The organism is Streptomyces sp. NPDC043908, from assembly GCF_056435525.1.
On the sequence record NZ_JBWKEI010000003.1, the window covers coordinates 242351 to 354769 of the forward strand.

Below are 112419 nucleotides of genomic sequence, written 5' to 3' on the forward strand. Positions count from 1 at the left end.
GGGGGGCTTTGTTGTGTTTTTTTTTTTTTCTTTTCCTTTTCCGGGGGGGGGGGGGGGGGCCCGGGGGGGGGGGGGGGGGGGGGGCCCCCCCCCCCCCCCCCCCCCCGGGGCCGGTTGCCGTTCAGTGGCCGAGTGCACGCTTGAGCTGGGCCTTGTCCATGCTGGAGCGGCCGTGGACGTTGCGGCGCTGGGCCTCGGCGTAGAGCTGGTCGTACGTCGGTCCCTGCGAGCCGCTGTGGGAGCGCTGGCCGCCGCGCTTGGAGGACGACATGTCCTGGGTGGAACTCTTGCTGGCGGTCTTGGACTCGCCGGAGCGGGCGCGCTCCTTGTTGACGGTCCTGGCGGCGATCTCCTTGGCGCGCTTGCCGCCCTCGCCGCGCTGCTCGGCGCTCTCCTTGATGTGCTCGTACTGGCGTTCCCGCTTGGGACTGGATCCGCGAGGCATGTCGACTCCTTGACGTTCGTGGATGACTCCGTGTTCACCATCGGCTCTTGCGGGTCACCCCGCAATCGGCGGGGGGCCGTCGGTGACGTGGCCGCGATCGGGGGTCAGGCGGGGCCGGGCCGGAGGCCGACGGGCCGAACTCGCGGGGTGCGGCGGGCGGTCGGCGCGGACCCGGCGTCGCCTCACGCTTCAGCGCCCGGCGCGCTTCTGCGCGTCGGTGTTGGGGGTCAGCGCGTCCCCCGCCTCGCCGTCCCGGGGGTCGCGGCGGCCGTGCTCCGGCTCCTCCGGCTTCTTCGCCGCGTCTTCGAGCTCGTGCAGGACCTCGCCCAGGGCGGTGTCCTTGTCGTCCTTGCCGTCGGCGGAGTCGTGCTTGCCTGCGGGAGTGTGGTGGCTCATGGATCTCTCTTCCGTTCACATGGGCTGTGCGGTGGGTGCCGGAATCGCGCCGGTCCCCCTGCTCTGCTCGGGTGCCCGCCCCGGGGCCGGTCACACGGATCCGGTGCCCGGGCCGCACCGGCCCGTTCTGTCCTGTTCGGGCCGGACTGGTGGTGAATGGGGTTACCGGCGGCCCCTTATGGGGCACCCGGCTCCTCATGCATCTGGATCATCATGAGGCGCCGGTACTGGAGGCGCTCGCCCGGTACCACGAGGCGGACGAGCTCGCCTTCACCCCGCCGGGCCACAAACAGGCCCGGGGCGCGGACCCCGCCGTACGGGCGGTGCTGGGGGACGCGGTCTTCTACGGCGACGTGCTGGCCAGCGGCGGCCTGGACGACCGGCGCACCAGGGGCCGGGTCCTGCGGCGGGCCGAGGAGCTGATGGCGGACGCGGTCCACGCGGAGCACACCTTCTTCTCCACCTGCGGCAGTTCCCTCTCGGTCAAGGCGGCCATGCTCACCGTCGCCGCCCACGGCCAGAAGCTCCTGGTGGGCCGGGACGCGCACAAGTCGGTGATCGCGGGGCTGATCCTCTCCGGTATCGAGCCGGTGTGGATCGAACCGCAGTGGGACCCCGAACGCCACCTCGCGCACCCGCCCGCCGCCGTCGCCTTCGAGCGGGCGTTCGCCGAGCACCCCGACGCCCGGGGCGCGCTGGTGACCAGTCCCACCCCGTACGGCTCGGCAGCCGCCCTCGGGGAGATCGCCGAGGTGTGCCACCGGCGGTCGCGCCCGTTGATCGTGGACGAGGCGTGGGGAGCGCATCTGCCCTTCCACCCGGATCTGCCGTCCTGGGCCATGGACGCCGGGGCGGACGTCTGTGTCACCAGCATCCACAAGATGGGCAGCGGGCTCGAACAGGGCTCCGTCTTCCACCTCCAGGGCACCCTCATCGACCCCGCCGCCCTCGCCTCCCGGGCCGACCTCCTCGGCACCACCAGCCCCTCGACGCTGCTGTACGCGGGCATCGACGGCTGGCGCCGCCAGATGACGCTGCACGGCCACGACCTGATGGGCCGGGCGCTGGACCTCGCCGCCGAGGTGCGCGCGAGCATCGAGGCGATCGACGGACTGCACGTCAACGACAGGCACGGCTTCTGCGGCCCGGGGCTGGCGGCCGAGTTCGATCCGCTGCCCGTCGTCATCGACCTCCAGGACCTCGGCATCACCGGCTACCGCGCCGCCGACTGGGTGCGCGCCCGGCACCACCTCGACCTGCACCTCTTCGACCACCGGCGGGTCAGCGCGCAGATCACCCACGCGGACGACGCCGCCACCGCGCGGCGCCTGCTCACCGCGCTGCGGGACCTCGCCGAGCACGCCGACGCCCTGCGCCCGGCACCCGGGGTCGACGTCCCCGACCCCGAGAACCTGCGGATGGCCCAGGCGTGTCTGCCGCGCGACGCGTACTTCAGCGCGACGGAGGACGTGTCCTGGAAGGAGGCGGCCGGTCGCGTCGCGGCGGAGATGATCACGCCGTACCCGCCGGGCATCCCGGTCGTCCTGCCGGGTGAGGAGCTGACGGAGCCGGTGGTGCGGTATCTGCGCAGCGGGGTCGAGGCCGGGATGAACCTTCCCGACGCGGCGGACACGGAACTGGAGACCGTACGGGTCGTGGCCGAGGACTGACAGGCCCCCGGGCCCCGGCACTTCACCCTGCGTGGAGGGGCGGCCCACCCCGTACACCCGCAGCCCCCGCCGACGCGCGCGCCGGCGGGATTGCCCCTAGCTTGTTGCTGTCAGTAGTTCCATCGTCACGTAGGGAGTTCATGATGGCTGGCAAGGGCAAGATGGGTCAGGTCAAGGGCAAGGCCAAGGAGGCCGCCGGCAAGGTCACCGGCAACGACTCCATGAAGGCCGAGGGCAGGATGGACCAGGCCAAGGGCAAGGCGGGCGAGGCCCGCTCCGACATCGAGGACCGGGCCCGCAAGGCCGGCCAGCAGATGCCCGGCGCCAAGAAGTAGCCGGCTCGGCGACAGGCGGGCGGGCAGCCGCGGCAACGACGCGACGGCTGCCGCCCGCCCGCGTGTGTACGGGGCGTACATGGTGGCCGAGCCGGTTTCCGCGTCGTGGCGCGCGGTGGCGCGGACCACCCCGCACGCCCGCCCCCCACGCCCCTGCGCGCTGGGTGTCAGGGGGACGAGGACGGGTACCGGGAAGGCGGAATTCGCGGTTCGGTACACCCGCCGGGGACACACCCGGCCGGGGAAGGACATGGACACCCGGCGTCCGCCGCAGTGCGAAGGAAGTGGCCATGAGGACGAACGGACAGGACCCGCCACGAGCCCGTGACACCGCCGCACCCGCACTCGACCCGCCCCCCGCCGCACAGGAGCCGGCCCCGCACCCCGCACCCGGGTCCGAGGAGCGGGAACTGCCCCGGGACCGCAGCCAGGCGATCCTGGAGGCCGCGAAACAGGTGGGCGCCATCCTGAAGCGGGCCGGGCACAGGTTCGCGCTGGCCGGGAGCGTCGCGGTCTACGCCCACGGCGGCAGCGGCAGACTCCAGCACGACGCCGACTTCTGCGTCCTGCCCGAAGAGGCCGACGCCGTGGCGGCGACCCTGCGCGCGGCGGGACTGGCCGTGCGACTGCCGCCCGAGGACTGGCTGCTGAAGACCAGTTGCTTCGGCCAGGACGTCGACATCATCTTCGAACTGGCCCATCGCCCGGTCACCGTGGACCTGTTGGCGCGCGCCGAGGAACTGCCCGTCGACTCCGTGCATATGCCGGTGCTGTCCGCGACCGATGTACTGGTCAGCCTGAACAGCGCCTTCTCCGAACACCACTGCGACTTCGGGGCTGTGCTCCCGGTGGCCCGCGCGCTGCGCGAGAAGGTGGACTGGGGCGACGTGCGGCGCCGCTGCGCGGACGAACCGATGCCCGCCGCCTTCCTGTTCCTCCTGGAGCGGCTGCACGTCATCGACCCCGAGCACCCCTCCGCCCGGCGGGAGCCGTCATGACCCATCAACCCGAGAGCCTGGAATACCGCGTGGCCCACTTCTGCGAGCGGCTGGCCGCGGGACCGTGCGGCGAGCTGGGGGTGCGGGCCGAGGCCCGGGGCGGGGCGGTCCTGCTGACGGGGACCGTGCCGTCCGTCCAGAGCCGCGACGACATTCTCCGTATCGCCCGAGAAGAACTGGCGGACCTGCCCGTGCACTGCGACATCGTCGTCGCGGAGACGGGGCCGCCCATCCACGCGGAGGACCTCCCATGATCCGGATCGCGGCCGTCGGTGACATCCATATGAGCCCCGACAACGAGGGCTCGCTCCGCCCCGCCTTCGAGACGCTGCCGGACTGCGCCGACGTGCTGCTGCTCGCCGGCGACCTGACCCGGCACGGGACGGCGGAGGAGGCGCGGGTCGTGGCCCGGGAGATCAAGGACCTCGCCGTGCCGGTCGTCGCGGTGCTGGGCAACCACGACCACCACGACGATCAGCCCGACCTCGTCACGGAGATCCTCAGAGACGCCGGAGCGCACGTCCTGGAGGGCGAGGCGACGGTCGTCGGCAACGGAGACATCCTCATCGGCGTCGCCGGCACCAAGGGGTTCGGCGGCGGGTTCGTGGGCCGGTGCGCCGGGGAGTTCGGCGAACCCATCATGAAGGAGTTCGTACGCTACTCCCGCCACCGTGCCGAGACCCTGCGCACCGCGCTGGAGGAGCTGGGAAAGCGCGAGTGCGACGTACGCATCGCGCTCACGCACTTCTCTCCCGTCGCGGACACCCTGGTCGGCGAACCCCCGGAAATCTATCCCTTCCTCGGCAGTTACCTTCTCGCCGAGGCCATCGACACGGCGGGCGCCGACCTCGCCGTCCACGGACACGCCCACTCCGGTACGGAACACGGCCGCACCAGCGGGGGAGTGAGGGTGCGCAACGTGGCGCAGCCCGTGATCGGCGGGGCCTTCCACGTCTACTGCCTGCCCGGCCGGGACGGCGCGGCTCCTGGCGCGGGGCCGGCGTCCGCCACCGCCTCGTCACCGGCGTGACGGCTCCTCGTCCGCCGTCCGTCGCGACCGGGCGGTGGACGACTATCCGAACATGGCGGTGGCGGCCTTCTTGAGCGCACCCGGGTGCTCGGGGCGCCGGGGGGCGTTCGCGCGGACCTCGATCATGCGTGCGCCGATCTCCTGGAGCTCCTTGCGGCCGAGAGCCGCCCGGACCTTCGGGAACCAGTCGCTCTCCTCCTCCTCGATGTGGTGGCTCACCGACTCGATCAGGACGGTGGTCTTGGCGTCGAAGCGTTCGTCGTCGGGGCCCATGGCGTCCAGTTCGGCACAGAGCACGTCGGCGACGTGGTGCTCCTCGAAGGACTCCAGGATGTCGGACTCCAGGTCGGGCACGAGCGAGCGGACCTTGGGGTACATGACCTGGTTCTCGATGTAGGTGTGGACGGTGAGGGCTTCCACGATCTTGTCGACGATGTTGTGCTTGGTGGCCTTCGCGTCGGCACCGGCGGCCTGGAACGCCCGGAACAGTCGGCGGATCTCCTTGTGGTCGTCCTTGAGAAGCACGATGGCGTCGGTGGACATGACGGCTCCCTTCCCGTGTCGCGTTATCACCAGCTTTGCTCAGAGGCGACCGCTTCGCCCCCCGGGAGGCGGGCACCGGGTGCGTGCGGCACGAGCAGCGGCCAGAGCGCCGCCTCTCCCGGAGTGACCGGCCGGGCGCACAGCGAATTGTCCGTATTGGTGGTCTTCGGTATGCATAGCGGCCCCCGCGACGGACATACGCTCCCCCGGAACAGGGGACGGGACCCGGTTGCCCGGGCCCGTGCCCCGTTCCTCCCGAAGGAGACCCCTTCGTTCTTTCGAGGAGCGGAAGTCATGTCCTCTCGCCACGACACCCACCGGACGTATGACGACACCCCCCGCACCGACGAAGCCTTCGTACGGCTCGCCTCCCTTCCGGACGGAGCCGAACGCGCCGCGTTGCGCGAAGAGCTGGTCCGGGCCTGGCTGCCGCTCTCGGAACGGCTCGCCGGGCGCTACCGCGACCGGGGCGAAACGGTCGAGGATCTGCGCCAGACGGCCGCCCTGGGGCTGCTCAAGGCGGTCGACGGGTTCGATCCCTCGCACGGCACGGCCTTCATCGCGTACGCCGTGCCCACCATCACCGGCGAGATCAAGCGGCACTTCCGCGACCACATGTGGACGGTCCACGTGCCGCGACGCGTCCAGGAGCTGCGCAACCGGGTCCGCGAGGCCCGCCGCGCGTTGCAGGACGCCGGAGTCGGCGAACCCGGGGTCGACCGGATCGCCGCGTACACCGGCCTGAGCGAGGCCGACGTACGGGCCGGTATGGAAGCCCTCCAGAGCTTCCGCGCCCTCTCCCTCGACGCGGAGCAGAGCGGCAACGACAGCCCGTCCACCCTGGCCGACGCCATCGGCGCCGAGGACCCGGCGCTCGACACCCTCATCGACCGCGAGTCCGCCAAGCCCGGACTGCACGCGCTGCCCGACCGCGAACGGAGGATCCTCTACCTCCGCTACTTCCAGGGCATGACCCAGAAGAACATCGGCCGGGAACTCGGCATCTCCCAGATGCACGTCTGCCGACTGCTGCGGCAGTGCTGCGAGCACCTGCGCGACGAGGCCATGTGCGCCGCGCCGGGAGAGGCCGCGTGAGGGGGTGACGCCCGGGCGCCGCGAAGGCCGGCGCCCGGTCAGCCCGCCGGGTAGGGGGCGCTCTTGAGGCGGCGGGCGAGGTGGGCGGCGTTCGCGGCCAGGGTCGCCGTCGTTTCCGCGGTCTTCTCGGGGGTCTTGTCGAGGTCCTGGAAGTCGGTGCCCTGCATGGCCTCCCCGACCCAGTAGGTGACGGCGTTGGGGGCCAGGGTGAAGCCGACGTCGTTGAGGCCCTGGAACAGATCGGCGCTCACCTTGTGGGCGCCGTCCTCGTTGCCGACCACGCACACACCGGCGACCTTGCCGTATGTGAGCATCCGGCCCTCGTCGTCGGTCTCGCCGATCTCCGCGTCCAGGCGCTCCAGGACGCGCTGGGCGATGCTGGAGGGGTGGCCCAGCCAGATCGGGGTGGCCAGGATCAGGATGTCGGCGCCGAGGATGGTGTCGCGGATGCCGGGCCAGGCGTCCCCGTCACCCATGTCGGTCTCCACACCGGGTTTGACGTCGTGGTCCGCCACCCGGATCACCTTGCCGGTGACTCCGTGCTCCGCCAGTGCCTCCATGGTCTGCTCGGCCAGGAGCTGGGAGCTGGACGGCGCGGGGGAGGGGCGCAGCGAGCACACCAGCGCCACCGCGCGCAGGGGGGTGGTGGACGAGGACTCGGACGTGGTCTGTGCTTGTTCCATGAACAGACCAGTTCCCCCGTGGCCCGATTCCTACCAGCCTTCCGCCGGGCCGCCGCGGCTCGACCGGTGAGGTGCGTCTTCGACGGGCCCGAAGGGGTACCCGGGCGGTAGCCGGCTGAACGGAGGTGTGACCCATGGTGGGAATCGGATCCAAGAAGGACCTGAGCGGACAGTCCGCGCTGGTCACCGGTGGCTCGCGGGGACTGGGGCTGCTCATCGCGGCCCGGCTGGCCGTCCGCGGCTGCCAGGTGGCCGTCGTCGCCCGTGACGAGGGCGAGCTCGAACGCGCGGGCCAGTGGATCGAGCAGCACACCGGTGTCACGCCCCTGACGCGGGTGTGCGACGTACGGGACGAGGCGGCGGTCGCGGAGACGGTACGCGCGGTGGCCACCGAACAGAACGGGCTCGACGTGGTGGTGGCCAACGCGGGCGTCATCCAGGTGGCCCCGGTGGCGGCACTCGACGCCGACGCCTTCCACGACGCCATGGCGACCATCTTCGACGGCGCCGTCCAGGTGTCCCTCGCCGCCCTGCCCCACCTGCGCGAGAGCTCCGCGGGCGGGCGGCTGGCGCTCATCGGGTCGGTGGGGGCGCTGCTCGCCGTCCCGCATCTGCTGCCGTACTCGTGCGCGAAGGCGGCCGTGGGCGCGCTCGGCGAGGGCCTGCGCGGCGAACTGGCCGGAACGGGGGTCTCCGTGACCACGGCCCATCCGGGCCTGATGCGTACCGGATCCCATTACCAGGCCGAGTTCGGGGGCGAGGCCTCCCGTGAGTTCGCCTGGTTCTCCGGTCTGTCGGGCGCCCCCGTCGTCTCGATGGACGCCGAGCGGGCGGCGGAGCGGATCGTACGGGCGCTGGAGCGCCGTCGCACCCGGATCGTCCTGACCCCGGCGGCCCGCGCCGCCGACCTGGCCCACGGTGTGGCCCCCACCGCGGTGACCCGGCTCGCGGGGGTGGCCAACAGGTTCCTGCCGGCCGCCGGCGACGAAGCGGGCACGGGAGGGCGCATCCGGCAGGGTCACGCCCTCAAGGACGCACCTCGTGGGGGCTGGGCCGAGAAGGTCCGCAGGCTGGGCAGCGCCATGAACGACCGCGCGGCGCGCCGCTACAACCAGATGACCCCGGGGCCGCCCACGAGCGCCTCGTAGAGCCCGTTGACGGCCGCCGGGTCCGTGAGGGCGGCCCGGCGGCCGTCAGGTGCTCCGATCGGCTCGTCACGGCTTGAGGAGCGTCTTGACCATCCCGTCCTCCTTGGCCTGGAACATCGCGTACGCCTTCGGCCCCTCCTCCAGGGACATGGCGTGGGTCTTGAAGGAGTCGACGCCGAGCGGGTCCTCGTCCGTGAGCAGGGGGAGGATGTCCTTCACCCAGCGCCAGACGTTCGCCTGTCCCATGCGCACCTGGATCTGCTTGTCGAACATCGTCAGCAGCGGCATCGGGCTCGCGGCCCCGCCGTACACCCCGGACAGGGACAGCGTGCCGCCCCGGCGGACGAGCTCGATGCCGGTGTGCAGGGCGGTGAGCCGGTCGATGCCGGCGTGCTCCATCAGCGGCTGCGCCACCGCGTCGGGCAGGAGCGTGGTCATCCACTGCGCCGCCTTGGCGAACGGGGCGCCGTGCGCCTCCATGCCGACCGCGTCGATCACGGCGTCGGTGCCGCGTCCCTCGGTGAGCTCGCGGACGGCCTCCGCCACCTCGTCGCCGCGACGGGCGTCGAGGCAGGTCACGCCGTGCGCGCTGGCGCGTGAGAGGCGCTCGGGGACGAGGTCGACGCCGATGACCGTACGGGCTCCGCGGTGCTGTGCGATACGGGTGGCCATGTCACCGATGGGCCCCAGGCCCAGGACGGTGACCGTGCCGCCCTGGGGGATGTCCGCGTACTCGACCGCCTGCCACGCGGTGGGCAGGACGTCGGAGAGGTAGACGTAGCGGTCGTCGGGCGGCCCGTCGGGGACCTTGATGGGGAGTTTGTTGCCGAACGGGACGCGCAGCAGTTGCGCCTGCCCGCCCGGCACCTGCCCGTACAGCTTGGTGTAGCCGAAGAGCGAGGCGCCCATGCCGCGCTCACGGACCTGGGTGGTCTCGCACTGGGAGTGGAGCCCCTGGTCGCACATGAAGCAGTCGCGGCAGCTGACGTTGAAGGGAATGACCACCCGGTCGCCCCGGCTGAGCTCCGTCACCTCCGGTCCGATCTCCTCGACGACGCCCATCGCCTCGTGGCCGAGGATGTCGCCGACGTCCAGATACGGTCCGAAGAGTTCGTACAGATGCAGGTCGGAGCCGCAGATCCCGGTCGAGGTGACCCGTACGACGATGTCGTCCGGCTTCTCGATCCTGGGGTCGGGGACGGTTTCCACCCGCACGTCCCGCTTGCCGTGCCACGTAAGTGCGCGCATGATGTGCCGCTCCTGCCGTCGGGGTCGGCCCCGGCCGCTGGTGGCCCGGGCCCTCGCTTTCTCGCGGTCCGGGTGCCCGTCGCGGAGCGGGGGTAACGCGGAGCGCCGGCCGTACCCGTGTTCGCGGTCACGACCCCGCTGCCAGCAGCTCCGTCATGGTCTCGGCGGCGCGGACCGCCGCGTCCCCGCAGCAGTTGTTGAACAGTGCGTGTACACGGGCGCTGCCGGCGGCGAGCGCCTGGAGGCGCGGGACCCAGGACTGAAGCTCCTCGACCGTGTAGTGGTGCCGGTAGCGCTCCTCCTTCGAGCCCGTGCCCCAGTCGGGGCTGCGTCCGTGGAACCGTACGACGGACAGGTCCGGCGAGGTGGCCCGGGCGACCGGGGGAAGGCCGGGGGCGTCCACCCCCACCAGGGGAATCCCAAGTGCCGTCAGAAAGCCCACGGTCTCGTCGAGTTGCCGGTCCACGAGCCAACTGGCGTGCCGGAACTCGACGGTGATGGGTACCTCGGACCGCTTGGCGCACTCCTCGATGCGGCCCTTCGCCTCCTCGCTCGGCCGGAACCACGGCGGGAACTGGAACAGCACACTGCCGAGCCGCCCGGCGGCGCGCAGCGGTTCGATGCCCTCGTGGAACCGGGCCCACAGCGCGTCCAGGATCCCCCGGGGCAACTCATGGGGCCGCAGCCGCACGTTCGGGGGTCCGGGGGGCCGCAGCTCGGCGGGGAGGGCGCGGGCGGGGAAGGGGTGCCCGGTCAGGGCCGCGAACGCCTTCACGTCGAAGGTGAAGCCCTCGGGCGTGCGCTCGGCCCAGAGGCGGGAGTTGTGGGCGCTGGGCAGGGCGTAGTACGTGGAGTCGACCTCCACCACCGGAAACCGTGAGGCGTAGAGGCGCAGCCGGCCCTCGGCGTCGCGGAAGCCCGGCGGATACCAACCGGAGGACGCGAGCTCCGGGTTGGCCCAGGAACAGGCACCCACCTGGATGCCGGTCATGAGCGGGGGAGGGGCATGGACGCCTCCGTGCGGGACGCGCGCCACGGGCGCTGGTCGGTGCGTCCGGGGTCCGGCCCCGGACAAGGTGGACGTAACTCCAGTACCCCAGGACGCCCGCGTACACCTCCCGTTGCGGAGATCACCCGTGGGCGGTGGTGTGGCCGCGCAGATGGGCAGGTGTCCGGCTGACGCGGACCAGGTGGTCGAAGTCGACGGCCGCCCCGCGCAGAAGGAGGTCCACGGTGTCGGCGGCCGAGGGGACGGGTGTGCCGGACCCGCCGAGGAGCGCGCGCTGGTAGACGGAGGCGGCGAGCAGGTCGACCAGCACCTCGGGATCGACGTCGGGGCGCAGATCGCCCCGGTCCACGGCCCGTTCGACGGCGGTCGTGGCGGCCTGCCGACTGGGTCGTACGAGGAGGTCCGTCAGCCGTTGGTGCAGCTGCGGGTCGTGGGCGCAGTCGGCGACGAGCGGAGCCAGGACACCGCGCGGCAGCCGATCGTGCAGTGCGGCGTCCAGGAGCCGCACGCTCTGCGTCAGGTCGCAGCGGGTGCAGTTGTTGTCGGGGACCGGCGGCACGGCCAGGACGGAGGCGAGCGCGTCGATGATCAGCTCCTGGCGGCGGGGCCACCGGCGGCGGATGGCCGCCTTGGTGGTGCCCGCCCGCCCCGCCACGGTCTCCATCGCGAAGCCCGAGTAGCCGTGGGCGTCCAGGATGTCCAGCGTGGCGGTCAGGACGGCCGCGTCGATCGCCGGGTCGCGCGGCCGGCCCCCGGCGCTCACTCGGCGTCCTGCGGGTACCAGCGCAGCTCGACCGTGTTGCCCTCCGGGTCCTTGACGTAGACGGAGGTGGCGGAGCCGCGCGCGCCGAAGCGCGGCACGGGGCCCTCGATGACGTCGAGCGTGCCCGCGTCGATGACCTCCTGCCAGTCCAGCGGGTCCACGACGAGGCAGATGTGGTCGACGTTGGACTCACCGCGCGGCCGGTCGAACAGGTCGATGATGGTGTTCGCGTTGATCCGGACGGACGGGAACGGGACCTTCCCGGCCCGCCACTCCTCCACGCGCACCGGTTCGAGGCCCAGCGGTCCGGTGTAGAAGGCGAGGGCGCGCTCGACGTCCTGGACGTTGAGGACGAGGTGGTCGAAGTCCTTGACACGCAACATGGGAAGAGCCTCTCGGGATCAGCGGTGCCGGTCGGAGTTGAGTTCCGAACCGGTCCGGATCGTAACAAGGCGAGGCTCCCCCTGGGAAGAGCCGCAGGGGGAGCAACGCGCACCCGAAGTCCCGTCCGGGCACGCGGGGTTGGGACGCCCTGATCGGGTGACGGCTCGCGTCGGGCGGGGGACGGGTCAGGCGGTGGACCCCTGCCGGCGGGCGCGCAGGCAGCGCCGGATCTCCTCGGCGTACGGGAGCGCCACGCCCACGGTGATGGTGGCGGCCAGGGCCGCCAGGTAACCGACGGGCAGCGGCCGGTCCTTGGGCAGCAGCTTCCAGTCGTCGGGCCCCGGGCCGCCGCGCAGCGCCGCCTTGACCGCCTCGGGGTGCAGACAGGCGGTGAAGGCCATCGCCGTCAGCGGCAGCACCTCCAGGAAACTGTGGATGTGCTGCTCGATCGGCCGGACTTCGCGCTCCTTGGTGGCGAGGCTGACGTCGTACAGGGCGGTGGCGCCATGGGCGAGCGCGGCGCCGCCCATGGTGGAGAGGACCAGCGGGTTGATCTTCGCGAGCAGCCCGATGGTCACCGGGACACCGGCCTCGGTCATCATCAGGGCGTGCACGGCCGACTCGCGGACGCCCGAGGTGTCCTCGATGCGGGTGCGCCGGTGCATCCACCAGTCGGCGAGCCCCGGCGCGACCCACAGGGGAAGCAGGCCGTAGAGCAGGAACCGCCGGTTGGCGTCCTCCGCCCCGGACACGGGCGTGGAGAGGGAGAGGTCGCGCCCCCGCCGCCAGCGGATCCAGGCGCGGGCGGGAAGCGCTGTGGTCGCGTGGGAACTCGGCATGGCCATCCGTCTCGCCTTCTCGTCGCGTGCTCCGTCGTGATCTTCTCCGTACGGGACAAGCCTCCCCCCGGGTGACCGGCCACGCGCGCCGAAAGCACGGCGGCCCACGATGGTCTGCGGCCGTATACGAGAGCCGGTCCCGCCGGGCCCGTCCCCGCATGGCGACCAGGGGGTGAACACGGGGGCGTCGGCGTTAGGGGCTGACCGGCAGGGGTACCGATCACCGGTCGGCGCGCAGGGTGCCGCAGGTGGTCGCTGGGAGGCAGGCGTGGATCCTTCGGTGGACCGGATCGCTCAGCCCTGGGGCAGCCGTACTCCGTACGGACGACACGAGGTGTGGCCGACCCGGGTGGACACCCGGCTGGCCGAGGGGGTGCGGCCGGACGACGTGGAGCGCTGGGTGCGGTCCGCCTCGATCCTCCACTCCGACGGCGACGCGATGGACATCGCGGTGCGGGACGGCGGCATCGTCGGGGTGCGCGGCCGGGCGACCGACCGGGTCAACCACGGGCGTCTGGGCCCGAAGGACCTCTTCGGGTGGCAGGCGAACGCCTCCCCGGACCGGCTGACGCGTCCGCTGATCCGCGAGGGCGGCCGGCTCGTCGCGTGCGACTGGGACACCGCGATGGGGCGGGTTGTCGCCCGGTCCCGGGAACTCCTCGACGACCAGGGCCCGGGGTCGATCGGCTTCTACACCTCCGGGCAGTTGTTCCTGGAGGAGTACTACACCCTCGCCGTCCTGGCCCGGGCCGGTATCGGCACCAACCACCTGGACGGCAACACACGACTGTGCACCGCCACGGCGGCCGAGGCGCTGAAGGAGTCCTTCGGCTGCGACGGCCAGCCCGGCTCCTACGACGACATCGACCACATGGACGTCATGGCGCTCTTCGGCCACAACATCGCCGAGACCCAGCCGGTGCAGTGGATGCGGATCCTCGACCGGCTCGACGGCCGTGACCCGCCGCGGCTCATCTGCGTGGATCCCCGGCCGACCCGGGTCGCGCGCCGGGCCGCCGTCCACCTCGCACCGCGCGTCGGCACCAACGTGGCCCTGCTCAACGCCCTGCTGCACGAGGTGATCCGCGCCGGGCACATCGACGAGGAGTACATCGGAGCGCACACGGTGGGCTTCGACGAACTGGCGGCGGGCGTCGAGGACTGCACACCGGAGTGGGCCGCCGCGATCTGCGACGTCCCCGCCGACCGGGTCAGGGAGGCGGCGGAGATCATCGGCTCGGCCGAACGCCTGCTGTCCACGGTCCTCCAGGGCGTCTACCAGTCGCATCAGGCCACGGCCGCCGCGGTGCAGGTCAACAATCTGCATCTGATCCGCGGCATGCTCGGCCGGCCGGGGGCCGGGGTGCTCCAGATGAACGGGCAGCCCACCGCCCAGAACACCCGCGAGTGCGGCGCCAACGGCGACCTGCCGGGCTTCCGCAACTGGCAGAACGACGCGCACGTCGCCGACCTGGCGAAGGTGTGGAACGTCGAGCCGAAGACCATCCCGCACTACGGACCGCCCACCCACGCCCTCCAGATGTTCCGTTACGCGGAACAGGGCTCGATCCGGATGCTGTGGATCAGCGGTACCAACCCGGCGGTCTCGCTGCCCGAACTGGGCCGCATCCGCTCGATCCTCGCCCAGGAACGGCTCTTCGTCGTGGTCCAGGACCTGTTCCTGACCGAGACCGCCCAACTGGCCGACGTGGTGCTGCCCGCGGCCACCTGGGGGGAGAAGACCGGCACGCTCACCAACGCCGACCGGACCGTGCACCTGTCGGAGAAGGCCGTCGAACCGCCCGGCGAGGCCAAGCCCGACCTGGACATCTTCCTCGACTACGCGTCCCGTATGGACTTCCGCGACAAGGACGGCGGCCCGCTGGTCACCTGGCACGACCCCGAGTCGGCCTTCGAGGCGTGGAAGCGGTGCAGCGCCGGCCGTCCGTGCGACTACACCGGACTCGGCTACGAGAAGCTGCGCGGGGCGAGCGGCATCCAGTGGCCGTGCAACGACCGGTTCCCCGAGGGCACCGAACGCCTCTACACCGACGGGATCAGCTGGGCCCATCCGCAGGTGTGCGAGTCGTACGGCAAGGACCTCGTCACCGGCGCGTCGCAGGAGGCCGTCGACTACCGGGCCGCCAACCCGGACGGCAAGGCCATGCTGAAGGCCTGCGCGTACCTGCCGCCGCACGAGACGCCGAGCGAGGAGCACCCCTTCCAGCTCACCACCGGACGGACGCTCTACCACTTCCACACCCGTACGAAGACCGGCCGGGCACCCCAGCTCGACGCCGCCGCCCCGGACGTGTGGGTGGAGGCATCCACCGCGGACGCGGACCGGCTCGGCTTCCACGAAGGGGACCTGATGGAGGTCGCCACCCCGCGCGGCGCGCTGCGGGCACGTCTGCGCGTCACCGGCATCCGCCCCGGCCTGCTGTTCGTGCCCTTCCACTACGGCTACTGGGACACGGAGGCCGGGCACGGCCCCGCGGACGGCTCACCGGGCCGCGCCGCCAACGAGACCACGGTCACGGACTGGGATCCGGTCTCCAAGCAGCCGCTGTTCAAGACCGCCGCGGCGGCGTTGCGCCTGGTGGAGCGGGGGGACGGCGTGAGCGCCCCCGCGCCCACCACGACGGCGTCCGCCCCCGCGTGGCCGGCGGGTGTGCCCGCCACCGAGGGAGGCCCGTCGGCCCACGCGACGCAGACCGAAGGCCCCGAGGGGCACGAGCGGGAAGGATCGGTCGCGTGAACGGCATCAGGCTCGTCCTGCGCGGGGTCCACCACGGTGAGCACCGGCTGGCCGGGGAACTGCTGGCCGTGGCCGAACGCCACCGGACCGAGCACGAGGTCCACCATGTCGCCCTCGACCTCGCCGCCTGGTCACGCGAGCACGTCCGGCGTCTTGCCGAGACCGCCCGCGGCCATGACCTCGACCTGAGCGGTCCGCCCGAATCCCCGCCCGAATCCCCGCCCGGCTTCCTGACGGCGCTGCGGGAGAAGGCGGCCGAGACGATGGGGCGCCGGCCGGAGCCGGGCCTGCTCCTCCTGCGGGATCTGCGCGATCTGCATCTGGCCGCGTCGGAGAACTCCCTCTCCTGGGAGATGCTCGCCCAGGCCGCCCAGGCGGCCAAGGACACCGAACTCCTCGAGCTCGTCTCGTTCTGCCATCCGCGGACCCTGCGCCAGATGCGCTGGACCAACACCATGGTGAAGATCCTTTCGCCCCAGATCCTGACGTCCTTGTAGACGGCGTACCGGAACCGTCACCGGACCTTCACAGGGCCGGCTCGTGGCGCGCGGGGATGAGGGCACCCGTGAACGGCCGTCTTCTGGAGGAGTCCGGAACCATGTTCATCGTCGCGTGCCTGTTGCTGCCCGCCGTCGCAGCGCTGCTGTACGGAATGGACCGTGTCGAGGACTGGCTGACGCGCGGCCCGCAGTCGGCCCGCCGCCATGCCCGCACCCGCCATCTGCGTCTCATCCCGGGAGGGAAGCAGGACAGCGTCCCCGCAGGGAAGCAGGACACCGTCACGCGCCCGCGGACCGCGCGCCGCCACTCGGACGCGGCCTGAGCGGGCGCCGCCCCTCGTCCGGCGCGGTCCGAGCGGGCTCGCCCCCTGCCGGGCGCGGTGCTCCGGCTGGGCCGGACGGGGGAACGGCGCGCCCTTGAGCGCCACCCGTCGCCCTTGGCGGGTACAGATAGCGAAACGTTTCGCCCCGAGTCTGCGCCTGGGAGGAGTTCCATGGACGCGACCGCGCTCCCGCGCGAGGACCCCATGACGAGGCAGGGCGCCCCGACGGCCACCGGCCGGGCCCTGCGCCGCGGGGCCGCGACGCTGCTCTGCGCGGGCGTGGTCGGCGCCCTGCTGACGGCGTGCGGGGCGACCTCGGGCAGGGTGGACGGCGCCCGCGACGCGGGCCGGGCCTTCCAGCGTGCCGTGGCGGCGGGCGACTACACGACGGCGTGCGACCTGCTGGCTCCCCGCACGCGGCAGCAGCTGGAAGAAGACGAGAAGCAGCGGTGCGGCCAGGCGCTGGCGGGCCAGGAGCTGCCCAAGGCCCTGCCCGACCACGGCCCCCAGGTGTACGGACGGCAGGCCTCACTCGACGCGGGCGGCCAGAAGCTGTTCCTGTCGCAGTTCGGCGGCGGCTGGAAGGTCGTCGCGGCCGGCTGCACGCCCCGGGGTGACGACAAGCCCTACCGCTGCGTCGTGAAGGGCGGCTGACCATGCGCGCACTCTTCGTCACCTGTCTCGTCGTGATCTTCGGTGGGCTGGGGTACTTCATCGCGATCGGAGCGATGTACCGATGACCTCGCACAGTCGGCACGGCGAACGGCGGGGCGGCCTCTGGAAGGACAACAGCCTCACCCTGGCCTTCGGCACGGCGTTCCTGCTCACCCTTCTGGGGCAGGCACTCGCCGGGCACGCGGAGTTCAACGAGCAGCTCGCCGTCGGCGACTTCCACCAGCTGAGCTTCGGCGAGTACGTGATGTCCTCGGACTTCGCCGTGGACGTCACCGAGAACTGGCAGTCGGAGTTCCTCCAGTTCTTCCTGTACATCTTCGGCACGGTCTGGCTCGTCCAGCGCGGCTCCCCCGAGTCGAAGAAGCCGCAGGAGAAGGGCCCGGAGTCCGACCGCGACCAGCGGATGGGCGAACATGCGCGGGAGGACTCGCCCCGGTGGGCCGGCACCGAGGACTGGCGCCAACGGGTCTACTCCCGTTCGCTCGGCCTCCTCATGGGCCTGGTGTTCCTGCTGTCCTGGCTCGCCCAGTCGATCTCGGGAGTGGCCGCCCACAACGAGCAGCAACTGCGCCAGCTCCAGGACCCGATCAGCTGGGGTGCGTACCTGGCGTCCCCCGAGTTCTGGTCCCGCACCCTGCAGAACTGGCAGTCCGAACTCCTGGCGGTCGCCTCCATGGTCATCCTCTCCGTGTACCTGCGCCAGCGCGGCTCCCCGGAGTCCAAGCCGGTCGGCGCGCCGCACAGCGCCACGGGCATCGAGGGCTGACGCCGTTCCGGGCGGAGCCGGTGCCCGCCGAGCGGCTCCCGAAATTTACTTGGAAATTCCAAGTAGCGTGACTACGCTGGCGCCGCATGATCAGCGATAGCGAGAACAACGGCTACGAACTCTCCACGGATCCGGACCGCTTGGACGTGGCGGTGGTGCACCGCTGGCTGTCGACCGACACGTACTGGGCCCGGGGGCGCAGCCGGGAAAAGGTCGAGGAGACGATCCGCGGCTCCCTCACCTTCGCCCTCTACGACGCCGACGGCGAGCAGGTCGCCTACGCGCGCGTGGTCACCGACCGTGTGGCGTTCGCCTGGCTCGGCGACGTCTATGTCGCCCGTGACCACCGCGGCAGGGGCCTGGGAACCCGGCTCGTCGAAGCGGTCCTCGACCACCTCGCGCCCTTCCGGCTCAGGCGGGTGCTCCTCGCGACGCTCGACGCCCACGCCATCTACGCGAAGGCCGGCTTCACCCCGCTTCCCCACCCGGAACACTTCATGGTCCTGAGCGGTGAGGAATGACGGTCAACCGGTAGGGGAGGGGACGGGGCGCGTTCGCGGGACGGCGGACGCGCCCTTCGCCGAGCCCCGCCGTCGCGCCTCGGAGCCTCAACCCCCCCCTCGCGCAACGGGAGTTGCCGTACGTCCCGGATGTGCGCCCGCGGTCCCCCATCACGTAACACCCCCTTGACATCCCCTCAATCCCTCCTGCACTTTGGGAGCGCTCCCATAGGTTCATAGCTCGCGCACAGCCCCCGCACCGCGCCCCCCGTCACCGAGCCGCTTGGAGTCACCCCCCATGCCCTCGCGCACCAGACGCAGGCCGGGCCTACGCCGCCTGCTCACCTACGCCGCCGTGCTCTCGCTGCCCCTGGGCGCGACCACCGTCGGCGCTCTCCCGGCGGCGCACGCCGCCGCCCTCCAGTGCAGCGTCGACTACAAGACCAACGACTGGGGCTCCGGATTCACCGCCGACATCACGGTGACCAACCGGGGCTCCGCGGCGGTCGACGGCTGGACCCTGACCTACACCTACGCGGGCAACCAGCAGCTGACCAACGGCTGGAACGGCACCTGGTCGCAGTCCGCGCGGACCGTCACGGTCAAGGCCGCCGACTGGAACAAGACCATCGCCGCGGGCGCCGCCGTCACCACGGGCGGCCAGTTCACCTACAGCGGCACCAACACGGCCCCCACCGCGTTCGCCCTCAACGGCACCCCCTGCAACGGCGCCCACCAGCCCCCGGTCGCCGTGCTGACCAGCCCCGCCGCGGGGGCCACGTACACGGCGGGTGACCCGGTGCCGCTCGCCGCGACGGCGGCCGCCGCGGACGGGGCGTCGATCGCCAAGGTGGAGTTCTACAGCGACACCACCCTCCTCGGCACCGACACCACCGCCCCCTACACCTTCTCCGCGACCGGGCTCGCGGCGGGCGACTACTCGCTGTACGCCAAGGCGTACGACAGCCTCGGCGCCTCGGCCGAGTCCGCGCCGGTCGGCATCCACGTCACCAGCGGCCCCGCCGTCGTCGCCTCGCCCGCGCAACTCTCCGTCCAGCAGGGCAAGTCGGCGACGTTCGGCGTGAAGCTGTCCACCCAGCCGGCCGCGAACGTGACCGTCAGCGTCGCCCGCGCCTCCGGCAACACCGGGCTCTCCCTCACGTCCGGCGCCAGCCTGGTCTTCACCCCGGCGAACTGGAACACCGCGCAGCAGGCGACGGTCACCGCCGACGCGAACGGCACCGGAGCGGCCGTCTTCGCCGCGACGGCCCCCGGCCACGCCAGGGCCGAGGTCACCGCCACGGAGATAGCCGCGTCCAAGACGTACGACGCGCGCTTCCTCTCCCTGTACGGGAAGATCACCGACCCGGCGAACGGCTACTTCTCGCCCAAGGGCATCCCGTACCACTCGGTGGAGACGCTGATCGTGGAGGCGCCCGACCAGGGGCACGAGACGACCTCGGAGGCGTACAGCTACCTGATCTGGTTGCAGGCCATGTACGGCAAGGTCAGCGGGGACTGGTCCAAGTTCAACGGGGCCTGGGACATCATGGAGAAGTACATGATCCCCGGCCACACCGACCAGCCCACCAACTCCTTCTACAACGCGTCCAAACCGGCCACCTACGCGCCCGAGAGTGATCTCCCCTCCCAGTACCCGGCGCAGCTCGACCCGTCCGTCCCCGTGGGCAACGACCCCATCGCGGGCGAGCTGAAGAGCGCGTACGGCACCGACGACATCTACGGCATGCACTGGCTGGAGGACGTCGACAACGTCTACGGGTACGGCAACGCGCCGGGCACCTGCGAGGGCGGACCCACCGTGGCCGGGCCCTCCTACATCAACACCTTCCAGCGCGGCCCCCAGGAGTCCGTCTGGGAGACCGTTCCGCAGCCGACCTGCGACACCTTCAAGTACGGCGGGAAGAACGGGTACCTCGACCTGTTCACCAAGGACGCCTCGTACGCCAAGCAGTGGAAGTTCACCGACGCCCCCGACGCCGACGCACGCGCCGTCCAGGCCGCCTACTGGGCGGACGTCTGGGCCAAGCAGCAGGGCAAGGGCGCCTCGGTCACCGCGACCGTCGCCAAGGCCGCGAAGATGGGCGACTATCTGCGGTACGCGATGTACGACAAGTACTTCAAGCAGCAGGGCAACTGCGTCGGGCCCACCACCTGCCCGGCCGGCAGCGGCAAGAACAGCTCCAGCTACCTGCTGTCCTGGTACTACGCCTGGGGCGGCGCCACCGACACCTCGGCCGGCTGGGCCTGGCGCATCGGGTCGAGCCATGTGCACGGCGGCTACCAGAACCCCCTCGCCGCCTGGGCGCTGAGCTCGTACGCCGATCTGAAGCCCAAGTCGGCCACCGGCTCGGCGGACTGGGGCACCAGCCTCAAGCGGCAGCTGGAGTTCTACCGCTGGCTCCAGTCCGACGAGGGCGCCATCGCGGGCGGCGCCACCAACAGCTGGCAGGGCCGGTACGCGGCCGCGCCGGCCGGCACGCCGACCTTCTACGGCATGTTCTACGACGAGGCACCCGTCTACCACGACCCGCCCTCCAACCAGTGGTTCGGTTTCCAGGCCTGGTCGATGGAGCGGGTCGCGGAGTACTACCAGCAGACGGGTGACACCGCCTCCAAGACCGTCCTGGACAAGTGGGTCTCCTGGGCGCTGTCCAAGACGACCGTCAACCCCGACGGCACCTACCGCATCCCGGCCACCCTCCAGTGGTCCGGCAAGCCCGACACCTGGAACGCGGCCTCCCCCGGGGCCAACGCGGGCCTGCACGTCACCGTCGCCGACTACACCGACGACGTGGGTGTCGCCGCCGCCTACGCCAAGACCCTGACCTACTACGGTGCCAAGTCCGGCAACGCGGCGGCGAAGACGATGGCGAAGAAGCTGATCGACGGGATGTGGGACCACAACCAGGACGCGCTCGGGATCGCCGTGCCCGAGACCCGTACCGACTACAAGCGGTTCGCCGACCCGGTGTACGTGCTGAGCGGCTGGAGCGGGACCATGCCCAACGGCGACAGGATCGACTCCGCGTCGACCTTCACCTCCCTGCGCTCCTTCTACAAGAACGACCCGGCCTGGTCGAAGATCGAGACCTATCTCGCGGGCGGCGCCGCCCCGGTCTTCACCTACCACCGGTTCTGGGCCCAGGCCGACATCGCGATGGCCATGGGCGCCTACGCGGAGCTGCTCGAATAGCCGGATGACAGCTCCGTGGCCCCGGTCCGTCCCGCCTGCCCCGCCGGACGGACCGGGGCCCCTTTCTGTGCGAACGGATCAGCCGATCCCTCCGGCGCCCGCCCGCCTGCCGACGAGGCCGGGCAGGGCGCGCGGGTCGTCCACCCGGGTGCGCAGGGTGGGCGTCCATCCGGCGCCGGAGCGCAGCGCCTCGTCGGGCAGCCGCGCGTTGTGGACGGCGATCAGATCGACCGGGCGGCCGTTGACGTAGTTGCCGTCGGCGGTGACCGGCGCGTCGCTCCACTTCTTGAGGATGTTCGCGGCGGACACCCCGGCCGGAAGGGTGAACGCGTTCTTCTCCGCCACGAGTCGGGACTGGTGGCCGATGCCGAAGGCGTACTGGTACTTCTGCTTCTCGGTGACGGTGTACAGGTTGTTGTACGCGTCGACCTGGCCGAAGCGGACGCGCGGCGCGCGCTCGACGATCCCGGCGAACAGGTTGTGGTGGAGGGTGACCTTGAGTCTGCCCGCGTCGGTGGCGGCGGCGCCGTCACTGTTGCCGATCATGAGGGTCTTGTCGTGCTCCTCGAAGGCGTTCCAGGAGACCGTCACCCGGTCGGCGCCCTTGACGATGTCGAGCTCGCCGTCGTGCTGCTCGTAGATCTTGCCGAAGTAGGCGGGCAGGGTGCTGTCGGGGTGGGCGCCGTCGGTGAAGGTGTTGTGGTCCATCCACACGTGGGTGGAGCCGTGGACGACGGCGCTGTCGTACTCGGAGTTCCAGGCACCCGTCCCGTTGTCGTCGGTGGGGTCCCACTGGGGGAAGCAGTCGAGGGGGCTCTCCAGGGTCAGGTCGCGGACGATGACGTTGTCCACGCCCTTGATCTGGAGGCTGCCACCGACGATCCCCGCGTGCGCGCCCACACCGACGAGCGTGGTGTTGGACGGGACTTCGGCGGTGATGGCCGGTTTCTGGCGGGCGGCCGAGGCCGCGCGCAAGTCCTCCTGCGGGCCGCTGACCGGCCTGTCGTGGCCCCAGACCGCGGGGTCGTAGTCGGCGAGGTACCGGGCGAAGTCGTACCCCTCGGCCGCGAAGGCGGCACAGCCGTCGGCGGTGGCGTTCAGCGTGCCCCGAACCCGGATGATCTTCGGGCTGTCACCGCCGTTCCGGAGCGCGGTCTTCAGCTCGTCCCAAGTGGTGACGGTGGAGACGTGCGCGGCGTCGGCCCGGGCGCCGCCGGTGGTGCCGGAGCCGGCCGACCCCCAGCCGTCGCCCGCGGGCAGGGTCTGGCGCCCCGGGTCGCGGTCGTGGGCGTGGGCGGAGCCCGCGGTGGACGTCAGGGCGAGCACCAGCCCCGCGCAGGCGGCCGTCGCGGCCACGCGGTGGGATCGCCTCTGGGATGTGTGCGTCATACGGTTCTCCTCGCGAGGGCGGTACGGGTCAGGGGGCGGTGGGCCAGGTGATCCACGACGAGGGGATCGCGTCGTCCAGGCGGCGCAGGTCACCGGCCGCCAACAGGCGCTGGTCGCGCAGTCGCCGGGCCACCAGACGCGCCACGGCGATCGCACCCGGCGGGTTGAAGTGGGTGTTGTCCTGCTCGGTGGCGGTCCAGTTGAAGTACTTCTTCGTCTCCTCCGCCCCCAGCCGCTGCCACAGCGCCAGCGACAGCGCCTGGATGTCGAGCAGCGGGGTGCCCGTCTGCCGGGCGAGGGCCCGCATCGCGGCCGGATAGTCGCCGTGGGTGGGGCGGGCGGTGCCCTCGGCGTCGAACTTGCGGCGCTCCACGGAGGTGAGCAGCACCGGCCGCGCCCCGTGGGCCCGCGCCCCGTCCACGTACGTCCGCAGACAGTCCTGGTAGGTGGACCAGGGTTCCGTGTAGCGGGTGGGGTCGTCGCGCTTCTCGTCGTTGTGGCCGAACTGGACGAGCAGGAGGTCGCCGGGCCGGATCACCTTGAGGATCGCGGTGAGGCGGCCCTCGTCGAGGAAGCTCTTGGAACTGCGGCCGTTCACGGCGTGGTTGGCGACGCGCAGGCCCGTGTGCAGGAAGAACGGCAGGGCCATGCCCCAGCCGGTCTCGGGGGCCGCGTCCGCGTACTTCTGGGCGGCCGTGGAGTCACCGGCGATATGAAGGGTCGGCATACGGCGTGTGGCTCCCGGGGTCGCGTGGGCGGCGGGTCCGGTCGCGGCCGCGAGGGCGAGCGTCCCGGCGGCGGCGAGGACACCGCGGCGGCCGAGTCCGGCGGCCGTCACCGGCTCTGCTTCTTCCACTCGGCCTGTGCCTTGTCGAGCTGGCCGGCCAGGGAGTCCAGGAAGCCCTTCGCGGACGTCTTGCCGAGGAGGACCTTCTGGAAGGCGGGCTCGTTGGCCGTCTTGGAGATGGTGTTCCAGTCGGGCAGGTAGTACGGCAGCTGCACGATCGTGGTGCTCCCGCCGCTGAGGGCCTCCGCGGCGAGCCGGGTCGGCTCCGCCTTCCGGACCCAGGGGTCCTTGGCGGCCTCGGTGTTGGCGGGGATGGCGCCCGCCGACTCGTTCCACTTGCTGTTGGACTCGTGCGACGCGGCGAACTCGATGAAGGTCCAGGCGGCCTTCTTGTTCTTGCTCGCCTTGAACAGGCCGAGCCCGTCGACGGGGTTGGAGACCTGGACGCGTGCGCCGCTGTCCGTCGTCGGGTTGGGCAGCCCGCGGAACTTGTCGGTGCCGAGCGCCTTCACATGGTCCTTGTAGGAGCCGAGGTTGTGGTTGAGCATGCCGATGCGGCCGCTGTCCCACTGGGCGACCATCTTGGTGAAGTCGTTGTTCACGTCCGCCGACGGCGTGGCCTTCTTGTAGAGGGCGGCGTACTTCTCCAGCGCCTGGAAGTTCCTGGGGTCGTTGACCGTCGTCTTCGTGCCGGAGGCGTCCCAGAACGAGGTGATGCCGCTCTGGCCGTACATCGCGTCCAGCGCCTGGGCGATGGAGCCCGCGCCGCCGCGGATGGTGTAGCCGAACTGGTTCCTGCCGCTGTCGGTGAGCTTCGCCGCCGCCTCGTAGAACTTCGCCCAGGTGGTGGGCGCCTCCAGCCCCGCCTCCTCGAACAGGTCGGTGCGGTAGTACAGCACGCCGTTGCTGGCGGAGGTTGGCACGGTGTACAGGTCCTTCCTGCCGCCGGCCGCCTTCACCGACTCGACCATGCCCGCGTTCAGCTTGCCGTTGAGGGCCGTGCTCGCCGTGACGCGGTCGCCCACCGGCTCCAGCGCGTTCTGCCCCACGATCCCCGCGAGCATCGCGGCGCCGACCCCGCCGACGTCGGGCAGGCCGCCGCCCTGGATGGCGGTGTCGTACTTGGACTGGACGGACGCGGCGGGAATGCCGACGTAGTTGACCTTGATGTCGGGGTACTTCTTCTCGAAGTCCTTGATGATCTCCATCCAGATGTCCCGGCGGACGGCCGTGTTGTTGTCCCAGAAAGTGATCTCGCCCTTTCCGGTCCCCTCCTCGCCCTTGCCGCCTCCCGCGCCACCGCCGTCGTCACCGCAGGCGGTGGCGGTCAGGGCGAGGACGGCGACGAGGGTGAGGGCGGTTGCTGTGTGTCGGCCTCTGGTGCGGCCGGTGCTGATGTCCATGGATCGGCTCATTTCTTCTGAACGCTGCGGAGGATTCAGGGGCGGCGGTGCTCGTGCGGTCGGCCGTTGATCCGGAAGCGGGTGAACAGGGCCGTGCCGGTGGGGCCCCGGCCCGGGGGCGCCCCGGCGAAGAGCCCCAGGAGGGCGCCCACCCAGCGCCAGGGCGTGGCGGTGAAGACCTGGCCCGAGGGCCGGAACCCGTCCCCGGTGTCCGCGAACAGGCGGCAGCGCGCCCCCTCGCCGACTTCGACGCGCAGCCGGACCGAGGCGGACGGTGCCGGGCGCGGCCGCGCGGCATCGCGCTCCGGCCCGCTCCCCGTGGCCTCGGCGAACCGGTGGACGAGGGACGCCGTACCGTCGGCGCCGCGCTCCAGGCCGATCCAGGTGTAGGCGTCACCGATGACGGCGAGCCCGGCCCGTGAGCCCGGCCCGGTGGTGTCCAGCCGGAGGTCCACGTCGACCGTGCGACAGGACAGCGGAAGGCGCTGGGTGAGCAGGTGCGGCAGCAGCCGCAGGTCATGGACGTCGGGGGAGCGCACACAGGCGAGCCGGAGCCCGTCCTGGCTGTGGCTGACGGCCCATCCGGGCCGGGGGTTGGCGGCCCACTGCCACTGGAGCCCGAAGCGGCCCCCGGGGAACAGGTCGTCGGTGGCGGGCGCGGACGGCGGCTGCGGGGGCAGGGCGGGCCGTGCGTGGGTGAGGACGGGGCTGCCCCCGGCGCCGAGCACCGGCCAGCCGTCCTCGTCCCAGCGCATCGGCTGGAGGTGGACGACCCGCCCGTGGGCCCCGCGTTGCTGGAAGTGCAGGAACCAGTCCTCGCCGGAGGCGGTGCGGGCCCAGCCGCCCTGGTGCGGCCCGTTCACCGGTGTGTCCCCCTGTTCGAGGACGACTCGCTCCTCGTACGGGCCCAGGAAGGAACGCGAGCGGAAGACGCCCTGCCAGCCGTTCTCCACGCCCCCGGCGGGCGCGAAGATCCAGAACCAGCCGTCGTGGCGGTACACCTTCGGGCCTTCGAGGGTGAACCAGCCCGGGAGCCGGTCGCCGTCGACCAGCACCTCACCGTCGTCGAGCAGTTCGGCACCGTCGGGGCTCATCCGGTGGCCGGTGAGGCGGTTCTTGATGCCGCAGCGCGACTTCGCCCAGGCGTGCACGAGGAACGCCTCGCCGGTGTCCTCGTCCCACAGCGGACAGGGATCGATGAGCCCCTTGCCCGCCTTGATGAGGTGGGGTCGGCTCCAAGGGCCCCTGATGTCGGGCGCGTTGACGTGGTGGATGCCGTGGTCCGGGTCGCCCCAGAAGATCCAGAAGAGCCCGTCGTGGTGACGGATCGACGGCGCCCACACCCCGCAGTCGTGGCGGGGCACGGCGAACGCCTCCTCCGGTACGAGCCGGTCGAGGGCGTGCCCGATCAGCCTCCAGTGGACCAGGTCGCGCGAGTGCAGCAGCGGCAGTCCCGGTGCGCGCCCGAAGCTGGAGGCGGTCAGATAGAAGTCGTCGCCGACGCGGACGACATCGGGGTCCGACCAGTCGGCGTCGAGGACCGGGTTGCGGTAGGTCGTGTCCGGCGACGTCATGCGCGCACCGCCTCGGTGACCAGTGCCTGGGCCTCGTCCGGACGCAGCCGCCCGTCCGCGACGACCGTGACCACCCGGCGTACCAGCGAGGCCCCGGGCGCGAGGGCGAGCCGCCGCGACGCCGCGAGGGACGAGCCGACGCCCGGATACTCGGTGGCGCGGACGAACCAGGGGTCGCGCCGGGTCTCGGCGGTGCCGCCCGCGAAGACGAGTGTCCAGCCCTCGCCCGCCAGCGCCAGCCAGTCGGCGGACCGGCCGTGTGCGGCGGCCTCGCCGGTGGAACCGGCGGTGAACACCTCGGGAGCCGACCGCGCCTTGGGGGCACGCCAGAAGAAACCTCCGTAGGCGGCACCGGGGCGGCCGTTGGTTGCCGGACTGCCGAGGGTGAGGGGGGTCGGGGAGGGGTTGGTCAGGCGGAACGTGAAGTCCATCGCCCAAGCGGTGGGGGACAGGCCGGCCACGGAGACCGTGCGGCGCTCGCGCAGCAGGTCGCGGTCGCCTGCCCGCCACCGCAGGTCCGCCACGAAGCCGTCGGGGCCGCACGCCGCGAAACCCTCGTGCCGCTGGACGCCGTGGTTGTCGAGTTCGGTGGGTCCCTCGCCGCGTACGAAGGTGCGTCCGCCCCAGAAGTTGTGGCCCTCCACGTCCGGCACGGCGACCGAGACACCGGCGTGGTGCCGGTGGTCGGCGGGCCGGTACTCGGTGACGGGCGTGCCCGCGAGGGTGGTGACCGGGTGGAGGAACGGACGCGGGGACATACGTCGCTCGTCCTCCGGGTGGAGGGTGTAGCGCGCGACGGTGTGGCCGGACACGCTCAGCGGCACCGACGCGGGGGAGGAGGCCGCCTCGGCGGAAGTGCGGGAACTCATGACGCGCTCACCCCGCCCCCGGCCTGCGGCCAACCGCGCTTCGACGCGGCCGACGTGGTTGCCCAGGACGCGCCGAGCGCGCTGTAGCCCTTGAGCGTGTCGGCGGAAGAGGTGATCAGCCCGTCGATGCCGTGCACGACACGGCGTACCGCTCCCGTCCGGTCCGTCGCGCGGCTCCACGCCTCGGGCGGCAGCGGCGCCGGATCCGGTGCCGTGCGGACCGCTTCGACCACCTTCATGAAGGCGGCCGTCGACTCCGGCGGCACCAGGAGCGCGGCACGGCCTTCCAGGTGGTCCAGGAGGTTGTCGAGGAGGTCGGTGCGGCCGTGGAACGACTCCACGGGCCCGTGCCCGGCGCGTTGCACCAGGACGCGGTCCTGCTTGTACCAGAAGGTGATGCGGCCCCGGCTGCCGTGCGCGACGACGTACGGCTCACCGGGACGCTCGGCGCACAGGGTCGCGGCGACGGTGATGTGCCGCCCCGCCACGGTGGTGATGTCCACGTAGGAGGTGTCGTCGGCCTCGATGTCATGGGCGCGGAACAGCTCCGTGCGGATCGTGGCGATGTCCTCGGCGCGGGTCGAGCCGTCGAGGGCGAGCGCGGTGGCGACGGCGTGGGCCAGGGGGTTGGTCAGCACGCCGTCGACGACGTCGCAACCGCGCAGCCGCCGGTGTCCGGCCCAGGGCGCACGGCGGAAGTACGCCTCGTCCCGCGCCCAGGCGCCCGCCGCGCCGATGCCGAGGAGATCGCCGATCGCGCCGTCCGCGATCAGGTCGCGGACGGCGCCGACGGCATGGGAGCCGAGCGACTGGAAGCCGATCTGCGCGGCGGTACCGGCCGTGGCGACGGCGTCGCGGATCCGCTGGAACTGGGCGTACGAGGGCGCGGGCGGTTTCTCCAGGAGCAGGTGGGTGCCGTGCTCGGCGGCGATCAGGGCCAGGTCGGTGTGGGTCTGGATCGGGGTGCTGACGAGGGCGACGCGGGCGCCGGTGGAGGCGAGCAGGGCCGCGAAGTCGCCGGACTGCTCGGGAGCGGCGAAGCCGTCGAGCTCCGCGGGGGTCAGGGGGGTGAGTTCGCAGACCCCGGCGAGGCGAACCCGGCCGCGGCGGGCGAGGCGGCGGATGTTCTCCAGGTGCCTGCTTCCGTGGCCGCGCGCACCGGCGAGGACGACGGGGACGGTTTCGCGCAGCGGGCTCATCCCTTCACCGCCCCGGCGCTGAAGCCGGTGACCAGCCACTTCTGGATGAAGGCGAAGACCAGGACGACGGGGAGGGCCGAGATGACACCGCCGGCGGCGAGTGCGCCCAGGTCGACACTGTCGGCGCCCATCAAGGTGGCGAGGCCCACCGGGATCGTCTGCTTGTCCTGGTTGCTGAGGAACATCAGCGCGAAGAGGAAGTGGTTCCAGCTGTGGACGAAGGCGAAGGAGCCGACGGCGATCAGACCGGGCCGCAGCAGCGGAAGGACCACCGCGCAGAAGGCGCGGAAGCGACCGCAGCCGTCGACCCAGGCCGCCTCTTCGAGTGAGTACGGCACGTTCTTGATGAAACCGCTGATCAGGATCATCGAGAGGGGGAGCTGGAAGACGGCTTCGGCGATGATGACGCTGCCCAGCGAGTTGATCATCCGCAGATCGGCGAAGATCTGGAACAGCGGCACCAGCATCAGCGCGCCCGGGATGAACTGCGAGCACAGCAGCGCCAGCATGAACCCGCGTTTGACCGCGAAGTCGAAGCGGGCGAGGGCGTAGCCACCGGCGAGCGCGACGACCGTCGTCAGCAGCATCGACACCAAGCCGACGATCAGACTGTTCTTGAAGAAGAGCGCGAAGCTGCGTTCGTTCCACACCTTGTCGAAGTGCTCCAGCGTCAGCGGCCAGGGCGCGAGCGAGGTGGAGCCGGTGGGCCGGAACGCGAAGAGCAGCATCCAGTAGAAGGGAACGAGGGTGAAAAGGAGGTACAGGCCCAGCGGAAGGTAGATCTGCCAGCGGGGCACCTCGTCCCAGGGGCGGCGCTTCGCGGGCTCGGCGTCCTGGCGGTGGACCGGCGTACGGGCCGGGGTCATGGGGGTGGTCCGCGTCCCGGCTTCCTCGGTGATCACTTCTCCTGCCCTCCGAACTTGCTGAGCCGCAGATAGACCATCGAGAAGAACAGGAGGATGACGAAGGCGATGGAGGTCAGTGCGGAGGCGTAGCCGAAGTCGTGCGAGTCGACGGCGATCGAGGCGATGCGCAGCGGCAGTGTCGTGGTCTCGCCCGCCGGACCGCCGCCGGTGAGGGTGTAGAGCAGGTCCACGTTGTTGAACTCCCACACCGCCCGCAGCAGGGTGGACAGGATGATGGCGTCCTTCAGGTGCGGCAGGGTGATGTGGAGGAACTGGCGCAGCCGCCCGGCGCCGTCGACCTCGGCGGCCTCGTACAGGTCCTTCGACACGGACTGGAGGTCGGCGAGGATGAGGATCGCGAAGAACGGCACACCGCGCCACAGTTCGGCCGTGACGACGGCCGGGAAGACGGTGGTCGTGTCGGAGAGCCAGGACGTGCCGTACGTGCCGGCGCCCGCGTCGGCGAGGTAACGGGTGATGCCCGTCTGGGAGTTGTAGATGAGCATCCAGATGGACGAGGTGAGCACCCCCGAGACCGCCCAGGGGGAGAAGACGAGCGCGCGGGAGAGCGCGCGGCCCACGAACGTCTGGTTGACGATCAGCGCGAGTCCCAGGCCCAGCAGCAGTTGCAGCACCACTTGGACGACGACCCACTGGAGGCTGAACCCGAGCGTGTGCCAGAACTCGGGGTCGTCGGTGAACGCCTTGGTGAAGTTGTCGAATCCCGCGAAGCCGTTGCGCCACGGTTTGGATGGGTTGAAGTTCCGCAGGCTGTAGTAGAAGACGCTGAGCACGGGGTAGGCGATGAAGCCCAGCATCAGCAGAGCGGCCGGCGCGATGAGCAGGTAGGGCAGGGTACGCGGGGTGGCTCCGGTGCGACGGGCGGCGCCGGACCGCTTCGGTGGTGGCTTGGCCACGGCGGTGGCGGCTTGGGCCATGACGGGTCTCCGTTCGGGCGTGTGCGGGAAAGCGCTTGCCGCACGTTGTTCGACATGGCGAACAAAAGAGAAGGGGGCGGACTGGGGTAAGGGGTGGTGCCCGGTTCAGCCGGCGTACGGATCCGGCACCGTGCCGGGCCGGGCGAGGAAGGCGAAGTCGCAGCCGGTGTCGGCCTGCGTGATCTGGTCGGTGTACAAGGCTCCGTACCCCCGCTCGAACCGTGCGGGCGGCGGCGTCCACGCGGCCCGCCGGCGGGCCAGCTCCTCGTCCGTCACGTCGAGGTGGAGGCTGCGGGCCGCGACGTCGAGGGTGATGAGGTCGCCGGTGCGGACGAGCGCGAGCGGTCCGCCCACGTACGACTCGGGCGCGATATGCAGGACGCACGCCCCGTACGAGGTGCCGCTCATCCGGGCATCGGAGATCCGCACCATGTCCCGCACCCCCTGCTTGAGCAGATGGTCGGGGATCGGCAGCATTCCGTACTCGGGCATACCGGGGCCGCCCTTGGGGCCCGCGCCGCGCAGCACCAGGACGCTGTCGGCCGTGATGCCGAGCGACGGGTCGTTGATGGTGCGCTGGAGCTCGCGGTAGTCGTCGAAGACGACCGCCGGACCGGTGTGTTTGAGCAGGCGCTGCTCGCAGGCGATGTGTTTGATGACGGCGCCGTCCGGACACAGGTTGCCGCGCAGCACCGCGAGCCCGCCCTCGGCCGCGAGGGGGTTGCCGCGGGGCCTGATGACGTCGTCGTGGTGGACCTCGGCGGTGGCGAGCTGCTCGCGCAGGGTGTCGTACGCGACGGTCGGCCGGTCCAGGTGGAGCAGGTCGGTGATCCGGGAGAGCAGTGCGGGCAGGCCGCCCGCGAAGTGAAAGTCCTCCATGAGGTAGGTGTCGCCGCCGGGCCGTACGTTGGCCAGCACCGGAACGGTCCGCGCGACGCGGTCGAAGTCGTCGAGGGTCAGCTCGACGCCCGCCCGCCGGGCCATCGCGATCAGGTGGATCACGGCGTTGGTGGAGCCGCCCAGCGCGAGGACCGTGGTCACCGCGTCCAGGAAGGCGTCCTGCGTGAGGATCGCCGACAACCGCCGGTCCTCGTGGACCAGTTGGACGATCCGCAGCCCCGAGGCGGCCGCCATGCGGTCGTGCTCGGAGGCGACGGCGGGAATGGAGGAGGCGCCGGGCACCGTCACCCCCAGGGCCTCGGCCGCCGCGGTGAGCGTGGAGGCGGTGCCCATCGTCATGCAGTGGCCGGGGGAGCGGGCCAGACCGTTCTCCAGGCCCGCCAGCTCGCAGTCGCCGATCAGCCCGGCCCGCTTGTCGTCCCAGTACTTCCACATGTCCGTACCGGAGCCGAGGACCTCGCCCCGCCAGTGCCCGGGCAGCATCGGCCCGGCGGGCACGAACACCGCGGGCAGGTCGACGGAGACCGCCCCCATCAACAGCGCGGGCGTCGACTTGTCGCAGCCGCCCATCAGCACCGCCCCGTCCACCGGGTACGAGCGCAGCAGTTCCTCGGTCTCCATGGCGAGGAGGTTGCGGTAGAGCATCGGGGTGGGTTTCTGGAAGGTCTCCGACAGGGTGGACACCGGGAACTCGAGCGGAAAGCCGCCGGCCTGCCACACACCGCGCTTGACGGCCTGTGCGCGATCGCGCAGATGGACGTGGCAGGGGTTGATGTCGGACCAGGTGTTGAGGATCGCGATGACCGGCTTGCCCAGGTGCTCCTCGGGCAGGTAGCCGAGCTGGCGGGTGCGGACGCGGTGGCTGAAGGAGCGCAGGCCGTCGGTGCCGTACCACTGGTGGCTGCGCAGCTCCTCGGGGGCGCGGCGGTTGGGCCGCGGGGCGGAGGAGGGCGTGGACGCGGCGGGACTCATGCGCCCCACCCCGCGACCGCGCCCCATCCCTCGACGATGGCGGCGACCTCGGCGCGCCCGGCCGCGTCCAGCGGTCTGCTGGGGGAGCGCACGTGGCGGTGGCACAGACCGAGCACGGCCAGCGCCTCCTTGACCACGGTCACGTTGTTGGCCGAGGAGTCGGCGGCACGCAGCTCCTCGAAGCGCCTGATCTGCTCCCACACCCGCATGGCGGCCGGATAGTCGCCCGACCGCAGTGCTTCGAGCATGGTCAGCGAGATCTTGGGCGCGACATTGACCAGGCCGGAGGTGAACCCGGTCGCCCCGGCGGAGAAGTAGGAGGGCGCGTACGGCTCGGCCAGACCGGCCACCCACACGAAGCGCTCCAGTCCGGCGTCGCGGGCGAAGGCGGCGAACCGCGCCGCGTCCGGCACCGCGTACTTCACCCCGATCACGTTCGGGCAGGCCTCGCCCAGCGCCGCCATGTGCTCGCCCGCCAGGCGCGCGTTGCGGATGTACGGCACGATCCCCAGCTCGGGGACGGCTTCCGCGATGGCCCGGTGGTAGTCGACCCAGCCTCCGGCCGCGACATAGGGGTGCACGGGTTGATGCACCATCAGCATGTCGGCGCCCGTCTCCCGGGCGTGCCGGGCGGCCTCGACGGCGGTCGGCACGTCGTGGCCCACGCCGACGACGATCGCCGCCCGCCCACCGGCCTCGGAGACGGTCAGCTCGACCACGGTTCTGCGCTCGCGGGGGGTGAGGGCGTAGAACTCTCCCGTGTTGCCGTTCGGGGTGAGCGTCCTGACGCCGTCGTCCAGGAGCCTGCGCAGCAGCGCGCGGTGGGCGTCGTGATCGACGGAACCGTCCTCCGTGAACGGGGTCACGGGGATCGCCACGACATCGGCGAGGGCGCCGCGCAAGGAGGCGTACGGCGTCGTCATATCGGGTCTTCTTCCTGGGCCCGCGGGAAGGCCCGTTCGACGAAGGACGCGATATGGGCGTGCAGGGCACGGGAGGCGCCGTCCGCGTCGCCGGCCAGGGCGAGCCGCAGGATCTCCCGGTGCTCCGCCGCCTCCTGCTCCCAGGACGGATCGGCGGCCCAGGCCACCGCGGAGACCAGCGCGGCCTGGTCGCGCACCTCGTCCAGCATCCGTGCGAGCAGCGGGTTGCCGCACGGCAGGTAGAGCGCGCGGTGGAACTCCCGGTTGGCCAGCGAGCGTTCGGCGGTGTCCGCCGCGGTGTCGGCGCGCTCCAGGGCCTCACGGGCCGTGTGCAGGTCCGCCGCGCCGCGGACGGTGCGGCGCAGCGCCTCCGGTTCGAGGAGCAGCCGTACGTCGTACACCTCGCGCGCCATGTCCGCGTCCACCATGCGCACCGTGACGCCCTTGTACTGGTTCATCACGACCAGCCCGGTGCCGGCCAGCGTCTTGAGCGCCTCGCGTACGGGCGTCTTGGACACTCCGTAGTGCGCGGCGAGCTCGACCTCCACGAGGGCCTGGCCGGGGGCCAACTGCCCTGTGAGGATGCGGTGTTTGACGGCTTCCAGCACGAACTGGGTCCGGGAGGGGATGGGTGTGGGCACAGAGGTCATGCGCGCCTCTCGACTGTCACGTATCGCGTCTCATATATGACGCATCAGGTACGACGCGATGAAAGTAGAGCCGATTCCGCGGCGCGTCAACGGATCTGACGTACCGGCACGAGATCCTGTCGGGGCGTTGACGAGAAAGCGCTTTCCCTCTACGTTCCATTCATCAGTGTGACCCCGGTCGCCGGTCCGCGTGGGACGCGGCAAGAGAACGGCAGTTGCCGTACGTGGCCGCGATCAGAGCGCATCAGCTACGCGAACGACGTTCCACCCACTGAACGCACACGGAACTCCGTGCACCGCTGAGCAGTCGGGCTCCACCCCCACACGCCCGTATCGACGGGCCCCGCATCCCGATTCGAAGGGACTCACCCGCATGCGCACGCACACCCCCCACCAGCGTCCCCGCGCCCTGCTTCTGGCCGCGGCCGCCGTCGCCGCCACGGCACTGGCCGGGCTGCCCCATTCCGCGGGCGCCGTAGGTACGGCACCTGCCGGAGCCGCCGCAGAGACCACCCCCGTCGGCTTCGGCGCGGGCACCTCCGGCGGTGGGACGGCGGCACCGGTCACCGTGTCCACCCTCGCCGCCTTCAAGACCGCCGTCACCGGCGACAACGCCAAGGTCGTCAAGGTCAGCGGTCTGATCCCGCTCAACGGGCAGGTCGACGTGGGCTCCAACACCACGGTCCTCGGGGTCGGTTCCGCCTCCGGCTTCACCGGCGGCGGCTTGCGCGTGAAGCAGGAGACCAACGTCGTCATCCGCAATCTCACCATCACCAAGCCCGTGGCGCCGGCCGACGCCATCACCGTGCAGAAGTCGACGAAGGTATGGATCGACCACAACACCTTCTCCTCGGACCGCGACCACGGCAAGGACTACTACGACGGACTGGTCGACATCACCCATGCCTCCGACTACGTCACCGTCTCCTGGAACACCTTCAAGAACCACTACAAGGGCTCCCTCGTCGGCCACAGCGACAAGAACGCCTCCGAGGACACCGGGCACCTGCGGGTGACGTACCACCACAACCACTTCAGCGACGTCAACTCGCGCATCCCCAGTCTGCGGTTCGGCACCGGGCACTTCTACGACAACTACGTCGAGGGCGCCGACACCGCCGTCCACTCCCGGATGGGCGCGCAGATGCTCGTCGAGAACAACGTCTTCCGCTCCACGAAGGTCGCGGTGACCACCCACCGGGACAGCAGCACCGACGGCTACGCCAACCTCCGCGGCAACGACCTCGGCGGCGCCGCCCTGGAGGTCTCCCGAACGGGTTCCTTCACCACCGCGCCCTACGCGTACACCGCCGAACCCGCCTCGTCCGTCGTCGCGTCGGTGACCGCCGGGGCCGGGGCCGGAAGGCTCTGAGGTCCACGGGCACGGCGACGACAAGGGCAAAGGGCCACGGCAACACAAGGAGACAGGACATGACTTCACCAGCACGGACCGGCTCGCGGCACCCCCGGCGGGCGGTCCTCGGCGCGGGCGCCGCCGCCTTCGGTCTGGCGGCCACCGCGATCCTCGCGGGCGCCTTCACCGGAGCGGCGAACGCCGCCCCTGCGCCGGCCACCTCCGCGGCCGCCTGGCCGACCCCCACCACGAGCAAACCCGTCCCGGCCACCATCGAGGTCTCCGGCGCGTACGACGGGAAGATGCAGCGCTTCTACGGCAGCGGTGACCTCGGCGACGGCGGCCAGAACGAGAACCAGTCGCCGTTGTTCCAGCTCAAGGACGGGGCCGTCCTGTCCAACGTCGTCATCGGCGCGCCCGCCGCCGACGGCATCCACTGCCTGGGCACCTGCACGCTCAAGAACGTGTGGTGGGAGGACGTCGGCGAGGACGCCGCCACCTTCAAGGGCAAGTCCTCCTCGGCCGTCTACCGCGTGGAGGGCGGCGGCGCGAGGAAGGCCTCCGACAAGGTCTTCCAGTTCAACGGCGCCGGCACCCTCACCGTGACCGGCGGTTTCCAGGTCGTCGACTTCGGCAAGCTCGTGCGCAGTTGCGGCAACTGCTCCACCCAGTACCAGCGCAAGGTGGTCGTCGACAACGTGGACGCGACCGCGCCCGGCAAGGCCCTGGTCGGCATCAACAGCAACTACGGGGACAGCGCCACCCTGCGCGGTGTCCGCGTCCACGGCGACAGCGGCAAGAAGATCAAACCGTGCGTGCGTTACGAGGGCAACAACACGGGGGCCGAGCCGAAGGTGCTCGGCAGCGGCCCGGACGGCGCGTACTGCCGCTACTCGGCCTCCGACATCACCTACAGCTGAGAGATCCCCCCGTCGGTTGCTCAGCCGCCGCCCGGCACGGATCGGTCCGGGCGGCGGCACACCCGTGCTCGCATGTGAGGGAAGAAGAAAAGACAGCTCGGCCGATGAGTTTCCCCGCGGTACGCAGTCAGAGATCATGGTCGGTGCGCACCGGGGCCGTGAGGGCGGTCGGTGCGCGTGACGACCCGACCTGTTCAGCATCAGACGGCCAGACACCGCAGACACCGAGGAACCTGATATGCGCACCCTGATCAGCACGGCCTTCATCTCGCTCGACGGCGTCGTGGAAGCGCCCGGTGGCGAACCCGGCTACCGCAACTCCGGGTGGACCTACAAGAACGTCGAGTTCCTGCCCGAGGCGTTCGAGATCAAGGGGCAGGAGCAGAAGGAGGCCACCGCGATGATGATGGGCCGCACCAGCTACGAGGCCTTCAGCGCGGTGTGGCCCGACATGGAGGACTTCGCGGACTACAAGGTGATGCCGAAGTACGTCGTCTCCACCACGCTCACCGAGGACGACCTGGTGTCCAACTGGGGCCAGACCACGATCCTGCGCTCGGTCGACGAGGTCGCCGCGCTGAAGGCGACCGACGGCGGCCCGATCATCATCCACGGCAGCGCCACGCTCAACCACAGCCTCGCGGACGCCGGCCTGATCGACCGCTACCACCTGCTCGTCTTCCCGCTCCTGCTCGGCGCGGGCAAGCGGCTCTTCAGCGCCACCGACAAGGACGCGCAGAAGCTGAAGCTGGTGGAGCACGAGGCGTACGCCAACGGACTGCAGAAGAACGTGTTCGACGTGATCCGCTGACCGGATCCCGGGCCGCGGCGGCAGCGGCTGCGGTCGCCCGGGCGGTGGGCGGTCACAGCAAGCTGTCGCTGCCACTGCCGTGCGGCGCGTAGAGATCGAGCAGCCGGATGCGGGCCGCGTGCAGCCGGTGGGCGAGCACGCGGCCCACCCACGCTCCGACCGCGGCGGAGAGCGCGGTGTCGGCGTCCATCATGGCCCGTACGGCCGCCGCGTCGAACTCGTACGTGCGCACCGGCGTCATCGCCTCGGCGCCCAGCTGCCACACGTACGGGCGGAACATCCACGACCAGCCCACCAGCTCGCCGGAGCCGAGCTGTCCGATCACGGCCGGGCGTCTGCCGGGTACGTGCATGTCGAGCGTCACGGTGCCGGAGCGCACGATCCAGAACCGGTCGGCGTGACCGCCCTCGTTGAAGAGCCGCACTCCCGCGGAGAAGTTGATCTCGCGGGCGATGCTCATGAGGCGTTCGCGGTACTCGACCGGAAGCGCGGTGGTGATCGAGGTCGGATTGCTCATGGACGGCCTCCCTGTCCGTGGTCCCTTCCAGTGTGGCCCCGCCGCCGCGTCCGCGCGGGGCAGCGGCAGGCGCTCTCGGAGAGTGCTCACACCATCACGTAAGGTGAGGGGATCGGTCGGCGGGGGAACCTGCCCGATCGGCCCCTCGCGGACGCCGCCGGAATCCGGGAAGGTGGAGAACGGCCCGTACAGAGGCCGCGGCATGGCCGGAGGCGCCGGCCCGCAGGTTCCTGCGGGCTCGCGTGGCCGGTCGAGGCCGTGCGTGGCGGCAGTCGCAGGACTGGCGGCGCCGCCTCCTCGCAGGGAACGGAGGGCAGCAGGTGCGCGATCGTGTTCAGGCGTGCCCGGCGCTCGTCGTCGCCCTCCACGACGTACGAGGGCCCCTCGCCGACGGCGGTGTGGACCGGCGTGTCGTCGCAGCCGTGCCGCCTCCACCGCCGATGACCCGTCCCGACGACTTCTGGAGCCCCGCTCATGACCCAGGTCGAACCCCAGGACGCCACGGTACTTTCCGGACTCTCCGACGACGAGCTGCGCACCCTGGACGCCCACTGGCGCGCCGCCAACTACCTTGCGGCGGGCCAGATCTACCTGTTGGCCAACCCGCTGCTCACCGAGCCGCTGAGGCCCGAGCACATCAAGCCCCGGCTGCTGGGCCACTGGGGCACCTCGCCCGGTCTCAACCTCGTGTACACCCACCTCAACCGGGTGATCAAGGCGCGCGGGCTCGACGCGCTGTGCGTGTGGGGGCCCGGGCACGGCGGCCCTTCCGTGCTGGCCAACGCCTGGCTGGAGGGCAGCTACAGCGAGACCTATCCGGACGTGCCGCGTGACGGGGAGGGGATGGCGCGGCTGTTCCGGCAGTTCTCCTTCCCCGGAGGGGTGCCCAGCCATGTCGCTCCCGAGACGCCCGGTTCCATCCATGAGGGCGGCGAGCTCGGCTACTCGCTCTCCCACGCGTACGGGGCCGCCTTCGACCATCCGGACCTGCTGGTCGCCTGTGTGATCGGCGACGGCGAGGCGGAGACCGGACCGCTGGCCGCCTCCTGGCACTCCAACAAGTTCCTCGACCCGGTGCACGACGGCGCGGTGCTCCCGATTCTGCACCTCAACGGCTACAAGATCGCCAATCCGACGGTGCTGGCCCGCCTCCCCGAGGAGGAACTCGACGCGCTGCTGCGCGGGTACGGGCACGAACCCGTCCATGTGAGCGGCGACGACCCCCTCCAGGTGCACCGGGCCATGGCCCGCGCCCTCGACGACGCCCTGGACCGCATCGCCTCGGCGCAGCGGGCCGCCCGCGAGGAGGGCGCCACCGAGCGCGTGCACTGGCCGGTGATCGTCCTGCGTACGCCCAAGGGCTGGACCGGCCCGGCCGAGGTCGACGGCGTACCCGTCGAGGGGACCTGGCGCGCCCACCAGGTCCCGCTGGCCGGCGTCCGCGAGAACCCCGACCACCTGCGGCAACTGGAGACCTGGCTGCGTTCGTACCGGCCCGAGGAGCTCTTCGGCCCGGAGGGGCGCCCGGTCGCCGACGTGCTCGCCTGCCTTCCCGACGGCGCCCGGCGCCTCGGCGCCACGCCGTACGCCAACGGCGGGCTCCTCCTGCGGGACCTGCCCGTCGCCCCGCTCGACGACTTCGCCGTACCCGTGGACAAGCCGGGCACGACGCTGCACGAGCCGACCCGTATCCTCGGCGACCTCCTCGCCCGGGTGATGAAGGACACCGGCGACCGCCGCGACTTCCGGCTGGTCGGACCGGACGAGACCGCCTCCAACCGGCTCCAGGCCGTCTTCGACGTCAGCGGCAAGGCCTGGCAGGCCGAGTACCTGCCGGTCGACGAACACCTCGAACACGACGGCCGGGTCCTGGAGATCCTCTCGGAACACACCTGCCAGGGATGGCTGGAGGGCTATCTGCTGACCGGTCGGCACGGGCTGTTCTCCTGCTACGAGGCGTTCGTGCACATCGTCGACTCGATGGTCAACCAGCACATCAAATGGCTCAGGACATCGCGCGAGCTGCCGTGGCGCGCCCCCATCGCCTCCCTCAACTACCTGCTGACCTCGCACGTGTGGCGCCAGGACCACAACGGCTTCTCCCACCAGGACCCCGGCTTCGTCGACCACGTCCTCAACAAGAGCCCCGAAGTCGTCCGGGTCTACCTGCCGCCGGACGCCAACACCCTCCTCTCGGTCGCCGACCACGTGCTGCGCAGCCGCGACTACGTCAACGTGGTCGTCGCGGGCAAGCAGCCCTGCTTCGACTGGCTGTCCATGGACGCCGCCCGCGCCCACTGCGCCCGGGGAGCGGGAACCTGGGAGTGGGCGGGCACGGAAAACGGCGGCGAGCCGGACGTCGTCCTCGCCTGCGCCGGGGACGTCCCCACCCAGGAGGTGCTGGCCGCGGCCCAACTGCTGCGCCGGCACCTGCCGGACCTCGCCGTCCGCGTCGTCAACGTGGTCGACATGACCCGGCTGCTCCCGCGCGAGGAACACCCGCACGGGATGAGCGACTTCGAGTACGACGGGCTGTTCACCCAGGACAAACCGGTGATCTTCGCCTACCACGGCTATCCGTGGCTGATCCACCGCCTCGCGTACCGCCGCAACGGCCACCGGAACCTGCACGTGCGCGGCTACAAGGAGTCCGGGACCACGACCACGCCGTTCGACATGGTGGTCCGCAACGACCTGGACCGCTACCGCCTGGTCATGGACGTCATCGACCGCGTCCCGGGCCTCGCGGTGCGCGCCGCCGCCGTACGTCAGTCGATGGCCGATGCCCGCACCCGTCACCACGCCTGGATCCGCGAGCACGGCACCGACCTGCCGGAGGTCGCGGAGTGGACGTGGAACGCCTGACGCCGGTGCGACCCCGTGCGCGCGGTCGCGGCGACGACCGGCCTCCGCGCTACCAGGGCACGACCTGCCCCTGGTGATCGAGGAAGTGGAGGCCGGGCTTGCCCTGTTGGCGCTCGATCGTCTCCGCCACGCCGGGGACGCTCTCCTCGACGCTGAGTTCGGCGTCGGGCCCGCCGAGGCCGGTGCGGACCCAGCCCGGGTCCATGAGCAGCAGCGTCCGCGCGTCGTCGGCACGGCGGGCGGCGTAGCAGCGCATCAGCTGGTTCAGCGCGGACTTGCTCGCGCGGTACAGGTCCTGGCCGCCCCGGGTGTTGAGGGAGATGCTCCCCTGGTCGGAGGACATGACACCGATGGTGCCCGTCGGCGCGACGAGCGGGCCCAGGGTCTCCACCACGCGCATCGGACCGAGCGCGTTGGTGCTCATGACCTCGGTGAACATCTCCGTCGGCACCTCGCCGATCGGGAGGTCGCCGCGGGTGATGGCGGCGTTGACGAACAGCAGGTCGAGGGTGCGCCCCTCCAGCCGGTCGCGCAGGGCCGCGATCTGCTCCGGCTCGGTCATCTCCAGCGACTCGATGGCCAGCCGTCCCCCGGAGTCCTCGGCCAGGTCATGGAGCCCGGTGCGCCCGCTGCCGCGGACCGTGCCGATGACGTCCCAGCCGCGACGGAGGAACTCGGCGGCGAGCCCGAGGCCCAGCGTCCGTGACGCGCCGACGATGAGAGCGGTCCCGCGGGTGTCGTTCATGTGATTCCTCGGTGGTCAGGTCAGCTCGGGGGTGGTCGGCGAACGACCACCCCGCAAGTCTCGGAGCGGCCCCGGCGGGCGTCCAATACCCTTCGGACCCGATTGATACCGTGACGGCATGGATCTGGATCTGCGCAAGCTCCGCTATTTCGTCGCGGTGGCCGAGCACCGGCACTTCGGCCGGGCCGCCCAGGCGCTGTTCATCGCGCAGCCCGTCCTCAGTCGGCAGATCCGCGCGTTCGAGCAGGAGCTGGGGTGCCCGCTCTTCACGCGCTCCACGCGCAGCGTCGAGCTGACTCCCGCGGGCGAGCGCCTGTATGACGAGGCGTCACGGATTACGACGGTGGTGGAGGGGGCGCTGCGCCGCGTACGGGAGGCCCAGCGCGGCGAGCAGCGGCTCGTCGTCGCCTTCTCGGCGGGGCTCCAGGTCTCGCATGCCATAAGGGCATTCACCGCGAACCACCCGGAGGTCGAGATCGACGTGCTTCCGCTGCACTGGCAGGAGCGCGACGCCCCGCTCCGCGACGGTCGTGCGCACGTGGCGTATCTGCGGGGCCCCTTCGACGACACCGGGCTGCGTACCGTCCCCATCGGTCACGAGACCAAGGTCGCGTGCCTCCCGGTGACGCACCCGCTGGCGGGTCGCGGTGCCCTCACGTCGGCCGATCTGGAAGACGAGCCGGTCCTCGACGTCAAGTCGCGGCGGACGGCCTCACTGGACGAGAAGTTCGAGCTCGTCGCGTCCGGCCAGGGCATCGCCCTCGTCCCGGTCAGCATCACCCACTCCTACTCCCGCCCGGACCTCGTCTACGTGCCCGTCATGGACGCCGTGCCCGTTCCGACCTGTCTGGCCGTCCGGGACGACGACGGCGCGTATCCCGTGGCGGACTTCCTGGACATCGCCACGGCGGAACTGCGCCGACAGGCCGGGAGCGCGGTCGGCGTTTGACAGGTGAATTCATGGCGGCGCCGTCGTTTGCCGTGCATGGCGTCGTACGGCCCCGCGGTTTGTCGTACAGCCCAGCGGTCCGGCGGTGTCCACCGGGCCGACGCCCCGCTTTTGCTTCGATAAGTGAACGCATGCACACCGCTTGACAGGCAATCAGCGCCGCTGGCTTCATTTATTGCGGCGTAGGTGAGCGGATGCGGCTCGCGTGTCGCCGTACTGATTCTTCTGTACCGGATGTATCAGATGTATCGGAGAGCGGCTTGTGACGCCCGGCCCCGTCATCCCTGCCCAACGGAGGCGGGCCTCGCCGTAGCCGCTTTCCGGGAGCGCTCCCAAACCGCAGTTGGATGACACCGTCACAGCGGCCACACTCAAGGAGCATCACGTGACACGTCAGCGTCTACGCGGCCCCGCGCCGCACCCCCGCACCGCTCGTCGACGACGTACGGCAGGTCTCCTGCTCACCGCCGCCGCCCTCGTCGCCACCGCGGTCCCGGCGGCGCCGGCCCTGGCCGCCCCCGACTCCGCCGCCACCGCCTCCCACAGCCGGGCGCTGCCGTACCTCGACCCGGAGCTGCCCGTGGCGCGCCGGGTCTCCGACCTTCTGGGCCGGATGACGACGGCGGAGAAGATCGGCCAGATGACGCAGGCCGAACGCGGCTCGGTCGACGCCGAGCCCACCCGCATCACCGACCTCAACCTCGGCTCGCTGCTGTCCGGCGGCGGCTCCACGCCCACGCCCAACACGCCCGAGGCCTGGGCGGACATGGTCGACGGATATCAGCGCCACGCCCTCGCGACCCGGCTGCACATCCCGCTGCTGTACGGGATCGACTCGGTCCACGGGAACGGCAACCTGGTCGGCGCGACGATCTTCCCGCACAACATCGGCATGGGCGCCACGCGCGATGCCCGGCTGGTGGCCGAGGAGGAGCACATCACGGCCACCGAGACCCGGGCCACCGGCCCGCAGTGGGTGTTCGCGCCGTGTGTGTGCGTGGCCCGCGACGACCGGTGGGGCCGTACGTACGAGAGCTTCGGCGAGGACCCCGCGCTGGTGCAGCGGATGGAAAGCGCCATCGACGGCTTCCAGGGCACCCGCCCGAAGGACCTGGCCCGGCCCGACCGGGTGCTGGCCACCGTCAAGCACTACGCCGGTGACGGCGACACCACGTACGGGACCTCCACCACCAACGACTACACCATCGACCAGGGAACCACCGTCACCAGCCACCGGCGCTTCGCCGCCGTCGACCTGGCGCCCTACGTCACCGCCGTCCAGGTCCATGACGTGGGCAGCGTCATGCCGTCGTACTCGTCCGTCCAGTGGACCGACGTGCCCGGCAGCAAACCGGTCAAGATGAGCGCCAGCAAGGAGCTGCTCACCGACGTCCTGAAGCGGAAGATCGGCTTCGAAGGGTTCCTCATCAGCGACTGGGACGCCATCACCCAACTGCCGGGCGACTTCGCCACCCAGGTCCGCACCTCCGTCAACGCGGGCATGGACATGTTCATGCAGCCGTACAACGCCCCGCAGTTCGAGCAGGCCCTCACCGCCGAGGTCGAGGCCGGCCGCGTCCGGATGTCCCGCATCGACGACGCGGTGGCGCGCATCCTGCGGGCGAAGTTCCGGCTCGGCCTGTTCGAGCACCCGTACACCGACCGGGCCAACATCGACACCATCGGTTCCCCCGAGCACCGGGCGGTGGCCCGTCGCGCCGTGGCGGAGTCCCAGGTGCTGCTGAAGAACGAGCACCACACCCTGCCGCTCAGGCCGTCCCAGAACCTGTACGTGGCCGGAGTCAACGCCGACGACCTCGGCAACCAGGCCGGCGGCTGGACCGTGACCTGGCAGGGCCAGTCCGGCAACACCGCCTTCCCGGGCACCACCATCCTGCGGGGCATCCAGCGCGAGGCCGAGAACGTCACCTACAGCGCCGACGCCAGCGCCCCCACGGCAGGGCACGACGTCGGCATCGTCGTCGTCGGGGAAACCCCGTACGCGGAGGGCGTCGGTGACGTGGGCAAGGGCGGCAACACCCTGAACCTCTCCGCCAAGGACCGGGCGAACATCGACCGCGTCTGCTCCGCGATCAAGACGTGCCTCGTCCTCGACGTCGCCGGGCGCCCGCAGATCATCACGGACCAGCTGCCCAAGGTGGACGCCTTCGTCATGTCCTGGCTCCCGGGCAGCGAGGGCGACGGGGTCGCCGACGTCCTGTTCGGCAAGCGCCCCTTCACCGGCAAGCTCCCCGTCACCTGGCCCCGCAGCGAGGCCCAGGAGCCGATCAACGTCGGTGACGCGGACTACGACCCGCTGTTCCCCTACGGGTACGGCCTGACCACCAGGCGCTGACCCCCACGCGGCGAAGCACCCGCCCCGCCTCCTCGAAGCCGGCCGCGCCCCACTGTGGGCGCGGCCGGTGCCTTCGACGCGACGGCGAGGCCGGGCCCTCAGGCCCGCAGATGGGCCAGCACCGAGCCCATCGCCCGGTCGACCGCCGCACGCGCCTCGTCGTCGGGCAGCCGCGTCTCGAAGCCGTGGTGGCCGTGGGGGACGTCGACCACCTCCACGTCGGCACCGCAGTCCTCGGCGGCGGCCAGGAACTCCTCGACGGTCGCGGCGATCTCCGCCATCTCCAGGCCCACCCGGGTCAGCACGATGGGCAGGTCACCCGCGTCGGGCAGGGCCTCCACCGGGCGGAAGCGGCCCTCCCCGAGGCCCCAGTTCGGCAGGGGTGCCAGGACCGGATAGGTGGCCGCCAGGCAGCGCAGCCACGCCGGACGCGCTCCCAGCCAGGGCGCGGCGAGCGGACCGCCGCCCGAGAAGAACCACAAGGCGACACGGTCCGCGTCGACCCGGGGGTCGGCCCGTACCACCTCCACCGCCGCCGCGACGTCCGCCTCCGCGAGCGGGTAGTCGCTGACCGCGTGCAGCCGGTGGTCCAGCACCGCGCCCACCACCCCCCGACCCGCCGCGAGGCGCGCGTAGCCGGCGAACACCGGCCAGTCGCGCGGGGTGGGCCTGGCGTCGGCGGGCACCGGGCCGCCATGGACGAACAGCACCGCGGGCAGCGGTCCCGCTCCCGCGGCCTCGGGTACGTACAGATCCACGTGCCCGTTCCTCTCGCGCGGCACCTGGGGCACCGCCAGGGGAAACGGCCGCAGATACGAGGGGAGTTCGTCGGCAGGTGTCAGCCGGTGGCCCTCGCCCGCGGCCGCCGCCAGCAGCGCGTCGGCCAGCTCGCCGGGGCAGGAGAGCATCGGCCAGTGCCCGGTGGGCAGCTCGAAGAACGACACCCGGGGGTCGACCAGGGCCTGAAGGGCGGAGTGGCCCATGCTCACCATGCTCTGGAGCAGCTCGATGCCGCCGCCGTTGCCGCTGCACAGCACGGCGCTGGTCGGCACGGCCGCCACCGCGCCCGTCAGACGGAGCGGTTGCAGCAGGGTGCCGAGCGGTTGCGGCGCGGCGAGCCGGGTCAGCCGCTCCAGCGCCCGCCCGGAGACTCCGGCGGTGCTGCCCCACCGCCGCCACGCGACGGCGTCGGCCGGGGCGGGGAGCGTCCCGGTGGCCGCCTCGCCGCCCTGTTCGGCGAGCTTCGCCAGCTCCTCGCGCAGTGCCTGGTCGGGTACGGAGGCCAGGGCCGGCAGCCCGTCCATCGGCATGCCCGCGTCCACGTACACGATCCGTGTGACGCGCCCGGCACGCCGGTCGGCGGCGCCGAGCACGGGGTGGATGCCGTACGCGTGGCCGACGAGCACGAGGTCTCGGTCCCCGGCCACGCGGTCGATCACCGCGAGCACATCGGCGATGTGCGTCTCCAGGTCCGTGCCGGGACCGGCGGCCTCGCGGTGCTCACCGAGCCCGGTGAGGGTGGGCGCGTGCACCTCGGCGCCCGCCGCGCGCAGCCGCGCCGCCGTCTCCTCCCACACGTAACCGCCGGTGAACGTACCGGACACCAGGATGAACGCGGTCATGGATCTTTCCTCTCCCTCTTGCCGGAAGCCCCCGTACGCGGCGGTCCGTGCGGTCACGCGCGGACGGCACCCCCGTGGTCCTTGATCGGCCGTCCGCGCTCACCGGTACGGTAGGAACTCCCCCTGAGGGAGGTTCAAGTGCCGCTTTCCCCCGACGGCCTGTGGAGCATCGGCGAGCTCGCCGAGCACGCCGGCGTCACCGTCAAGACCGTCCGCTTCTATTCCGACCGCGGCCTGCTGCCGGAGGCCCCCCGCAGCGCGGGCGGACACCGCCGGTACGGCCCGCCGGCGCTGGACCGGCTGCGGCTGATCCGCTCGCTGCGCGCGCTCGACCTGCCGTTGCCCGAGGTACGGCGGATCCTCGACGAGGACGACGGTACGGGCGGGGTGGCGCTGGAGGCGGCCGTCACGGGGCAGCTGCGTGAACTGGGCGACCGCATAAGGGCGTTGCGGTGGCGCGAGGCGGGGCTTCGGCTGGTCCAGGAGTGCGCGCCGCACGAGCGTGCCGACCGGCTGCGGCTGCTGGGCGCGGTCGCCGCCCCGCCGAGCACGGACCCGCTGGCGCGGTTCTGGCGCGCCTGGCTGCCACCCCGGATGCCGGCCCGCGCCCGTTCCGCGTTCCTGGAGGTGGCGGTCCCGGCACCGCCCGACGACCCCGCGCCCGCCCAGGTCCTCGCCTTCGCCCGGCTCAACGCCTTCGTGACCCGGCCGTGCGTCGCGGGCGGGCCCTGCCAGCCCGCGGCCCACACCTCCTCACCGGACTTCCGCCCGGACGTGCTGTACGCGGGCCTGGCCGAGGCGTACGAGCTGGCGGGCGCGCAGGTGCGGCGGGGACGCGCGCCGCGCGCGGGGGAGGCGCTGGACTGCTTCGTCGCGGCCTACGCGGCCTCCCGGCGGACCCGTGACACCCCCGGCTTCCGGCGCGCGCTGGGGCCCTGGCTCGCGGCGGACCCGCGGATCGACCGGTACTGGGAACTGGTGGCCGAGGTGACCGGCCCGGAGGACGGCCGACCGGTACCCACCCCGGGCGTGGCACACGACTGGCTGCTCGCGGCGCTGACCGCGCAGGCGGCCGAGGCGGCGGCCTGAGCCACTCGCAGCCGCGTTCGTGCCCGGCCGCGCCGCGTTCGTGCCGGGCGGCGCCACTCTCGTACCAGAAGCTGCCCTGTTCGTGAAGGGCTGCCTGGAAAACCGTCCCCGTACCAAGGTACCGTCCGCGTAACAAGACGGCCTCGGCACCGAGTTGGCCGTCACCTCGGCAGGAGGTGCTCATGGGCAGTCGTCAGGACTCGGACGGTCAGGTGGGCGGGCCGCACAGCTCACCGGGTGATCCCGGCAACCCCGCTCCGGAGCCCGAACCCGCCCCGCCGGAGGAGGACTAGACGGACACCCCGGCATGACGAGCCGGGTCGACCCGCAGGAGCTGCGCGCACGCTGCGCGGCCGAACTCGACGGGAAGGAATGCGGCCACTTCCATGGACGGCCGTGGCTGCGGGCCGCGTTCCTCGCGGTGCCGCGCGAGCACTTCGTCCCCGACCAGGTGTGGTGGCCCTACCCGCGCGAGGACGGACTGCACCCGGTCATCGACCGTACGCGGCGGCCCCGTTCGTGGCTGCGGGCCGTCTACACGGCGCAGGCGTCCCTCATCACCCAGGTCGCCGACGGACGCGTACGACCGCAGGACGGTCCGACCCGGGAGCCGTTCACCTCGGCCGCCTCGTGCCCGGCGGTCGTCGTCGACATGCTCCACTACCTCGACCCCGGCCCCGGCGACACGGCCCTGGAGATCGGCACCGGCACCGGCTACAGCACCGCCGTGCTGGCCCAGAGAGTGCCGCCCGATCGGCTCGTCACGGTGGAGATAGACCGGGAACTCGCCGATCTCGCCCGGGACCGGCTCGCCCGGCTGGGGCTGCGGCCGACCGTCGTCTGCGCGGACGGGGAACAGGGCCATCCCCAGCGAGGCCCCTACACGAGAATCATCTCGACCGCCGCGGTGCGCCGCGTCCCGCAGCCCTGGCTCGACCAGGCCGCCCCCGGCGCCGTCGTCATCACCCCGCTCAACGGCCCGTTCGGCCATGACGCCCTCCTGCGCCTCGTCGCCGACGGCGAAGGCGGCGCCCAGGGCCGGCTCGTGACGGGCGTCGCCTTCATGAAGACGCGCGGACAACGCGACGAACTCCCCTACACCGACCTCGGCTGGCCGACGGTGACGGGGCCGTGGCCCGCCTACACCGAGGTCGAATACCGCGTCACCGTACGGGACGGACGCCAGCGGATCACGCTGGTGCGGTGAGAGGCCATGGCCCTGGGTCCCTCATGAGGGCGGGCAGCCGGCAGCTGGTGCGTATGCCCGCCCTCGTCCGGGCTGGAGCCCCCAATTGTTGTTCGGCCGGGTCAGACGCGGTCGGCGGCGATCAGGAGGTACTGGAAGGAACCGTCCTTGTAGGAGTTGAGGAACGCCTCCTCGATGCCCGTGGTCAGGGACGACGTGGCGCGCAGCTCCCAGTACGGCAGGGTCGCCGGCGTCAGGTCGGTGATGGTCTGGGGGACGAGGCGGTTGTCGGCCATGGCCCGCAGGTATTCACGGCGTGAGTGGATGTTGCACTCGAAGTGCGCGTTGATCTGGGACACCCACTTCGAGGGCTGCCCGTAGACGGGGTTCCAGCACCCGGTGATCGTCACGTACCGGCCGCCGGGGGCGAGGATGCGGGCGTGTTCGGCGAAGAGGTCGTGCAGGTCGACGTACATGCTCGACTCGTTGTTCCAGGAGGCCGCCGCCTGCCCGTTCGTGAAGGGCATGTCTAGCATGTTGCAGACGTGGGCGCGGACGGACGCGTCGATGCCGAGCTCGTGGGCGCGCCGGTTGGCGAAGTCGGCCTGCTTGGTGGAGAGGGTGACCCCCTGGACCGAGCAGCCGAAGCGCTGGTGGGCCATCACCATGGAGCCACCGCGGCCGCAGCCGGCGTCCACCAGCAGCGCGTCCGGCTGGACGGGGCCGAGGTGGTCCAGGAGCAGGTCCGCCTGCGCGGACTCCAGCCGGTGCAGCTCGGCGATGAGTTTCGCCTCGCGGTCGGTGTCCTGGGGGTGGGCGAGCGCGGATTCGTCGACGGCCCCGATGCCGTAGTGGTGGTGGTACAGACCGTCCACGTCGCCGAGGCGCAGGTTCACCGGGCGGGCCTCGTGGTCCCAGTAGCGGGCGATGTCTCCCTGGTAGGGCGTCGCCGGGTGGGGGATGGCCGCGGTGGTGGCGGGTTCGGCTGTCTTGGGCACGATGGGTCTCCTTGTTTACCAGAAGTCGGGCAGGCCGTAGCGGTAGGTGTTGGTCTGGTGCCAGTGGTGGTTGCCGTCGACCCACGCCGCCACACCGCGCAGGAAGCGGGTGACCTGGGGGACGGGGCAGGCGAGAGCCAGGGCGGCGGCCTCGGCCTCGTAGGCGTGCATCAGATCGTTGTGGATCTCGATGGCCTTGAGGTACGCGTTGCGCTCGTCCAGGTTCTCGTGCTCGGCCAGCACCACGGGCAGGTTCATGTGCCGCCCGGGGGCGGCGAGTTCCTTGGTGTACGAGTAGAGGTCGTTGACGATGGTGGTGGCATTGGAGGCGAGGGCGATGACCCGCTGCATGGCCGGCTGGGCGTGCAGGTCCGCGGGCAGTTCGTAGCCGCCGACGGTGTCGGTGATGGTGGGGCAGGGGCGGAAGTTGTTGAACTGCCGCATCGCCAGGTACTCCCACACCTCGGGCACGTACTCCGTCTGCGCCCAGGCGGCCTCGGCGAGGTAGCCCAGGTGCAGCCGGGCCATGTCGTGCCGGTACCGGTCGGCCTGGGAGGCGCTGGCGGCCTGGAGGAAGTAGTCCATCGCCGAGCGGTAGGCCCGCCGCGGGGCGTCGCTGTGCAGTGACTCCGTCCAGGGCGCCTGGTACTCCCGCGTGGTGTGCAGAGGGTCGAGGGCGGTGTGTGCCAGGAGGAGGCGTCCGCCGAGTCCGACCGGCGAGCCCCCGTGGTCCTCGCAGTAGCAGTCGTCGACCGCGTTCTCCGCGGCCATCAGCCGCGTGGCGATCATCAGGTGGTCGATGGTGGGGGCGTCGGGGTGGCAGGCGACCATGTATCTGCCCAGGGAGAACCCGTCGAACTGGTCTTCCCACTCCGGCGGGTACAGCTCGACCTCCTCGACCGCCCAGTCCTTGATCCGGCGGCTGACCTCCGCGACACGCGCCGCGTCGGGCTCGGGCACGGGGTGGTAGTAGAGGCCGGGGATCTCCCGGCACGGTGGTGGCGGCTGCGCGCGCCGCGCGAGGTGCAGAGCGGCGGTGCCGAGGCCGTTCGGCCCGCTGAGCACCCGTTCCCACGCCTCGCCGGCCGGTGGGGGATCGCCGCGCGCCTCGTCCTCGCACACCGTCCCGGTCTCAGGGGTGTGCGGCATCGCGGTGTCTGCCCGCGGGGCGGAGTCCTGGGCGCGGGCCGCGACGCCCTCATGGCAGTCGACCGGCGCGGGAGGTGGCTCGCCGGGTGCGGCGGGCGGTACCACGGCCTGGGGGCCCACTGTCGGCACCGAGTAGAGCGGGGGACCGGGCATCCATGACTCCTTGGGTGGGTGGACTGCTGGGGGTGGACGGGTGCGCACACACCGATGGCGCCCGGAAGGCCGGGCGGTCGGCCGTGAGCGCATGGGTCACCAGCGCGGGAAGCAGCGGGACCGTACGCGTACGGGGGCCCCGGCTCCCGCGGCGCGGAACAGGACGCGGGTGCGCGCATCAGGGGCGGCCGGCGAATGGTCAGCGACAGGTGGATTCCCGCATCGGTGAGGCGGATGCGCCCGTACGGGAGAATGCCCGTGCGCGCGCCCAGGTGTGTCTGGGCCGTGGGCGCGGTTCCGGCCGCACGCTGGTGTCCCCACTCGTCGGGCTGGTGTCCACGGTCATCGGTAGGTCATTTCTTCGGTATTGGCGGTGAGCGGATCGTGTGGGCGCGGATTGCCCGTTCACGTCTTTCATCGCGGGAAAGAGAAGACAAAGAGGACGGCTGGAAGGCTTCCTTCCAGATCCGGGAATGAGCGTAGGACGGTTCAGCGAACCGGCGGGCCGGGAAGGCTCGTTGTCATTCGATGTGGTGACACCGGCCCCAGCGGGTTTGGCGTGCGCGCAGGTGTGCGGACCTGCGGTTCCGGCCGGGTGATGACGCCGACTCCACACCCGTGGGGCCCTGTTGGGCAGAGCGGGGACGTGTCGCTGGTGTATCCGTGACCCGGCGATACGGCAGTGAGTGCGGACGACGGGGAGGGGGGAGAGGGGGATCGGGTCAAGGGGATTCGCCGGAATCTCGCGGATTTCCCGCCAACGGGTTGTGCCGGGTCGCCGAAGAATGACCAAATACCGCTTCATTCCCCTGCGTTGGGCGAATCCTTTAACCCTTTCGTGTAGTAGCGGACTCCCTTCCTTACGGTCAGGCTGTCCGTGACTGTTTTCCGTTCGAAGGAAGGACCCTCATGTCGGTTGATGCAAGTCCGCAGGAGTCGGTGGACCGGGAACGCGAACAACAAAGTCTCGGTACCGCCGCCGCGCGGAATCTGGCGACCACCACCAAGTCCGTTCCCCAGATGCAGGAGATCAGCTCCCGGTGGCTGCTGCGCATGCTGCCGTGGGTGCAGGTCAAGGGTGGTACGTACCGGGTCAACCGGCGACTGAGCTACTCGGTGGGCGACGGACAGGTCACCTTCGTGCAGACCGGCGGGCGGGTGGCCGTGATCCCCGCCGAGCTGGGCGAGCTGCCGGCGCTGCGCCGGTTCGAGGACGAGGCGGCGCTGGGGGAGCTGGCGAACCGCTGCGAGCAGCGCGAGTACGCGGCCGGGGAGGTCCTCGCCACCGCCGGGGACCCGGTGGACACGGTGTACCTGCTGGCCCACGGCCGGGTGGAGCGCGTCGGCCCGGGTCCCTACGGCGGCGAGGCCGTGCTCGGTGTCCTGGCCGACGGGGCGTACCTGGGCGAGCAGGCCCTGGTCTCGGGCGATGCCACCTGGGACGCCACGGCCCGGGCGGCGACGGCCTGCACCGTGCTCACGCTGAGCCGTGCGGACGTGCTCAACCTCGCCGAGCGCGCGACCTCGCTGGGCGACCACCTGTCCGCCTTCGCGGCGATCCCGGAGCAGCGGACCAACAAGTACGGCGAGGCGGCCATCGACCTGTCGGCCGGCCATGTCGGCGAGGCGGTCATCCCGCACACGTACGTGGACTACGAGGGCGCGCCGCGTGAGTACGAACTCTCGGTCGCGCAGACGGTGTTGAAGGTCCACAGCCGGGTCGCGGACCTGTACAACCAGCCGATGAACCAGACCGAGCAGCAGTTGCGGCTCACCGTCGAGGCGCTGCGCGAGCGCCAGGAGGACGAGCTCGTCAACAACCGCGAGTTCGGCCTCCTCGCCAACTGCGACTACGGTCAGCGGATCCAGCCCCACGACGGCGTGCCCAGCCCCGACGACATGGACGAGCTGCTCTCGCGCCGGCGCGGCAACAAGTTCTTCCTCGCCCACCCCAAGGCCATCGCCGCCTTCGGCCGCGAATGCAACAAACGCGGCCTGGTCCCGGAATCGATCGACGTCAACGGCCACCGGATTCCCGCGTGGCGCGGGGTGCCCATCTTCCCGTGCGGCAAGATCCCCGTCTCTCCCCAGCGCACCACCTCGATCCTGTGCATGCGTACGGGTGAGGACGAGCAGGGGGTGATCGGTCTGCGGCAGGAGGGGATTCCGGACGAGATCGAGCCGAGCCTGTCGGTGCGGTTCATGGGGATCGACGAGCAGGCGATCATCTCGTACCTGGTCACCGCCTACTACTCCGCCGCGATCCTCGTCCCCGACGCCCTCGGTGTCCTGGAGAACGTGGAAGTGAGCCGCTGGCGCTGACGCCGTCTCCGGCCCGGACGCGTCGATCCCGGCCCGTCATGCCTGGGCCGGGATCGCTTCCTCCGGACCGACCGCACGCCCTCGCGTGGCGCCGCGACGGGCGCCGTGTCCGGAGCGGCGGTGGCTCCGCCCCGGACGCGGACCTCGGGTGGTCAGTGAGCCGAACGGGCGGCGTTCTCGGCGGCCTGGAGGGCGTCGACCGTCTTGCGGAGCTCCGCCAGCGTCGCCGAGGGGACCAGCTGGGTCGTCGTGGCCTGCTCGGTGAGCGCGCTCGGCGCCGCGGGGGGCTTGGCCGACGACAGACTGCCGAGGAGGCCGGACAGGACGTTCTGAAGGGTCTTCACCAGCCCGGTCACGATTGACACCAGCCCACCGGCGCCACCGTCGTCGGCGGGCGCCGCGGGCGCGAGCTGCGGCGCCAGCGGGGTCTGTGTCTTCCCCAGGGGCGCCGGGTCCGTCACCGGTCCCGTCGGAAGCGCCGACACCGGCGGATCCATGGGCAGGGCCGGGGCCGCGACCGGCTGCGGGGTGTCGGAGCCGGGACGCGGGACGGCGGCAGCGGCGGAGGCGACCGGGGTGAGGGCGAGCGCTGCGGTCAGGGCGGCAGCGGTCCATGTGGCACGCATCAGAGACGGTTCTCCTGTTCGAGAGGGCGGAGGATCAGGGAGACAGGCATGACGCCGCACTTCCTCAACCACACCGTGCGCCACGACCACCACCGCGGCCACCGCTCCTACGCCGAATGCGTAGCGTCACCCCGCCGAGACCACCGTTCGGGTGTGAGCCGGGCCGATGGGCACCCCTACCCGGCGGAGGTGCGGGCCGTCGCGGCTACTGCCGTTCGAGTGCCAGCAGGGCCGCTCCGATCCATCCGGCGTCCGTGCCCAGCCGGGCGGGCACGATGTCCGGCAGGTCGCGGTGGGAGCGTGCGGTGACGAAGCGTTCGAAGCTCGTACGGACCGGTTTGAGCAAGGGGTCACCGGCCTGGGCGGCCCCGCCGCCGAGCACGATCAACTGGAGATCGAACAGGTTGACCAGGGTGGCGATACCGATGCCGAGCCAGTGGCCGAGCCGCTCCAACTGCGCGAGCGCCGTCGGGTCGTCCTGGACCGCGGCGGTCGAGACGGTCTCCCCGGTGACCCGGGAGGCGCCCCCGGCGAGGGTGGCCAGCTTTCCGCCCGGATCCAGCGCGGCGGCCGCGGCGCCGTAGCGGCCGAGCGCCGTTCCGGAGGCGAGGGACTCCAGGCAGCCCACGGTCCCGCAGCCGCACCGCTCCGACCCGTACGGATCGACGATCATGTGGCCGATCTCCGTACCGATGCCGGAGCTCCCGCGAAACAGCCGGTCGGCGAGGACGACACCGCCGCCGACGCCGGTGCCGACGGTGAGGAACGCCATGTACGAGGCGCGGTGCCCGAGGCGGTATTCGGCCCAGCAGGCGGTGTTGGCATCGTTGTCGACGACCGTGGGCAGCCCGGTCGCGGCCTGGAGGAGCGCGCGCAGGGGCACATCGCGGTAGCCGGAGTTGGGGGCGGTGCGGATCCGGCCCTGCGGCCAGTCGACGAGCCCCGCGGCCCCGACGCCGATCGCGGCGATACCGCCGTCATCGGTGGCGGGGCTGTGCAGGTTTCTCAGCTCCTCGATCACGTCGAGGACGGCGGTGAGCACGGCGTCCTGCTCGGCCGCGGGGCATGGGCGCGGTTCGAGTTTGGTGATGACCTCGCCGTGTGCGTCCGTCACACCGGCCGCGATCTTGGTGCCGCCGACGTCGAGTCCGATGGCGTAACGGGGGAGGGCCATGGGTGAGCTCCTAGGGACCTAGCGGGAACGGAGACGGACGCCGAAACAGTTCTGGAGGGCGATCAGGGCAGCGCCGTGCGCGCCCAGGACGGGTTGCAGCGGTTTGGTGACCAGCTGGCACTCCCGGTACGCCAGGAAGGCGTACGCGGGGAAGCGCCGCAGTTCGTGCAGGAAGGCGTTGGCCGCGAGCCGCCCGGGTCCCGCGGTGATCAGGTCCCGGGCCGCGTACACCACCATCTGGCGGGGTCCGAAGAGACTGAGCAGCTGGCCCATGCCGAAGGCGATCGCGGCGCCCGCGCTGCGGAAGGCGCCGAGCGCCGGCACGGCCTGCGGCTCGGCGCTCTCGGCGAGGCCGATCGCGCCCTCCAGGCCGTCGCGCTGACAGCCGGTGCGCTCCCTGACCACGGCGGTGAGCGCCCGGGCACCGGCCTGGCTCTCGACGCAGCCGCGCATCCCGCAGTCGCACAGTCGCCCGCGCCGGGAGATGCGCAGATGACCGAACTCCAGCGGAATGGGCAGGCGTTCGTGCTCGACGACGATGCCCGCGCCCACCCCGTCCCGGATCAGGACGACACCGAAGGTGGGACTGTCCGTGCCCACACCGAAGCGCTGCTCATAGGCGGCGAAGGCGTGCGCGTCGTTGTCCACCGCGGTGACGCAGCCGGTGGCGGCCCGCAGCGCGGTGCCCAGGGGATAGTCCACCCACGCGTAGGGCGGGGGTTTGTCCTTGCCGTGGTCGTCGGGAGGGTTGGCGTAGCGCCGCACCAGCCCGGTCCGTGGGTCCACCGGCCCGCCGAGCTGGACGCCCAGACAGATCCGGCGGCGGGGGAAGCTGCTGCCGAGCGCGTCCGCCACCAGATGGGCGGTCAGCTCGGCGATGTGCCCGACCACGTCCTGCGGTTCCATCCCGGTGAGGTTCTTGTGGGCCCTGGCCGTCACTCTGCCGTCGGTCTGGGCCATCACACCCACCAGCTTGTAGGGCAGCAGCTCCACTCCCACCGCGTAGTAGCCGTGGTCGAGTTCGTAGGAGCGGCGCAGTATCTGTTGCACGTGCGGATCGTTCATGGCCGTATGTCCTGGTCGGAAGGGCGTGCGCGACGGCGTGCGGAAAACTGCGTAACGGGACGGGGCAGCGGGTTCAGAGGAGGGACGCGGGATCGACCGCGTCCGGGTAGCGCGCGGCGGCGGAGCGGATCGCGGCGGGCGTCAGCTTGAGGATGTCGCGCCTCTCGCGGTCCACGTGCCCCGACCGGTCCAGGCCGAGCCGGTGCAGGGTGTGGGCGCGGCCCTTGGTCGCGCACTGCCACAGCATGGGCACGATCAGGGTGCCGGACTGGTCGTCGAGCCCGTCGAACGGAGTGTCCTCGCTCATCAGCCAGTGGCACTCGTGCACATACGGCAGATGACGTACGCACTCGCTCAGGAACACCGTCCGCACCGTGGTGGAGGCATCCTGGGGAGCCGGGATCAGCTCGGGTTGCGGGGACTCGTCGCGCAGACTGCTCAGCGCCCTGGCGACCGTCTCGACGGTGATCTCGTCGATGGCGTCGCCGGTCAGCCGCAGCCGGGGGTCGCCCACCGTGCTGACCACCGTGAGCCACAGCACGACGGCGCGCCGGCCGAAGGCGGCCCAGGCCGCGCGCGGTTCCAGCAGGGCCGTGTCGGTGTCCTCGGGCGGCGCGGCCAGGGGTTCCGCGGCGTGGGCCCGCAGCAGGTGGACCAGCCGCCGGTCGACCTCCTCGCCGGTGAGGTTGCGGCCTACCTCGTCGTCGACCGCGTGCAGGTAGCGCTGGAAGGCCGGGTGCACGTCGCGTGCGGGGTCCCGGCGCCCCTGACGATCCTTGGCGGGGACTCGGCGGGCCGCGGTATTCCGCTTTTCGTTCTTGGACACGGGGACCTCCTTCTGCTTTCGTCAGATGCCGTCGGGGCCGCTCTCCGGCCCCAGTTCCTGTTCCAGCGCCTTGCGCAGGGCTTCCTTGGCATGGCGCAGATTGCTGCGTACGGTGTCCGGCTTGCAGCCCAGCTGGTCCGTGATCTCGCCGATGGAGAAGCCGTCGTAGTACAGCGCCAGCACCTCGCGCTGCCGGGGCGGCAGACCGGCGAGCCGCAGCAGTACGCGGGTCTTCTCGTCCGGGTCGGCCTCCGCCTCCGGCGCGGCTCCCCGGGTGTCCCGCAGGGCGTTGACCGTCTCCAGCTCCCGCCGCCTGCGGTCGCGGCCCACCTTCGAGTAGAAGGCACTCCACGCCGCCTTGCGGACCCAGGCGGCGGGGCGTACGTAGCCGGAGGGCCACTTGGCCAGCATCTGGCGCATCGCCTCCTGCACCGCGTCCTCGGCCTCCTCCCACGGCACGCCGCCCTTGCGCAGGGTGCGCACGATGCCGGCGTAGTGGGTGCGGTAGAAGGTGTCGAAGCCGTCCGGTGCGGAGGGATGCGGCTCCGGATTCTCTTCCTGGCTCACGCGGCCACCCCCTGGGACGTCGGTTACGTCTATAGGGCGGCCGACGGGGCGAATCCGTGCAAAGCGCGGACGCGCTTTCTCAAGACCTTTTCCCCGTGGCCGGAATTGCACAACTCCCGTTGATCGTCGGCCTGTTGAGTAATGAGGGGAGAGGAGGCGGAACATCATGCAGCGCAAGACGACCGAGAGGCCGAAGCGCCGGGTCGAGGCCGGCGCGCGGGCCACGGGCAGGCCCCCGCGGCCCGCCGAGGTGGTGGCCCTCGTGAACGGTGTGACGGCCAGTGTCGGCGGGATCTATCTGCTCACGTCGTCCGTGGCGGTCACGCTGTGCGGCGCTCTGTTGGCGACGCTGTTGGCGGGGCTCTACGTGGTGCTCGGACGCTAGATCCCCCTTGCGGGGGGCGGGCCGAGGGCCTGGGCCGAGGGTGGTGCGGGCCGACGAAGGCGGTCGGCAGGCACCGCCCCCGGCGCGGGGGAGCGGCGGGACCAGGGGTGTTGATGACGAACAGCGCGCGCGGTGGCAGCTCAGTCGGCCGGGCCCGTGGCGCTTCGCGGTTCGTGGCAAAGGCGCGCCGGGGCGGGGTCGCCGGTGGCGCCGAGGCTGGCGAGCAGGCGGAGGTTGTCGTGGGCGGCGGTGCCGGTGGCGGCCGACTGCACGATCAACTCGGTGCCCATGGCGTCCGGGAGGGCGAAGTTCTCCTGGTGCAGTTCCAGGTGGCCGACCGAAGGGTGGTTGTACGCCTTGCGGCCATGCGTTCGGGTGCGGACGTCGGCCCGTGCCCACAGGCAGCGGAAACGCTCGCTGTGCATGGCGAGTTCGCCGATCAGAGAGGCCAGCTCGGGGTCGTCGGGGTGGCGGCCGGCGGACAGGCGCAGATGGCCGACGATGTCGAGGGTGCAGCCCTCCCAGTCGGCGAACAGGCTCTGCCCCTCCTCGGAAAGGAAGACGTGCCGGGCGATGTTCAGCCCCTCGGCGCGCCGCCCGTAGAGCAGATCGGCGAGCCGGTTGGCGGCCAGTATCGTCAGCCGGTGGTCGATGAGGATCGCGGGCGCGTCCGGGACGAGCTCCAGCACCCGCAGCAGTTCGGGGCGCAACCGCGTCCCTGACGGCCGCCGGGGAGCGTGCGCCGGTCGCCGGCCGAGCCGGTGCAGATGCTCGCGCTCCACGTCGTCCAGACCGAGCGCCCGCGCGAGCGCGTCGAGCACCTGTACGGAAGGCTGGCGCGCCCGCCCCTGCTCCAGGCGTACGTAGTAGTCGACGCTCACGCCCGACAGGTGCGCGACCTCCTCGCGCCGCAGTCCGCTCACCCGGCGCCGCGCATCGGTGGGGATGCCGACGCTCGCGGGAAGGACCCGGGAACGCCGTGTGCGCAGGAAGTCAGCGAGATCGTCCATGGCTCCAGTATCCCGGCCGTGTCCCCCCGGTGGGTGGCCCTGCCGGTACCAGGAAGTCCCGGCCTACGGAGACGGCGCCCCTGAACAGCGCGGCCGGCACCGATGAAGATCGAACCCACGACAACCCCTGTCGCACTCCCGTGGACACAAGGAGCGGATATGAAGGTCTTCATCGTGCACGCCCACCCCGAGCGCCAGTCGCTGAACGGCGCGCTCACCGACGTCGCGGTGGACATGCTGACCGGCGCGGGGCACGAGGTGCGGGTGAGCGATCTGTACGCGATGCGCTGGAATCCGACGGTCGCCGCCGAAGACTTCGGCCCCGAGGCGTCCAGCCCGCTGGATGTGGTCCACGATTCGGGCCGTGCCTACGAGTCCGGTGCGCTGAGCGCCGACATCCGGGCCGAGCAGGAGAAACTGTGGTGGGCGGACACCGTGATCCTTCAGTTCCCGCTGTGGTGGTACACGATGCCCGCGATCCTCAAGGGGTGGGTGGACCGGGTGTTCACCTACGGCTTCGGGTACGGCGTGGGCGAGCACAACGAGACGCGGTACGGCGACCGCTTCGGCGAGGGAGCCCTCCAGGGCAAGCGCGCCATGCTGTCCGTGACGGTCGGCGGCCCCGAGTCCCACTACTCCGACCGCGGCATCAACGGCCCGATCGACGACCTGCTGTACCCCATCCAGCACGGCATCCTCTACCACCCCGGCATGGAGGTGCTGCCCCCGTTCGTGCTGTACCGCGCGGTGCGGATGTCCCCCGAGGTGTTCGCGGACGCGGCCGAGCAGTGGAAGAAGAGGCTGCTGACCCTGGAGGAGACCACCCCCGTCCCGTACCGCCCGCAGAACGGCGGCGACTACGAAATCCCGGCGGCACGGTTGCGCGAGGGGCTGGAGGGGGCGGGGCGCAGGGGGTTCGGGTTGCATGTGCGGGGGTGAGCCGGGCTCGGGGGACCGGTGCATTCCGTTGGCGGCCGAAGAAGCCTTCCTAGTACGTTCCTTGAGGAAACTCAGTAGGTGCCGAAAGGGAACTCACCATGTCTCAGCAGACCTGGACAGCCGTCGACGAGTACTTCAACCGCCTCCTCGTGGACGAGGACGAGCCCCTGCTCGCAGCCGCGACGGAGAGTGACGGCGCGGGTCTGCCGCCCCATCAGGTCGCGCCGAACCAGGGCAAGTTGCTCCATCTGATCGCCAGAATCCGGGGGGCGCGTACGGTGCTGGAGATCGGCACGCTCGGTGGGTACAGCACCATCTGGCTCGCCCGGGCCCTCCCGGAGGGCGGGCGCCTGGTGACGTTGGAGGCCGACCAGCGGTACGCCTCCGTGGCCGCCGCCAACATCGCGCGTGCGGGACTCGGCGACGTCGTCGACCTGCGCGTCGGCAAGGCCCTCGACTCGCTTCCCCTCCTCGCGCGGGAGGGCGCCGGGCCGTTCGACCTCGTCTTCATCGACGCCGACAAGCCCTCCAACCCCGACTACCTGGAGTGGGCCCTGAAGTTGACGCGCCCGGGCAGCGTCATCGTCGGCGACAACGTCGTCCGCGAGGGTGCGGTCACCGACCCGGCCAGTACCGACCCCCGCGTCCAGGGCGTGCGCCGCTTCACCGAGCTCATCGCCGCCCATCCGCGGCTCACCGCCACCACCGTGCAGACCGTCGGCTCCAAGGGGTACGACGGCTTCACGCTCGCCCTCGTCACCGACTGACGCGGCGGGCGGCCCCGCGGCCGAGGCCGGCCGACGACTCCTCGGCCTCGGCCCGCCGCCCCGGTTCCGCGGACACGGCGTCCGGGCAACCGAGGTGACGTACCGTCACGCCTTACGCGCTGGGGTCCCACTCCTGGAGCTGGTCGAAGATGCGGGGGTCGCCTTCGACCTCCAGGGAGCCCATGGGTATACGGCCGTACAGGGCCAGGACCAGCTCGCCGGCCGTACCCCGGGCGGAGGCATAGGCCTTGTCCGAGGCGGTGTTCGCCGCGGTGGCGGGCGCGGTGAGGGGGGTGACGCGTGCGCCCTCGGCGGAGAGCGAGAGGTGCCAGGACCGGCCTTCGGTGGCGTGGTACTCGACCACGGCGGGCTCGTGCGGCCAGGCGCTCGTCGTGGCGCAGCAGGTGTGGAGGAACTCGTCGACCCCGTCCAGTGCCACCTCCTCCGGCAGCGGCAGCGGGGTGCCGAAAGCGGCCTGGGCGTCGTAGGTGTGTACCGCGACCTGCTGGAGCTGGTGCCGGGCCACCGCACCGCAGGTGTTCGGCGACTGCGAGTCCTCCCACCACGTCCAGCAGCCGCGGTCCGGGCCGGCCTGCCGCAGGGCGTCCACCAGCTGCCGGGACGAGTCGGTGTACCAGTCCAGGAGGGCCGCGCGCTCCCGGGGCGCGGCGGGGCTTTCCGGTGCCGCCTTGGCCGTGGCGGTGGGCCCGGCGGCGACGGTGGCGGCCCAGGCGTGGCGCCCGTCGCCCAGGTGCTGCGCCAGATCGAACAGCGTCCACCCCGGGCAGGTCGGCACCGGAGCGTCGAGGCTGGGGGCGGCGGCAAGCGCGGCGCGGAAGGCCGTCGACCGGTCGTCGATCAAACGCAGCAGGTCAGGGAAATCGAGAATCTTGTGCACCCCGGGTGTCTATCACCGTGCTGCGGTGTCTGGACAGCGAATTTCCGCGGCCAACACGTCAGGCGGGGGAGAAGGGAGCAACCACGTGCGGCCGGGTGATGTGTGTCCATCCCGCCGAGCCACACCTCGCCCGTCCACTCATTCCTTCAATACTTCACCGATAATGCACATCTATTGACGCGCATCGTTCAGGAAATTTATGGTCCCAGGACCTCGCAGGCGAACCAGAGTGACGGAGAACAATGACGTACTCCCTCGGTGCGCGGCCCCGCGCCGCCCGACTGACCGCGGTGCTGCTGGCCGGATCCCTCGTCACCTCCGCCCCGGCGGCGGCCTCGCAGACCGCGCGGCACCCCGCCCCCGCGGACGCGACCTGCCGGACCGGCGACGGCTGGACCCTCGACGCCACCCGGATCGACGCGGCCGACACCCATCACGCCTTCGTCGGCAACGGCTACCTGGGCCAGCGCGTGCCCCCCAACGGCGCCGGATACGCCGACAGTGAGGCCAAGACCGGCTGGCCGCTGTTCACCCCGCGCTACGACGGCTCCCTCGTGTCCGGCCTGTACGCGCACAACCAGCGGACCGCCGGCGACCGGCAGGCCGTCGCCGCCCTGCCCACCTGGACGGGACTCACGCTCAGCACCGGCGGATCGCGGACGGATACCTTCAACTCTTCGACACCGTCCGGCCGGATCTCCCACTACCGCCAGTCGCTCTTCCTCCACTGCGGCGTGGTCCGTACCTCGCTGACGTGGACGGCCGCCGACGGCCGCCGCACCGACCTCGTCTACGAAGTCCTCACCGACCGCGCCGACCCGCATGTCGGCGCCGTACGGATGAGCATGACGCCGCACTGGAGCGGCGAGGCGACCGTCACCGACCTGCTGGACGGCCGAGGCGCGCGGCGCATCCGGCAGACCGGCGGCGGCGACCGGACCGACGGTTCACACGACGGCCGTACCGGGCCCACCATGGATGTCGCGTTCCGTACGGACGGTACGAACGTGGACGGTGCCGTCGCCTCGACCCTGCGGGCCGGACGCGGGATACACACCGCCGCCACCCGACATGCCGCGCCCGCCAAGGGGATGACCGCACAGCAGGCGCTGACCCTGCCGGTCCGCAGCGGGAGGTCCTACGACGTCACCAAGTACATCGGCGTCGACACGGCGCTCACCTCCCGCGCCCCGCGCCGCGACGCCACCACCGCCTCGCAGCGCGCCGCCGGGCGTGGCTGGGATGCCCTGCTGCGCTCCCACACCGCCGCCTGGTCGCGTCTGTGGCGCAGCGACATCGAGGTGTCCGGGCAGCCCGACATGCAGGCGTGGGTGCGCTCCGCCCAGTACGGGCTGCTCGCCAACACCCGCGAAGGCGCGGCCAACAGCATCGCCCCGGCCGGACTGACCAGCGACAACTACGCGGGCCTCATCTTCTGGGACGCCGAGACCTGGATGTACCCCGCCCTGCTCGCCACCCGGCCCGAGCTCGCCAGGTCCGTGATCGACTACCGCTACCGGACCCGCGCGGGTGCGCGCGAGAACGCCCGCAAGCTCGGCTACCAGGGGCTGTTCTACCCCTGGAACAGCGGGAGTTCGGGCAACCTGGCGCAGGAGTGCCACAGCGTGGACCCGCCGCACTGCCGCACCCAGATCCACCTCCAGTCCGACATCTCCCTGGCCACCTGGCAGTACTACCTCGCCACCAAGGACACGCGCTGGCTGCGCGAACGCGGCTGGCCGGTGTTGCGGGGCATCGCCGAGTTCTGGGCGGGCCGCGTCAGCCGCAACCCGGACGGCAGCTACTCCATCAAGGACACGGCCGGCCCCGACGAATACAGCAACGGCGTCGACGACGCGGTCTTCACCAACGCGGGAGCCGTCACCGCCCTGCGCCACGCCGCCCGCGCCGCCGAACTGCTCGGCGAGCAGGCCCCCGCCGCGTGGAAGACCATCGCCGACCGCGTCCGGATCCCCTACGACGCGCGCGGCAAGGTCTTCCAGCAGTACGACGGCTACCGCGGCAGCACCATCAAGCAGGCCGACACGGTCCTGCTCATGTACCCGCTGGAATGGCCGATGCCGAAGGGCGCCGACGCGGCCACCCTCGACTACTACGCGCAGCGCACCGACCCGGACGGCCCGGCCATGACGGACTCGGTGCACGCCATCGACGCCGCCGGGATCGGCGAGCCGGGCTGCTCCACGTACACCTATCTGGAGCGTTCCATCAAGCCGTTCGTCCGCGGCCCCTTCGCCCAGTTCTCGGAGGCGCGCGGTGACAAGGCGGGTGCCGAGGACCCCCTGGCCGGCTCGCCCGCCCACGACTTCCTCACCGGCAAGGGCGGCTTCCTCCAGGTCTTCACCAACGGCCTGACCGGCCTGCGGATGCGGGAGAACCGGCTGCACCTCGACCCGATGCTGCCCCCGCAGCTGGAGCGCGGCGTCACCCTGCGCGGTCTGACCTGGCAGGGACGCACCTATGACATCGAGCTCGGCGCCCACCGCACCACCGTGCGCCTCACCGCCGGTGCGCCCATGATGCTCGACACCCCGCAGGGCGAGCAGGTCGTCAGCCGGGGCGTCCCGGCCGTCCTCAAGACCCGCCGCCCCGACCTCACCCCTACCGCCAACGCGGCCCGCTGCACCACCGCCACGGCCTCCTCCCAGCAGCCCGGTATGTACGCGGGCGCCGCGGTGGACGGCAACACGGCCACGGGCTGGGTCCCGGCCGGCGCGACCGGCCGGCTCACGACGGACCTCGCCAGGCCCGTCCCCGTCAAGAACGTCACACCCGCCTGGACCACCACCAGGCCCACCGCGTACACCATCGAGCTGTCCCTCGACGGCTGGCACTGGAGGGGTGCGGCGCGGGACGACGTACGCCCGGCGCGGTACGTACGGGTCACGGTGCAGGGTGACCCGAAGGCGAAGGAGCGCCCGGGCATCGCGGAGCTGACGGTGACCGCCGGGACACGGCTCGGTTGATGGTGATCGTGGGGACCGTGTCACTCCGGGTGGGGACCGTGTCACTCCGGCAGCGGGCGATGATCCACGACGTTCTTCATGACGAGGGTGGAGGTCAGCCGCTGCACTCCCGGCATCCGCGCGAGCTGCTGGTCGTAGAGCTGCTGGAAGGCGCTGAGGTCGGTGGTGGCGACCCGTAGCAGGTAGTCGGGTTCGCCGAACAGCCGCTGGGCCTGGATGACGTGCGGAATCGCCGTCACCGCCTCCTCGAAGGCGGTGACGGTGTCGGCGTCCTCCCAGCGCAGCGTGGCGAAGACGAGGGCTTCGAAGTCCAGACCCACGGCCGCCGGCTCCACCACCGCCCGGTAGCCGCGGATGGCACCCTCGCGTTCGAGGTCCCGCAGCCGGCGGTGGCAGGGGGAGACGCTGAGCTGTACGCGGGCGGCGAGCTCGGTGACGGTCAGCCGCCCGTCCAGCTGTAGCTCGGTAAGAATCTTCCGGTCCAAGGCATCCATGGAGAAGATTCTCCCTCGAAAAGCGCGATCATGAGCCAAATGCGGGAACACTTTCGGGCCCATGCCGCCTAGCCTTCCCCACGTACCGAAGCACGTGAGAGGGACTGATCGATGAGCACGGCCACACTGGCGGCATTCCTGGCTGTAGACCTGCTGCTGGTGTTCACCCCAGGCGCGGACTGGGCGTACGCGATATCCGCGGGCATGCGCGACCGGTCGGTCGTGCCGGCCGTCGCCGGTCTGATAGCCGGACACGCGGTCTACGCGCTTCTCGCCGTCGCGGGCCTGGCCGTGATCGTCGCGAGTTCACCGAGCGTGCTCACCGGTCTGACCGCCGCCGGCGCCGGCTATCTGCTGTGGCTGGGCTGGGGCGTGCTGCGCCGGCCCGCCACCCTCCCCTCCGCCCCCTCCGGGCAGGCCGCGGACTCCTCCCGTACGTCTACGCAGGTCATGCTCCGGGGAGCCGGAATCAGCGGGCTGAACCCGAAGGCGCTGCTGCTGTACTTCTCGCTGTTCCCGCAGTTCCTCGACCCCGGCACGGGGTGGCCGGTCGCCGCGCAGACCGGGCTGCTCAGCACCCTCCACCTCACCGCCTGCGCCGTCGTCTACCTCTCCGTCGGTGTGCTCGCGCGGACCGTGCTGAGGACACGGCCCTCGGCGGCACGGGCGGTCACGCGCGTCTCCGGGGCCATGATGCTCGGGATCGGCGGACTGCTGCTGGCGGAGTGCGTCATCGGCTGAGGAGACGGGGCAGAGGGCGGCACACTGCCGCCGAACCGGTCAGGCACGGCAGCGCAGCATCTCCAGCGGCGGGTTCGCGAGGAGGTCCGCCCAGAAGTCCTCTCCGAACTCACGGATGCCGGCTTCGGAGATCTGCAACGGCACCCACTCCACCTCGCTGAACCCGGCCGCCCGCAGAGACTGCTCGTAGACCTCGCGGCGCGGGGCCGAGGCGAGGATGCTGACCGGCTCGGGGTCGAGGAGAGCGGTGACCCGCACCCGCGGACCCGTCTCGCTCTCCTCGCCGGTGGGCTCGCAGCGGAACCCGTACTTGTCCAGCGGCGGGTTGCCGAACCGGTAGTCGGGCTTCTGGCAGAACAGGTAGAACATTCCCCCCGCCACCAGGTTCCGGTGGACGCTGCGGCACATCCGCTCCATCTCCGCGACGTCCTTGGCGTAGTTGAGGCACTGCACGCCCAGGGCCAGGTCGAAACGCCGCTCCAGCGTGGGAAGTTCGGCCACGTCGCCGACCTCGTAGCCCACCCCCAGCGGTTCGCTCCGCTCGATCCTGTGCGCGACGGCGATCATCTCGCCGGAGATGTCGACGCCGAAGACCTCCGCGGCGCCGCGCCGCTTCAGCTCCCTGCTGTAGAAACCCGTGCCGCACGCCAGGTCCAGAACCGACTTGCCGCGTACGTCCCCGACCATGCCCAGGACGCTCGGCACCTCCCCGTAACGGATCAACGGCAGGGACTTGAACCCCTCGAACGCCTCACCGATCTCGTCGTACTGCTGCTGCGCGCTCATGTGCCGCCCCCTCGTGTGGATCGTCTTGTACGCCGCCACGCCGGCCCTCCGCAACCGGAGGATCACCGGGCTCGCGGTCGTGGCAGAAGTCTGCTCCCGGCTGGTTCGGGGGCCGTACTGGCAGATGACACAGAGAAGTTGGGTGGGTGGACCTCGTATCAACCAACATCGAGGCAATAGCGCCCCACTCCCGTACCAAGATGCGCGGCGGGGCCGGGCGGCGCACGATGGGAAAGGACGTCTGCGTACGAGCGCGAGCGGGCACTGGCTCGGCAGCGCCGAGAGGCCGATGGCGACCGACGCGGACGCAGGATGTCGCGGAGGCGGGGCGGCGGCGGGCGCGAGTACGTCCGGCTGGCGTGCGCGTACGCCCCTCTTCCTGCCCAAACCTGCATGGCTGTGGCGCGGGGGTCCCGGCGCGCCCCGACGGGCGGCCGCTCGTGCCCCGAAGCCGCGTACACCCCGGTGCGAGGGAAAAGGGGAAAACCATGAGGAAAACCCTGGTGGCCGCGCTCGCCGCGGTCACGTCCGCCACGGCCGTCCTGCTGGCCGGCCCGGTGTCATCCGCGAGCGCCACCTCGTCGTACTGCGACCAGACGAGGCCGAGCAGCTCGATGCTCTTCTACAACGCCGACAGCGGCTCGGCCGCCACGGGCACCCTCTCCGGCGGCCATTGGCAGCAGAAGGCGGAGTTCGACCTCCCGACCGGGTACACGCACGGCGCGGCGAGCCGCGACACGCTGGTGCTCTACAACAAGGACACCGGGGCCGGGGAGGTCGGCACCCTCCAGGGCGGCCGCTACCACCGCACCCAGTCCTACGACAACTTCTCCACGGACTGGACCTTCGTGAAGGCGTCCGGCGACTCCGTGATCTTCTACAACGGGGACACCGGCCACGGCGTCACGGGCACCCTGAAGCACGGCGCCTTCCGGCAGGTGCGCGTGTACGACAACTTCAGCACGGGCTGGGGGACCATGGCCGCCTCCTGCGACACCCTGATCTCCGCGGCCAGACACGGATCGGGCGACTCCCCCTGGAGCAACGTGGGTTACGGGACCCTCACGGGTGGCGTCTACCGGGACAAGGGCGGTATCCCGAGGGACGACTTCCTCGGGGAGCTGACCGCGACCAAGGACTCCGTACTGTCCCTGGCGAGGGCCGACGACGAACTGGAGGCCCGCGTGTCCAGGGCGACCAACGGCTCGGGCATCGACTTCAACAAGGTCGGCACGTCCGGCATCTGGGAGAAGACGGGCCGCACCTCGGACAGCCTGTTCTTCTACAAGGACGACGGCACCGCGTGGACGTCGACACTGTCCCACGGCCGCTACGCCAACGTCGGCGCGCTGGCCCAGGTGTCGTCGGGCTGGACGCTCATCGAGGGTGGCGTGTGACGCCTGCGGGGGTGGTCGGCCTCGCCCCACCCCGGGAGGAGCGATACGTGGCCCTGCCCACGAAAGGCCTGGCGGTGGTCTGTTGTTGACCGTCGGGCGTGGCCGTCGGGGTTGGTCAGCGGGTGTGGTGGGTCGCCGCGTGGCCCATGCGCGTGACCGCCTCGGTCAGGACGGACCGTGAGGTCGCGAAGTTCAGGCGGACGTGCCCGGCTCCTCCCGTGCCGAAGATGTGACCGGAGGAGAGCGCCACCCCGGCGTGGTCCAGGAACAGCCGGGCCGGGCCCGCCAGGTCGGTGACGACCGCGAGGTCCGGGGCGTCCGTGAGGTCTGTGGGGTCCGTGAGGTCGGTGGGGTCTGCTTCCGGGGCCAGGCCGAGGGAACGGCAGTCCAGCCAGGCCAGATAGGTGCCCTCCGGCCTGGCGTACCCGATCCCCGGCAGGTGTTCCTCGATGAGCCGGCCCAGCAGGGTCCGGTTCGCGTCGAGGCCCCTCAGCAGCGCGTCGAGCCACGGCTCCCCGTGGCGGTAGGCCGCCGTGTGGGCGATGACGCCCAGGAAGCTCGCGCCGTGGTGGACCTCCTCCGGGATGCGGCGCAGATCGGCGGCCGCCTCGGGTCCGGCCACGGCGAGTGCCGCCTTGATCCCGGCGAGGTTCCAGCCCTTGGTGGCCGACATGAGGGAGAAGGCGTCCTCGGCCCCGGGCAGGCTCAGGTAAGGCGTGAACTCGGCGCCGGGCAGGACGAGTGGCGCGTGGATCTCGTCGGCGACGACCCGGACTCCGTAACGCCGGGCCAGCTCCGCCACGGCGGTGAGTTCCTCGGTGGTGTGAACCGTTCCGGTGGGGTTGTGCGGATTGCTGAGGAGGTAGCCGATCTTCCCCCGGCCGCTCCGCTCCCGGGCGCGCCGGAACGCCTCCTCCAGCGTCTCCATGCTGATCCGCAGATCCCGCCCGAGCGGTGCTTCCACGACCCGGCGGTCGTCGTGGGTGATGAAGGCGTAGAAGGGCGCGTACACCGGGGAGTTGACGACGACCGGGTCGCCGGGGTCGGTGATCAGCCGCAGCACCTGGACCGCGCCCATCATGACGTCGGGGATCATGGCGGTGCGGTCGACGGCCACGCCGTCCCACTTCCAGCGGCGCGAGGCGAAACCGGCCAGCGCCTCGGCGAACGCGGTTCCGGCCGGGTATCCGGTGTCCCCGGTGTCGATGGCCTCGCGCAGCGCCTCGGCGACCGGCGGCGCCAGCGGTACGTCCATCTCCGCCACCCACAGGGGCAGGACGTCGGCCGGGTAGGTGCGCCACTTCATGCTCCCGCGCCGGCGGAGCTGATCGAGCGAGAGCTCCTCCAGGGGGTTCGCCTCTTCTTCGGCCCCGGCGTCCTGGGAGCCGCGCCCACCGACAGCAGTCATCTTCAGCATTGGACCGCCGTCGCGATCTCGGCGCAAGTGCCGGGGCGACGAAAGGCCGGCCGCCGCGCTCGCGACGGCCGGCCTCGGGTGCGCATCGGCCGTGGACGACCTCAGCAGTGCGGTACGACCTCCCAGGAGCCGGGTGAGCGCAGGTGCAGGTTGCTGAGCGCCGTGGAGGTGTGCGGGCCCATGTACTGGCCGGTGCCGATCGCGTAGCTCCTGTCACCGATGAAGTAGGACCGGCCCGCCAGGTTGTGCGCGACGTTGTCGGTGGTCCAGCAGTTCGGCAGCGGTGTGGTGGACGGCGTGGTAGTCGCCGTCACCGGCGCCGAACGCGCCCCCACGGCACCGGAACCGTCGACGGCGGCGACGGTGTAGGTATGGGTGGTGCCGGAGGCCAGACCGCTGTCGGTGTAGGTCGTGCCACCGACCGGGACGGTGTTGGCCCTGCCGCCGTCGCGGTAGACGTCGTACGAGGCCGCGCCCGCGACCGGGTTCCAGGCCAACGCGATCGTGTTCGTGCCGGCGCCGGTGGTGGTGAGGCCGGTCGGGGCGGGGAGGGCAGGTGTCGTGGGGGCCTGGGCGATGGCGTTCACCATGTTCGTGATCGCGGTGATCTGCCGCCCGCCCTTCTCGGCGTAGTGGGTGTCGCCGCCGTACGCCCACCAGTTCCAGCAGCCGCGCGGGTTGTCGCTCGCGGTGGTGGCCTGCGGGTACAGGACCACCATGCTGTTCGTGTCGGCGTACTCGTTCAGGTTGGCCTCGGCCATGAACGTGTCACCGATGAGCCCGTAGTACTGGTAGCAGCCGTGCAGGGCGACCATCAGCCGGCAGGACGCACCCGTCGCGCAGGACTGCGGGATGTAGGCGAAGCCCTCGTTGCCCATGCTGATCGCGGACGCGCTGCCACCGGGGGCGTAGGTGTTCTGGTCGAACCGGACGAGCCGGCCGGTCAGCGCGGACGTGGTGGCGGGCCGCACCGAGCCGAAGAGGTGGGTGAGCATGTCCTTCTCGGGATCGCCGCCGCAGTTGTTCATGTACGGGGCGGCCGTGGAGGTGCAGGACACCTCGCCGAGCGGGCTGACCCAGGCGTGTCCGGCCCTGGACGCGGTGTCGTAGACGACGTCGGCCCCGAGGTCGCGGTAGTAGGCCGCGAGGTCGTCGTTCACCGCGCGGTCCACGGTCTGGTCGGAGGCGCCGTGGGAGAGCCAGACGGGGGCACCGGACAGATGCGTGACCGCGTCGACGCCGCCGGACGCCGCCCGGTCACGGGTCTCCTGCTCCAGTTGCGCGGGGCTCTTGCGCGGAAGGAGCGTGTCCATGCAGCCGTACAGCGCGGTGGAGAGGGTGCCCTGGGAGCAGTCGTACGCTCCCGCCGAGAAGATCCCGACGCCTTTGAAGATCTCGGAGTGCGCGACATGCAGTTGGTTGGCGAGGAACCCTCCGGACGAAACCCCCGAGACGTAGGCCGCGTTGATGGTCAGGGGTGGCAGAGGTCCCGGGGTGGGGGAGGGGACGGCCGCGACGGCGCAGGGGACCTGGCTCACGGAGAGGGCGAGTGCCGCCGTGGCCGCCACGAGCAGGGTTCTGACGCGGAGGCGTTCGAGGACGCGCATGGGAAGGCTCCAGATGCGGGTGGGGGGCAGGTTCCGCCAGTGTGGGAGCGGCCATCGGCCGTTTCGACGTGGGGCCACGACACAGTGGGCGGTCCTCACGTGGCGCACGTCGCCATTGCGGGCGGACGGTGGTATTCCTGATACGGCCCGTCGGGAGGGACGGCACCGGCACCGGAGGCATAGCCGTCGCTACTCTACGTAATGGGGGAGAGGTCTCCCGGTCTGCGCCGTACGCCGAGGAGCCGGAGAATGGCAGAGGCGGGCGGTGGCCGCTGCGGCGGGTACCGGCGTGGCGACGGGGTAGCCGCCCACGGAGGCCGGTCGAGCGACCGCACGCGACGCGGCTGGTACCGCACCGACGTCCCCCGTCAGGAGGTGGCCATGAGACCGACGGACGCATCGACGGATGTATCGACCGATGCGCTGGCGGAGTACCACCGCCGACGCGACTTCTCCAAGACCGCCGAGCCCAAGGGCGCCGGTGACGGGGCGGAGACCCGGCGGCCCGTGTTCGTGGTGCAGATCCATGAGGCGACCGCCATGCACTTCGACTTCCGTCTGGAGGTCGGCGGCGTCCTCAAGTCGTGGGCGGTGCCGAAGGGACCGTCCACCGACCCGCACGACAAGCGGCTGGCGATGCCGACCGAGGACCACCCGCTGGAGTACCGGGAGTTCGAGGGCGTCATCGCGGCAGGCGAGTACGGGGGCGGCACGGTGATCATCTGGGACGAGGGGACCTACCGGAACCTCTCGACCGACCGCGGGGGCGCGGAGCTCGACTTCGGTACGGCGCTGGAGCGCGGCCACGCCTCGTTCTGGCTGGACGGCCGCAAGCTGCACGGCGGTTACTCGCTCACCCGCATGCGCGGTGACCGTGGTGAACGCGAGGCATGGCTGCTGGTGAAGCGCGCCGACGAACGGGCCTCCGGCGCCGGCACCCCCGACCCCCACCGCGCCCGCTCGGCACGCACCGGCCACACCCTCCGCCAGGTCGCGGCCGAGGCGGCCGAGGCGAGCGGTGACGGCGGATGAGCACCGCACCCGCGCACGCACGCCGTACACCGACGAGGATCCGGGAACGACCCGGCGGGAGCACGCGATGACCACGACCAAGAGCATCCGCGTGGGCGGCCACACGGTGGAGATCAGCCGGCCCGAGAAGGTGCTGTTCCCCGAGGACGGCATCACCAAGGCCGACCTGGTCGACTACTACCGCGCGGTGTCCCGGCGCATGCTGCCGCACCTGCGGGGACGCCCGCTCATGCTGGAACGCCACCCGGACGGCATCGACGGACCGGCCTTCATGCAGAAGGAGGTGTCGGAGCACTTTCCCGACTGGATCCATCGCGCGGAGCTGCCCAAGGAGGACGGCACCGTCACCTACACGGTCTGCGACGACACCGCGACCCTGGTCTACCTCGCCAACCAGGCGTGCGTGACGGTCCACCGGTTCCTGTCCCGGGCCGACCGCCCCGACCACCCGGACCGGCTCGTCTTCGACCTCGACCCGCACGGCGACGACTTCGCTCCCGTGCGGGAGGCGGCCCGGTGGACCCGCCGGCTGCTGGAGGAGTTGGAGCTTCCCGCGACGCTGATGACCACCGGCTCGCGCGGTCTGCACGTCACGGTGCCGCTGGACCGGAGCGCGTCCTTCGACGAGGTCCGCGCGTTCGCCCGGGACGCCGCCGAAGTGCTCGCGGCCCGCCACCCCGACCACCTGACGACCCAGGCCCGCAAGCAGTCCCGGGGAGACCGCCTCTACCTGGACATCCAGCGCAACGGCTACGCCCAGACCGCGGTCGTTCCCTACGCCGTACGAGCCCTTCCCGGCGCCCCGGTCGCGGCGCCGCTGGCCTGGGCGGACCTGGACGACCCGGACCTGAGCGCGCGTCGCCGGACGCTCTCGGACGTCGACCGGCTCCTCGAGGACGACCCCTGGCGCAACGCCCCGCGCGGCCGTTCCCTGCGCGCGGCCCGCAAACGCCTCGCGGCGCTGCACCGGGGGACGTAGGGGGCCGCGACCGTCAACGTCAGGGGCCGCGAACCGCCACCGTCACCGTCAGGGACCGCGACCGTCAGTCGGTGCCCAGGTGTCCGGCGCGGGGGTCGGCGCCGTCGGCGTACACCTGCGGGACGCCGTTCCGTACGGCGGAGGGCAGGGGCGCGCCGGGGGTGAGCATCTGCCCGGCGGCGAGTTCGCGGTAGGCGGGGCTGGAGGTGAGCAGGTCCTCGTGGCGCCCGCAGGCGATGGCCCGGCCGCCCTCCAGGACGACGATGCGGTCCGCGTGGCGGACGGTGGACAGCCGGTGCGCGATGACCAGCAGGGCGCACTCCTGGGCGGCTTCCCGCATGACCGCCGTGAGCGCGGCCTCGTTGATGGCGTCGAGGTGCGAGGTCGGTTCGTCGAGCAGCAGCAGGGAGGGCCGGGCGAGCAGGGCGCGGGCCAGGGCGACGCGCTGCCGTTCCCCGGCGGAGAGCGTCGCGCCGCGCTCGCCGAGGACACCGGACAGGCCGCCGGGCAGGCGCCGGACCACCCCTTCGAGCTGGGCGAGTTCGATGACGCGGTGGATTTCGGCGTCCGCCGCGTGCGGTACGGCGTACGTGATGTTGTCGCGCAGGGTGCCGTGGACGACGTGGGTGTTCTGGTCGACGACGGCGATGTGCGCCCGGCACCGGTCGCGGCTCAGCTCGGCCGCGGGCCGGCCGTCGAAGGAGAGGGTCCCCGCGTCGGGTTCGTAGAACCGTGCGATGAGCGCGAAGAGAGTGCTCTTGCCCGCTCCCGACCGTCCGACCAGGGCGACCTGCTGGTGGTGGGGGACGGTGAAGGTGACCCCGCGCAGCACGGGCCGGTCCGGCTGGTAGCCGAAGTGGACGTCCTGGAGGGCGAGGGCCGCCGTCGGACGCCGGGTGGCCGGTGCGGCCGGTGGCGCGGGGCGGGAGTGGGCGGGCGGCGGGGCCTGTTCCGGTTCGGTGGGGAGGCTGTGGGCCTCCGCCACCCGCTGGTAGGCGCCCATGCCGCGCTGGATGAGTCCGACGGCCCGGAAGACCGACGACAGGGGCAGGACCAGATACGAGGCGTACAGCAGGAAGGCGACCAGGTCGCCCAGCGAGCCGGTGTGACCGTTCACCCGCAGGCCGCCGATGACCAGGACGAGCAGGAAGGAGCCCTGGACGGCCAGTTCGACGGCGGGGCTCATCACCGAGGCGAGCTGCGCGGTCCGTACCCCCGCCCGGTAGGCGTCGTCGACCCGCTCACCGATCCGTGCCGCCTCGCGGTCCTCCGCCCGGTGCACCCGCACCATCGGCAACGCGCCCAGCGCGCGCTCCAGTTCGGCGGCGATGGCGCCGACCGCGTTCTGCATGTGCTCGGAGGCGGCCCTGATGCCTTTCAGCAGGGAGGCGACGATCACCGCGGCGCCGGCCACCGTGAGGGTGACCAGCAGGAGCAGAAGCGGGTCCAGCCACATCATCAGGGCGATCGCGCCCGCCGCCGCGACGGCGCCCGTGCCCAGGTCGACCAGTGCCTGGGCCACCACCTCACGCAGCAGGGTGGTGTCGGCGGTGACCCGGGAGATGAGGTCGCCGCTGCGGTGGCGGTCGTACTCCTTCATCTCCAGCCGCAGCAACTGCCGGACCAGGCCGTGCCGCAGACGGCACACGATGCCCTCGCCCATGCGTTCCAGCAGGTACCGGCCCACGGCCCCGGTGACCGCTTCCAGGAGGAACAGCGCGCCGAGCAGCGCAAGCGTCGACCAGAAGGCCGCGTCCGCGCCGCTCGCGTCCACGATGTGTTTGGCGACGAGCGGCTGGGCCAGCCCCAGCGCCGAGCCCGCCAGCGTCAGGGCCGTGGCGACGGCCATGGCGCCGCGGTGCCCGGCGGTGAGTCGGAACATGGTGGCGATCGCGCCCCGCGTCGTCCGGTCGGGGCCCGGTGCGTGGGGGCGGGTCATCGGGCGCGCCGGCCCACCGGGGTGACCGCCATCAGCCGGGTGAAGTAGTCGTCGGGTACTCCTTCGTCGATGGGGTGCCCGTCGGCCTCGATCCAGGCGTGGGCGGTGAAGGGCGGTACGACACGTGCCCCCGTGCACCAGGTCGGCCAGATGCCGCCCAGCCGGCACAGCAGCGCGGCGCCCAGGGAGCGCGGCAGGCACCCGCGGGGACCGGCACAGCGCAGGCTCACGGCGCACACCGCGTCGCGCGCGTTCTTCGCCTGGGTGGCCGTCGCGGGCGCGGCGCCCCGGCGCAGCACGTTCAGGACGCGGCGGATGCGGCGGGGCGGCAGGAGGGAGAGCACGGCGGCGGGGATCAGGACCAGCCGCGCGCCGAGCTTCCGTACGAAGGGCACATCGGCGGGGCGTTCGAGCGCGCTGGGTGTGGTCATGCGGCCAGCCCCGAGGCGCGCAGTTCGCCGACCAGCTGGGTGACGTCCCGTCGTGCCCGCTCGTGGTCGATGTCGAACTCGGCGACGACCGCGTCGGCCGCCGCCGTCTCGTCCTTGCCCGCGAGGAGTGTCTCGATGATCAGTGTGGCGGTGGGGTTCAACTCCCAGTACTGGCCGCTGCGTTCGTCGAGGAGGACCGTTCCGTAGTCGGTCTGCGCGGTCGAGATGTCGGCGGCGAACCGCAGTGCCATGGTGTGTCTACCTTTCGCTCGGGGGTCAGAGGGAGGTGGTGGCCCCGGCCTTCGCGGCGTGCGGCAGCCCGCGCAGCCACACCTCGGCGGCGATGGTGGAGTAGAGGATGGCCTGCCGCAGTCCGGGGGTGGCGGGCCGCTGGGCGAGGTCGCGCAGCGCGTCGCCGTTCACCAGACCGAGGCGTTCCAGCCGGGAGTCCTCCCACAGGGCGAGCAGGTCGGCGCGGTGCTCGCGCAGCCCGTTGGAGGCGTCCATGGAGGCCGCGGCCTTGTTGCTGCGCCGCAGGCACACCTCGGGGACGACGTCCCGCATGGCGGCGGCGAGCAGGGGTTTGTACTGCCAGGGCGACACCCGTTCACTGGGCCGGACCGACAGGAACGCCTCGATGACGCGGTCGTCCAGGAACGGCGACGCCATCGGGACACCGGCCCTGGCGGCCATCGCGTCCCACTGGCGGATGATGCGGGTGCAGGAGCGGATCTGCTCCAGATCGGCGTGCAGCCCGCGGTCGCGGTGCAGGGGCCGCGCGTCCTGGGCAGCGTCGCGCAGCGCCCGCGCGGCCAGGCGCTCGCCCTCGGGTGTCACCCAGTCGAACAGGCGGGGCTCCCCGCCCCAGCCGAGCGCGCCGGTGACGGTGGTGGGAAGGGGGTCGCGCAGATGCCCGACGGAGTCCCCCAGCCACTTCCCGTACGGACGTGAGTCGCTCAGGGTGCGTGCCATCCCGCCGAGCGGCCACTGCCACAGGGCGCGGAAGCCCCGGAGCTGGCGGACGGCGAAGAGCGGGCGGGTGCGCAGGAGGCGGTGGTAGTACGCCTCGGAGCACCAGGCCACATGGTCGCCGCCGATGCCGGTCAGATGCAGACGGCTGCCCCGCTCGGCCATGGCGGGCAGGTGGTGGAGCACGCGGGAGCGGTCCATGACGCCGATGGTCGGCTCGTCGAGCAGGTCGTCGATGGTGAGCAGATCGGTGTAGACGAGGGGCGAGGCCTCGGCGTCCCAGACGACGTGCTCGACCTCGGGCAGGAACTGGGCGGCCTGCCGGGCCCAGTGCAGATCGGTGTCGGCGGGATCGCGTCCGGGCCAGGTGCTGGCCACGACGTGGGCGGGCGAGCGGTCGGCGAGGAAGCAGATGGACGTGGAGTCCAGCCCTCCCGACAGGTCGCAGCTGACCGTGCCGCCCGCTCGGGTACGGGCCTGGACGGCCTCGGCGAGCGCGTCGCGGGCCAGGGCCGCGCCGGCGGTGAGCGCGCGCACCGGCTCGGGCGGTGTCCACCAGCGCGAGTGGCGGGTCGACCGGCCGTCCGCCGCGACGACGAGGGCGTCCTGCGGGGGTACCGCGGTGACGCCCTTCCACAGCGGTGCCTCCTGCAGGGGATGGGGGACCGGCCACAGCAGCCTGACCGCCACCTGTTCCACATCCGGGTCCCGGCCGAGGGCGGTGGCGAGGATGTCGGCCCGGGTGGCGGCGACGCGTACGCCGTCGATCTCCGCGTGGAAGACGAGCCGCAGCCCTGAGGCGGTGCCCTGGACGCGGAGGCGGCCGTCGAGCGCGGCCACCAGGTGGAAGCTTCCCGGGGTGGAGCGGGCCAGCGCGTCGAGCCGGGTGAGGTCGCGCAACTGGGCGGCGTGGCGGCGAAGTCGGGGGGCGTCGAGCGGGCAGCAGCCGACGGCGGCGAGGGCGGTCGATCCCGCCTGGGCGGTCACGATCTCGTCGTCGTGCCATCGGCCGATCAGCCAGGGACGTCCCGAGGCGTGGGGCAGGGTACGGGTTCCGGGGCGGGTGAAGAGGCGGGCCGCGGCGGCCGCGTCCTCGCGGTCCGGAAGGACCACGAAGTGCGCGTCGCCGCGGCCCGGACTCGCACTCGCGTGCGTGTCAGTCATGACGTCGAATGGACGTACCGTCGACCGTCAGTTCTTGCTGAGGACGAGGCGGTCGTTCCCGCGGAACTGCAGGAGTCCCGTCTCCTTCCGGAAAGAACCCAGTCGGACGAGCGTCGGAGCTTCGTACGCCTTCTTCATGACGACTCCTTCTCATTTTCGCTGACTGAACGTCACCACCCCCCGGAATGCCGGGAGGCGGCCAGGTCCCAAGGTATCCGCAGGTCAGCCGGGGAAGGCAAGGACGCCGAACGTTATATGATTATCCGACCGTCGGGCTGCGAAGAGAATGCAAGTGCATTTCCGGTCCGGACCATGGCCGATGTGCAACAGGAGCGCATTCTCTTTCGCGCGGGGAGCGGAACGATTCCATCAGCACGCTTGGTGAACTCGTGTCCAACGATGGAATGGGGCGCACCACCGCGGCGCTTTCTCGTAAAGGGGCGCTCATGGTGCCGTCGCGCGCCTTTGCCGTACTGCGCCCGGCGATTGTGCGCCCCCGCTCCCGGCATGGCGCACGGTCCGCCCGGCGGCGTCGGGCGGACCGGTGGGGTGCTCAGGTGGGGTTGCGGTGTCAGGCGTTGCGCAGGTGGCGCCGGTCCTCCGCGTCCCACGTCCTGGTGTCGCGCGGCCGCGCGTACGGCTCCTCGTCCGGTGGCATGCCCCCGGCGATCGCCCGCTGGCGCACGATCTCCGCGTCGACCTCAAGTCCCAGCAGGATCGCCAGGTTGGTGATCCACAGCCACACCAGGAAGACGATCACGCCCGCCATGGCGCCGTAGGTCTTGTTGTACGAAGCGAGGTTGGCGACGTAGAACGCGAAGGCCCCGGAGGCGATCATCCAGATCAGCAGGGCCAGGAAACTGCCCGGGGTGACCCACTTGAGGCCCTGGGACTTGGTGTTCGGGGCTGCCCAGTACAGGAGCGCGATCATGAGGGTGACCAGGGCGGCCAGGACGGGCCATTTGGCGACCGACCACACCGTCAGTCCGGCATTCCCGACGCCGAGTGCGGTGCCCACATGGCGGGCCACGCCGCCGGTGAACACGACGATCAGCGCGCTGACGAGTGCGAGGAGCATCAGGACGACGGTCAGCCCGATCCGGACGGGAAGGATCTTCCATACGGGCCGGCCCTCGGGCATCTCGTAGACCGCGTTCGCGGCGCGGATGAACGCGGCGACATAGCCCGACGCCGACCACACCGCGAGGACGAGGCCGACGACAGCCATCACCGAGCCCAGGCCCGCGCTGTCCTGGAGCTTCCGCACCGCGTCGGTGAGGAGGTCCCGGGCAGAGCCGGGAGCGAACCGCTGGAGGTTGTGCAGGACCTTGTCGGTGGTCGACCCGCCGGTGATGCCGAGCAGCGAGACCAGGACCAGCATCGCGGGAAACAGGGACAGGACGCTGTAGTAGGTGAGCGCCGCCGCGCGGTCGCTGAGCTCGTCGTCCTTGAACTCCCGTAGACTGCCTTTGAGTACGGCGCCCCACGCGCGCTTCGGCAGCTTCGTCGGGGTGTCCGGCGCGGCCTCCTCCACCCGCGGGCCCGGGCCGGCCTCCCGCGGTGCCGCGTCGTCGCTGCCGTGGTCCTGTCGCCCGTGAAGCTGCCAGCTCGCCATGCGGGGCGGATACCCCGGGGCGGGCGCGACTCACGGTTCGGCACCTTCTTGACCGGCACGGACGTGCCGCGCCCGGCCTTCGCGAAGGGGGGCGTGCGGTGTTCAGGTGTCGGGCGGGGCGAGTTCGCCGCGCAGGCGTCGGGCCCTGAGGACCAGTTCCAGCTCGAAGCGCAGATCGGGGTCGCTGACCACGTCGCCCCACAGCTCCCTGATCTGGCGCAGCCGGTACCGTACCGTCTGCGGGTGCACGCCGAGCCTCGCCGCGGTCTCGGTGGCGTCGCCCCGGGTTTCGAGCCAGCTCAGCAGCGTCTGGGCGAGGTGGCGGGCGTGGGCCGTACCGCAGTGGGCCAGGGGGGCCAGACGGCGCCGGTCGAGGTCGCCCAGGAGTTCCGCCGCCGGGAGCAGGAGCAGCGCTTCGGCGTGGTCCGTGCACCGCACCACCTGCCCGCCCGGCAGCAGGCCCGACTCGATGAGCTGGACGGCCACGGTCGCCCAGCGCAGCGACCTCGCCGCGTGGGCCGGCGGCACGGCGGGACCGAGCGCGCCGGACCAGCCGGCGGTGGCACGGCGCAGCAGTTCGGGACGCCCGGCCGCGTCCGGATCGGGGACGACCAAGCGGGGCTGCTCGTGCTCCATGTCGACCAGGACGTCATGGCCGACGGCCGGGGCCACGGCCTCGCGCGCCGGACGCAGGAGTACGGCGACGGCCACCCGGCGGGGCAGGGGCCAGCCGATCCGGGCCGCGCGTTCGGCCAGCAGCCCGGGCCGGTCGGTGGCCACGCGCTCGGTGAGCAGCAGGTCCAGCAACCGGCGCTGCAGCCGCAGGCGCTCGCTGGCCTGGCGTGCCGCCGCTTCGGCGTACCCGCGCGTGGTCTCCGCGACCAGGCCGTCGAGGTACTCGAAGCCGGACCCGGCGAGCTCGTACATGGCGGGGGCGGGAATGCCCAATTCGTCGCCGATCTCGGCCAGGCGCCGCCAGGCGAGCCGCACACCCAGCCGGTACATGGCCTGGAGCGAGTCGAGGCTGCGGCCGCTGAGGACCTGTCCACGGCCGAACTCCTGAAAGACGTAGGGAAGTTCGAACGGACGGTCGGGGCCGTCTGCCATCCCGGCGATGAACTGCTCCAGAGCCGCCCGGACACCGACGAGCGCCAGGGGCTCGCCCGACTCGTCGAGGTTCAGCGGCAGCGCGGGGTACTCGCGGCGGATCTGGCGCAGGATCGCCTCGGCGAGACCGGGCACCTCCCCGCGCGCCGCCGCCGCGAACTCGCGCACCTGTGACCTGGGCACTTTCCGCCAGGCGGACTCCGGCACGGTCACCCCTAGGGAGTCGCCGTAGGAGTGAGGGGTCCCGTGGGGAAGGTGGCCAACGGGTCGTGAGGCTGCTTCGGTGTGACCTCGAGCAGGGCGACGACGCCGAAGGCCACCGCGACAGCGAGCGCGGCGGCGAGGGCGACGATCAGGGCGGCGGTGAGGATTCTGGGCATGGCGCGGGGACCCTTCCAACTGGCGGCGCACCATCCCGGTTCGGCAACTGCCAAGCATGAAGCCGACATTGACACTACGTCAAGAACAGCTCTACGGTTCCCCGCCCATACGGTGCCGTCCACGGCACCCCATGGTGAACGCGCCCCGCACGCCGGCGATCCCCTCACCCTCCCCGGAGGCACCCCCATGCGCCGACAACCCTCCCGTCCGGCACTCGCCCTCCTCGCGGCAGGCGTCTTCCTGCTGACCCTGGCGCCCCTGCTCGCCTGGTACGTCACACCCCACGCCAAACGCACCCCCATCGACGTGCACACCACCACCGTCTCCACCGGCAGGGGAAGCTACTTCGACGCCGGTTCGCTCGCCGTCCGGCACGACGAGACGATCACCATCACCCGGCACGTCCTCGGCGACGTGGCCGAGAGCGAACGCAGCGGCCGCGCGGTCTGGGACGTCTCGACGACGGTCGACACCCCGCGCACCCTGCCCCTGGCGGACCCGCGCAAGTCGCTCCAGTGGAGCACCGAGCGCTGGGTCACCGACCGCCGCACCAACGCCCCCGTGCACTGCTGCGCCGAGTCGCGGCCGCCCCACGAGGGCGACGCCTACCTGAAATTCCCCTTCGACCTGCGCAAAGGCACCTACCGCTGGTGGGACGCCACCCTGGCCGCCGCCGTACCCCTGCGCTACGCCGGCACCCGCGAGGTCCTCGGCCACCAGGGCTACCGCTACACCGGGACCGTGGCACCCACCCGGGTCGGAACACGCCCGGTGCCCGCCCCGCTGGTCGGCCTCCCGGGGTCACGGCCGGTCCAGGCCGAGCAGTGGTACGCCAACCCGGGCATCGACCTGGTCGTCGACCGTCGCACCGGCCGCGTACTGGACGCCGTGACCTCGCCCAGGGTGACGCTGCGCGGGCCAGGGCAGCACACGGACGCGGTGACGCTCCTGCGGGGCGACGGGCTGGAATTCACCCCGGCCACCCAGCGGCAGCAGGTGGAGCTGGCGCGCAAGGACGGCCGCAAGCTCCTCCTCCTGGGCACCGTCCTGCCCCTGGCCGCCGGTGGTACGGGCGCTGTCCTCGCCGTGGCCGGCGCGGGACTGATGGCACTGCGGTGGCGGCGGCCGCGCCGGTTGGCGGAAGGTGCTGACCCGTCGGCCGCGCAGGAGCGTGATTTGTCATCCGGGTGAGTAGCCGATCGGCGGGCGACCACGGAAACTGGCCTTCCGTACCTCACCCAGCACACCACACCCCGGCCCGGCACCCCCACGCCCCCACCCCGAACCCCCGCGACGGTTTCCCCGTACGTACAGACACCGGCGACGGAGAGCCGGGCTAACTCCTCGTGCGCGGCCCCTCCACCCTGCGGGGCTACTACCGGGCACCCGACCACCACGCCCGCTCCTTCACCCCTGATGGCTATTTCCGCACCGGCGTGCTCGCGCGGCGCACCCCGGACGGCGGGCTGGTGGTGCTCCGGGGGCCGTAATGCGCCCTGTACCAGGCCACCTGTTCGGCAGTCATGGAGGAAGCGACGGCCGTCACGTCTCCCGGCCGTTCACCGCCATGCCGCCCCTTTCCCTCCCAGCGCGTGGCGGACGCGAGGACGGACACCTGGGAGGCGGGCTGCCAATGCAGCGTGTACGCCGGGGCGTTGGAGTCCGGGACGTCCTCCAGGGGGACGCCTCGGTTGGCCAGGAGCCGTTCCAGTTTCCCGAAGCGCAGGTGGCGGTCGAAGCGGCCGTACCGCTCGCGAATCCTCCCGTTGACGATGCCACCGCCCAGAAGGGAGAGGCGGTGCACCTGCAAGGTGAAGTGGTGGCCCTCCCACGGGTGGTGGCGCGATTCCCGGCCCCAGAAGAACTCGACCATTCCGTAGTCCCGCCACATGCTCTGGTCGTCGAAGGAGTTCTCGGCGAAATCGGGGCCGAGGATCGCGGTGACCTGGTCGGGACTGTCCGTCGGCTTGGCGCCGAGCACGGTTCCGGACGTGATCACGTCCACGTAGAACGCGAGGGAGTAGGGGGTCAACTGTTCTTTCCTTGAGCGGGCCGCGGGGCCGGGAGGGGGGCGCTTCAGCATAGGCGCCCGACCGGGCCCACAGGCCACCGGGAAGCGCCGCGCGCCTTACGGGACGAGCCGGCCGCCGTCCGGCAGGCTGGCCGGAGACGTGCGGTCGCCGGTGACAGGCGTGACCGCCCGCCGCACACTGAGCGGGAAGAGAGGGGCGGCCGTGCTGCGTTCGAGGCTCCGACAGGTGTTGTGGGCGGGGTGCACGGCCCTCGGTGTGGTGGGAAGTGTGCTGCCGCTGGGCGCGGACACGGCGCGAGCGGTTCCGCCGCCGACGGCCACCGCCTCCGGCAGGACGGACCCGGCGCACACCGACGTCCTGTTCGTGGGAGCCCATCCGGACGACGAGTCCCCGCTGCTGGCCACTTTCGGACAATGGCGGGAGCGACGCGGGCTGAGCACGGGCGTGGTCACCCTCACGCGGGGCGAGGGCGGCGGAAACGCCGTCGGCACCCAGGAGGGCGCCGCGCTCGGCATGATCCGCGAGGACGAGGAACGCAAGGCGGTACGGAAAGCCGGCATCCGCAACGTCTTCTATCTCGACGAGCCCGATTTCTGGTACACGCTGTCCGCTCCCCTCACCGCCACCGTCTGGAACTCGGCGCCGCAACCGCCGACGGACACCCTCGCGCGTCTCGTGCGGCTGATCCGGGCGACCACTCCGCGGGAGGTGGTGGTCATGGACCCGCGTCCGTTCCGCCAGCACGGCGGCCACCAGGAGGCGGCGCGTCTCGCCGTCGAGGCGTTCCGGATCGCCGGTGACCCGAGGGCCTTTCCCGAGCAGATCACCCGGGAGAAGTACCGGGCCTGGAAACCGTCCCGCCTGCTCGCCCAGAACAGCGGCTTCCAGGGGCCGGTGGGGGAGAGGTGCGCCGGCCACCGGGCGCGGGACCCGCACACCGGCCTTCCCGTCATCGGTGTGTGGACCGGGATCACCTCGCGCCGCGGGCATGGCAGGACGTGGGCCCAGATCGAGCGGGACGCCGCCCGCGAGTACGTCACCCAGGGCTTCGCCACCCTGCCGGCGACGGTCGAGACCCCCCGGCGCAAACTGCCCTGCGAGTGGCTGACCGTCCTGGCCGACAGCCGCGCCCCGCAGAGCCCCGTCACCCGTGACCAACCGGGCCTGCGCCCGCTGTACGCCGACTTCCGCGCCTGGGCGCGGCGGATGCGGATGCCGTGGCTCGCCAACGACGCCCAGCCCGCCTATCCGGCCACCCCCTCCACCAGCGCGCCCGTGCCGGCCCGGGCTCCCGTGGTGGACGGCAGGTCCGGCCCGGGCGAGTACCCCGGCCCGGTCTCGCGCCTCACCCACTGGGAGGGCGAGCGCTGCGCCGACGAGAGGGACTGCTCGGCGGAAGTCCGCTTCTCGCGGTGGGCCGACGACCTCTATGTGCTGATCCGCGTCACGGACGACGCGAAGGGCTACGCCCTGGACGCCGCCACCGACTGCAAGCGCCACTGGCGGACCGACGCCGTCGAGATCGGCCTCGACCCGCGAGGCAACGCCGACGACACCTCGACCACCTTCAAAACCGGAATTCTGCCCTTTACGCGGGGCGGCGGGGGCCCCTGCGCGGAGCGCGACGCGGACAACCGCCAGGGACCCGCGAGCAGCACCGCCCCGGGCATGGCCGTCGCCTCCCGGGTGACCGACCCCTACCGGGGTTACGAGGTCGAGGTCAGGATTCCGCTCGCCGGCCTGCCCGCCCCCGTCGACCCCGAACACCTCGCCGTCAACGTCCTCCTCTACGACTCCGACACCGCGGACCGGACCGGTCAGACCCGCCTCGCCCGGTCGCCCTTCGGCAGCGCCCAGGCCGACCCCTATGTCTGGGGCACCCTGCGCCTGCCCGGATACCTCGCGCCGCCGGACCGCCCGGCTCAGCGCGCCCGGATTCCCCAGGAGGCGGCCCGCAGCGCCGACTCCCCGGCATCCGTGGAACAGGCCCGGCGCACCGGCGTCCCCCTCGCCGGAGGCCCCCGCCACGCGGGCCGAGTGGGCTGAGGGGCCCGCCCCCGGGGGCCCGTCCCCGAGCCCGGACCAAGATCGATTGTCAGTGGTGGGTGGGAGGATCGACGTATCGAATCCGCGAAAGAGGGGGGACTCGTCATGTCCGGAAACCAGAACTACATCAACCATGTCGCTCTCGTGCTGGACGCCAGCTCGTCCATGTCGCACCTGAGCGGCAAGGTCGTCGAGGTCGCCGACCAGCAGATCGCGTATCTCGCCCGCCGCTCGAGGGAGTTGGAGCAGGAGACCCGCGTCACGGTGTACGTGTTCGCGGACAAGGTCGAGTGTGTCATCTACGACAAGGACGTGCTGCGCATGCCGTCCCTGAAGCAGTTGTACCGGGTCGGGGGGATGACGGCTCTGCTGGCCGCCGCCCTGAAGTCGCAGGCGGAGCTGGCACAGACGGCGCAACTGTACGGCGACCACAGCTTCCTGACGTTCGTGCTGACCGACGGCCAGGAGAACGCGAGCCATCGCAGCCCCGAGGCCGCCGGCCGGGATCCGCGCGCCCTGGTGAAGGCCGTCGCCGAGATGATGCGGACGCAGCAGGACAACTGGACGCTGGCCGTCCTGGTGCCGGACCAGATGGGCAAGCGCGAGGCCATGCAGTGCGGCTTCCCCAAGGACAACATCGCCATCTGGGACGCCACCAGCACCCGGGGCCTCGAGGAGGCCGGGCAGGTCATCCAGCAGGCCACCGAGAACTTCATGGTGGGCCGCGCCCAGGGCATCCGGGGTTCGCGGGCGGTGTTCTCCACGGGCGCCGACGCGGTCAACAAGGACACCATCGAGGCAGCCGGCCTCACCCCGGTGGACCCCTCCACGTACCAGCTCATCCCGGTGGCCCGCGAGGCGGCGATACGGGACTGGGTCATCGAGTGCGGGCACACCTACCGTACGGGTGGCGCGTTCTACCAGCTGAGCAAGTCGGAGAAGATCCAGGCGCGCAAGCAGATCGCGGTGCTGGAGAAGAAGACGGACCGGGTGTACACGGGTCCGGAGGCGCGGGCCCTGCTCGGTCTGCCGGACGCGGAGGCGCGCGTGAAGCCGGACCACAACGACGAGTTCACCATCTTCGTGCAGAGCACCAGCGTCAACCGGAAGCTCGTGCCGCACACGCGGCTCCTGCTGATGATCTGACGCCCGGCCGGACTCCCCGGCGCCCCCGCCCCTGCCCGACCGGTCGACGGCCCGAGCTCCCCGGGAGTTCGGGCCGGCACCGCGACGGGCAGCGCGTCTGTGCCTGCGGGAAGCCTCAGTGGGTGCCGGGTCGGGCCGTGGCGCGGCCGTGCAGCAGCAGGGCGCGCACGATGCCGATCAGGGCGCCGAGGCACAGAAGGGTGCGGAAGATGTTGGCCGTCTCCCAGGTGCCCTTGAAATCCTTGATGACCGAATAGTCGGTGGAGGGCCCCGGGCGCCCCAGGTCGGCCAGTTCGTCGTTGAGGGGGATGTTGATCCCCATGGTCAGCGCCAGCACGGCCAGGTAGCACAGGGTCGCCGCCAGGAGCCACCACCCCATCGCCGGCTGCCCCTTGCGGACGGCACGGAATGCCGCCCACGCGGTGACCGCCGGCGCGCCGAGGAAGACCAGGACGAAGGGGCCGCTGCCGTCGATGACGGCGTTGATGTTCCGCATGGCCGTGGCATACGTACGGTCGTCGCCCCTCGCCAGGCCCGGCATCACCGAGACGTCGAAGGCGAAGAAGAGCCCCGCCATCAGTCCCATCGCCACGGCGGCCGCGCTCAGAAGCAACCCCGTCAACCGGTCCCGGCCGTCCCGCGAGGGGTGTGACGGGTGTGCGGGGGGCTCGGGAGAGCTGGGGTGCGCCTGCGGCCGGCCGCTCGATGCCCGTACGGACACCTCGTCGGTCACCTCGCCGGACGCACCGGCGCTGGGAAACATCTCCGGGTGACTCATAAGACCCTCCGCGTGGAATTCGCATGACGCTCCGACCGTGGTGACCCGTGTCCACCGGGACCGGGTGACCTGGTCATCTCATCGCGGAGGGCTGTGGCGCGACCATGGCCCGGACGCTCAGCCGCATACGCGGGCCTCCAGACGTGAAACGGCCCGGACGGGGCGTTGGGGGCATCCCGTCCGGGCCGTTGATCAGGGCCGGCGCCGTGGGGCGCTCCGGATCAGCCGGTCGTGACCGAGGTGTCGTCGATCAGGAAGCTGGTGGCCGCCGAGGAGTCCTCGACGCCCGTGAACTTGATGGTGACCGTCTTGCCCTTGAAGGCGGACAGGTCGAGGGTGCGCTGGACGTAACCGCTCGGGGTGGTGTTGGAGTACGTCGCCAGGGTGGTCGTCGTGGTGCCGGAGACGACCTGCGCCTTGAGGGTGTCGTACGCGGTGCTGCCGGTCTCCTTGGTGTCGATCGCGAGCCAGAAGGAGAGCTTCGGGGCCGCGGCCGTCGCCGGGATCGTCACCGACTGGGAGACGGTGTCGGTGTGGGAGGAGCCGTAGCCGTCCAGCCAGGCGTAGTACGAGCCGCCGTGCGCGGTGGCGCCGGTGTCGTTGGTGATGGCACCGGAGGACGCGGTCCACTTCGTCGCGCCCGACTCGAAGCCGGGGTTGAGCAGCAGGTTGGAGCCGCTCGGCGGCTGCGTGGTCCCACCGCCGCAGGTGGTGGCGGTCGGGGCGACGGCGACGCCGCTCCACGCCTTCTCCACGGTGGTGCACTGGGTGCTGCTGGCGCCGTACAGGTCGGTCGCGGCCTTGATGGTCGCGGTACGGGCGTCGGCGTAGGTGGAGGCGGCCGTCAGGTACGTGGTGAGCGCGCGGTACCAGATCTTGCCGGTGGCGTCGTTGCCGAGGCCGGTGACCGTGCCGCCGTCGCAGGTGGGGCTGTTGCCGTAGCTGGAGGAGCCGGAACCGACCGCCATCAGGTAGAACCAGTGGTTGCCGACGCCGGACGAGTAGTGCGGGTCCAGGTTCTTGGTGTTGCTGGTCCAGCAGCTCTGGGAGACGCCGTCCTTCTTCGGGTCGTCCATGTACCGCAGCGGCGTGGCGCTGATCTTCTCGCCGATGAGGTAGTCGGGCTTGTCCGCCGGGCTGTTGGCGTTGAACTCGACCAGGGTGCCGAAGATGTCCGAGGTGGACTCGTTCATGCCGCCCGCGTCACCGAAGTAGTTCAGGCCCGCGGTGGCGGCGGTGACGCCGTGGCTCATCTCGTGGCCGGCCACGTCCAGCTCGGTGAAGGGCTTCTGGCCGACGGCACCGTCGCCGTAGATCATGCTGAAGCTGTCGTCGTCCCAGCCGGCGTTGTCGTAGTTGCTGCCGTAGTGGACGAAGGAGCGGGCGCCGACACCGTCGTTCTTGATGCCGTTGCGGCCGTGGACGTTCTTGTAGTAGTCCCAGGTGGCCTGGATGCCGTAGTGGGCGTCCACGGCGACCGTGGCGCGGTCGCTGAGGGTGCCGTTGCCCCACACGTTGTCCGTGTCGGTGAAGGCGACGCCCCAGCCGGCCGGCGGTGAGTCGTTGGTGACGGTCTTGTTCTGGGCGTCCCGCGTCTCCCCGTTACCGCGGGTCGGATCCTTGAGCTCGAAGCCACCGGAGATGCTGCTGGTGCCCAGCGTGACGTCGCCGACCTGGTAGCCGTGGCCGGTTCCCGAGGCGGCGGCACCAGCGACGGCCGTGGTCTGCGGCGCGTTGACGGTGGTGCCCGGGACGACCGTGCTGTGGAAGGTGTTCCAGGACTTCCCGGCCTTGCCGGTCGTCGCGTCGACCAGCGTGTGGACGTGGCTGGGCGAGCCGTCGGGGGCGGTGCCGTCGACGACGACCTGCCAGGCGAGCGTCGGCGTGGCCGCCGTCGCGTCGACGACGAGGTCGGCCTTGCTGCCCTTCCTGGTGCCCTTGAACGTCGCGACGGCCACGGCCACCGCGCGCTGCTTGGTGACCTTCGGCGTCACCGAGAGCGACAGCGGGGCCTTGAGGGTGAGCGAGGTCGAGCGCAGCTCGCCGTTGGGGGCCGAGTGCACGATGACGTCACCGCCCAGGACCGGCAGGCCCTGGTAGCGGCGGTCCAGGTGGACGTGGCGGGTGCCGTCCTTGTCGACGGTCACGTCGTGCGACAGGAAGGTGTCGTGGGCGCCGGCCCGGACCACGTGGGGGCTGGCGGCGACCTCGGCGGTGGCATCCCGCAGGGCCTGCGCCTTGCTCACCTTCGGCGAGACGGCGCGGGGGCCCTTGGCGGCGGAGGCGGGGGTACCCGCGCCGGCTATCAGAAGGCCGCTGACCGCGAGGGACAGCGTGCCGACGAACACAGATCGTTTCATGAGGCCGGAGAATGGCGGGATTTGGGTCTCCGGGGCAATGAGATGCCAATACTGTTTAATAAGGATCCCTGTGAAACGAGCATGACAAGTAACGGGTGTGTGTCCCCGCTGTTTCCTGCCCTGATGGGCGGCCGTGCGCAAGCCTGACCGAACGGTCGGTGCCCGGCCGGGCGCAATCGGGGCCTCGGCCAAGACTGTTCAGATCGTGACCTGCGTCACCCGTCGTTTGGCTGGAAGTCGCTAGCATGTGATAACCCCGCACGGCATGCAGGACGGATCACCTGTGCCCACTCAAGCCCCCCTGCCCGAACTGGCCGACGCCCTGCGCCACGGCCCGTTCGAGACCGCGCTCGACTGTGCCGTGCGCGCCAGTGGTCTCAGCCTGGAACGCATCCAGCACCGGCTCGCGGCCCGTGGGGTCGCCGTCAGCGTGACCACGCTCAGCTACTGGCGGCGCGGCCGCAGCCGCCCGGAACGCCCCCAGTCCCGTCAGGCCGTACGGCTCCTGGAGGAACTGCTCGGCCTGCCCACCGACTCCCTGGTCTCCCTGCTCGGCCCGCAGCGCCCGCGCGGACGGTGGGTCAACCGCGCGCCGCAGACCCTGGACACGGAGCACCTGTGGCAGCAGTACAAGAGCCTGCCCGGCCTCCTCGACGCGATGGGCTCCACCGACGACGGCCTGACCCGGCTCGCCGTGCACGACCGGTACGAGATCGACGAGAACGGCGCCGAGCGACGGCTGACCGTCACGATGGTGCTGCGCGCCGAACGCGAGCGGGTGGACCGGCTGGTGCTCATCAGCCGGGGCGACGACCCGCAGCGCGACCTGCCCGAGATCGTCGGGATCCGCAATGCCCGTAAAGGGCGGGTACGTTCGGATACTTCCGTACCGCTGTCCGTCGCGGAACTGCTCCTCGACCGGGTCCTCACCAAAGGGGAGACCGACGTGATCGAGTACACCTACGCCTTCTCGACCACCGGCGCCCGCACGAGCGAGGTCGGCACCGGCTTCCGCGCGCCCGCCCGGCTCTACACCCTCGAAGTGCAGTTCCATCCCGACGCCGTCCCGGTCCGCTGCCACCGCTACTCGGGAACCACCGCCGGCGGCCCCATGCACCCCGCCGAACAGGTCTGGATCAGCGCCTCGGGCCGCGCCGCGTTCACCGTGGAGGACCCGGGTCCGGGGTTTCAGGCGATGCGGTGGGAATGGGAGTGAGGGACTGAGGGGGCGACCCGGCCGGTACGTCTTGCAAGCCCACGGCACTCCACCGCCACCGTTCATCCGTTCGGCTCGGTTGGGGGTTCGGGAGTCGGGTACAGAACGCCCCGTCCGACCCCACCAAACCCCTCCGGAGGCATCCGTGCCCGACAAAACCGGCCCGTACAAGCCCGGCACCCCTTGCTGGGTCGACCTGATGGTCCCCGACCAGCAGGCCGCCCTCGACTTCTACTGTGACCTCTTCGGCTGGCAGGGCGAGATCGGGCCGCCGGAGACCGGCGGCTACTCGGTATGCCTCCTCAAGGGCAAGCCCGTCGCCGGGATCATGAAGGCGATGAACCCGGACGACACCGTGCCCGACCCGATGCCGCCGACCGCGTGGACGACGTATCTGGCCACCGACTCCGTCGACGCCGCGCTCAAAGCCGTCACCGACGCCGGCGGCTCGGTGGTGATGGGCCCGCAGGACGTCATGGACCTCGGCAGAATGGCCCTCATCACCGACCCGGCCGGTGCCGTCGTCGGCCTGTGGCAGGCCGACACCTTCGACGGCGCGGGCATCGTCAACGAGCACGGCGCTCTCATCTGGAACGAGCTGAACACGGGTGACACCCGTGCCGCCGCCGACTTCTACGGGTCCGTCCTGCCCCTGGAGGCCGTGCCCACGCAGCTGCCGGGCGCCGAGGGCTACATCGAGTTCAAGGTCGGCGGGCGCACGATCGGCGGAATGATGGACCTCGCGGCTCTCCCGCCGGGGGTGCCCCCGCACTGGATGCCGTACTTCGGCGTGGACGACGTCGACAGCGTCCAGGCCGCCGCCGTGCGCGGGGGCGGATCGGTGCTGGCCCCCGCCTTCGACATGGCCGCGGGCCGTATGGCGGTGCTCGCGGACCCGCAGGGTGGCAGGTTCGCCGTGATCAAGGCCAACACGCAGGAGCAACCGGAGTAGACCCGCAGGGCCCGGTTGCCCGAGGCGCGGCGACCGGGCCGTGTCGTGCCGTGTCGTGCCTTGCCTTGTCTGCCTTTGACTCGTGTGCGAAGCCCGACGGCAGGCGAGCGCGACCCTGAGCCCGTCACCGGTTTGACGGGTGACGCGCCGTGTGTCACAGTCATGCTCATCGCAGATCGTCGGCACACGTGAGCGAACGGAGTCCAGCCATGGAGAGCACGCCCGCCACGGACAACACGGCGGCCCTGCGCCGAGCACGGTTCGGCAGCCTGCCCGACCGGATCCGCCAGGAGGACATGGTGGAGGAGAAGGCGGCCACGCCGGTCGACCCCACCCGGTACGCCTTCAACTCCGAGGCCTCGTGGAGGTCCTTCTCCTGCCTCGCCGTCGACCTCGGCCTGTGAGCGGCCCGCGTTCCCGGCGGCCGACGCGAGCTTGCATGGCCTGAGCATCACCTGCCAAAGTGGTGATGTGAACCTCGACCACGTCTTCGTCTGCGGGAACCCGGCGCTTGATTTCGTCGCCACGCTCCGAGCGCGCCGTTCGCTGCGCTTCGAGATGTTCGCCGCCCCGGACAGGCTGAGCGCGTGGTACGTGGAGTCAGGCATCGTCGACGCGGTCTCCCCCTGCCGGGAGGCCGACGTCGAGGAGGCGATCGCCGTACGGGAAGCCGTGTACCCGCTGGTCACCGCCCGCAGGCTGGCGGAGGACTACGACGGTGCGGCGCTGACGGTCCTCAACAACGCGGCACGCAAACCGTCGGCCGTGCCCCAGCTCACCCCCACTGGTCGATGGACGCAGGCAACACCGGCAGAAGCTCTCTCCCTGGTGGCCCGCCACGCCATCGAACTCCTCAACGGGCCGGACGTGCCCCTGCTCAAGGAGTGCGGCAACCCGGAGTGCACCCGCACCTACATCGACCGCTCGCGGGGCATGCGCCGGCAGTGGTGCGGGATGGAATCCTGCGGCAACAAGATCAAGGCAGCGGCCTACCGCGCCCGCAGGAAGACCACCCCCGCCCCGGCCCACTGACCGGACCTGGCCGCCCCCACCGCACGCGGCCGATACGAGCCAGCACGACGCCCCCCCGTAACCGAGGGCTGAAATAAGCCAGTTGGCCAGAACGGGTTTCTTGGCGTCAACAGGCCTCCCCGAAGGGGTGTCCGGCGTCCCAGGGGTGCGTCCGGTGTTCACAACTGCCGGGAATTGCGGCTGCTTTACCCGCGCTCCCTTCCCAAGCCATGTGACATGTGCAATTTTTCTGGCTGCGACCACCGCATGTCGCGTTCAAGCCAACGGAACAGCACGGCCCGTGGGTCATCCGAGCCTGCGCCGAGACGCCCGTACGTACCGGGGTGGCCCGGAGGAGGTCCCGGCGGCCCACGGCAACCCCCCCACCGCCGCGCGTGGCAGCGCGGCTTTCACTCCGCTGGGAGGCGGCACGTGAAGACCCCAACAGCCGGATCAGGACGAAGTCTTGGCGGCCTGCTCATACTCGCGCTGTGTCTCTCGATAGCCGTGCTCACCCCGGCCGGTCACGCCGCCGCGGCCGAGCAGCGAGGGCCGGCCCCGCGACCCCCGTCCACGGCACGCACCGCCCCGCCGCCGGTCGGCTCGAAGGCGGCCGTGTCCGACCGTGCCGACGAGCGCCGTACCCCGATCGACGCCAGGCACCGGCCGCCGCAGACCCCGGTCCCGTCCCGCACCACCCCGTCGAAGCCGAACGGCGCCGAAGGCCTGACCGCGGCATCCTGTACCCCGGGTGACTTCGGCAGCCGCAGCGGATCGGCCCTGGTGGCGTTCGTCCAGGCGTCGACCACGGACTGCGTGAACACCCTGTTCGCCCTCACCGGTACCGACGCCCGCAACGCGTTCCGCGAGGCGCAGATGGTCACCGTCGCCAACGCGTTCCAGAACTCGGCGCGGACCTACCCCGGCGACAACTCCACCCACGTATGGCAGCTCGTGCTGTTCCTGCGCGCCGGGTACTACGTGCAGTTCAACCACGCCTCGGACGTCGGGCCGTACGGTACGGCCCTCTCCTCGGCGACCGGGGCAGCGCTGGACACCTTCTTCGCGTCCCCGCACTTCATGGACGTCAGCTCCGCCCACGGCGACGTCCTGGGTGAGGTCGTCATCCTGACGGACAGCGCCGACGCCCAGGCCCGCTATCTGAAGACGTATCAGAAGGTGCTCAACGGCTACAACAGCTCCTACGACGCGTACTGGAGCATGGACAACGCCGTGAACAACGTGTTCACCCCGATCTTCCGCGGCCACTGGAACCCCGCGTTCCTCAAGGCCGTGACCGCCGACGCGAGCCTCGTCGACACGCTCGGCGCCTTCGCGCACAACCATCGCGACAAGCTGAACGACACCTGGTATTTCCTCGCCTCCAACGCGGGCACCGAGACCGCGCGCTTCCTCGACACCCCGGCGCTCCAGGCCAAGGTGAGGCCGCTGGCCAAGGGGCTGCTCGGCGACTCGGCCATCACGGGCGCGACGGCCCCCCTGTGGGTGGGCGTCGCCGCCATGACGGACACCTACGACAGGGCCCAGTGCGCGTACTACGGGACCTGCGACTTCGTCGGCCGGCTCACCGCCGCCGCGCTGCCCCTCACCTACCGGTGCGACGCCGCCCACACCTTCCGCGCCCAGTCCCTGACCAGCGCCGCCCTCACCGCGGCCTGCACCAGCCTCCAGGGCCAGGACGCGTACTTCCACGGCATCGTCAGGGACAACGGGCCCGTCGCCGACGACCACAACACGAACATCGAGGTCGTCACGTTCGCCGGCCCCAAGGACTACCGGACCTACTCCGGCTGGATCTTCGGCAACAGCACCGACAACGGGGGAGAGTACCTGGAGGGAAACCCCTCCGACCCGGCCAACCAGGCCCGCTTCCTGTCGTACGTGAAGAGCGTGAACGACGGCTTCCCCGGCGACATCTGGAACCTCAACCACGAGTACACCCACTACCTCGACGGGCGCTACGACATGGCCGGCGACTTCGAGGCGGGCGAGGCCGTGCCGGACATCTGGTGGGTCGAGGGCTTCGCGGAGTACGTGTCGTACAGCTACCGTGGTCTGCCCGACACCGAGGCCATCGCCGAGGCCGCCCGGCACACCTACGCGCTGAGCACCTTGTGGGAGAGCACCTACCTCAACTCGGATCTGTCGCGCACCTATCCGTGGGGCTACCTGGCCGTGCGCTACATGATCGAGAAACACCCCGCCGACGTGCAGAACATGCTCGCCAAGTTCCGCGCCGGTGACTACACCGGGGGATACGCGGTGTACCACTCCGGTATCGGCACCCGCTACGACGCCGACTTCGCCACCTGGCTCGACGCGTGCGCCGCCGGAGCGTGCGGCAGCACGGGAAGCGGCCCCACCGCCGCCTTCGACGCGACCGTCTCCGGCCTGACCGTGAACCTCACGGACCGGTCCACCGACACCGGCAGCACCATCACCACACGCTCCTGGAACTTCGGTGACGGCACCACGTCCACGGCGGCCAACCCGTCGAAGACCTACAGCGCCCCCGGCACGTACACGATCTCCCTGACCGTGACCGACGCCAAGGGCCTGACCTCCACCAGCAGCAAGCCCGTGACCCTCAGTGGCGCCCTGCCGGTCTGCGCGAACGCCGACAGCCGCGTCCTCGGCCGCAACTGCTCCCGCCCCGGCCGCTCCGCGAAGGCGGGCGACCTGGACTACCTGTATCTGTACATGCCGGCCGGCACCGTCACGCTCCGCATCACCACCGCCGGAGGCACGGGCAACGCCGACCTCTACTACAGCGCCACCACCTGGGCGGGACCGTCGGCGTACACCGCCCGCTCGGTGAACGCGGGCAACACCGAGAGCATCACCGTCACCAACACCACGGCCGGATACCGGTACGTCAGTCTGTACGCGCAGACGGCGTTCAGCGGCGTCACGGTCACCACGGCCTACTGATCCCGTCCGGAGGGGGCGGCCCGGACGGCCGCCCCCTCCCCTCGACTCGTGCATCGGGGGCGGCATGAGGCCACACCCTGATGGGCGAGTGGGGATCGCGCGGTGGGGTGGTCGGCGGGGGTGGGGTCGGCCCGGGGAGGCCAAGGGACTGCTGCGGTCGGACGGTGACACGCGCAGGACAAGACATTCAGGATGAAAAGCATCCCATCAGGTAAGAAGCGAGCAAACAGACCCGACTCGCTGAAGCGTGAGATCCGGGGCTTTTCGACTGAGAGGGATCTTCATGGCCATCACCAAGCGGCACTCCCTGGGCATCGCTGCCGTGGGCGTCGTCAGTGCGGCGTCCATCGTTCTCGCGGGAACCGTCGCCTCCGCCACCACCTCGGGCGCGGCCGGCGCCTCCGTCGCGCAGACGGCCACCACGAAGGCCCGCGTCATCACCACCCAGTCCTCGGTGACCTCGGTGAAGGCCTGGCATCTGTTCCGGGTCACCGGCACCGCGACCGGTGTGAAGCCCGGCAGCAGGATGGTCCTCCAGCAGAAGCAGGGCAAGCGGTGGGTCACCCTGCCCGCGATGACCCCGCTGAAGTCCAAGGGCACCTACTCGCTGGGCGTCATGCTGGGGCTGAAGGGCAAGAACGACCTGCGCATCGTCAACGGGAGCACCGCCTCGCCGGTGTTCAGCGTGGGCGTCCGCTGACCTCCTTTCGTCTCGTGCGGTCATGCCGACGGCCGGTGGACCACCGCGAACGACCGGAGCGCCCCCCCGGTCGGCAGGGATGCCGACCGGGGGCCCGCGCTTTCCGCGCCTCGCGGGCCGCCCCTGCGGTCCTGATCGGCGAGGGGTACGAGGTCCCGCAGACGCCTCGTCGCCGCCCGGCCCGCCGCCTACGGGCGTGCCTCGCGCCGCGCGTGCTCGCGCAGGGCCATCCGGGCCGCGGGCGACGGCCCCTCCGGGCCCCAGTGCGGATGGGCGGCGATCAGGACGGAGAGCCGCTGGAGTCTGCGCCGGGCGACCGCCGTCCCGCCCGGCACGGGGTCGGTCAGCCGCCGGTACGCGTCGTACCACGCCACCTGGGCCATCACGAGATCACGGGGGAAGGGGAAGGTCGCCATGGCCGTATTAGACCGCGTGTTCGAATTGGCAGGCAAAAGCGCAGGTGGGATACTCCCGCCGTGACTCCGACCCGTCGTCCCCTCGGTACCGGCCCCCAGGCTCCGCAGCCCCCGGCGCAGCCCGCCGAGCCCCGTCCCCGGCTGAGCGCCACCCAGGCCGACCTCGACACCGGCCCGCTGGACCAGGCCCACCTCCCCGATGTCGACGATCTCCGGGCTCGGGGCGTACTGAACCCCGCGCCCCTGGAAGACTCGACCCCGTGAGCACCCCGCGCCGCCCCCTGGGCACCGGTCCCCGCACGGCCGACGACGAGCACTCCCGTACCGACGAGCTGGCCACTGGCGGTGACGGCACTGCCGTCGAGGGCGCGCCCGCCGCCGGTGTCCCGCTCCCGCCACCGAAGTCCGTCCCCGTGCGCGGTGGAGGCCGCCGCCCGCTGGGCAGCGGCCCCGACACCCCCGTCGACGGTTAGGCGCCGGACCGGGCGGGGCGGGTGGGCGGAAATCCGGATGCGGGAGCCGCGCGGCCGCCCCTAGGCTGCGGCTCGCGGCGCGGGTGAGGCGCCGTGTCGACCGTCAGGGATCGGAGATGCACGGGGTATGAGCAGCCACCTGTCCGCGATCTGCTTCAACGCGACGCGACCCTCGGACCTCGCGCGGTTCTGGTCCGGGGTCCTGGGCTGGGAGGCGACCGACGATCCGGGTGACGGCGTCGCGGTCGTGCCCCCCGATCCCACCGGGTTCCGCATCCGTTTCCTGCCGAGCCAGGAGCCGAAAATCGGGCAGAACCGGGCCCACTTCGACCTGACGAGCACGTCTCCGGAAGACCAGCGGCAGACGGTGGCCAGAGCGCTGGACCTCGGCGGAAGACACATCGATGTGGGCCAGCTCCCGGAAGAGGGCCACGTGGTGCTCGCCGATCCTGACGGCAACGAGTTCTGTGTGATCGAGGCGGGCAACGCATTCCTCGCCGGTACCGGTGTCATCGGAGCGCTGGCCTGCGACGGGACCCAGGAGGTCGGCTACTTCTGGAGCCGGGCGCTGCGGTGGCCGCTGGTCTGGGACCAGGACGAGGAGACCGCCGTCCAGTCACCGAACGGCGGCACGAAACTCACCTGGGGCGGCCCGCCGGTGGCACCGAAGACCGGTACGAACCGGCTGTACTTCGAGTTGACGCTCCCCGTGGACGCCGACTGGCAGACGGAGGTGGACCGCCTGACCGCGCTCGGCGCGACGCGCCCCGAGGCCGCAACCGCTACCGGCGGGCCGGACGGGGGCCGGACGCTGATGCTCGACCCGGACGGCAACGAGTTCGTCCTGCGGAGGGCGCGGTAGGGGGTCGGCTGTCGGGGGGCCTGGGCGCGCCCGTCTCCGGCGGACTGCGGTTCGCGGGAGGCGGGCGCGTTCTGCCGCACAGGGAGTGGTCGTTCTCCGGCCGGGGCGAGCGTCCACCCTTCTGTACCTACTAGTATGTACGCTCAGGAAGGACCGTGTCGATCCCCTTATCAGGAGGACGTATGCCGCTCGTACGCATCGATGTGCTGGGCCAGGACGCCCGGCGGCTGACGGCCTTGGGGCGGGCGGTGCACGAGGCGTTGGGGGAGGTCATGGGCTTTCCGGACGACGACCTGTTCCAGATCCTGACGGCCCACGACGGGCGTAGCGGCGTCCTGCGGCACGGCACCTACCTCGGCGTGCGGCGGGACGACGGCATCGTCTATGTGTCGATCACCCTGCGCGAAGGCCGTCCGGCGGCGCAGAAGCAGGTGCTCTACCGGCGCATCGCCGAACTCGCCCAGGAATACGCCGGAACGGAACCCCGCAACGTGTTCGTGGTGCTGAACGAGAATACCGACGCCGACTGGTCCCTGGGCAACGGCGAGGCCCAGTACGTCGCCTAGGTCCGGCATCCCGGACGACCGCGCGGCGTACGTCCGGGGCAAGGGCAGCACAGCCCCCTCAGGCAGCCGTCGGATCGTCCACCGGGATGCCCAGGTCCTCGGCGACAGTGGTGAGGGCCGTCCCCAGGGGAAGCGTGATCCGGGTGACGGCGTGCTGGTCGCCGCGGGTGGGGTCACGGTTGATGATCACGACGGGGGTGCCGGCCTGGGCCGCCTGGCGTACGAAACGCAGCCCGGACATCACGGTCAGCGAGGAGCCGAGGACCAGCAGGGACGTCGCCCCGGCGACCAGTGCGCGGCAGCGCGCGACCCGCTGGGCGGGGACGGTCTCGCCGAAGAACACCACGTCCGGTTTGAGGATGCCGCCGCAGACGGTGCAGGGCACCACGTGGAAGCCCGCGACCTGCGCGTCGGTCAGGTCGGCGTCGCCGTCGGGGTTGATCCCGGCGGCCACCGGCGCGAAGTCCGGGTTGGCCTCCTCCAGCCGCCGGGCCAGCTCGCGGCGGGGGCTGACGTCGCCGCAGGAGAGGCAGACGACGCGGTCGAGGCCGCCGTGGAGCTCGACCACGTCCTCGCTGCCCGCGGCCTGGTGCAGACCGTCGACGTTCTGGGTGATCACACCGCTGAGCAGGCCGTGGCGTCCGAACGCGGCCACGGCCCGGTGTCCGGCGTTGGGCCGCGCGCGGCCGAAGGTGCGCCACCCGAGGTGGCTGCGCGCCCAGTACCGGCGCCGGGCCTGGGCGCCGCCGGTGAAGTCCTGGTACGTCATCGGCGTGTGCCGGCTGAGGCTTCCGCCCTCGCCCCGGTAGTCGGGGATGCCCGACTCCGTGGACAGCCCGGCTCCGCTGAGCACCACCACGCCACCGGTGCTCAGCGCGTCGGCGACCGGCCCCAGGTCGGTGGTGCCGGGAGGGAGACCGGTGTCGGGGGTCCACCTCAGCGTGGGTCGCATGCGCATGCCGCAAGCGTACGAAACGGGCGGGGCATCCGGCGCGGACCAGTGCTGTCCGGTAGTAGTCCGCGTTGCCCGGGGCCTCGGTGACCTCGGGGACCTCGGCCAGGACTGACAGCGGTTGAGCGGGGGCGCCCGTTCACTGCCCGCTCGCCTCCCCGGGTGCGTCCCCGTCCGCCGGAGCGCGGCCCAGAGTGCGGATCGCCGGGATCGCGAACAGCGCCACGCAGCCCGCCAGGCAGGCGCCCGCCGACACCAGCAGCAACCGCTCCGGGGCGACCAGGGCGGCGGCCGGGCCTGCCAGCATCTGGCCGAGCGCCATACCGGACACCGAACCCGCCTGCTCGTACGCCGTGACGCGGTTCAGCGCCACGGGCGGGGTGTGGGTCTGCACACTGGTCGCCCACATCACCGACCAGAACGCCCAGGCGCCGCCGCCCAGGACATGGCCCGCCAGCAGGACGGGCAGGTCCGCGCCGAGTGCCACGCAGAGCGGCAGCGCCGTGTACAGCACCATCGCCGCCGCCCCGGCGGCCAACGGCCGGGCGGGGCGCAGCCGCAGGGCCAGCAGACCGCCGACGACCGTTCCGAGGCCGAGGAACGACACCGCAAGGCCATACGTGTTCGCACCGTGCCGGGCGCTGATCAGCGCCGAGCTGAGCGGTACGAGGGGGCCGAAGAGCAGGACGCCGTAGCCCACCCAGATCAGGATCACCGCCCACATCCAGGTGCGGGCGCGGAACTCCTGCCACCCCTGGTGGAGTTCGCGCCGGAGCGAACGGCCGGTCCGGGCGGGGGAGTCGGTGACGGCCGGGGACTTCGCGGGGGCGCCGGCCGGGGCGATCGGGACGAGGGCCAGGCACACCGCGCTGAGCAGGAAGGTCCCGGCGTCGATGGTGTACACGGTCCCGGCGCCCGTCAGCGTGATGAGCACCCCGGCCAGCGTCGGCCCGAGCAGGTGGGCGAGGGCGTCGGCGACCTTGAGCGTGCCGTTGGCCCGCTGCGGGTCCCGGGCGACCAGCGGGACCATCCCGTTCACCCCCGGCAGGAACATCGCGACGGCCGCACCGGCGAGGGCCGCCATGGACAGCAGCAGCCAGAACGGCGGTGTCCCGACGAAGAACGCCGCCGCCAGCGTCCCTTGGGTGAGCACCCTCGCCAGATCCGCGCCGACCATCATCCGGCGTGCGCCGAACCGGTCGGCGAACACACCGCCGAACAGGACCAGGAGGACGAACGTCCCGGTCCAGGTGCCGAGGACGTAGCCCACGCCCGACACCCCGTACACGGCGCCGACCGCGAGTGCCGTGGCGACCGGCATCATCGCGTCGCCGACCAGCGAGACGGAGCGGGCGGTGAAGTAGAGCGTGAAGCGCCGGTCCCACAACAGGGGGCGGGCGGTGGCCGGTTCGGTCCGGGGGGTCTGGTCCTGCGTCTGCGCGGTGGTCACCGTCCCCATATTGGACTGGACCAATGGCCAGAATCCAGCGTTCCGGACGACGTGATGAGGTGCCTCCGCCCGTGCGGCCGCCGCCCGTGGCCGGACTCCGCCGTCTCCCGCCGGGTGGGGCGTCCGATTGCTGTACCTCTCACGTCCTTTCAAGTCCGTCCTCTTGCCCCGCCGTTCGACTTCGGTGAAACTGGCATGCGCTTGACAATCTCTCCACCGAACCTTCCCTTTTTGTGCACAGAAAGGATCGTCATGAGCCCTGTGGCACTGGAAATCCGCGACGCCGGCCCGCTCGACGTGGCTGTGGAGGAAGAAGAGATCACCTTCGAGGAGCAGACGGATCCCTCCCGCGGTCTCCAGGCGTGTCTGGCGGACCCCTGGGTGACGGCGACGACCCGCTTCGCCTGCGACTAGGCGAGGAGCGCGGTGGCGGCCGGACCGGCCTGGGCCGGTGAGGACGGGTCCGGGGCGGCCGCCACCGGCGCACACGGCCCGGGGCCCGAGGGGGTGGCGCGCGGGCAGGCGACCCCGGCGCCGGGGTCCGGTGGGCCGGCCCCCGAGCAGAGCCTCGATGAGCACCTCGGGAAGCTGCTGGCCGGTGGTGAGCGGCGACTCGTCGCCGACGATCAGTGGCTGTACCTGTTCGCACCCCGCTCCCGGGCGGCCGAACTCCCGGCCCATGGCTGGAAGTTGCATATTTCCGCCCGAGCGGAGGACCTGTCCCAGGTCGCGGATCTGATCGTCCCCGTGCTGCTGCGTTACCCGTGCGACGCGAAATTCGCCCGCGACGCGGCGACCCTGGGCCTCATGAACAGCGGAGCCCTCGATGCCGCGCTCGTCGGGAAGGCCGTTACCGTCTATCCGCGACCCCGGGACGCGGCGGCGCTCGGCCGTGAACTGGCCGAGCTCCTGGCCGGCCGCACAGGGCCACGGGTGCTCAGCGACCGGCAGATCCGCTCCGACGCCCCCGTCTACTACCGTTACGGACCGTTCCGGGCCACGGGCACCGACGACGCCGCACTCGTCATGACGGGCCCCGACGGGGAGCGCTTCCGGGGGCGCGCGGGCACCCGGTACCGCCAACCCCCCTGGGCCACCGACCCGTTCCGGACCGCCCCACCGCCCCCGGCCCGTCCCGCCCCCTTGATCGGCGGACGGTACCGGCTCACCACGGGTGTCGCCCGCTCCCCTCACGGGGACGTCTACCGCGCCGTGGACGACGCGTCCGGCGAGCGCGTCATCGTCAAGCAGGCCAGGGCCCACGTCGGTGAGGGACCGGACGGTGTGGACGCCCGCGGTCGCCTGCGGCACGAACACACCGTCCTGGCAGCGCTGGCGGGCGTCGAGGGCGTACCCTTGGTGCGCGACCACCTTCGCCACGGCGATGACGAGTACCTGGTCATCACCGACTGCGGGCCCCACGACCTCCGCCGCGATGTGCTCGGCCACGGGCCGTACGCGTCCGCCGTCGGACCCGCCGGCCCCGTCGGCCATCGAGCGGTCGGCGCTCCCGCACCCGGCCGCGAGATATCCGTGCTTGCACGTCGTCTTCTGGCCGTGCTCGAAGCGGTGCACGCCCGGGGTGTCGTGGTGGGCGACCTCAAACCGTCCAACGTGGTGCTCGCCGAGGACGGCACCGCGTACCTCGTGGACTTCGGCGTCAGCGCCCTCCACGGCGACCGGCCCGCCGGTGCCACGCCGGGCTACTCGATGCCGGTGTACCGCGCGGGTGAGCCGCCCGGCCCCGCCGACGACCTGTACGCGCTCGGCGCGACCCTGTACTTCGCCCTGACCGGCATGGACCCGGTGATCGTCGACCGCGACGACAACGTGAACCGGGACCGCACCCTCGCCTGTCTGGCCGCCGTGCTGCCGGGAGCGCCGCACCGGCCGGTCCGCGAACGCGTCGCCGGACTCCTCGATCCCGACCCGGTACGCCGTGTGGCCGGCGCACACCACTGGCGCGGGCAGCGGCCCCCCGTGGCCACCGGGCAGCACCTCCCCTCACCACCCAGGATCACCCACGGCCTCCTGGACGACCTCATCGCGCACACCGTCGCGGTCTGCGTGAGTGCCGCCGCCGAACTGCCCGCAGGGCGGCAGCCCCGCTCCGGGCAGCTGCATTTCGGACTCACCCTGTACGACGGCGCGGCAGGCGTCGGTCTGGAACTGCTGCACCACCGGGAGCGGCCTGGCGTCGTCGAGGCCGTGGAGGGCCTCGCCCGGCGCACCGCCCGCCACACCGCCCTGCCCACGCTGACCACCGCCCTGCACACCGGCCGTACTGGCGTTGACCTGTTCCTGGACGCCGCCGCCCAATTTACGGGCAGGGAAGGGGCGTTGGGCGACCCGGCCGACTCCCGCCCGTACGACGATTCCGGCGATCAGATCGGTGGCGCGGCGGGCGCGGGGACGGGGCTGCTGGTGCTGGCACGGCGTGCGTACGCGGCGGGGCGTATCGAGGAGGCCGACGCACACCTGGCCGCGGCGGGGGAGTGCGCCCTCGCCCTGCTCGCCGCGGAGGCCGGACGGGAGCGACCGCGACCGCAGCGTTCGGCGGCGGCGTCCGAGGCGGCCTTCCCCTTCGGCTTCGCCCACGGCCGAGCGGGCGTCCTGCACTTCCTGCACGCCTACCACCGCTTCACCGGCGACCCGGACACCGGCGCGGCCGCCCGCGCGGGGCTGGCCGAACTGGCAGCTGAGACACCGTACTTGCTGGAGTTGGCGGGCCGCCCCGAGGCGCACCGGCGCTACGGTTCCTGGTGCCGTGGACTCGCCGGGATCGGCACCCTGCTGATCGAGGCGGGAGGCCATGAGCACGACCCGCACCTGACCGACCTGGGGGTGCGGTGCGCCTGGGCGTGCCGCGAGCTGGCGCCCCGGATGAGCCCGGTGTCGCAGTGCTGCGGACTGGCGGGCGTCGGCGAACTGCTCATCGACGCCGCGGCCGCCACCGGCGACGACGCGCTGCACCAGGCCGCCGAGGAGGTGCTGGCCCTGATCCTGTGCCGCAGTGGCGGCAGTCCTCGCCGCCCGCTCTTCCCCGACAACACCCTGGCCGCGACGGGGCCGGGGTGGGCCACGGGCAGCGCGGGCGTCCTGTCCTTCCTGCGCCGCCTGCGCGACCACGGGGGCCCGCGCCTGTGGAGCGACGGCACACCGGCGGGCGGGCAGGCCGTGCCGGGACACTGAGTGCGCCGGCTCCGGCGCACGAGCGGAGGCGGTGCGGAGGGCCGGACCCCGGGGGCCGCCGGTCCGGGGCCCGCACAGGAGAGGCCCGAAGGTGGCGCCGACCGGCCTGCGGCAGGCGGCCCCGCGAAGGGCCGCCCGGAGCAGCCGTCTGCCGCCCGGAGCAGCCGTCTGCCGCCCGGAGCAGCCGTCGCCCGCCTGGAGCAGCCGCCGGCCGTCCGGAGCCGACCTTCGTCCGCCGCCGGCCCCCTAGTGCACGCGGTATATCTGTCCCGTCTGCGCCCCTTCGATGGAGCGGACGTAGGCCGTGGCGGCGCGCGCCGCGGGAACGGCCTCCATCCCCGCGAAGAACGGTCCGTAGGCGGGCAGGGACTCCTCGACCACCGTCGGGCTGACCGCGTTGATCCGCTGCGGCGCGAGCTCGATCGCGGCGGCGCGTACGAACGCCTCGACCGCGCCGTTGGCGGTGGACGCCGCCGCTCCCGCGACGATCGGCTGCTCCGTGAGGATGCCGCTGATCAGCGAGAACGACCCGGTCGGAGCCACGTGCCGGACGCCCTGACGCACGAGCTCGATCTGGCTGAGCGTCTTGCCGCGCAGCGTCGCCGCGAAGTCGTCGGCGCTCAGCTCGGCCAGCGGCTTGAACACGGCGTCGCCCGCCGCGACGGCCACCGCGTCCAGCGGCCCGGCCTGCTCGTACAGCCGGGCCACGGCCTGCGGGTCGGTGACGTCGGCGACCAGGTCCCCGCCCGTACGGCCGACGCCGATCACCTCGTGGCCGCGCTCCGCGAGCGCCTTGTGTACCGCGGAGCCCAGCGTGCCGGCCGCGCCGACCAGAAGAATCCTCACAACTCACCGTCCATGCCTGAAAACGAACGCCCGGGAAGTACCGGGCGGCCCCGGGGAAGGACCCCGGGAGGGAAGCCGGGCGATCACCCGGCGCCCCCGACGCTACGGGTCGCGGTCGCCGTCCGGAAATGCCATCTGGGCAGGGACTATGCTCTACAGGCATGGACGTGGAACTGCGGCACCTCAGAGCCCTCGCCGCCATCGCGGAGGCGGGTACGGTCACCGCCGCGGCCGCCCGGCTGCACATGACGCAGCCCGCGCTCTCCCGCACGCTCGCCCAGCTGGAGGCGCGCGTGGGAGTCAGCCTGGTCGACCGCTCCTCCCGGCACCTGGACCTCACCGAGGCGGGCGCGACCCTCCTCGGGCACGGGCGCGCCATCCTCGCGCACGTCGACGCGGCCCTGGCCGACACCCGGGCCGTGGACCGGCCGCTGCGCCTGGGCTACACCTGCGCGGTCCTCGGGCAGCAGACCGTACCGCTGCTGCGGACGTGGCGACAGGGGCACCCGCACGCGCCCCTCGAAGTGGTCCGTCAGGACAACAGCACGGCGGGTCTGGCCACGGGTGACACGGACGTGGCGGTGCTGCGGACCGTCCCCGCCGACCCCCGTATCCGTACCGAAGCCCTCTACACCGAGGACCGGGTCGCCGCCGTGCCCGACGACCACCCGCTCGCGGGCCGCGACCGGGTGCGGCTGGCGGAGCTCACCTCCGGCCCGCCCCTCCCGCTGGCCCTGTGGCCGGACGCCGGCACCGGCTCGGTGGATCTGTGGCCCCCGGACCAGCGCCCGCACCGTACGGTCGAGGTGCAGAACGTCGACGAGTGGCTCAACCTCATCGCCACCGGCGGCGCGTTCGGCGTGGGGGCGGTGAGCACGGCGGAGAGCTACGGCCACCCCGGGGTGCGTTTCGTAGCGCTCGCCGACGCGCCCCCCACCACGGTCTACCTCGCCCGCCCGTCCCACCCGACGCACCCGCGGACGGAGGAGTTCCTCGCGGCGGTACGGGATGTGGTCAGCGCCTAGCCTCATCGCGGGGGCGTGCCGGGCCATCGCCCCGCGTCCGGCCCGTGTACCGGAGCATCGGTGCGGCTGCGCCACGCGGAGTCGCTGCGGCGGCCAGCGCCGCCGATCTCGGCCTGCCCCATACCACCACGGCCGTACGGGGAGAGAGGCGACAGCGGAGAAGCGCGGAACACGCGACGCCCGGCTCCTGTGGGGGAACCGGGCGTGTGCGGTGCTGGTCCGACGCGTACGCCCCGGCCTGTCCGCGGTTACCCGGGCGCGGGCGCTGTCCGCCGCCTCGTCACTGGCCTGCGGCGCGGGTGTGGACGACCCGGTAGGTGTTGGAGTCCACCGACGTCAGGAGCGAGGCCGTGCGCTGCTCGGCTTCCTGGCGGGCGGCGGGCTTGTCGTCCTGCGGGACGGCCTGGTAGGCGTCCCAGGCCTCCTTGGTCTCCCACTGCGAGTAGGAGACCACGAAGGAGCCCTCGAAGCCGCGGGCGGCGATGCCCTTGAGGACGGTGTGCGACACGAAACCGGGAACGTCCCCGAGGAAGTCCATCGACGGGCCGAGCGCGTCCACCAGGGCGTCCTGGTTCTTCTCCGCCACGCCGAACACCGCGATGACGGTGTAGTCGCCGCGTGCGGGGGAGATGTCGACCCGATCACCGGACGCGGACCGGGAGTGGACGATCTCGTTCTGGAGGAGGCGGATCGAGGTGGTCAGCTCGCCGAAGAGCGGGAGCGTACGGTGCTCGAACTCCTCGGCGTTGTAACGGTCCTCCAGGTCGGCGCAGCTGCGCCACTGGATGAAGTTGGCCGTGCCCGGCTTGTCCACACCGGCGTGCACGGTGGAGGACATCCAGCCCGGGTAGGCCGCGGCGTCGACGATCTCGCGCATCGCGCCGAGCAGACCCTCCTGCTTCTCCGGGGCGTCGGTGGTGAAGATGTTGAGGACGGTGAGGTTCTTGTCCTCGGCGGAAATCCTGGGCATTCTTCTTCTCCTCCTGTGAGGTGGTGCGTGGGAGGCGACGGGGCGTCACCGGGCCTTGGCTCCGGTGGGCCGGCGCCCGCCCCTCCCACTCACTCACGTGACGCCGTCTCTCGGCGACGGTGACCACACTGGCCGGACCGTGCGACGGCCGGGAGAGACCGGCTGATCCAGGGACTCGCGCTCCCTCCTCGGTAGGGGGGCGCAAGGCGCCGGGCGCCAGAAGTGACCTTTGCCACCGCTCCCACCCCGTGCCGCAACCAAGCACGGCCGGGCGGCCCGGGGAGGATCGCCGCATGTGCCCGTCGTTCCTGACGCGCACGGTTTTTCCCGGCACTTGGAGGTTGGAGCATGCAGTACTCACGCGCACGACGCGCCGCCCTGGGCGGGTTCGCCCTGCTCGCCACCCTGCCCCTGGTGGCCTGCGCCCAGGCCGACGGCAAAACGTCGCCGCCTTCGACGCTTTCCACCGCGGCCCCACGGCCGCAGACCAGCGCGAAGCCGCCCCTGGCCGAGTTCACGGCCCTGGAGCGCAAGTACGGAGCCCGGCTGGGCGTGTACGCGGTGAACACCGGCGACGGACGCGAGGTCTCGTACCGCGACGGCGAACGGTTCGCCTACGCCTCCACGTTCAAGGCCCTCGCCGCCGGCGTCGTCCTGCGGAAGTACTCCCTCGACGGTATGAACAAGGTGATCAGGTACTCCAAGGACGACCTGGTGGCCAACTCGCCCGTCACCGAGAAGCACGTGGACACCGGGATGACGCTGGGCGAACTGTGCGACGCCGCTGTCCGCTACAGCGACAACACGGCCGGGAACCTCCTCTTCGACGCGCTCGGCGGACCCCAGGGCCTGGAGCGTGCCCTGCGGGAGGCGGGGGACACGGTGACCCGCGTCGAACGCCGAGAGCCGGACCTGAACCAGTGGACCCCGGGCGCGGTACGGGACACGACGACGCCCCGCGCCCTCGCCCAGGACCTGCGCGCCTTCGTCCTCGGCGACCGTCTCCGTACGGCCGAGCGCGCCCAGTTGACGCGGTGGCTGCGGACCAACACCACCGGGGGCGAGCTCATCCGCGCCGGAGTCCCCAAGGGCTGGGCGGTCGGGGACAAGACCGGTGCGGGCGGTGTCTACGGCATCCGCAACGACATCGCGGTGGTGTGGCCCCCCGACAGCGCGCCCATCGTCATGGCGATCGTGTCGAACCGCGCTGCCAAGGACGCCGACTACGACAACAGGCTGATCGCGGAAGCGGCGAAGGCGGTTTCCCGAGCGGTCGCGTAGACGGCAGGGGAGTGCACCGGACCGGCGACCGCTCCCACCGGGCCGGGCCTGTTCGTTCAGTCGTCGGCGATCTGGAGGGCCAGCGCGAAGTGCTCGCCGTCCGTCCCGGCGAGCAGGCTATCGAACAGTGGGGTGAGGCCGTTCACCGCGCCGCATGCGGCGTCATGGTTCGTCCACCAACTGCCGTCGCGGCCCAGCAGGGACACCACCCGGTCCGCCGCGCGCTCGGCAGCGCCGACGGGCAGGTGCCGGTGGTCGGGCCACACCAGGTCGACGGCCGCGAGCCGGGCCAGGAACGCGGCGGCCTCGTGCGTCTCCACGGGCTCCAGACAGGCGCAGATCTCCGCCGCGGACGGCGGGGCGTACCGGGGCAGGAAGCGCCGCCACGCCTCGTCGGCCGCGACCGTTGCCAGCAGCGCCCGGATCCGGTGCGCCAACTCCGGCAGGTCGGGGCTCGGCTCGGTGAACCGTCCGGCCGCCACGTACACCCGCGTCGGCGTGGCCAGTTCCGTCACCGCCGCATCCAGTCCGGCCAGGATCTCCAGGGACTCCACGAAGGAATTGTGTCGTACGCCTGTGCCCACCAGCCCCATGGGCCTCAGCCCTCCCGACGCGCTGCGCGCCGCACGCCCCCCTCCTCGCCCGAGCGGCGCAGCCCCCGGGCGTCACCGCCGGAACACCAGCAGGACCCTCTCGCTCGGGAACTCGCGGACGGACCAGGCGTAGGCACTCACGCGGTCCAGCTGCCAGCCCTCCTCCTCGACGGCCTGGATCGCCTGCGAGACCGAGTCCAGCACCCAGCCCTCGGACGGGCTGGTCATCACGTCGGGCTCCACGGGAACCGCCACCGAGTAGACGGTGCGTCCGGACGAACGCTGCTGACGGGCTCTCAGCCGGAGCTTGGTGACCATCTCGTCAACCTTCATGTGCCCCCCTCGGTTGAACCTCGAACGAAATCGGTAGCATGCCGCCTGCCTTCGCGGTCCCACAAGCCCTCGGCGCCGCTTCACCGGAGCGGACCCGGATCCCCCGCCTCCGGCGCTACCGTGGTGCGTGAGAACGGCCCGTTCCGCGCCTCTGGAGCCCTTGATGAGCGAACAGTCGGCCCCCGGTACCGCCGCACGGCAGCAGTTGGAGCCCGCGGCCGCCGACGCGGTGCGCGCGTACGCGGCCAAGGCCCGCGCCACCGCCGATCAGCTCGCCGCCGTCCTGGAGGACATCGCGGAGAACGGGCTGCCGCCGGTCGAGGGCTGCACCCCCTGGGAGGAGCTGCGCGAGGCGCTCCTGACCCGCCTCGCCGCCCAGCGTCCGGGCTCCGCCTGATGGCGCCGCGCCACGGCCCGCGCCGCGCCCGGATCGCCTTCTCCGACGCCGCCGCCAAGCAGGTGGAGAACACCACCAGCGAGGCCGAGGTGCATGCCCTCGACCGTGCCCTGGTCGTCATCTCCGTCGACCCCGACCTCGGCGAGCCGCTCCCGGGCGGCAGCGCCGGTCCCCGACTGCGGCAGTACGTCGACGAGGTCGAAGCCGTGCGCGTCCTGTACTACGTGACCGCCCTCAAGACCGTGGTGGTCGTCGCGTACGTCGAGATCTAGTCCCGACCGGTTCCGGGACGCGGCCCGTTCCTCACCTTCGGCAGCCCTTCGCCTCCATGGCCTTCGGCAGATACGCGCGCAGAAACTCCTCCAGCGCCTTGCGGCGGTCGGCGGTCCGCTTCGGCACCACATGCTCCGAGGTGAGGTCGACGAGGGTCACGAACTTCTGCCGTCTGCCCTGCTGGGCGCAGACGCCGACCGCGATCCCGCCCCTGTCCGCCACCCGGGCGTCGTCCCCCACGGAGACCTTCCGCGGGTTGCCCATCCGCAGCAGGACGTCGTGCTGCACGGCGGCCGGGTCCACCCCGGTGTCGGTCACGTCGTCCGTGAGGTACAGCGCGGGCTTCCCGTCCACGCTGAGGGAGCAGACGGAGGTCGCCGCGTCGATGTGCTTCGGCGACTGCTCCAGCTTCCGCCCGTCCGGCAGGAGCGCGGCCAACGGCCCCGACCCCACCGGCACACCGCAGAGGGCGTCCGGCGTGGTGTAGCCGTCGGAGGAGGAGCAGCCGGCGAGGACGCAGAGCGAGGCACAGAGCGCGCCGGCGAGGGACAGGGCGCGGCGCGTACGGGTCACTGGTCGCCCGCCAGGCCCTGGGCCGCCGCGTTGCCGTTGAGCGCGGCGGTGCCGGCCTCACTGGTCAGCGTGTACGCGTTCTTGCCGCTGTCGGGGTTGACCCTGTCCCACTGCTCGGCCAGGGCCTTGAGCTGGCCCTCCCGGCCGGTGAACACCTGGCCGTTCTGCCGCTGGATCTCGTGGTTGATACGGGCCTGCTCGTCGAGCTGCCACTGGTAGGTCAGCGCGTCGACGCCGCGCTGGGCGATGTCGCCGACGCCGGGGATGAAGTTCACCGCCGCGCCGAAGCCGTGGTACATCCACTTGGCGTCCCAGGACGGGTCGTGCTTGTCGGTCTTGAGCGCCTGGTAGCGGGCCTCCTCCAGGAAGCCGGTGGTCTGGCCCGCCCGCTGGAGCGTCTCGTGCGGGTCCTTGGGGTGGTCGGTGTAGATGTCCCGCACCATTTCCTGGTTCATGAAGTCGTTGAGCTTCCCGTACGAGTCCTGGCTGCGCGAGATCTGCTTGGTGACCTCCAGGAGCTGACCGCGGTCGAGCAGTTTGGGGTCGCCGGGGTCGTTGGCGAGCGCGCTCATCGAGTAGTGGACCTCGTCGGCGTGGTTGCCGAGGACGATCGCCATGTCGTCGCGGAACTCGGGCGCGAAGTCGTCACCGGCGGCCGCCAGGTACTTGAGTGACCGGTCGAGGACCTGGCGGTGCTCGGGGGTGTGGTCCACCGGCCGGGCGTTCGGGTCGTTCGGGTCGACTCCGGTCGCCGCCGCGATCAGGGCCTTGCCGGTGGCGTCCCTGGACCGGTTGGCGTCACCGTGGTCGAGCGGTGTGTCGTCGAAGGCGTGGCGGCCGTTGAGGACGTACTCGGCGTTGTCCTGCGGGACGGTCGCGGTGAAGAACTGGGTCGCCGCGCCCGGGGACCTGGACAGGGCGGTCATGAAGCCGGTCATGGGGTCGCGCCCGAACTCGTCCCCCAGGAAGTTCGTCTTCGGCATCACGGGACCGCCCGTGGCCCCGTTCCAGTAGTGGTCGGGCAGCTTCATCTTCTTCTCGGTGGAGACGAGGGCGTTGCCGTAGGTGGTGAGGAAGGTGTCCGCGTAGTCGCCGCTCCGCATCAGATTGCTCATCAGCTGGAAGCCGTACACCCGGGTGCCGCGCGTCGTGATCTGCCGGCCGCCCAGACCGATCATGTCCTGCTCCCACTGGCGCATCGCGGGGCTGTCGGTCCGGGTGGCTCCGGCCAGGGTGAGGCCGAGGTTCGTCTGGAGGTCGCCCAGGTGGTCGAGGCGGGCGCGCTGGAGTGCGCCCCCGTCGGACGGGTCGGAGAGGTCCGCCCAGAAGTCGAGGACGCCGCGCGGGCCGAGGGTGGTGGCGAACTTCTCCTGGAACAGCGGGTCGTCCTTGTACGCGCCGAGCTGCCGGGTGAGGTCGTCGAACTCCGCGGGGGTCATGTCGTCCCCCTTGTTCTTGACGAGGGTCGCCAGGTTCTCGGCGTCCTTGAGCGCCTTCGCCGCCGTGTCCCGGTCGCCGTAGGAGGCGTCGGAGAAGCCGAGCGGTGTCTGGCCCATGAGGGCGGTCAGGACCTGCGCGGCGCTGTTGTCGCTCTCGGTGGCCTTGCTGAGGATGCGCTGGACCTCGTCGCGGAGGTTCTCCATGTCGGCCACGGAGTGCCCGGGCACGGTGGTGCCCTTGGCGGCGCGGTCCGGGTGGATGTTCATGGTGACGGTGAACCCGCCGTTGCCGGTCCCCACCACGGTCAGGTTGTTCTTGAGCCCGTGCTCGACGGCCTCGTTGAGCTTCTGCTGCCAGTCGAGGAGTTCGTTGTACGTGTCCTGGAGGATGTTGCGGATGGAGGTCGCCTCGGTGACGGCGTCCCCGAACTCCTTGGCGGTCCGGGTGATGAACTGCCGGGTGACCGTGGCGTTCACCCCCGCCCAGTCGGCCTTCTGGGACCTGCCGTCCAGCTGGTCGTGGGCGTCCGTCCGCAGCGACTCCAGTTTGCTGATCATCGCCGTCCAGTCGGAGACGGCCGTGCCGAGGGGGGTGAGGTTCCCGAATCGAAGAGCGTCGAGTTCCATCAGCCCTGCTTCCCTTCCCCGAAGGCACGGTCGAGGTCCAGCGCGCTGAGACTGGTGACGATGTGGTACTCGTCGCCCGCGTGCGCGTTCTGGGTGTAGTCGAGGTGGTTGGAGATGTGGGCGCAGGCCTGGAGCAGGCTGTCGACCTGGTTGTTCCAGTGTTCGGCGACGGTGGCCAGAGCGGCTCCGAGCGCGAAGTCGGCCTTCATCGCGGCCGCGGCGGCGGTGGTGCTCTGCTTGGCGTGGTCGCCGTCGGTGTCGAGCCGTTGGTAGAGCTTGAACGCCTCGTCGCCGACGGCCGCCAGGTCGTGCCGGCTCACCACGAGGTCGCCCTGGGGCGAGCCGGTTCCCCGGCCTTCGTCGTCGGGGACGTGGTCGAGCCGCGTCCGCGAGGCGTCCTGCTTCCGCGCAGCGGTGTTCTTCAGCTGCGTCCACTCCTGTTCGAACGACACGCTTTCCCCCGTCTGAGTGTCCGAGTGTCCGTCGATCGAGAAGATCTGGCCGCATCCTACGGACGCCGGCCGGAAGTCTCGGCAAAAACTCGGTTCGGGTACGGATCCCGGAGGCGGTTCTCAACGCGCCTCGTCCGCCCGGCCCTTGAGCGAGGGGCCACGCCACGGCTCGTAGCGGGTGTGTGAAATGTGGGAAAAATGTGCCCGGTGATCCAGATTTTGCACACGAGGATTTGAACAGATCACAACTCGGTCACTAGGGTCATGTCTCGAACCTTCGCGCGATCGTTCACCCAATCGGGGTGCCGGCGAAGCGGCCGCCATGTCTGCGC

Annotated in this window: 106 protein-coding genes and 2 pseudogenes; 51 read left to right on the forward strand and 57 right to left on the reverse strand. The window is 71.6% G+C overall.

Features of this window, described 5'->3' with window-relative positions:
• Positions 1-121: 121 nt before the first annotated feature.
• Positions 122-445 (reverse strand): plasmid stabilization protein, encoded by a 324-nt coding sequence (locus AC069K_RS09125; RefSeq protein ID WP_358830923.1) that lies wholly within the window; start codon positions 443-445, stop codon positions 122-124.
• A 189-nt stretch (positions 446-634) separates the two neighbouring features.
• Positions 635-841, reverse strand: coding sequence for a hypothetical protein (locus AC069K_RS09130; RefSeq protein ID WP_478613796.1), 207 nt, complete (start codon positions 839-841; stop codon positions 635-637).
• Positions 842-1038: 197 nt separating this feature from the next.
• On the opposite strand from AC069K_RS09130, the gene AC069K_RS09135 reads away from it, so the two are divergent.
• The 5 genes from AC069K_RS09135 (at position 1039) to AC069K_RS09155 (ending at position 4874) form a co-directional block, all read left to right on the forward strand.
• Positions 1039-2511, forward strand: a complete 1473-nt coding sequence (locus AC069K_RS09135) for an aminotransferase class I/II-fold pyridoxal phosphate-dependent enzyme (protein WP_478613799.1) — start codon at positions 1039-1041, stop codon at positions 2509-2511.
• A gap of 140 nt (positions 2512-2651) precedes the next feature.
• Positions 2652-2846: a CsbD family protein gene (locus AC069K_RS09140; protein WP_478613802.1), complete on the forward strand. Its 195-nt coding sequence runs from the start codon at positions 2652-2654 to the stop codon at positions 2844-2846.
• Positions 2847-3136: 290 nt separating this feature from the next.
• Positions 3137-3844, forward strand: a complete 708-nt coding sequence (locus AC069K_RS09145; protein ID WP_478613805.1) for a hypothetical protein — start codon at positions 3137-3139, stop codon at positions 3842-3844.
• Positions 3841-4098: a BON domain-containing protein gene (locus tag AC069K_RS09150; RefSeq protein ID WP_478613807.1), complete on the forward strand. Its 258-nt coding sequence runs from the start codon at positions 3841-3843 to the stop codon at positions 4096-4098. Before AC069K_RS09145 ends, AC069K_RS09150 begins: the two co-directional genes overlap by 4 nt.
• On the forward strand, positions 4095-4874 hold the full coding sequence (locus AC069K_RS09155; protein ID WP_478613810.1) for a metallophosphoesterase family protein: 780 nt from the start codon (positions 4095-4097) through the stop codon (positions 4872-4874). The genes AC069K_RS09150 and AC069K_RS09155 overlap by 4 nt, the downstream gene beginning before the upstream one ends.
• Positions 4875-4916: 42 nt before the next feature.
• On the opposite strand, the gene AC069K_RS09160 is transcribed toward AC069K_RS09155, so the two are convergent.
• A complete protein-coding gene (locus tag AC069K_RS09160) occupies positions 4917-5417 on the reverse strand; it encodes a hemerythrin domain-containing protein (protein WP_365110584.1) in 501 nt (166 codons plus the stop codon).
• 294 nt (positions 5418-5711) lie between these two features.
• Here AC069K_RS09160 and AC069K_RS09165 point away from each other — a divergent pair, with 294 nt between their 5' ends.
• Positions 5712-6512, forward strand: coding sequence for a SigB/SigF/SigG family RNA polymerase sigma factor (locus AC069K_RS09165; RefSeq protein WP_478613814.1), 801 nt, complete (start codon positions 5712-5714; stop codon positions 6510-6512).
• A 38-nt stretch (positions 6513-6550) separates the two neighbouring features.
• On the opposite strand, the gene AC069K_RS09170 is transcribed toward AC069K_RS09165, so the two are convergent.
• Positions 6551-7195, reverse strand: coding sequence for a flavodoxin family protein (locus AC069K_RS09170; RefSeq protein ID WP_365110588.1), 645 nt, complete (start codon positions 7193-7195; stop codon positions 6551-6553).
• Between the two features lie 134 nt (positions 7196-7329).
• On the opposite strand from AC069K_RS09170, the gene AC069K_RS09175 reads away from it, so the two are divergent.
• A complete protein-coding gene (locus AC069K_RS09175) occupies positions 7330-8343 on the forward strand; it encodes an SDR family NAD(P)-dependent oxidoreductase (protein ID WP_478613817.1) in 1014 nt (337 codons plus the stop codon).
• Between the two features lie 66 nt (positions 8344-8409).
• Here AC069K_RS09175 and AC069K_RS09180 read toward each other — a convergent pair whose 3' ends face one another.
• From AC069K_RS09180 to AC069K_RS09200, 5 genes are all read right to left on the reverse strand, one after another.
• Complete coding sequence (locus AC069K_RS09180; protein WP_365110592.1) at positions 8410-9591, reverse strand: alcohol dehydrogenase catalytic domain-containing protein; 1182 nt, start codon at positions 9589-9591, stop codon at positions 8410-8412.
• Between the two features lie 127 nt (positions 9592-9718).
• Positions 9719-10582 carry a DUF72 domain-containing protein gene (locus tag AC069K_RS09185; RefSeq protein ID WP_478613820.1) on the reverse strand — a complete coding sequence of 288 codons (864 nt, stop codon included), beginning with the start codon at positions 10580-10582 and terminating at the stop codon, positions 9719-9721.
• A 139-nt stretch (positions 10583-10721) separates the two neighbouring features.
• A complete protein-coding gene (locus AC069K_RS09190; protein ID WP_365110598.1) occupies positions 10722-11363 on the reverse strand; it encodes a TetR/AcrR family transcriptional regulator in 642 nt (213 codons plus the stop codon).
• The gene (locus tag AC069K_RS09195; protein ID WP_365110601.1) at positions 11360-11746 is read right to left on the reverse strand and encodes a VOC family protein; all 387 of its coding nucleotides are present in this window, start codon (positions 11744-11746) and stop codon (positions 11360-11362) included. Before AC069K_RS09195 ends, AC069K_RS09190 begins: the two co-directional genes overlap by 4 nt.
• A 186-nt stretch (positions 11747-11932) precedes the next feature.
• Positions 11933-12592, reverse strand: a complete 660-nt coding sequence (locus AC069K_RS09200; protein ID WP_478613825.1) for a diguanylate cyclase — start codon at positions 12590-12592, stop codon at positions 11933-11935.
• 262 nt (positions 12593-12854) lie between these two features.
• Between AC069K_RS09200 and AC069K_RS09205 the strand changes: the two genes are divergently transcribed.
• The 7 genes from AC069K_RS09205 (at position 12855) to AC069K_RS09235 (ending at position 21325) form a co-directional block, all read left to right on the forward strand.
• On the forward strand, positions 12855-15344 hold the full coding sequence (locus AC069K_RS09205; RefSeq protein ID WP_478613827.1) for a molybdopterin oxidoreductase family protein: 2490 nt from the start codon (positions 12855-12857) through the stop codon (positions 15342-15344).
• Entirely contained in the window at positions 15341-15841 is a 501-nt protein-coding gene (locus AC069K_RS09210) for a hypothetical protein (protein ID WP_478613829.1), read from the forward strand. The genes AC069K_RS09205 and AC069K_RS09210 overlap by 4 nt, the downstream gene beginning before the upstream one ends.
• 68 nt (positions 15842-15909) lie before the next feature.
• Positions 15910-16167 (forward strand): hypothetical protein, encoded by a 258-nt coding sequence (locus AC069K_RS09215; protein WP_365110611.1) that lies wholly within the window; start codon positions 15910-15912, stop codon positions 16165-16167.
• Positions 16168-16338: 171 nt separating this feature from the next.
• Positions 16339-16821: a hypothetical protein gene (locus AC069K_RS09220; protein ID WP_478613831.1), complete on the forward strand. Its 483-nt coding sequence runs from the start codon at positions 16339-16341 to the stop codon at positions 16819-16821.
• Between the two features lie 82 nt (positions 16822-16903).
• The gene (locus AC069K_RS09225; protein WP_365110616.1) at positions 16904-17608 is read left to right on the forward strand and encodes a DUF6766 family protein; all 705 of its coding nucleotides are present in this window, start codon (positions 16904-16906) and stop codon (positions 17606-17608) included.
• Between the two features lie 86 nt (positions 17609-17694).
• Positions 17695-18129 carry a GNAT family N-acetyltransferase gene (locus AC069K_RS09230; RefSeq protein ID WP_478613834.1) on the forward strand — a complete coding sequence of 145 codons (435 nt, stop codon included), beginning with the start codon at positions 17695-17697 and terminating at the stop codon, positions 18127-18129.
• Between the two features lie 277 nt (positions 18130-18406).
• The gene (locus tag AC069K_RS09235; RefSeq protein ID WP_478613837.1) at positions 18407-21325 is read left to right on the forward strand and encodes a glycoside hydrolase family 48 protein; all 2919 of its coding nucleotides are present in this window, start codon (positions 18407-18409) and stop codon (positions 21323-21325) included.
• Positions 21326-21403: 78 nt separating this feature from the next.
• On the opposite strand, the gene AC069K_RS09240 is transcribed toward AC069K_RS09235, so the two are convergent.
• From AC069K_RS09240 to AC069K_RS09290, 11 genes are all read right to left on the reverse strand, one after another.
• Complete coding sequence (locus AC069K_RS09240) at positions 21404-22714, reverse strand: pectate lyase family protein (protein WP_478613839.1); 1311 nt, start codon at positions 22712-22714, stop codon at positions 21404-21406.
• A gap of 28 nt (positions 22715-22742) precedes the next feature.
• On the reverse strand, positions 22743-23570 hold the full coding sequence (locus AC069K_RS09245; RefSeq protein WP_478613842.1) for a rhamnogalacturonan acetylesterase: 828 nt from the start codon (positions 23568-23570) through the stop codon (positions 22743-22745).
• On the reverse strand, positions 23549-24904 hold the full coding sequence (locus tag AC069K_RS09250) for an ABC transporter substrate-binding protein (RefSeq protein ID WP_478613844.1): 1356 nt from the start codon (positions 24902-24904) through the stop codon (positions 23549-23551). The genes AC069K_RS09245 and AC069K_RS09250 overlap by 22 nt, the downstream gene beginning before the upstream one ends.
• 35 nt (positions 24905-24939) lie before the next feature.
• Positions 24940-26478 carry a glycoside hydrolase family 43 protein gene (locus tag AC069K_RS09255; RefSeq protein ID WP_478613847.1) on the reverse strand — a complete coding sequence of 513 codons (1539 nt, stop codon included), beginning with the start codon at positions 26476-26478 and terminating at the stop codon, positions 24940-24942.
• Positions 26475-27347, reverse strand: a complete 873-nt coding sequence (locus AC069K_RS09260) for a DUF6807 domain-containing protein (protein WP_478613850.1) — start codon at positions 27345-27347, stop codon at positions 26475-26477. Before AC069K_RS09260 ends, AC069K_RS09255 begins: the two co-directional genes overlap by 4 nt.
• Positions 27344-28546: a Gfo/Idh/MocA family protein gene (locus AC069K_RS09265; protein ID WP_478613853.1), complete on the reverse strand. Its 1203-nt coding sequence runs from the start codon at positions 28544-28546 to the stop codon at positions 27344-27346. Before AC069K_RS09265 ends, AC069K_RS09260 begins: the two co-directional genes overlap by 4 nt.
• Entirely contained in the window at positions 28543-29448 is a 906-nt protein-coding gene (locus AC069K_RS09270; RefSeq protein WP_478613855.1) for a carbohydrate ABC transporter permease, read from the reverse strand. The genes AC069K_RS09265 and AC069K_RS09270 overlap by 4 nt, the downstream gene beginning before the upstream one ends.
• Positions 29445-30389 carry a carbohydrate ABC transporter permease gene (locus AC069K_RS09275; RefSeq protein ID WP_365110643.1) on the reverse strand — a complete coding sequence of 315 codons (945 nt, stop codon included), beginning with the start codon at positions 30387-30389 and terminating at the stop codon, positions 29445-29447. The genes AC069K_RS09270 and AC069K_RS09275 overlap by 4 nt, the downstream gene beginning before the upstream one ends.
• A gap of 105 nt (positions 30390-30494) precedes the next feature.
• A complete protein-coding gene (gene araD, locus AC069K_RS09280; RefSeq protein ID WP_478613858.1) occupies positions 30495-32261 on the reverse strand; it encodes an L-arabinonate dehydratase in 1767 nt (588 codons plus the stop codon).
• Positions 32258-33184 (reverse strand): dihydrodipicolinate synthase family protein, encoded by a 927-nt coding sequence (locus AC069K_RS09285; protein ID WP_478613861.1) that lies wholly within the window; start codon positions 33182-33184, stop codon positions 32258-32260. Before AC069K_RS09285 ends, araD begins: the two co-directional genes overlap by 4 nt.
• A complete protein-coding gene (locus AC069K_RS09290) occupies positions 33181-33834 on the reverse strand; it encodes a GntR family transcriptional regulator (RefSeq protein WP_358830891.1) in 654 nt (217 codons plus the stop codon). The genes AC069K_RS09285 and AC069K_RS09290 overlap by 4 nt, the downstream gene beginning before the upstream one ends.
• 373 nt (positions 33835-34207) lie before the next feature.
• Here AC069K_RS09290 and AC069K_RS09295 point away from each other — a divergent pair, with 373 nt between their 5' ends.
• The 3 genes from AC069K_RS09295 (at position 34208) to AC069K_RS09305 (ending at position 36919) form a co-directional block, all read left to right on the forward strand.
• The gene (locus AC069K_RS09295) at positions 34208-35206 is read left to right on the forward strand and encodes a pectate lyase family protein (protein ID WP_478613865.1); all 999 of its coding nucleotides are present in this window, start codon (positions 34208-34210) and stop codon (positions 35204-35206) included.
• Between the two features lie 59 nt (positions 35207-35265).
• Positions 35266-36108: a pectate lyase gene (locus tag AC069K_RS09300; protein WP_478613868.1), complete on the forward strand. Its 843-nt coding sequence runs from the start codon at positions 35266-35268 to the stop codon at positions 36106-36108.
• Between the two features lie 238 nt (positions 36109-36346).
• Positions 36347-36919 (forward strand): dihydrofolate reductase family protein, encoded by a 573-nt coding sequence (locus AC069K_RS09305; protein ID WP_365110659.1) that lies wholly within the window; start codon positions 36347-36349, stop codon positions 36917-36919.
• Positions 36920-36971: 52 nt separating this feature from the next.
• On the opposite strand, the gene AC069K_RS09310 is transcribed toward AC069K_RS09305, so the two are convergent.
• Complete coding sequence (locus tag AC069K_RS09310) at positions 36972-37436, reverse strand: Crp/Fnr family transcriptional regulator (protein WP_365110662.1); 465 nt, start codon at positions 37434-37436, stop codon at positions 36972-36974.
• Positions 37437-37910: 474 nt separating this feature from the next.
• Here AC069K_RS09310 and AC069K_RS09315 point away from each other — a divergent pair, with 474 nt between their 5' ends.
• Positions 37911-40301 (forward strand): phosphoketolase family protein, encoded by a 2391-nt coding sequence (locus AC069K_RS09315; RefSeq protein WP_365110665.1) that lies wholly within the window; start codon positions 37911-37913, stop codon positions 40299-40301.
• Between the two features lie 49 nt (positions 40302-40350).
• Here the strand turns inward: AC069K_RS09315 and AC069K_RS09320 are convergent, their stop codons facing one another.
• On the reverse strand, positions 40351-41046 hold the full coding sequence (locus tag AC069K_RS09320; protein WP_478613873.1) for an SDR family oxidoreductase: 696 nt from the start codon (positions 41044-41046) through the stop codon (positions 40351-40353).
• A gap of 118 nt (positions 41047-41164) precedes the next feature.
• Between AC069K_RS09320 and AC069K_RS09325 the strand changes: the two genes are divergently transcribed.
• Both AC069K_RS09325 and AC069K_RS09330 read left to right on the forward strand, forming a co-directional pair.
• Positions 41165-41995, forward strand: coding sequence for a LysR family transcriptional regulator (locus AC069K_RS09325; protein WP_365110671.1), 831 nt, complete (start codon positions 41165-41167; stop codon positions 41993-41995).
• Positions 41996-42413: 418 nt separating this feature from the next.
• A pseudogene (locus AC069K_RS09330) lies at positions 42414-44351 on the forward strand (glycoside hydrolase family 3 protein); the annotation flags it as partial.
• A gap of 98 nt (positions 44352-44449) precedes the next feature.
• Here AC069K_RS09330 and AC069K_RS09335 read toward each other — a convergent pair.
• Positions 44450-45973, reverse strand: coding sequence for an alpha/beta fold hydrolase (locus AC069K_RS09335; protein ID WP_478613877.1), 1524 nt, complete (start codon positions 45971-45973; stop codon positions 44450-44452).
• A 138-nt stretch (positions 45974-46111) separates the two neighbouring features.
• Between AC069K_RS09335 and AC069K_RS09340 the strand changes: the two genes are divergently transcribed.
• Together AC069K_RS09340 and AC069K_RS09345 are read left to right on the forward strand one after the other, a co-directional pair.
• A complete protein-coding gene (locus AC069K_RS09340; protein ID WP_478613879.1) occupies positions 46112-47062 on the forward strand; it encodes a MerR family transcriptional regulator in 951 nt (316 codons plus the stop codon).
• A 307-nt stretch (positions 47063-47369) separates the two neighbouring features.
• Positions 47370-48269, forward strand: a complete 900-nt coding sequence (locus tag AC069K_RS09345; RefSeq protein WP_358830881.1) for a methyltransferase domain-containing protein — start codon at positions 47370-47372, stop codon at positions 48267-48269.
• 101 nt (positions 48270-48370) lie between these two features.
• On the opposite strand, the gene AC069K_RS09350 is transcribed toward AC069K_RS09345, so the two are convergent.
• Positions 48371-49246: a geranyl diphosphate 2-C-methyltransferase gene (locus AC069K_RS09350; RefSeq protein ID WP_365110684.1), complete on the reverse strand. Its 876-nt coding sequence runs from the start codon at positions 49244-49246 to the stop codon at positions 48371-48373.
• A 15-nt stretch (positions 49247-49261) separates the two neighbouring features.
• Complete coding sequence (locus AC069K_RS09355) at positions 49262-50641, reverse strand: family 2 encapsulin nanocompartment cargo protein terpene cyclase (protein WP_478613884.1); 1380 nt, start codon at positions 50639-50641, stop codon at positions 49262-49264.
• Between the two features lie 816 nt (positions 50642-51457).
• Here AC069K_RS09355 and AC069K_RS09360 point away from each other — a divergent pair.
• Positions 51458-52870 carry a family 2B encapsulin nanocompartment shell protein gene (locus AC069K_RS09360; RefSeq protein WP_478613887.1) on the forward strand — a complete coding sequence of 471 codons (1413 nt, stop codon included), beginning with the start codon at positions 51458-51460 and terminating at the stop codon, positions 52868-52870.
• A 152-nt stretch (positions 52871-53022) separates the two neighbouring features.
• On the opposite strand, the gene AC069K_RS09365 is transcribed toward AC069K_RS09360, so the two are convergent.
• From AC069K_RS09365 to AC069K_RS09385, 5 genes are all read right to left on the reverse strand, one after another.
• On the reverse strand, positions 53023-53496 hold the full coding sequence (locus AC069K_RS09365; RefSeq protein ID WP_365102278.1) for a hypothetical protein: 474 nt from the start codon (positions 53494-53496) through the stop codon (positions 53023-53025).
• A gap of 205 nt (positions 53497-53701) precedes the next feature.
• On the reverse strand, positions 53702-54670 hold the full coding sequence (locus AC069K_RS09370) for an ROK family protein (RefSeq protein WP_478613892.1): 969 nt from the start codon (positions 54668-54670) through the stop codon (positions 53702-53704).
• 18 nt (positions 54671-54688) lie between these two features.
• A complete protein-coding gene (locus AC069K_RS09375; protein ID WP_478613895.1) occupies positions 54689-55720 on the reverse strand; it encodes an ROK family protein in 1032 nt (343 codons plus the stop codon).
• Positions 55721-55808: 88 nt separating this feature from the next.
• Complete coding sequence (locus tag AC069K_RS09380; RefSeq protein ID WP_365102272.1) at positions 55809-56561, reverse strand: hypothetical protein; 753 nt, start codon at positions 56559-56561, stop codon at positions 55809-55811.
• Between the two features lie 21 nt (positions 56562-56582).
• Positions 56583-57128, reverse strand: coding sequence for an RNA polymerase sigma factor (locus AC069K_RS09385; RefSeq protein WP_365102270.1), 546 nt, complete (start codon positions 57126-57128; stop codon positions 56583-56585).
• Positions 57129-57294: 166 nt separating this feature from the next.
• Between AC069K_RS09385 and AC069K_RS09390 the strand changes: the two genes are divergently transcribed.
• Positions 57295-57513 (forward strand): hypothetical protein, encoded by a 219-nt coding sequence (locus tag AC069K_RS09390; RefSeq protein WP_365102268.1) that lies wholly within the window; start codon positions 57295-57297, stop codon positions 57511-57513.
• A 140-nt stretch (positions 57514-57653) separates the two neighbouring features.
• On the opposite strand, the gene AC069K_RS09395 is transcribed toward AC069K_RS09390, so the two are convergent.
• Positions 57654-58523 carry a helix-turn-helix transcriptional regulator gene (locus tag AC069K_RS09395; RefSeq protein WP_478613900.1) on the reverse strand — a complete coding sequence of 290 codons (870 nt, stop codon included), beginning with the start codon at positions 58521-58523 and terminating at the stop codon, positions 57654-57656.
• Between the two features lie 159 nt (positions 58524-58682).
• On the opposite strand from AC069K_RS09395, the gene AC069K_RS09400 reads away from it, so the two are divergent.
• Both AC069K_RS09400 and AC069K_RS09405 read left to right on the forward strand, forming a co-directional pair.
• The gene (locus tag AC069K_RS09400) at positions 58683-59462 is read left to right on the forward strand and encodes an NAD(P)H-dependent oxidoreductase (RefSeq protein ID WP_478613903.1); all 780 of its coding nucleotides are present in this window, start codon (positions 58683-58685) and stop codon (positions 59460-59462) included.
• A 98-nt stretch (positions 59463-59560) separates the two neighbouring features.
• On the forward strand, positions 59561-60229 hold the full coding sequence (locus tag AC069K_RS09405) for an O-methyltransferase (RefSeq protein WP_478613906.1): 669 nt from the start codon (positions 59561-59563) through the stop codon (positions 60227-60229).
• 112 nt (positions 60230-60341) lie between these two features.
• Here the strand turns inward: AC069K_RS09405 and AC069K_RS09410 are convergent, their stop codons facing one another.
• Positions 60342-61127, reverse strand: a complete 786-nt coding sequence (locus tag AC069K_RS09410) for a maleylpyruvate isomerase family mycothiol-dependent enzyme (RefSeq protein WP_365102258.1) — start codon at positions 61125-61127, stop codon at positions 60342-60344.
• 242 nt (positions 61128-61369) lie between these two features.
• Here AC069K_RS09410 and AC069K_RS09415 point away from each other — a divergent pair, with 242 nt between their 5' ends.
• The gene (locus tag AC069K_RS09415; protein ID WP_478613909.1) at positions 61370-64114 is read left to right on the forward strand and encodes a discoidin domain-containing protein; all 2745 of its coding nucleotides are present in this window, start codon (positions 61370-61372) and stop codon (positions 64112-64114) included.
• Positions 64115-64155: 41 nt separating this feature from the next.
• Here the strand turns inward: AC069K_RS09415 and AC069K_RS09420 are convergent, their stop codons facing one another.
• Positions 64156-64608 carry an Lrp/AsnC family transcriptional regulator gene (locus tag AC069K_RS09420; RefSeq protein WP_365102253.1) on the reverse strand — a complete coding sequence of 151 codons (453 nt, stop codon included), beginning with the start codon at positions 64606-64608 and terminating at the stop codon, positions 64156-64158.
• 111 nt (positions 64609-64719) lie between these two features.
• Here AC069K_RS09420 and AC069K_RS09425 point away from each other — a divergent pair, with 111 nt between their 5' ends.
• Complete coding sequence (locus AC069K_RS09425) at positions 64720-65349, forward strand: LysE family translocator (RefSeq protein ID WP_365102250.1); 630 nt, start codon at positions 64720-64722, stop codon at positions 65347-65349.
• 39 nt (positions 65350-65388) lie between these two features.
• Here the strand turns inward: AC069K_RS09425 and AC069K_RS09430 are convergent, their stop codons facing one another.
• Positions 65389-66135: a class I SAM-dependent methyltransferase gene (locus AC069K_RS09430; protein ID WP_365102247.1), complete on the reverse strand. Its 747-nt coding sequence runs from the start codon at positions 66133-66135 to the stop codon at positions 65389-65391.
• A 488-nt stretch (positions 66136-66623) separates the two neighbouring features.
• On the opposite strand from AC069K_RS09430, the gene AC069K_RS09435 reads away from it, so the two are divergent.
• Positions 66624-67532 carry a hypothetical protein gene (locus AC069K_RS09435; RefSeq protein WP_478613914.1) on the forward strand — a complete coding sequence of 303 codons (909 nt, stop codon included), beginning with the start codon at positions 66624-66626 and terminating at the stop codon, positions 67530-67532.
• A 115-nt stretch (positions 67533-67647) separates the two neighbouring features.
• On the opposite strand, the gene AC069K_RS09440 is transcribed toward AC069K_RS09435, so the two are convergent.
• Positions 67648-68949 (reverse strand): MalY/PatB family protein, encoded by a 1302-nt coding sequence (locus AC069K_RS09440; protein ID WP_365102241.1) that lies wholly within the window; start codon positions 68947-68949, stop codon positions 67648-67650.
• Between the two features lie 101 nt (positions 68950-69050).
• Positions 69051-70556, reverse strand: a complete 1506-nt coding sequence (locus AC069K_RS09445; protein WP_478613917.1) for an extracellular catalytic domain type 2 short-chain-length polyhydroxyalkanoate depolymerase — start codon at positions 70554-70556, stop codon at positions 69051-69053.
• A 381-nt stretch (positions 70557-70937) separates the two neighbouring features.
• Here AC069K_RS09445 and AC069K_RS09450 point away from each other — a divergent pair, with 381 nt between their 5' ends.
• Positions 70938-71588, forward strand: coding sequence for a DNA polymerase ligase N-terminal domain-containing protein (locus AC069K_RS09450; RefSeq protein ID WP_365102236.1), 651 nt, complete (start codon positions 70938-70940; stop codon positions 71586-71588).
• A 67-nt stretch (positions 71589-71655) separates the two neighbouring features.
• Positions 71656-72567 (forward strand): non-homologous end-joining DNA ligase, encoded by a 912-nt coding sequence (gene ligD, locus AC069K_RS09455; protein ID WP_478613919.1) that lies wholly within the window; start codon positions 71656-71658, stop codon positions 72565-72567.
• Between the two features lie 64 nt (positions 72568-72631).
• Here the strand turns inward: ligD and AC069K_RS09460 are convergent, their stop codons facing one another.
• From AC069K_RS09460 to AC069K_RS09495, 8 genes are all read right to left on the reverse strand, one after another.
• A complete protein-coding gene (locus AC069K_RS09460) occupies positions 72632-74449 on the reverse strand; it encodes an ABC transporter ATP-binding protein (RefSeq protein WP_478613921.1) in 1818 nt (605 codons plus the stop codon).
• 53 nt (positions 74450-74502) lie between these two features.
• Complete coding sequence (locus tag AC069K_RS09465) at positions 74503-74937, reverse strand: lasso peptide biosynthesis B2 protein (protein WP_478613923.1); 435 nt, start codon at positions 74935-74937, stop codon at positions 74503-74505.
• A complete protein-coding gene (locus AC069K_RS09470; protein ID WP_478613925.1) occupies positions 74934-75188 on the reverse strand; it encodes a lasso peptide biosynthesis PqqD family chaperone in 255 nt (84 codons plus the stop codon). Before AC069K_RS09470 ends, AC069K_RS09465 begins: the two co-directional genes overlap by 4 nt.
• 25 nt (positions 75189-75213) lie before the next feature.
• Positions 75214-77070: a lasso peptide isopeptide bond-forming cyclase gene (locus tag AC069K_RS09475; RefSeq protein WP_478613928.1), complete on the reverse strand. Its 1857-nt coding sequence runs from the start codon at positions 77068-77070 to the stop codon at positions 75214-75216.
• 27 nt (positions 77071-77097) lie between these two features.
• Entirely contained in the window at positions 77098-77208 is a 111-nt protein-coding gene (locus AC069K_RS09480; protein WP_478613931.1) for a keywimysin-related RiPP, read from the reverse strand.
• 433 nt (positions 77209-77641) lie between these two features.
• A complete protein-coding gene (locus AC069K_RS09485) occupies positions 77642-78685 on the reverse strand; it encodes a YihY/virulence factor BrkB family protein (RefSeq protein WP_478613934.1) in 1044 nt (347 codons plus the stop codon).
• 102 nt (positions 78686-78787) lie between these two features.
• Positions 78788-79960, reverse strand: a complete 1173-nt coding sequence (locus AC069K_RS09490; protein ID WP_478613937.1) for a PucR family transcriptional regulator — start codon at positions 79958-79960, stop codon at positions 78788-78790.
• A gap of 47 nt (positions 79961-80007) precedes the next feature.
• Positions 80008-80172: a hypothetical protein gene (locus tag AC069K_RS09495; RefSeq protein WP_365102215.1), complete on the reverse strand. Its 165-nt coding sequence runs from the start codon at positions 80170-80172 to the stop codon at positions 80008-80010.
• 187 nt (positions 80173-80359) lie between these two features.
• Here AC069K_RS09495 and pgfA point away from each other — a divergent pair, with 187 nt between their 5' ends.
• Entirely contained in the window at positions 80360-81364 is a 1005-nt protein-coding gene (gene pgfA / locus AC069K_RS09500) for a cell envelope lipid trafficking protein PgfA (RefSeq protein WP_365102212.1), read from the forward strand.
• Positions 81365-81513: 149 nt separating this feature from the next.
• A pseudogene (locus tag AC069K_RS09505) lies at positions 81514-81663 on the forward strand (AMP-binding protein); the annotation flags it as partial.
• On the opposite strand, the gene AC069K_RS09510 reads toward AC069K_RS09505, so the two are convergent.
• Positions 81594-82205: a hypothetical protein gene (locus AC069K_RS09510; protein WP_365102210.1), complete on the reverse strand. Its 612-nt coding sequence runs from the start codon at positions 82203-82205 to the stop codon at positions 81594-81596. The pseudogene AC069K_RS09505 and the gene AC069K_RS09510 sit on opposite strands and share 70 nt — an antisense overlap.
• A gap of 202 nt (positions 82206-82407) precedes the next feature.
• On the opposite strand from AC069K_RS09510, the gene AC069K_RS09515 reads away from it, so the two are divergent.
• Both AC069K_RS09515 and AC069K_RS09520 read left to right on the forward strand, forming a co-directional pair.
• Positions 82408-84252: a PIG-L family deacetylase gene (locus AC069K_RS09515; protein WP_478613942.1), complete on the forward strand. Its 1845-nt coding sequence runs from the start codon at positions 82408-82410 to the stop codon at positions 84250-84252.
• 105 nt (positions 84253-84357) lie between these two features.
• Complete coding sequence (locus tag AC069K_RS09520; protein ID WP_365102204.1) at positions 84358-85398, forward strand: vWA domain-containing protein; 1041 nt, start codon at positions 84358-84360, stop codon at positions 85396-85398.
• Positions 85399-85513: 115 nt separating this feature from the next.
• On the opposite strand, the gene AC069K_RS09525 is transcribed toward AC069K_RS09520, so the two are convergent.
• Both AC069K_RS09525 and AC069K_RS09530 read right to left on the reverse strand, forming a co-directional pair.
• Entirely contained in the window at positions 85514-86176 is a 663-nt protein-coding gene (locus tag AC069K_RS09525; RefSeq protein ID WP_478613947.1) for an anthrone oxygenase family protein, read from the reverse strand.
• 221 nt (positions 86177-86397) lie between these two features.
• Positions 86398-88536, reverse strand: coding sequence for a M4 family metallopeptidase (locus tag AC069K_RS09530; RefSeq protein WP_478613950.1), 2139 nt, complete (start codon positions 88534-88536; stop codon positions 86398-86400).
• Between the two features lie 283 nt (positions 88537-88819).
• Here AC069K_RS09530 and AC069K_RS09535 point away from each other — a divergent pair, with 283 nt between their 5' ends.
• The 6 genes from AC069K_RS09535 to AC069K_RS09560 all read left to right on the forward strand — a co-directional run bounded on the left by AC069K_RS09535 (position 88820) and on the right by AC069K_RS09560 (position 95367).
• The gene (locus AC069K_RS09535) at positions 88820-89752 is read left to right on the forward strand and encodes a hypothetical protein (protein ID WP_365102194.1); all 933 of its coding nucleotides are present in this window, start codon (positions 88820-88822) and stop codon (positions 89750-89752) included.
• Positions 89753-89897: 145 nt separating this feature from the next.
• Positions 89898-90704 (forward strand): VOC family protein, encoded by an 807-nt coding sequence (locus AC069K_RS09540; protein WP_478613954.1) that lies wholly within the window; start codon positions 89898-89900, stop codon positions 90702-90704.
• 209 nt (positions 90705-90913) lie between these two features.
• The gene (locus tag AC069K_RS09545) at positions 90914-91108 is read left to right on the forward strand and encodes a hypothetical protein (RefSeq protein ID WP_365102188.1); all 195 of its coding nucleotides are present in this window, start codon (positions 90914-90916) and stop codon (positions 91106-91108) included.
• 67 nt (positions 91109-91175) lie between these two features.
• Positions 91176-91736 (forward strand): CGNR zinc finger domain-containing protein, encoded by a 561-nt coding sequence (locus tag AC069K_RS09550; protein ID WP_478613959.1) that lies wholly within the window; start codon positions 91176-91178, stop codon positions 91734-91736.
• A gap of 594 nt (positions 91737-92330) precedes the next feature.
• On the forward strand, positions 92331-94667 hold the full coding sequence (locus AC069K_RS09555) for a collagenase (protein WP_478613962.1): 2337 nt from the start codon (positions 92331-92333) through the stop codon (positions 94665-94667).
• A gap of 283 nt (positions 94668-94950) precedes the next feature.
• Positions 94951-95367: a hypothetical protein gene (locus tag AC069K_RS09560; RefSeq protein WP_478613965.1), complete on the forward strand. Its 417-nt coding sequence runs from the start codon at positions 94951-94953 to the stop codon at positions 95365-95367.
• A 188-nt stretch (positions 95368-95555) separates the two neighbouring features.
• Here AC069K_RS09560 and AC069K_RS09565 read toward each other — a convergent pair whose 3' ends face one another.
• Positions 95556-95783 (reverse strand): hypothetical protein, encoded by a 228-nt coding sequence (locus tag AC069K_RS09565; RefSeq protein WP_478613968.1) that lies wholly within the window; start codon positions 95781-95783, stop codon positions 95556-95558.
• A gap of 60 nt (positions 95784-95843) precedes the next feature.
• Here AC069K_RS09565 and AC069K_RS09570 point away from each other — a divergent pair, with 60 nt between their 5' ends.
• The 4 genes from AC069K_RS09570 to AC069K_RS09585 all read left to right on the forward strand — a co-directional run bounded on the left by AC069K_RS09570 (position 95844) and on the right by AC069K_RS09585 (position 97684).
• Entirely contained in the window at positions 95844-96047 is a 204-nt protein-coding gene (locus AC069K_RS09570) for a hypothetical protein (protein ID WP_358830836.1), read from the forward strand.
• On the forward strand, positions 96044-96256 hold the full coding sequence (locus AC069K_RS09575; protein ID WP_478613973.1) for a hypothetical protein: 213 nt from the start codon (positions 96044-96046) through the stop codon (positions 96254-96256). Before AC069K_RS09570 ends, AC069K_RS09575 begins: the two co-directional genes overlap by 4 nt.
• A 127-nt stretch (positions 96257-96383) precedes the next feature.
• Positions 96384-97118 carry a VOC family protein gene (locus AC069K_RS09580; RefSeq protein ID WP_478613976.1) on the forward strand — a complete coding sequence of 245 codons (735 nt, stop codon included), beginning with the start codon at positions 96384-96386 and terminating at the stop codon, positions 97116-97118.
• Between the two features lie 182 nt (positions 97119-97300).
• The gene (locus tag AC069K_RS09585; protein WP_365102173.1) at positions 97301-97684 is read left to right on the forward strand and encodes a tautomerase family protein; all 384 of its coding nucleotides are present in this window, start codon (positions 97301-97303) and stop codon (positions 97682-97684) included.
• A 58-nt stretch (positions 97685-97742) separates the two neighbouring features.
• Here AC069K_RS09585 and AC069K_RS09590 read toward each other — a convergent pair whose 3' ends face one another.
• Together AC069K_RS09590 and AC069K_RS09595 are read right to left on the reverse strand one after the other, a co-directional pair.
• Positions 97743-98642, reverse strand: coding sequence for an NAD-dependent protein deacetylase (locus tag AC069K_RS09590; protein ID WP_478613980.1), 900 nt, complete (start codon positions 98640-98642; stop codon positions 97743-97745).
• A gap of 133 nt (positions 98643-98775) precedes the next feature.
• The gene (locus AC069K_RS09595; protein WP_478613983.1) at positions 98776-100095 is read right to left on the reverse strand and encodes an MFS transporter; all 1320 of its coding nucleotides are present in this window, start codon (positions 100093-100095) and stop codon (positions 98776-98778) included.
• 243 nt (positions 100096-100338) lie between these two features.
• Here AC069K_RS09595 and AC069K_RS09600 point away from each other — a divergent pair, with 243 nt between their 5' ends.
• A complete protein-coding gene (locus tag AC069K_RS09600) occupies positions 100339-100500 on the forward strand; it encodes an SflA family class IV lanthipeptide (RefSeq protein ID WP_358830830.1) in 162 nt (53 codons plus the stop codon).
• 12 nt (positions 100501-100512) lie between these two features.
• Entirely contained in the window at positions 100513-103278 is a 2766-nt protein-coding gene (gene lanL / locus AC069K_RS09605) for a class IV lanthionine synthetase LanL (protein WP_478613987.1), read from the forward strand.
• 246 nt (positions 103279-103524) lie between these two features.
• Here the strand turns inward: lanL and AC069K_RS09610 are convergent, their stop codons facing one another.
• Positions 103525-104124: a short chain dehydrogenase gene (locus tag AC069K_RS09610; RefSeq protein WP_358831558.1), complete on the reverse strand. Its 600-nt coding sequence runs from the start codon at positions 104122-104124 to the stop codon at positions 103525-103527.
• Between the two features lie 161 nt (positions 104125-104285).
• Between AC069K_RS09610 and AC069K_RS09615 the strand changes: the two genes are divergently transcribed.
• Positions 104286-105149 carry a LysR family transcriptional regulator gene (locus AC069K_RS09615; protein WP_365102162.1) on the forward strand — a complete coding sequence of 288 codons (864 nt, stop codon included), beginning with the start codon at positions 104286-104288 and terminating at the stop codon, positions 105147-105149.
• Between the two features lie 280 nt (positions 105150-105429).
• Here the strand turns inward: AC069K_RS09615 and AC069K_RS09620 are convergent, their stop codons facing one another.
• Positions 105430-106119 (reverse strand): antibiotic biosynthesis monooxygenase family protein, encoded by a 690-nt coding sequence (locus tag AC069K_RS09620; protein ID WP_478613991.1) that lies wholly within the window; start codon positions 106117-106119, stop codon positions 105430-105432.
• Positions 106120-106467: 348 nt separating this feature from the next.
• Between AC069K_RS09620 and bla the strand changes: the two genes are divergently transcribed.
• Positions 106468-107400 carry a class A beta-lactamase gene (bla, locus tag AC069K_RS09625; RefSeq protein WP_478613994.1) on the forward strand — a complete coding sequence of 311 codons (933 nt, stop codon included), beginning with the start codon at positions 106468-106470 and terminating at the stop codon, positions 107398-107400.
• Positions 107401-107456: 56 nt separating this feature from the next.
• Here bla and AC069K_RS09630 read toward each other — a convergent pair whose 3' ends face one another.
• Together AC069K_RS09630 and AC069K_RS09635 are read right to left on the reverse strand one after the other, a co-directional pair.
• Entirely contained in the window at positions 107457-107954 is a 498-nt protein-coding gene (locus tag AC069K_RS09630) for a hypothetical protein (protein ID WP_478613997.1), read from the reverse strand.
• 111 nt (positions 107955-108065) lie between these two features.
• A complete protein-coding gene (locus tag AC069K_RS09635; protein ID WP_358831562.1) occupies positions 108066-108326 on the reverse strand; it encodes a hypothetical protein in 261 nt (86 codons plus the stop codon).
• A 163-nt stretch (positions 108327-108489) separates the two neighbouring features.
• Between AC069K_RS09635 and AC069K_RS09640 the strand changes: the two genes are divergently transcribed.
• Entirely contained in the window at positions 108490-108723 is a 234-nt protein-coding gene (locus tag AC069K_RS09640) for a hypothetical protein (RefSeq protein ID WP_358831563.1), read from the forward strand.
• A complete protein-coding gene (locus AC069K_RS09645; protein WP_365102149.1) occupies positions 108723-108995 on the forward strand; it encodes a hypothetical protein in 273 nt (90 codons plus the stop codon). Before AC069K_RS09640 ends, AC069K_RS09645 begins: the two co-directional genes overlap by 1 nt.
• Before the next feature lie 31 nt (positions 108996-109026).
• Here AC069K_RS09645 and AC069K_RS09650 read toward each other — a convergent pair whose 3' ends face one another.
• Genes AC069K_RS09650 through AC069K_RS09660 form a run of 3 tightly spaced genes read right to left on the reverse strand, consistent with a single transcriptional unit; the run spans position 109027 to position 112087 of the window.
• Positions 109027-109569, reverse strand: a complete 543-nt coding sequence (locus AC069K_RS09650; RefSeq protein ID WP_478614002.1) for a hypothetical protein — start codon at positions 109567-109569, stop codon at positions 109027-109029.
• On the reverse strand, positions 109566-111635 hold the full coding sequence (locus tag AC069K_RS09655; protein WP_478614005.1) for a hypothetical protein: 2070 nt from the start codon (positions 111633-111635) through the stop codon (positions 109566-109568). The genes AC069K_RS09650 and AC069K_RS09655 overlap by 4 nt, the downstream gene beginning before the upstream one ends.
• Positions 111635-112087, reverse strand: coding sequence for a hypothetical protein (locus AC069K_RS09660; protein WP_365102140.1), 453 nt, complete (start codon positions 112085-112087; stop codon positions 111635-111637). Before AC069K_RS09660 ends, AC069K_RS09655 begins: the two co-directional genes overlap by 1 nt.
• Between the last annotated feature and the right edge of the window lie 332 nt (positions 112088-112419).

What these genes read in the sequence shown, in the direction of transcription:
- AC069K_RS09125 (WP_358830923.1), bottom strand. Translation starts at nt 445, where the DNA reads ATGCCTCGCGGATCCAGTCCCAAGCGGGAACGCCAGTACGAGCACATC.
- AC069K_RS09130 (WP_478613796.1), bottom strand. Translation starts at nt 841, where the DNA reads ATGAGCCACCACACTCCCGCAGGCAAGCACGACTCCGCCGACGGCAAG.
- AC069K_RS09135 (WP_478613799.1), top strand. Translation starts at nt 1,039, where the DNA reads ATGCATCTGGATCATCATGAGGCGCCGGTACTGGAGGCGCTCGCCCGG.
- AC069K_RS09140 (WP_478613802.1), top strand. Translation starts at nt 2,652, where the DNA reads ATGATGGCTGGCAAGGGCAAGATGGGTCAGGTCAAGGGCAAGGCCAAG.
- AC069K_RS09145 (WP_478613805.1), top strand. Translation starts at nt 3,137, where the DNA reads ATGAGGACGAACGGACAGGACCCGCCACGAGCCCGTGACACCGCCGCA.
- AC069K_RS09150 (WP_478613807.1), top strand. Translation starts at nt 3,841, where the DNA reads ATGACCCATCAACCCGAGAGCCTGGAATACCGCGTGGCCCACTTCTGC.
- AC069K_RS09155 (WP_478613810.1), top strand. Translation starts at nt 4,095, where the DNA reads ATGATCCGGATCGCGGCCGTCGGTGACATCCATATGAGCCCCGACAAC.
- AC069K_RS09160 (WP_365110584.1), bottom strand. Translation starts at nt 5,417, where the DNA reads ATGTCCACCGACGCCATCGTGCTTCTCAAGGACGACCACAAGGAGATC.
- AC069K_RS09165 (WP_478613814.1), top strand. Translation starts at nt 5,712, where the DNA reads ATGTCCTCTCGCCACGACACCCACCGGACGTATGACGACACCCCCCGC.
- AC069K_RS09170 (WP_365110588.1), bottom strand. Translation starts at nt 7,195, where the DNA reads ATGGAACAAGCACAGACCACGTCCGAGTCCTCGTCCACCACCCCCCTG.
- AC069K_RS09175 (WP_478613817.1), top strand. Translation starts at nt 7,330, where the DNA reads ATGGTGGGAATCGGATCCAAGAAGGACCTGAGCGGACAGTCCGCGCTG.
- AC069K_RS09180 (WP_365110592.1), bottom strand. Translation starts at nt 9,591, where the DNA reads ATGCGCGCACTTACGTGGCACGGCAAGCGGGACGTGCGGGTGGAAACC.
- AC069K_RS09185 (WP_478613820.1), bottom strand. Translation starts at nt 10,582, where the DNA reads ATGACCGGCATCCAGGTGGGTGCCTGTTCCTGGGCCAACCCGGAGCTC.
- AC069K_RS09195 (WP_365110601.1), bottom strand. Translation starts at nt 11,746, where the DNA reads ATGTTGCGTGTCAAGGACTTCGACCACCTCGTCCTCAACGTCCAGGAC.
- AC069K_RS09200 (WP_478613825.1), bottom strand. Translation starts at nt 12,592, where the DNA reads ATGGCCATGCCGAGTTCCCACGCGACCACAGCGCTTCCCGCCCGCGCC.
- AC069K_RS09220 (WP_478613831.1), top strand. Translation starts at nt 16,339, where the DNA reads ATGGACGCGACCGCGCTCCCGCGCGAGGACCCCATGACGAGGCAGGGC.
- AC069K_RS09225 (WP_365110616.1), top strand. Translation starts at nt 16,904, where the DNA reads ATGACCTCGCACAGTCGGCACGGCGAACGGCGGGGCGGCCTCTGGAAG.
- AC069K_RS09230 (WP_478613834.1), top strand. Translation starts at nt 17,695, where the DNA reads ATGATCAGCGATAGCGAGAACAACGGCTACGAACTCTCCACGGATCCG.
- AC069K_RS09235 (WP_478613837.1), top strand. Translation starts at nt 18,407, where the DNA reads ATGCCCTCGCGCACCAGACGCAGGCCGGGCCTACGCCGCCTGCTCACC.
- AC069K_RS09240 (WP_478613839.1), bottom strand. Translation starts at nt 22,714, where the DNA reads ATGACGCACACATCCCAGAGGCGATCCCACCGCGTGGCCGCGACGGCC.
- AC069K_RS09250 (WP_478613844.1), bottom strand. Translation starts at nt 24,904, where the DNA reads ATGGACATCAGCACCGGCCGCACCAGAGGCCGACACACAGCAACCGCC.
- AC069K_RS09255 (WP_478613847.1), bottom strand. Translation starts at nt 26,478, where the DNA reads ATGACGTCGCCGGACACGACCTACCGCAACCCGGTCCTCGACGCCGAC.
- AC069K_RS09260 (WP_478613850.1), bottom strand. Translation starts at nt 27,347, where the DNA reads ATGAGTTCCCGCACTTCCGCCGAGGCGGCCTCCTCCCCCGCGTCGGTG.
- AC069K_RS09265 (WP_478613853.1), bottom strand. Translation starts at nt 28,546, where the DNA reads ATGAGCCCGCTGCGCGAAACCGTCCCCGTCGTCCTCGCCGGTGCGCGC.
- AC069K_RS09275 (WP_365110643.1), bottom strand. Translation starts at nt 30,389, where the DNA reads ATGGCCCAAGCCGCCACCGCCGTGGCCAAGCCACCACCGAAGCGGTCC.
- araD (WP_478613858.1), bottom strand. Translation starts at nt 32,261, where the DNA reads ATGAGTCCCGCCGCGTCCACGCCCTCCTCCGCCCCGCGGCCCAACCGC.
- AC069K_RS09285 (WP_478613861.1), bottom strand. Translation starts at nt 33,184, where the DNA reads ATGACGACGCCGTACGCCTCCTTGCGCGGCGCCCTCGCCGATGTCGTG.
- AC069K_RS09290 (WP_358830891.1), bottom strand. Translation starts at nt 33,834, where the DNA reads ATGACCTCTGTGCCCACACCCATCCCCTCCCGGACCCAGTTCGTGCTG.
- AC069K_RS09295 (WP_478613865.1), top strand. Translation starts at nt 34,208, where the DNA reads ATGCGCACGCACACCCCCCACCAGCGTCCCCGCGCCCTGCTTCTGGCC.
- AC069K_RS09300 (WP_478613868.1), top strand. Translation starts at nt 35,266, where the DNA reads ATGACTTCACCAGCACGGACCGGCTCGCGGCACCCCCGGCGGGCGGTC.
- AC069K_RS09305 (WP_365110659.1), top strand. Translation starts at nt 36,347, where the DNA reads ATGCGCACCCTGATCAGCACGGCCTTCATCTCGCTCGACGGCGTCGTG.
- AC069K_RS09310 (WP_365110662.1), bottom strand. Translation starts at nt 37,436, where the DNA reads ATGAGCAATCCGACCTCGATCACCACCGCGCTTCCGGTCGAGTACCGC.
- AC069K_RS09315 (WP_365110665.1), top strand. Translation starts at nt 37,911, where the DNA reads ATGACCCAGGTCGAACCCCAGGACGCCACGGTACTTTCCGGACTCTCC.
- AC069K_RS09320 (WP_478613873.1), bottom strand. Translation starts at nt 41,046, where the DNA reads ATGAACGACACCCGCGGGACCGCTCTCATCGTCGGCGCGTCACGGACG.
- AC069K_RS09325 (WP_365110671.1), top strand. Translation starts at nt 41,165, where the DNA reads ATGGATCTGGATCTGCGCAAGCTCCGCTATTTCGTCGCGGTGGCCGAG.
- AC069K_RS09335 (WP_478613877.1), bottom strand. Translation starts at nt 45,973, where the DNA reads ATGACCGCGTTCATCCTGGTGTCCGGTACGTTCACCGGCGGTTACGTG.
- AC069K_RS09345 (WP_358830881.1), top strand. Translation starts at nt 47,370, where the DNA reads ATGACGAGCCGGGTCGACCCGCAGGAGCTGCGCGCACGCTGCGCGGCC.
- AC069K_RS09355 (WP_478613884.1), bottom strand. Translation starts at nt 50,641, where the DNA reads ATGCGCTCACGGCCGACCGCCCGGCCTTCCGGGCGCCATCGGTGTGTG.
- AC069K_RS09360 (WP_478613887.1), top strand. Translation starts at nt 51,458, where the DNA reads ATGTCGGTTGATGCAAGTCCGCAGGAGTCGGTGGACCGGGAACGCGAA.
- AC069K_RS09365 (WP_365102278.1), bottom strand. Translation starts at nt 53,496, where the DNA reads ATGCGTGCCACATGGACCGCTGCCGCCCTGACCGCAGCGCTCGCCCTC.
- AC069K_RS09370 (WP_478613892.1), bottom strand. Translation starts at nt 54,670, where the DNA reads ATGGCCCTCCCCCGTTACGCCATCGGACTCGACGTCGGCGGCACCAAG.
- AC069K_RS09390 (WP_365102268.1), top strand. Translation starts at nt 57,295, where the DNA reads ATGCAGCGCAAGACGACCGAGAGGCCGAAGCGCCGGGTCGAGGCCGGC.
- AC069K_RS09395 (WP_478613900.1), bottom strand. Translation starts at nt 58,523, where the DNA reads ATGGACGATCTCGCTGACTTCCTGCGCACACGGCGTTCCCGGGTCCTT.
- AC069K_RS09400 (WP_478613903.1), top strand. Translation starts at nt 58,683, where the DNA reads ATGAAGGTCTTCATCGTGCACGCCCACCCCGAGCGCCAGTCGCTGAAC.
- AC069K_RS09405 (WP_478613906.1), top strand. Translation starts at nt 59,561, where the DNA reads ATGTCTCAGCAGACCTGGACAGCCGTCGACGAGTACTTCAACCGCCTC.
- AC069K_RS09415 (WP_478613909.1), top strand. Translation starts at nt 61,370, where the DNA reads ATGACGTACTCCCTCGGTGCGCGGCCCCGCGCCGCCCGACTGACCGCG.
- AC069K_RS09420 (WP_365102253.1), bottom strand. Translation starts at nt 64,608, where the DNA reads ATGGATGCCTTGGACCGGAAGATTCTTACCGAGCTACAGCTGGACGGG.
- AC069K_RS09425 (WP_365102250.1), top strand. Translation starts at nt 64,720, where the DNA reads ATGAGCACGGCCACACTGGCGGCATTCCTGGCTGTAGACCTGCTGCTG.
- AC069K_RS09430 (WP_365102247.1), bottom strand. Translation starts at nt 66,135, where the DNA reads ATGAGCGCGCAGCAGCAGTACGACGAGATCGGTGAGGCGTTCGAGGGG.
- AC069K_RS09435 (WP_478613914.1), top strand. Translation starts at nt 66,624, where the DNA reads ATGAGGAAAACCCTGGTGGCCGCGCTCGCCGCGGTCACGTCCGCCACG.
- AC069K_RS09440 (WP_365102241.1), bottom strand. Translation starts at nt 68,949, where the DNA reads ATGCTGAAGATGACTGCTGTCGGTGGGCGCGGCTCCCAGGACGCCGGG.
- AC069K_RS09445 (WP_478613917.1), bottom strand. Translation starts at nt 70,556, where the DNA reads ATGCGCGTCCTCGAACGCCTCCGCGTCAGAACCCTGCTCGTGGCGGCC.
- AC069K_RS09450 (WP_365102236.1), top strand. Translation starts at nt 70,938, where the DNA reads ATGAGACCGACGGACGCATCGACGGATGTATCGACCGATGCGCTGGCG.
- ligD (WP_478613919.1), top strand. Translation starts at nt 71,656, where the DNA reads ATGACCACGACCAAGAGCATCCGCGTGGGCGGCCACACGGTGGAGATC.
- AC069K_RS09460 (WP_478613921.1), bottom strand. Translation starts at nt 74,449, where the DNA reads ATGTTCCGACTCACCGCCGGGCACCGCGGCGCCATGGCCGTCGCCACG.
- AC069K_RS09465 (WP_478613923.1), bottom strand. Translation starts at nt 74,937, where the DNA reads ATGACCACACCCAGCGCGCTCGAACGCCCCGCCGATGTGCCCTTCGTA.
- AC069K_RS09470 (WP_478613925.1), bottom strand. Translation starts at nt 75,188, where the DNA reads ATGGCACTGCGGTTCGCCGCCGACATCTCGACCGCGCAGACCGACTAC.
- AC069K_RS09475 (WP_478613928.1), bottom strand. Translation starts at nt 77,070, where the DNA reads ATGACTGACACGCACGCGAGTGCGAGTCCGGGCCGCGGCGACGCGCAC.
- AC069K_RS09480 (WP_478613931.1), bottom strand. Translation starts at nt 77,208, where the DNA reads ATGAAGAAGGCGTACGAAGCTCCGACGCTCGTCCGACTGGGTTCTTTC.
- AC069K_RS09485 (WP_478613934.1), bottom strand. Translation starts at nt 78,685, where the DNA reads ATGGCGAGCTGGCAGCTTCACGGGCGACAGGACCACGGCAGCGACGAC.
- AC069K_RS09495 (WP_365102215.1), bottom strand. Translation starts at nt 80,172, where the DNA reads ATGCCCAGAATCCTCACCGCCGCCCTGATCGTCGCCCTCGCCGCCGCG.
- pgfA (WP_365102212.1), top strand. Translation starts at nt 80,360, where the DNA reads ATGCGCCGACAACCCTCCCGTCCGGCACTCGCCCTCCTCGCGGCAGGC.
- AC069K_RS09520 (WP_365102204.1), top strand. Translation starts at nt 84,358, where the DNA reads ATGTCCGGAAACCAGAACTACATCAACCATGTCGCTCTCGTGCTGGAC.
- AC069K_RS09525 (WP_478613947.1), bottom strand. Translation starts at nt 86,176, where the DNA reads ATGAGTCACCCGGAGATGTTTCCCAGCGCCGGTGCGTCCGGCGAGGTG.
- AC069K_RS09530 (WP_478613950.1), bottom strand. Translation starts at nt 88,536, where the DNA reads ATGAAACGATCTGTGTTCGTCGGCACGCTGTCCCTCGCGGTCAGCGGC.
- AC069K_RS09545 (WP_365102188.1), top strand. Translation starts at nt 90,914, where the DNA reads ATGGAGAGCACGCCCGCCACGGACAACACGGCGGCCCTGCGCCGAGCA.
- AC069K_RS09560 (WP_478613965.1), top strand. Translation starts at nt 94,951, where the DNA reads ATGGCCATCACCAAGCGGCACTCCCTGGGCATCGCTGCCGTGGGCGTC.
- AC069K_RS09565 (WP_478613968.1), bottom strand. Translation starts at nt 95,783, where the DNA reads ATGGCGACCTTCCCCTTCCCCCGTGATCTCGTGATGGCCCAGGTGGCG.
- AC069K_RS09580 (WP_478613976.1), top strand. Translation starts at nt 96,384, where the DNA reads ATGAGCAGCCACCTGTCCGCGATCTGCTTCAACGCGACGCGACCCTCG.
- AC069K_RS09585 (WP_365102173.1), top strand. Translation starts at nt 97,301, where the DNA reads ATGCCGCTCGTACGCATCGATGTGCTGGGCCAGGACGCCCGGCGGCTG.
- AC069K_RS09590 (WP_478613980.1), bottom strand. Translation starts at nt 98,642, where the DNA reads ATGCGCATGCGACCCACGCTGAGGTGGACCCCCGACACCGGTCTCCCT.
- AC069K_RS09595 (WP_478613983.1), bottom strand. Translation starts at nt 100,095, where the DNA reads ATGGGGACGGTGACCACCGCGCAGACGCAGGACCAGACCCCCCGGACC.
- AC069K_RS09600 (WP_358830830.1), top strand. Translation starts at nt 100,339, where the DNA reads ATGAGCCCTGTGGCACTGGAAATCCGCGACGCCGGCCCGCTCGACGTG.
- AC069K_RS09615 (WP_365102162.1), top strand. Translation starts at nt 104,286, where the DNA reads ATGGACGTGGAACTGCGGCACCTCAGAGCCCTCGCCGCCATCGCGGAG.
- AC069K_RS09620 (WP_478613991.1), bottom strand. Translation starts at nt 106,119, where the DNA reads ATGCCCAGGATTTCCGCCGAGGACAAGAACCTCACCGTCCTCAACATC.
- bla (WP_478613994.1), top strand. Translation starts at nt 106,468, where the DNA reads ATGCAGTACTCACGCGCACGACGCGCCGCCCTGGGCGGGTTCGCCCTG.
- AC069K_RS09635 (WP_358831562.1), bottom strand. Translation starts at nt 108,326, where the DNA reads ATGAAGGTTGACGAGATGGTCACCAAGCTCCGGCTGAGAGCCCGTCAG.
- AC069K_RS09640 (WP_358831563.1), top strand. Translation starts at nt 108,490, where the DNA reads ATGAGCGAACAGTCGGCCCCCGGTACCGCCGCACGGCAGCAGTTGGAG.
- AC069K_RS09645 (WP_365102149.1), top strand. Translation starts at nt 108,723, where the DNA reads ATGGCGCCGCGCCACGGCCCGCGCCGCGCCCGGATCGCCTTCTCCGAC.
- AC069K_RS09655 (WP_478614005.1), bottom strand. Translation starts at nt 111,635, where the DNA reads ATGGAACTCGACGCTCTTCGATTCGGGAACCTCACCCCCCTCGGCACG.